A 114,064-nucleotide genomic window follows, 5' to 3' on the forward strand; every position below is an offset into this window, starting at 1 on the left:
TAAATCAGCCAGCTAATGCTGGTTTTTTTGTGCCTGCAAATAAGTGAGCGGTAGTTCAGTCGGTTGCTGTTATAAAAATCTAGCCGGCCTGTCACGCCGGGGGGCGCGGGTTCGAGTCCCGTCCGCTCCGCCATTTTCATGTAAATCAGCCAGCTAATGCTGGTTTTTTTGTGCCTGCAAATAAGTGAGCGGTAGTTCAGTCGGTTGCTGTTATAAAAGCAAGCTTCGGGGTCATATACCAAGACCCCTAACGTTTTCGCCGTGGGCGAGATACTTTCTTTTGTTTCGCCAAAAGAAAGTATCCAAAGAAAATGCGACCCCACTTCCGCTCGAAAGCCCGACTGCTCATGCGTTGTCCAAGGCGAAAACGTAACTCGCGCGGCACTACCGTCGCCGCACTCAAACACCCGTTTTCTTAAAACCTTGGCCAACGATGATCAGTCGGCTCGCTCTAAGGGGACTAAAATCCAGAGTAAGCTTTGGGGCAGATATTAAGACTCTATTGATCAGTTAATAGCGAAGTAAACGTTGGCTTAAGACGTCTTTTTCAGGGATGAAAAAGAGGAGCGTACACGGATTTATTTACAGCGTGCTCCAGTCGAAGCTTTACGGAGCGTTTAACCTTTTCGCCGTGGGCGAGATACTTTCTTTTGCGTCGCCAAAAGAAAGTATCCAAAGAAAATGCGACCCCACTTCCGCTCGAAAGCCCGGCTACTCATGCGTTGTCCAAGGCAAAAACGTAACTCGCGCTATGCTTCGTCGCCGCACTCAAACACCCGTTTTCTTAAAACCTTGGCCAACGATGATCAGTCGGCTCGCTCTAAGGGGACTAAAATCCAGAGCAAGCTCCAAGCTTCGGGGGCAGATACCAAGACTCTGTTGATGAGTTAATAGCGAAGTAAGCTTTGGCAGGATACGTCTTTTTCAGGGATGAAAAAGAGGAGCGTGCACAGCTGTGTTGAAATTGAGCCTTGTCGCAATGACAGTGCGGTGTTCGGTTTTGCAGGGGGGTTATGTAGAATGTTGCCAGATAACCGGCTCTTGCGCGTTATGGGCGGCTTGGAGAAGCTCTAACAGTGGAAAGGCGCGAGTTGATGCGCTAGGTAAGGGTTCTTCTTGAAGTTCAGCGGGTAATTCAGCTAATTCATGCTGCATGTCATCTTGCTGTTGTTGGACTTCATCAGCAAGGCGGCTACGTTGTTGCAACAGCGCGATGGCTGTTGCCACGTCTTCAGCAGGGATAATACCGGTAGATTTCTTAATAGTCTGCGCTGAGTCGGCCATATAGGTTTGCGTGTTACAGTTCATCATTTGCAACATCTGTTCACCGGACTGTTGTAAATAAGATAGCGCACTCCAACTGGGGGTTGTGAAAGTAATCATGTTTAAATCCTCTATTTTAATCTGTGGAGTGGTCGTGCTATCGGCCAGTGCTGACTGTATTGTGATTAACGCAAGATGGAGCGCATAGGGTAAGATTTGCATTTAAGTATGGTTCAGATAAGCATAGATAGCGAATTAACGCGGTGTAACGTATTGTTATCAGCGAATACCTATCCGTCGTAAGTGACGCACGAGCTGAACTGAACGGCTGATTTGCTATTTAGCTATCACAAACGACTAGGTTTGTTTTTTCTCCTGCTGGGACAATTTGTGACTGGCTTTTTGTTGATACATGGCTACGTCTGCTTGGTTTAGCAATGACTCAAGATCCTGTGCGTCGCTGGGGAAAAAGGCGGTGCCGAGGCTTAGCTCAAATGCAACTGACTGACCATTGGCGAAAAAAGTCGCGCGTTTAAAGCTGGTCATAATTTTTTGCAGGATAGACTGAATATCGTGCTGCTTGCTAATGCGTGGCATAATCACTAAAAATTCATCGCCTGATAAGCGGCAAGCAACATCAGAACTGCGTAAATTAATTTGGAGTAGCCTGGCAACTTCTTGTAAAAACTGATCGCCAATCGCATGCCCAAAGCGATCATTGATCAGTTTGAATTTATCTAAGTCTAAGCTAATGATACAAAATTCAGCTCGGGAGTTAATGAGCGTCTCTAACCATTTCATCGCGAAACGCCTGTTGGGTAATAAGGTTAAAGGATCTTGCAGTGAGTTAATTCGTGCTAAATGGTAACTATAAAATAAGCTAATAAAAACCAGCAGTAATAACAAACTAAAACCGTACCCAATCACACGAATATATGACGACGCTAATGCAGGGCCGTTGTAAGATGTTCCGGGTAATTCGGCAATCGCTATCAACCAGCTGCCGTTGATCAACCGGATCGTTTCGCTGCTAAAAGCCTCTGCAAACACGCTTTCATCACCGAAAAACACCTCGCCATTCGCACCTAAACCATCTTTACCACGGATTGCCAGTCGAGATTGTGCAGCAAGTTCATTCACACCGGCTAACTTGAACAGTTTGTCTAGTTCGATGACCGCGCTACAGGTCCCCCAATACCGCTGATTGAACGGTGGATCGGTGAAGATAGGCATCCGCGCAATAATGGCTTGGTTGCCTTGGATTAATGTTAGCGGCCCGGCAATAAAAACCTCTTGTCGCTGCTTAGCTAATTCGACAGTGTGTAATTGTTCAGGTGACTGGCGGTAATCAAAGCCTATAACACTTTCATTACCTGTTAAGGGATAGACAAAACGGATCACGTTATCGGGAGCTAAAGCGATATTGCGTAAACTACTGGACTTTAAATATAAGGCTTCAGCCATACGCGTCAATTGTTCGTTATCAGATTGCGGATTAACCGAAATCAGCGTGGCTAAACTATCGGCTAAAAAAATATTGGAATTTAATTCAGACTCAATATTGGCTCGAACCGAGGATAACTGCTGACTCAGGCGTTCATGCTGATGAATTTGCATCAGTTCTGCGTAATTACGATGATAATACTCGACTAGCATTACCACACTGGCCATAAACGCGGCTAATGCGAAAAATAATAGCGATTTTTTATGACCATTCGCCTTGCCAAACACTTGTTTCATATAGGCAATTTTAAGATATCAAACAGCGACATACAAATCCTAGCTAGCGGCGTGATCAATAGCTGGCCTTACGCGCAAAACGCCCGAGTTGTTGCTCTGTCGTGGCAGTACCCTCTAACAAATTTTTAGCGGCATCGTCAATTGAAGCCATTTGTTGATAAGCTTGATTGGTGATCTGCTGGATCGCACTTAAATGTTCATGGGTTTGTTGATATTTTTCTTCAAGGTTAGATACGCTGCTGGTGATGGTTTTCATACCACCCTGAGCCGTTAGCAACTCTTGCTGTAATAAAGCAAATTCTTGATTCGTTTCATTAATTTGATTTTGAGCATCTTTTGCTTGTTGATTTAAGCTAGTGGATTCTTCTTTTGTTTCTTTTACCAAGCGCTCCATATCATTCAAAAAACCTGAAATTTGCTTCGTTGCTTCATTCACTTTGGCTGCCAGTGTTCGCACTTCGTCGGCAACAACGGCAAAACCACGACCGGCATCGCCCGCTCGAGCTGCTTCGATGGCGGCGTTTAAAGCCAGTAAATTGGTTTGATCCGAGAACCCTTCAACCATAACTAAAATCTGTCGGACATTTTCTGAGTTTTTTTGTAAACCGTTAATAGTGGCAGCAAAAGAGTCAAGCAATCGAGCAATCGCCGCAAGTTGTTGATTAAGTTGCTGCATCTGTGTGCTGGCAACTTGAGCTTTACTTACTGCAAGTTGTGTTATCTCGCCCATTTGATCGCTGCTTTGGACGATGTTCGTTAAATAGTTGATAACTTGTTCACTTTCTCGGCGAATTAAAGTATTACGTTGCTCAGTTTCTTGTAAGTTTTTGCGAGTACTTTTTACTGCGATAGATACCTGCTCATTGATCTGATGCGTATTGCGCGCTTGTTGATGCACATTGCCAAGTACGTCACTAAGTTGGCTAACGAATTGGTTAAATTCGTCAGATAATGTTCGGAACTCATCAAAGGTGAAGGCGGGTAAACGTTGGCTAAGATCAGCCCCAGAGCGATTACTGTCGTGTAAATTTTTGACTAAAGCCTGCACCGGGCGAACAATTAAATGCCACATATAGAAGATAGTAAAACTATAAGCAGCGCTGCCAACAACGAGCAACAACCACCAAAGTTGTTTGTTATCAGTGGTAGGGTAAGCAAGATACATCGCCAGCGCAAAGAACAGGGTAATAAACAGTACATTACCCACTATCTTTCGGGTTAAGGTAAAAAAGAATCGCTGCTCGATCAGATGGTAAAGTGTCATAACCCGCTCCAGTAAAGATGCTGGTTTAGCCCAGCATGGGTATTTTTAACAGTGCAGAACGTGCAAGGCAAAGGCGGTAGGTTTGCACTGTTATCAATATAAAACAATAAACTAGTTTATGGTATGTGCCAATCTTTAAGCATACCACTGACCTTATCTCTTACCCCTGCTAGTCAGATAACCGGAAGTATCAGTCTTTTGCCCTACTGTACCTTTGTGAATGCTGCAGCATACCAATCATGCATAGCATTTAAGCGGTAATATCATGCTAAGGAATTAAGGCTTTAGCAAAAAACGCGCTTAAGACCATTGCGCCGTAAAACGTTGTGCAATTTGCATAGCTAATGATTTAGGGTATGAAATATTATTTAATAATAAGGAAGTTTACTCTTTTCATGTTGTGTCGCGGGGTATTTATTTACAGGTTTTTTGCGCTAGATCTTAACCATGAGCAAAAAAATCGTGGTTAAGATCGGCGTTAAAGAGGAGATAGATTTAGTTAAATTTAATTTTTCGAGTGAGCCACCATCCGAACACCATGCTGAGCACAAAACCGATGGTACCGGTGCTACCTGAGGTTAGAGCGGCAATAGCAGGGCCAGGGCAATAACCTAATAAGCCCCAACCGACACCGAAAATTAAAGCCCCTAACAATAATTGGCGATCTACTTTGGTGCTCTTTGGAAGATAAAAAGCCTTTTCTAGAAAAGGGGCTGCTCGTTTTTGGCTAAAGTAAAAACCAGTAGAATAAACCACTAAAGCCGCGCCCATGACTAACGCTAAGCTTGGGTCCCAGTTATCAAGTACATTCAGAAAACCAATTACTTTTGCGGGATCGATCATCATTGAAATAGTGATACCCGCAGATAACAATAAGCCGGATAAAAATGCCACTAATGCTTTCATATTTTCTCCTGCTTAAAATAAGCTTGCAACCAGCACGCCTGCTGCCATAAAGACTAAGGTAGCACTAATCGAGCGTGGAGATAGTCTACCGATACCACAAACACCATGACCTGAGGTACAGCCGCTGCCCCAGCCTGTGCCTAAACCCACCAATAAACCGGCAATTAAGGTTTTAGTGTTTAAGTCAGGCGTAGTAAAGGTGAGATCTTGCATAAAAAAGCTTACCAGTAGTGGTGCAACTAAAAGGCCAGCCACAAACGCAAATCGCCAGCCTCGTCCATCACGTTCAAAAATAAGCTGGCTGGCTATGCCAGAGATTCCTGCAATACGTCCTAACATGGTCATCATTAGCAATGCACCAAAGCCAATTAAACTGCCGCCAATTAGCGCAGATATCGGGGTGAAATTCTCCATTACGACTCCTTATTGCGTGACGGGTAAGCCTGCTTCTTGCCAGGCTGCCATGCCACCCGCGACCGAATAGACATCAGTAAAGCCCATGTTCTGTAACGATTCCGCGGCTAAAGCCGAGCGAGCACCTGAACGGCAAATCAAATACAACGGCTCCTGTGCTAATTGCGCTAAGGCTAACTCTGCGGCACAACCTGACGCCGCGACGGCGGGGTGGTTAGCCAATTGCATTTCTAATACACCGCGTGGGTAGTTAACGACACTGCTGATGTGTGCTTGAGCAAATTCGGCAGGCTCACGTACATCAATAATACGCGTTGATGGCTGTTTTTCTAGCTGCGCCGCGAGTTGCTGAATATCGACTTCTTTGATACGTTCTTTTGCTTCGGCCACTAATTGTTGTGCTGTTTTCATTATAAATCCTCCAAAAAACAGTTTATAAAACAGATTGATAAATCACGACACCCGCCATGATCGCCAAGAATACGGCAAAGCCCTTTTGTAAGATCGCTTTCGGTAATCTGCGATTGAGCCAACCGCCAACATAACTTCCCAAAATACCGGCCACAACCATGATAGTGATGGCGTGCCAATCAAATACCAAGCCTTGTGCATGAAACACACTGTAGTATTTTGCAAAACCGACAAACGATTTTAACGCAATGATCATTAAGCTGGTTGCTACGCCGATATGAAGGGGTAACCCGGCCAATAATACTAATGCGGGAACGATTAAGAAGCCCCCTCCAACCCCCACAAAACCAGTAATAGCACCGACAACTAAGCCATCGGCAATGACTTTAATATGATGAAACGTTTTGGGTTGATCAATCATCGTGACTTTGCTGCGCCACATCATTATTGCCGCAACCACCATTAAGGACGCGAAGACTAATAACTGCCAGCGGCTATCTACTAAGGTGCCTAGCCAAGCGCCACCATAAGTTCCTAACATTCCGGGTACACCAAACCATAAAACATGGCGCCAACTGATTAAACGGCGAAACATATTGTGGATTGAACCAAACAAGCTGATCAGCGCTACTATTAATAACGAAGACGCGATGGCCAATGATGCGGGCATGCCAACCAAATACAACAACACCGGTACGGTCAGGATCGAACCACCTGACCCGAATAACCCCAAGCTAAGCCCGATGATTAAAGCACCTATTAATACCAACATGGCCACTCCTATATTCTTTTATGGAATATGCATATAACGGAATTGCATTCTATGGGCTTTTTCGTTAAGCTGCAATCAAAATTTAGCATTAACTAAAGTAAGGGCTGAAAAAATGAGTAACCTAGATAATCTGCATATTGAAATGTTCTTTGATAATGATAGCGCAACTTGCAGTTATGTGGTTGTTGATAAAGCAACGGCTAAAGCGGCAGTGATTGATCCAGTACTTGATTACGATGCCGCCGCAGGGCAGGTTAGCACAGAGGCCGCAGATAAGATTTTAGCGTACTTAGCTGAGCAAGGCTGGCAATTACAGTGGATTTTAGAAACCCACGCTCATGCTGATCATCTTTCTGCCGCGCATTACCTAAAGCAAAAGACAGCAGCACCAATTGCGATTGGTGAGGGGATCCGGAAGGTTCAGCAAACGTTTAAAATGGTTTTCAATATCGCTGATGCAGAATTAATTGGCACGGGTGATTATTTTGATAAATTATTTGCGGATGGTGAAACGTTTAACATCGGCTCGGTTACCGCGACGGTGATTAATACACCTGGTCATACTAACGACAGTGTCAGTTATTTAATTGCTGGCAATGTGTTTGTAGGTGATTCACTGTTTATGCCTGATGGCGGTACGGCACGTTGCGATTTTCCGGGTGGTGATGCCCATATCTTGTTCCGTTCTATCCAGCGTTTATATCAGTTGCCAGCAGAAACGGTTGTTTATGTTTGTCATGATTATCAACCGAATGGTCGTGAATTACGTTTTAAAACGACGGTGGCCGAACAAAAACAGCAAAATATTCATGTGAAAGCTGACACCGTTGAAGCAGATTTTGTGCAAAAACGTGAAACACGTGATAAAACCTTAGCTGTACCGCGACTGATTTATCCTTCGGTACAAGTGAATATTCGCGCTGGGCAACTGCCTCAAGCAGAAAGTAATGGTATGAGTTACGTTAAAATACCTTTAAAACAAGTATAACAACCACGTGATGATGCGAGCTTAGAGTATTTTACACCCTAAGCTCGCCAAGCGATAATAAAACAGCAGCCCGCAATCAGTCGAAACTGCTGTTGTAGGTGCTATTTGAGCAAAGCCGTAAATTGACTGACTAATTGGTCTAAATCTAATAGCTGCTTTTCACCTGTGCGGCGATTTTTGTATTCAGCCTGACGGTTATCGAGGTTACGCTCGCCAATCACAATGCTGTGAGGCACACCAATCAATTCCATATCTGCGAACATCACACCCGGGCGCTCTTTACGATCATCAAAGAGTACGTCAATACCCGCAGCTTTAAGTTGTTGATACAACAGCTCAGTGGCTTCAGCTACACGCACTGACTTGTGCATATTCATTGGAATCAACACCACTTGGAAGGGCGCTATTGCGTCAGGCCAAATAATACCGTATTCGTCGTGGTTCTGTTCAATCGCGGCGGCAACAATGCGTGACACACCCACACCATAACAGCCCATGGTCATAATTTGGTGTTTACCTTCTTCATTCAATACACCGGCTTTAAGCGCTTGAGAGTATTTATCACCCAATTGGAAGATATGACCGACTTCAATACCACGCTTAATCACTAAGTGACCAAAACCACAAGGGCTGGGGTCGCCTTCAACGATATTACGAAGGTCGGCAACCTGGTAATCAGTGATATCGCGATCCCAATTGACGCCGGTTAAATGGTAACCGTCTTTATTGGCACCAACAATAAAATCAGCAAGGTGTGCGGCGCTGCGGTCAACAATCACCGGGATGGTTAAACCCACAGGACCGACTGAGCCAGGTGCTGCGTTTACCAGTTGACGAATTTGCTGTTCGTTAGCAAATTGCAGTGGTACGGCAACTTGCGGTAATTTCTCCGCTTTAACTTCGTTAAGCTCATGGTCGCCGCGAACCACTAATGCAACTAGGGATGCTGGTGCATCATCTTTGGCAACGCCAACAACGAATAAGGTTTTCGCAATTTGCTGTTCGCTGATGTTTAATAATTCTGCTACAGCAGCAACAGTACCGACATTTGGCGTGGCAACTTCTTGCATGCTTTGCGTTGCTGCTGGGCGTTCGCCCGCCGGCGCTATTGCTTCGGCCATTTCGATATTCGCGGCATAATCGCTGGTATCAGAGAAGGCAATGGCATCTTCGCCGGAAGAGGCTAGCACATGAAACTCGTGCGAAACACTACCGCCAATCGCGCCGGTGTCGGCAAGCACAGGCCGATAATCTAAGCCAAGACGATTAAAGATATTGCAGTAAGCGCGATACATGGCATCGTAGGTTTGTTGTAATGAGTCTTGGCTTAAATGAAATGAATACGCATCTTTCATTAAAAACTCACGCGCGCGCATCACACCAAAACGAGGCCGACGCTCATCGCGGAATTTGTTTTGAATTTGATATAAGCTCAGTGGCAGCTGTTTATAGCTGGTGATTTCGCGACGTACCAGATCAGTAATCACTTCTTCATGTGTAGGGCCTAATACGAAATCGCGCAGATGACGGTCTTGAAAACGCAATAACTCGGCGTCCATTTTCTCCCAGCGCCCCGATTCCTGCCACAGTTCAGCCGGTTGTACCATGGGCATCAGTACTTCAATGGCACCGGCGTTGTTCATTTCTTCACGAACAATTTGCTCTACCTTACGCAACACTCTGACACCAGTAGGTAAATAAGTGTATAAACCAGAAGATAAACGGCGGATCATACCAGCGCGAAGCATTAATTTGTGACTAATAACTTCGGCATCTGCTGGCGTTTCTTTCATCGTAGATAATAAATACTGACTGGTGCGCATGAGGCTCTCTGTAAAAAAGACTTAAAACATTACCATCATTCTAACAACGGATCTACTCGGGCAGAAGTTTAATCTGATGTTTAATGAGCTTATTTGTGACTTCTTGCTCTAAAAGCATGCCGCCAAGGCTGTATAAACCATCAGGTAACTCGATTAGACCTCTTAAATCCATTATCGCCGTTGTATTTTCAGCGGCTAACCAGCGTTGTTGTTTTGGAGAATATAACCAAACAGCAGCACTGGGGGTGGCAACGAGATTTTGATAATCACGACCATTCAGTTGATATGGCACATTACTACCGCCGATAAACACGGCCATTTCTTCGCCGTTGACGTTAACGGTGGCTGCGGCTAAACGGTAGCGAGCATGGCCAGTGGGGTGGGGAATGCTTTGCCAGGCGATGCTATTGGCATTGTTACCCAGCTTTCCAGCCCAACATTCAGCCACCGGTTGTTGCTGTGGGCTGCTGTGATGATAATCCAAGGTTACGCCATCACAGACAATTAATTGATCTGCGGCAACAGCCGCTGCTAAACCAAAGGCGGGTTTACCCGGAAATGGTGTTGCTTGCGACCAGCGCTGGGTGAAATTATCAAATAACTGCACCACATTAACGGCACCGTATTCACTAAAACCACTGATGAGATAAATGTAACGATTTTGATAAGCCACGGCGGCCGCATGATCGACCGGTACTGGCATATCATTTAAACGCGTATAGCGACGGGTGATGGGATCGAGCCGGTAGCTATCAGCTGCTGTCGTGGTTTTACCATCGCTTTGTACAAAAGCGCCGCCCAGAATGAAAAAATTATTGTTTAAGGCCACGGCACTGGCCCCACTGCGGCCTTGAAGCCGTTGTTGATTGGGTAAGATAGGTAGGGTTGTCCAGTTATATTCGCCAAGCGTATGTAACCACACTTTATCATGGATCTGTGCGCTGGTTTTTGCTGGGCCTATGCCGCTTGCAGAAAGCAGATAGGTTTTCCCTCGAACTGTGGTGGCTGCTACGGCATTATTACTGACAGGCTCAGGCAGCTCGGGCAGGGCGAAGCAAATAAAACTGGTGGCCAATAAGCTAAGGTAGCTGCATGATTTCAGTAACATGGTTGTGTTCTCCGTCGACGGTCCATTTAATATTAAATTCGTATAGGGTCATGCCATAATGTTGAATGTCAGCCCGTTGTTTTTTATAGGGTGGCCGTGGATCCTGTTTTAAAACCTTTTCAATAAAAGTGCGTAAATGCGGATAGTGCTTTTGTTGCTGGCAAAATTGTTCAGCATTTTCAGACATTGATACGGTCATCATGGTCTCTGGTGCGGCATCGGCAAAGCCACCATTTGCATCAGGTAGCGCATCAGAATAGGGCAGATAAGGTTTAATGTCCAAAATCGGCGTGCCATCTAATAAATCTAAGCCGCTGATCAAAATCTGTAATTTACCGTTTTTTCGAGTAACCCCATCTAGTTTTACGACCGATAAGCCAATTGGATTAGGTCGAAAGGTGGCGCGTGTGGCAAATACGCCTTTTCGGGTGTTGCCACCTAACCGAGGGGGACGGACTAACGGCGACCAACCCTTGTCTGCCGTTTCATGAAAAACAAAAACTAACCATAGGTGACTAAAGGCTTCGATACCTCGCACGATCCCTTCATCGGCATAGTCAGCTTCTAATTCAATACTGCCACAGGCTTCTGCGATTAAACCTGGTTGTCTTGGTATGGCAAACTTTTGTTTATAGGGTGATTTAATATAGCCGATGCTATTAAATTGATACTGAGCCATCTTCAGAAATATCTTGGTTAATAAGCAGAAAAACAATCAGCTATTATGCAAGCCCCCCGTTAAAACAACAAGTAAACTTGCCCTTTACTATCGGATGTCTAAATGGCTTTGACGCTAGACGTTTAAGTTGTCACAATACGTAGGTCTTTTTATTATTGAATTAGTGTCATTATGGAACAGCGTATTTTATTAACTGAGTGTCCCGATTCAAAAGGGCTGATCGCGCAGATCACCAATATTTGTTACAAGCACCAACTGAATATTATTCGTAATACTGAATTTGTTGATCCGGTAACCGGTCAATTTTTTATGCGTACCGAATTAGACGGCATTTTTAACGAGCACACCTTATTACAAGATTTGGATCGGGCTTTACCGCTAGGCAGTAGCCGCAGTTTGTTGTGCCGGCAGGCGAAAAAAGTCGTCGTGTTGGTCACAAAAGAAGCGCATTGTCTGGGTGATATTTTGATGAAAGTATATGATGGCTCGCTATCATTAAATATCGCGGCGGTTGTTGGTAATCATCCTGAATTAGCCGCATTGGCGCAGCGTTTTGATTTACCGTATCATTTTATTAGCCATCAAGGGCTGAGCCGAGCTGAGCATGAAGCCGCGTTGTTACAGGTGATCACACCTTATCAGCCTGACTATCTTATTCTCGCCAAGTTTATGCGGATTTTAACACCCCGCTTTGTCGCGCAGTATCCGAATCGTATCGTGAATATCCATCATAGTTTTTTACCGGCTTTTATTGGCGCTAAGCCCTATCAACAAGCCTTTGAGCGTGGAGTGAAAATCATCGGAGCAACCGCGCATTTTGTGAATGAGCAACTCGACGAAGGGCCAATTATTCAGCAAAAAGTAGCTGCGGTAGATCACAGCTACAGCGCTTTTGATATGGAAAAAGCCGGCCGTGATGTGGAAAAGGCGGCATTAAGTGAGGCGCTACAATTTATTACAGAGGATAGGGTGTTTGTGCACGGTAATAAAACCGTGATTTTATAGGGCGCATGTCTGCGCCCCCACGGTGTTTAGTCTGCTAAACTGGGATCGTCATGTAAATCGAGCGCATAGATCTCATCAATTTGATCAATACTTGAGTGACTGACTCGTAAGTCTTTCACTCGACCGTTACGCAAACTATATACCCAACCATGCACGGTTAAAGCCTGATCGCGCTCCCATGCCTCTTGCACAAAGGTGGTGTGACACAGGTTACGCACCTGCTCCATCACATTAAGCTCAATCAGTCGATTGACACGTTGGTCTTCGTCCTCGATTAAATCTAGTTCGTTACGATGCATGGCATAGACATCTTTAACATTACGCAGCCAGTTATCGACGAAGCCAACACGCTGTTTCATCATGGCTGCCCGCACGCCGCCACACCCGTAATGGCCCACTACTAAAATATGTTTTACTTTTAATACTTCGATAGCGTATTGCAACACAGAAAGGCAATTCATATCCGAATGCACCACTAAGTTGGCAACATTGCGGTGTACAAACAATTCACCTGGCATCAAACCGACAATTTCATTCGCCGGTACACGACTATCCGAGCAACCAATCCACAAATATTCAGGGGCTTGTTGCTCTGATAATTGTTTAAAAAAGCCAGGTTGCTCGCGTTCAATCCGATCCGCCCATTGTCGATTGTTGATAAATAACTCTTTGAAATTTGACATTAAACAATCCAACTGAAGGCGTGATGCGCCACAATAACGATTTTTTTGCTGCTGACAAGCCCGACCAGCCGGCAATACGAGTGAGAACATGGTGATCCTACCTAACTGTTAGGGGCGTTGTCACGGAAATTAAAAAGGTTATTTATACGTTAAAGTAACAAAATGATAAGACTAACAGTTAAAACTTTTTTACTATTACATTATCTAGCTAGTTTTAATTATTTAAGATGACTTTTATTAACGCTAGCTGAATAATTATTTGGATTAATTTATTCAATACGCAAGAAATACTTTAATTATTTTACTTTATTCGATATTCTAGAGCTGTAATATTACTTGGGAGTATTAAAATGTCGTTATTACTTGATAAGCGTGAATTAAAGAAAGCCGCAAAAGAATTAACGCTGGCTAAATTAAATGATGTGCTAGACACATTAAATTCAGTATTGGTTGAACGCCAATCTGAAATTGACGCCATCAGTGAAATTGAACGTTTTGCCCGCGAAAAAGGATTTACGTTGGAACAGCTTGGCTATAAGCAAGTACAAGATGTGATGCCAGAAGAGAGCGTCAGTGTAGCCAAAGAATCAAAACGTCCGGTTAAACCAAAGTTTAAAACGTTAAACAAAGCCAGCCAGTATTTCTATGTTGAAGATGGCCAATTACAATTACTGCGTACTCACACCATGAAAAAAGGGTTACAAGCACGGGGTATTGAAGTTGTGCCGGTGAATAAAGTCGATAAAAAGTTCGCTAAAGATATTGAACGTTTATTAGATGAAGCGACAGAGCAAGCTACCGCCAACTTTAATAGCAAAGTGGTCGTTTGGAATGCTTGGGCTGCTGAAAACGGTGCTGAGATATTAGAGCCACGTTAATACGGCAACGATAAGACATAAAATAACCGGCATTGCCGGTTTTTTTATGTCTGTTTATTTAATCTGTGCATCTAACGATTGGCCATTAATACCGATACTATCGTCAGACATTAAATACAGATACAACCACATTAAATCTTCTGGTGTTTTTAACGTTGCCGCATCTTCACCCGGGTATGCACGCGCTCGCATACTGGTTCGGGTAGCACCAGGGTTAATACAATTACAACGTACGGTAGTGTCTTCATACTCGCTGGCAATAATTTGCATTAAACCTTCGGTAGCAAACTTTGATACCGCGTATGGCCCCCAAAACGCTCGACCTTGCCGACCCACGCCAGAAGAGGTAAACACGATAGACCCTTGCTGACTTAACTTTAAAACAGGCAGTAACGCCTGTGTCATCAACATGGCGCCTGTAACATTGACTTGCATAATGTCTTGCCAGCTGGCTAAGTTAATATGCTCAAAAGGCGACAACACGCCTAAAATTCCTGCATTGTGTAATACGCCATCGAGTTTACCGAACTCTGCTTTAATGGTAGCGGCCATGTCGTGATAATTTTTTGCGGTCGCGCCTTTTAAATCTAACGGGATGATGGCTGGTTCAGGATATCCCGCATTCACAATTTCATCGTATACGGCGGTTAGTTTATGGGTGGTTTTACCTAATAAAATAACTGTCGCCCCAAAACGGGCGTAGGTTAAAGCGGCAGTTTTGCCAATGCCATCACCGGCGCCAGTAACTAAAATAACTTTATTAAGCAGTGCGCCAGCGGGCGCAGAGTAGTGTTTTGGTGCTTGCATTAACGGAGCCCCTGACTGAAAAAAACGGCAACAGGATACTTGGAAAAACCCGCTTTTGCACTCTTCTTGATGAAACTTCAGTTTATCTGTCTTTTTGCTCTAGCGATTTGCTAAAGTTTGAGTTAACTTTAACTGGTCGTAGCTGTTCGTTAGGGCAGTCACTCTAATTCAGAATAAGTGAAGCAAACTTATGCTTTGCAATAAAAAATACCAGTGATGGACAGGGGAGATAAAATGAAGAGATTGGCAATAAGCATTGCAGTAATCACCGCTTTAGGTTTAGTTGGCTGTGGTGATTCAATAGAAGATATCAAACAAGATGTAGCGGTTGAAGGTACGGTAACACCGAGTGCACGGGTTATATTTGACCCCACAGCAGGCAACGTTTCTGTACCAAACGATTTACTTTTTCAGGGTACTACTGATGGTACGCTTACGCTTGATAGCGGTGCTACCCCTGATTACACCAATCCACAAGTTGCATTGGGTGCTTTAGATGGTTGGTCTACGCAAAATCCGTTTACCATTGCCTTAAGCTTTCCCGCTGGTGTGACGTTAAATATGGACTCGGCGGCAGCACCTGGCTCTGTGCGTGTTTTTAAAGCCGTAATGGGTGATCCTGCGTCTCCTGAGACCGATTGTCGCGCTGTACCCCGTGGTGCCGCCTGTAAAATTGTTGCTGAATTACAATACGGTGTGGATTTCGTTTCTGCCGGTAGTGGCAACAGTGTTGCTGTAGTGCCATTAAAACCACTTGAATCTGCCACGACTTATCTTTTAGCGTTAACTAACGGTTTAAAAGACAGCACCGGTGCAGCCGTAAAACCTTCAACCACTTATGAATTAGTGAAACAAGACCTGAGCACTTTACCACTGGCCACGGATTCTCAGCGTGCCTTACAAGGTGTTATCAACAGCTTTGAAAACGTGATGGTGCGTGATCAAGGGCTACCCAAAACCAGCATTATTTATTCTGCGGCCATTACCACGCAATCAACAGGGGTTGTGTTAGCTAATTTAAAGCAATTAATGGCATCGCCAACACCAACAGGTTATGCACCTACCGGCTTGGCTATGCAAAACACCGGTTTGACGGTTTCGCAACTTAACCCTGCTTTTGCCAGTCAGCCGGCTTTTACTATTACCCGTTTGTACCAAGGTAGTTTAACGCTGCCGTACTTTTTAGGTAAACCTTCTGAAGCGAATATGACCGCGCCGTTAAATACGCGTTGGACTGCACGTTGTGACAGTGGTGCTATTATTGCAGCCTTACCTGCTAGTATGAAACCCGAAACGCCTGTTTCTGAAAATGACGGTTTTTGTCAGGCGGTAACTTCAGGTGCGCTACGCGATCTGGGTGTGGATAGTGCTCGTCATTTAACTAAGTTTAACGTGATCCCTGCTATCCGCAGTTATGAAACCGTTGGTGTGCAGATGACCGTGCCTGATGGAAATGTTATTTCAATGCCTGAAGCCGGTTGGCCATTGGTGATATTGCAACATGGTATTACTTCTAAAAAAGAAGATATGCTAGCTGTTACAGGTGCCTTAGCTTCGCAAGGTTTCGCCACTATTGCCATTGATCACCCGTTGCACGGCAGCCGTGGTTTTACTCAAGCAACTGAAACCGGCAACTTAACGTTTAATGCCTCTACTAACTCTGCAACCGATTATATGAATCTGAGCAATCTGTTGGTGACTCGGGATAATTTACGTCAAAGTATTGCGGATATGTTGGCGCTGCGTTTTGCGATAAATAACCTTACCGGTGTGACCATTGATAAAAGCCGCGTACAGTTTTTAGGGCATTCGTTAGGGGGCATTACAGGTACCAGCATGGTGGCGTTAGCGAATAGCACCACCGGAAATGCTGCTTTAGATGCCGCGTTTAAAGTTGAAAGCTCGGTATTAGCAATGCCAGGTGGTGGTATTGCTAACTTCTTATTAGACTCGCCACAATTTGGCCCACTGATTAAAGCCAGTGTGATGTTAGGCGCGGGTGGCCAATTAACCAGTGAGTTTGTCACTTATGTGGCTACCAATACTGATTGCGGTGCACCAACTGCGGCAACCGCTGCAACTTGGCCGACTTGTGCGGCGCCGGTGGTTAATCAGTACCTTGCTAGCTTAAGCCAAACAGGCAATACAGCACAGCAAGCGCGCATTACTGCCACCTTAAGTCAGTTTGCCTTTGCTGCGCAAACCGTGACCGACAGTGGTGATCCAAACAACTACGCAAAAGCCTTAGTCAGCAGCGGTACACCTACTTTTATGATTGAAGTAGTGGGTAATGGTGCGGATAGATTGCCAGATCAAGTGATCCCGAATGGCTTCTTTAATCCATTAACGGCGTTAGCCAATGGCCGTATGGCATTAGCCGGTACAGAACCACTGGCACGCTTATTAAGTGCCGGCTCAGTACCCGCTCAAGCGCCAGGTGTTGCGTTAACAGGCAATGCGATTACCCGTTTTAACGCGGGTGCGCACAGTTCAATTTTAAGCCCTGCAAGTAGCGCAGCTGCTACCGGTGAAATGCAATATCAAGCCGTGACGTTCTTTTTAAGTCGTGGTACACAAATTGGTATTCAAGATACTTCGGTGATTGCAAACTAAGCTTTGCTTAGCGTTTAACCACAGCCCGGTTGCACTTGCACCGGGCTGTTGCTTTTAGGGTATGATGCACCTTTATTATTCATTGTAAGGAGACAGGCTTTGGCATTTTTATATGAATACGGCATTTTTTTGGCGAAGGTTGCTACCTTGGTGGTGGCATTAGCGATTGTGGTGGCCATTATGGCAGGCGCTGCGATGAAAACGCGTCAACGTAAAGGTCAATTGTCTATTACGGATCTCAGTGAAGAGTATCAGCACAATCAGCAACTGTTACAACAGCAACTGATGGATAAAAAAGCCTTCAAGAAATGGCAAAAAGCCCAATCAGCTGTAAAGAAACAACAGCAGCCAACACTCTTTGTCATTGATTTTAATGGCAGTATGGATGCGAAAGAAACCGACGCGTTACGCGAAGAAATTAGCGCCATTTTGGCAGTAGCCACGTCAAAAGACGAAGTTTTGTTAAAGCTCGAAAGTGGCGGTGGTGTGGTGCATGGTTATGGTTTAGCCGCCTCGCAATTAGCTAGGCTAAAACAACAAAAGATCCCACTCACTATAGCCGTGGATAAGGTAGCCGCCAGCGGTGGCTATATGATGGCCTGCGTTGCCGATAAACTATTGGCGGCACCTTTTGCGATTATTGGCTCTATTGGTGTTATTGCACAAATACCTAATTTCAATAAATTATTAAAGAAAAACGATGTTGATTTTGAACAGTTCACCGCGGGTGAATTCAAACGCACTGTAACCTTGTTTGGTGAAAACACCGCAAAAGGCCGTGAAAAATTTCAGCAAGAATTAGAAGAAACCCATGTGCTGTTTAAAGACTTTGTCAGCCAACAGCGGCCAGTGTTGGATATCGACAGAGTGGCTACGGGTGAACATTGGTTTGGCTATCAAGCCCTTGCTTTAGCATTGGTAGATCAATTGCAAACCAGTGATGATTACTTGTGTAGTATGTTTGCCGAGCGAAAAGTACTACAGGTGAAGTTTCAATTGAAAAAAGGCTTGGCAGATAAACTGGGTGCAGGTGGCGCTAGCTTTGCTAGTGGTATCTGGCAAAATCTGCAACAACGCCGTTGGTGGTAACACATGGACGCAGCATTTTGGCAGGCGTGTTGGCAACAAAATAAACTCGGCTTTCAATTAGCTCAACCGCATCCGCTGTTGCAGCGTTGGTTGCCGCAGATCTTGGCCGAGCAGCCAAGGCTGACTGAAATCGTGGTACCGTTGTGTGGTAAAAGCCCTGATTTGCTATTTTGTCAGGCTTTGCGGCCGGTTCTGGGTATTGAGTTATCGGACATCGCTTGTCATGCTTTTTTTGCTGAAAATCAGCTGGCGCATACTGTTACAACAGCACATCCATTAGCCGAGCAGGGCTTTATTCGTTTTCAAGCTGAGGCGTTACAACTGTTACAAGGTGATTTCTTTCAATTGCCTGATAGTCGCGTCAACGCCAATAACCTTATCTACGATCGCGCGGCATTGATTGCGCTGCCCTTGGAAATGCGACAACGTTATGTTGAAAAATTAGATAACTGGTTAGAGCAGGGCACAGCATTGCTGCTGATCAGCCTAGAATACCCCGAGGATGAGAAAACGGGGCCACCTTTTAGTGTCACTAGCGCTGAGATAGAGCAGCATTTTGCAAAGCGACACATCCAATTGCTAGAACAAGTGGATATTACCGGGCAAGGCTTTGCACGGCGTCGTTTTGAAACATCACGTTTATGTGAAAAAGTGTATTTAGTTCAGGCATAAAGTAGGCTAAAAACGCTACCCGCAACATCGGTGGGTAGCGCTGATACAAATCGTTAATCTCTTAAATGATGGAAATCGATGGTTTCTTCTTTCTCACCGGCGTTTGGATTATTATAAATAGCCGCATTAAACTCTCCTTCGCTTTTAGCGACAATACAGGACACCATCGCATCACCAGTCACGTTTACTGCGGTGCGAGTCATATCCAGTAAGCGATCCACACCAATAATAAGCGCAATACCTTCAACCGGTAAGCCTACTTGCTGTAGCACCATCGCCAGCATGATTAATCCCACCCCCGGAACACCAGCCGTGCCGATTGAAGCCAAGGTTGCAGTTAAAATGACCATCAAGAAATCGCCAAGACTTAAATCGACGCCAAACACCTGAGCGATAAAGACAGTGGCAACACCCTGCATAATGGCAGTACCGTCCATATTAATTGTAGCGCCCAGTGGAACTGTGAATGAACTGATGCTGTTATTGACACCGAGCTTTTTATTGACCGTTTCCATGGTCACTGGCAGCGTGGCATTACTGCTTGAAGTACTAAAGCCAAATAACGCGGCATCGCGCATTTTCTTTAAAAAGATAATCGGGTTTAAACCCGTTAGTGACTTTAACAGCAAGGCATAAACCACAAACCCATGAAACAGTAATACAAAAAGCACTACGCCAAAGTATTTGACTAAGCTGCCGATAGTTTCTAAACCCAGCGTGGTAAAAAGTTTCGCCATCAGGAAAAACACACCATAGGGGGCTAAGTTCATTAGTAAAGTGACCAACTTCATAATCACTTCATTAAAATCATTAAACTGCGCGGCAATCCGCTCCCCCGGCTTGCCTGACAAGGCCACGGCTAGGCCAAATAACACGGCAAAAACGATAATTTGCAGCATATTGCCTGAAGCCATTGACTCTATTGGGTTACTTGGGAAGATATTGATAAAGACCTGCGCTAACGTTGGGGCAGAGCTAACATCAAAGGTTTGATCGCTTTGCATTTCCACACCCAAACCTGGGCCAGTTAACAAGGCTGCGCCGATCGCTAAGCTAATGGCGATAGCGGTGGTGATCATATATAAGCCGATGGCTTTACCACCTAAACGCCCAAGTTTAGAGGTGTCAGATAACGAGCAGGTCCCACAAACTAAAGACACAAATACCAACGGCACCACCAGCATTTTTAAGCTGGCAATAAATATTTCGCCGCCAACATGAAAAATACCGTCAACAAAAAAAGCTTTTAAGGGTATATCTAGACCAAGCAAAGCCAAATTGCGCTCTTCGGCACCACCCAGTAAAAATTGAAAGAAGAAACCGACTGCAAGACCCGCTAACATACCAATCACAATACGTAAGGTAAGACTGAGTTTTTTATTATTTGACGTCATATATAGTGGTTTTTGTGTTGTAATAAAACACTAAGACTACCAGTTTGTGCCAGCTTTGGTCACTAGAGATAGAAATTTTTTTTAAATTAACCCTGCCAGCTGGATAATTAATGGTTTAAGATGCAAAATTAACAAAACTATAAAAGAAGTGCTAGGGAGAGTTTCATGTTAAACATCCGGCTGTTATGGATACTTTTTGTATGTTTGAGCTTGTCAGCTTGTGGTGGTGGTGGCACGCTCGAAAGTGGTGGTGGTAGTTCAGGTTCTGGTGGAACCGGTACTACTGACACTTATACTTTGGCATTAACGTTGACTGATGCTTCAGGGCAAGAAGTCCGTCAAGTTTCCACTGCTGCGCCTGGTAAGCTTAGGGCAACGCTGAAAAAAAATAATCAGCCCCTAGCCAATCAATTAGTTCGATTTACATTAGACGGTAACGTTGGTCAGTTATCCCCAACTGAGGGAACGGCCAGAACCAACGAAAACGGTATAGCCGAAATTCAATTGCAAGCCGGTGAAACGGCAGGCTCTTCTCAAGTAACCGCTTCTTATCAGGCTTCTGACTCTCAAACGGTTTCTTCTGCCCCTTATGTTTTCGATGCTGTAGTAACAGGTGGCTTGTCAGCCGAGCTTTCTGTGACGTTGTTAAAGCATGATGGCACTATCGCACGTTCGGTATCGCATTTTTCACCGGGCATTGCTGAAGCGCGTTTGCTGATCGATGGTCAGCCAGGTGCATTCCAACTTATTCAGTTTGAACTCGGTTCATTGGGTGTACTGAACCCTAGTAATGGTTCAGCTATGACGGATGTTAATGGTATTGCGCGCATAGACGTAATTGCCGGTACAGAAGCTGGCGCAAGTACATTAACGGCAACATTTGCTCCAACAACAACGCAAACCGTGAGTGCTAGCCCGTTTGTGTTTACTACAGCCGGTGATACACCTGTGCAAGGTGATGAAACCGCTTTTAGTATTAATCTTGCAATGACGAATCAAGCAGGTAATACAATTAACCAGATCTCTAACGCACAGCCCGGTATTGTTGTTGCCACCGTAAGGGATAGCTTAGGCCAACCGGTCGTTAATAAAGTCGTTTCTTTTGTCTCTTCTTTAGGCCGCATTCAACCCGGCTTTGGTACAGCATTAACCAATGAACTTGGTCAGGCCACGGTGACTCTTACTGCAGGCACGATTAGTGGCGCTGGTTCAATCGAAGCAAGGTACCAGGCAAAAACTCAAGATCTTGGTTTTACAAGCGCGGGTGATGAAGTTATTAGCCCTTATATATTGTCTTTGAATCTCAAAGACGCAGCAAATAATGATATTCGCACAGTTTCTAGAACCCAACCAGGTAAGATCCAGGCAACACTTACTCGTAATGGTGAACCTGTTGTTGATGAATTAGTTCGGTTTTCATTAGATTCATTTATTGGTCAGCTATCACCTGCCAGTGGTACAGCAAGAACGAATGCAAATGGTGTTGCCGAACTTAGTCTCCTAGCTGGTCAGGTGGCCGGTAGCGGTCAGATTAGAGCTGTAGTGACAATTGATGGTGTCAATGTTCAGGCTTTGTTTTTTGTGTTTGATTCTCTGGGTGATGATACGGTAGTGAGTGCACTGACATTAAGCTTGCTGGATGCAGCAGGTGTAGCAGTTCGGGATCTAGCGTATGCCACTCCGCGTAAGTTAGAAGCGTTAGTGACCGAAAATGGTACGCCAGTGGCGTTTCGGTTAGTCACCTTTAGCGTAGATGGTGCGGGTGAGATTAATCCTGAGACAGGTCGCGCAATGACAGACGCGAATGGTATTGCTCGGGTAGATTTATTAGCCGGTTTTGTTGCCAGTGCGGGGGAAGCGCAAGCGCGTTACACGAACAGCGAAGGCGCCGAGATTGTCTCTGATACCTTTACCTTTACCTCAGCAGGTGACACGCCGCTACCGGGTGACTCACCTGACTTTACTGTTGAATTACGGCTTGTCTCCAGTGTGTCAGGCACTGACACCAGTGAAATCAGTGCGGCTAACGGTGGTCAAGTTATCGCAACCGTTCGCGATAAAGATGCTAACCCGGTTGTTAATAAAGTTGTAAGCTTTAGTTCTTCTTTAGGCAGTTTACGTCCGTCTACGGGTACCGCGTTAACTAATGCGCTCGGTGAGGCCAGAATTAGTTTGGTTGCGGGTACAGCAGAAGGTGCCGGTACAGTAACGGCACAATATGAAGCGGTAACATCGTCGATTGGTTTCTATACTCGTGGTGATGAGGTTGATCCTAATCAAGTAAATGCCACCGTAAACTTCAGGCTATTAACAAGCTGCCCAAGTGATTTCAGAACAAACCGTGACCCTAACAATTGTATTGAGACCACCAGCATTTCTGCAGAGCAGCCAGGTATCTTGTACATTGAAGTGCTGCGTGAAGGTGCGAGTACGCCATTAGCGCAAACTTTAGTGTCAGCGACTACTACTCTTGGTTCTATCAGTCCGAGAACGGGCACAGCAATTACGGATGCAAACGGTATTGCCCTGTTAGATTTAGTGGCGGGTAGAGATGTGGGCGCGGGTGAAGTTTCTGTGACCGCACTTGCGACAACACGTACTAAAGCCTTTGAAATTGGTGCGGTTGATGTCGATATTGTGGTGTCATCAAGCTTAGCGGTAGGTGATACCTTAGCGGCGGGTTCAACAACCTTAATTTCTGTTGATATTTCAAGAAACGGCCAACCCTATATTCCGCCATTGGGAGTTGAATTTACCTCTGGTTGTGTGCAAGCCGGTTTAGCAGTGATGGATCAAGCAGTGACTAGCATTGGTGGTGTTGCCCGTTCAACCTACCGAGCTTCTGGTTGTGTTGGTGGTGATTTAATTACTGCCACGGTTATCACTGGCGGTAATACCGTGAGTGGTACTGTGGTTGTTGATGTGTCTGAAGCCGCCATAGGTTCGCTAGAGTTCTTAGATGTTTCTGCACCTATTATTGCTCTTAAAGGCACTGGCGGTGCAAATCGTACAGAAACCTCTATCGTGCGTTTCCGTTTGATTGATGAAAACGGTAGCCCAGTGGCTGGTCGTCAAGTTGACTTCACTCTTGCCACGGCTTTAGGTGGGTTAGAATTAGCTCAAACTAATGGTTTCACTAATGGCGAAGGTATTGTGCAGACTGTGGTACGTTCGGGTATTGTACCTACACCAACCCGAGTTATAGCAAGAAGTGAGCAAACGGTTACGAGTGGAACTGTGGTTGTCACTGCGCCTTCTGATGTGTTGACGGTCAGCACAGGGTTGGCAGATCAAAATAGCTTCTCAATCGCACGATCTGCATTCAACGTGCACGCGTTAGATTTTGATGGTAATGAAGTAGATTTAACCGTCTCATTAGCGGATCACTTTAATAATCCAGTGCCTGATGGTACGGCAGTTAACTTTATCGCTGAGGGCGGTTCAGTGGAGTCAAGCTGTACAACAACTGATGGCCGTTGTTCTGTGAAGTGGCGCAGTCAAAATCCAAGACCATTTACCACAGGTTTTGCCAACACTATTGCCGCCAAGTGTGACGGTGGTAAGCCATGTCCGTTGGGTATTGTCAGAAATGACACTGTGACTTTTGATCAACCATTAGGTGGCAGAGCGACGATATTGGCTTATTCAATTGGTGAAGAATCATTTGCTGACTTAAATGGTAACGGTCGCTTTGATACGGGTGAATATGTTGCAGCCTATGATTTAACCGAAGCCTATATTGATAACAACGAAGATGGTCAATTCCGTGGCGGAAGCTGTGACGATACGGCAAACCCTTGTTCACCAGCAACGCCTGAAGGGGATCAATTTGAAGAGTTTATTGACTACAATAATGACACCTTATTCAACGCGGCGAATGGTCGATACAATGGTCTATTGTGTCGTCAGGAAGATGCGGATGCAGGCTTATGTACTCGTCAGTTAGTCAATGTGTTCCAAAACCAAGAAATTGTGATGTCTGGAGCAGAAGCGTTCTTCCGTTTAACGACGTATGCAGCTGATTGTTCTGCAATTACTGGTGTTACTGCCACTCCTGTTCGGGTGAATAGTAATCCGTTAAGTCCAGAAGTTTTAGAGGTTCAATCTGATCCAGCAAGTCGGAAATTATGTGAAGTTTCAGCAATCGATCTATCTTCAGGAGCTGCGCCTTCAGTTTCTCTAAGATTGTTTATTTCTGATATTTACAATAATCCAATGCCTTTAGGTACAACAGTGGCGGTAAGTGCAGATAATGGTGTGTTCGTTGGTGCTGATTCATATACCTTCCCGAACACTACCAGCAGAGTGCCTGTTAGCATTTCTTTTGGTTTAACTAGAGAACCTGCTACAGGTAATGAAAAGCTCGATGGTTTCATAACCATTAATGTCACATCACCTTCTGGTTTAGTCAGTTCGCTTTCAGTGCCTGTTCGTGATGACAGATAAAAGAGCGTGAAACGAAAAAGGAGCCTTAACGGCTCCTTTTTTATTTGTTATTTTAAATGGTTAAAAATTTAACTAAGCTAATCACTAATCACTAATCACTAATCACTAATCACTAATCACTAATCACTAATCACTAAACGCTTATCGCTGAAAACTATACACCGAACCCAACTTAAGTAATTGCGTCAGTTCATCTAAGGCAGTGCGCGATTCGATGATGAGTTGTGGATCGGCTAGTTCAGCTTCTGATAACCGATCACGGTAATGTTTATCAACCCAGTTATTAAGGTTAGCAAATAAGGTATCGTTCATCATCACCGCAGGGTTAACGGCTTGACGTTCTTGCTCGTTCAAAACCACTCTTAAACGCAAGCAAGCAGGGCCACCACCATTTTGCATGCTTTGCTTCACATCAAAATAATGTACGTTTTTAATCGGGGTATTTTGCTGGCACAAGTCAGTAAGGTAACGATATACACCAGCATGCTCTTGGCATTCTGTTGGCGCGATAATCACCATTTCTCCTGACGGCAGATTAATCAATTGGGTGTTGAATAAATAAGTACGGATGGCATCTGCCACCGAGACGTGTTGATTTTTGACTTCGATAAAATGGAGCTGGGCTTCACCAGGAAACTTTTGTTTGATCTCTTGTAAGCTGGCGGCTGTATTCAAAAAAGCTTGCTCATGGAAAAAAAGCACGTTTCGGTTACCCACGGCGATAACATCATTATGAAATACGCCCTGATCAATCACCTCAGGGTTTTGTTGCATAAAGACGGTGTTAGCCTCGGTTAGCCCGTGTAAACGTGCTACAGCTTGACTGGCTTCGATTGTTTGCCTAGCTGGATAGCGCTGTGGTGCCGGTTTACTCTGATTAAAGGCATAACGGCCATATACAAAGAGTTCAAGACCGCTTTGCCCATAGTCACTGCACAGACGCGTATGGTTAGCGGCACCTTCATCGCCAAAGTGCTCATTGTCAGGTAAATGCAGATGATGCGCGAAGTGCCTACTGTCACTGAACATCGCTTGCAGGATCCGACCTGTAGTCGTTGGCTCCAGTGAGCGGTGAAATTTGTTAGTTAAGTTTGCTGGAGTAAAATGAATTTTTTTATCTGGCGTATCGCCGCTGGGTGAAACGGTTGCTGCGTTGGCGGTCCACATACTGGATGCAGAGCACACTGCGCGGTAAATTTCGGGGGCTTTTGCTGCGGCGTCTTGCATAACTTGTGCATCACTGCCACTAAAACCTAAGCGGCGTAGCATACCCAAATCGGGACGTTCTTGCGGTGCAAGCACCCCTTGAACCATGCCAAGGTCATGTAATGCCTTCATTTTTTGTAAGCCCTGTTTAGCAGCTTGTTTCGGGCTAGAATGATTTTTGGCATTGTTTAAAGACGCCACATTGCCGACTGATAAACCGGCATAATTGTGGGTAGGGCCCACGAGCCCATCGAAATTTGCTTCATAAGCTTGCATAGTTTTTCTTATCCTTTGTTAGTTGCGGTGCTGTTTTTGTTATTTTTACGACCGCGAGATGTTATGCTTCATTTTTTGCTGAGTGACAGGCCTTATCGCAGAATAATTGTGGCCTATTTGCATAATAATCAGTTTAGACACTTGTCACAACAGCGGTTTGCGGATATACGTTTAAAAAAGGGCACCACAAGATGGTGCTGTAATAGGGGATCTCTGGGTTTAAAATGGCGAAATCACTGGTAATAGTCGAATCACCGGCAAAAGCAAAAACCATTAATAAGTATCTGGGCAATGACTTTATCGTCAAGTCTAGCGTGGGTCATATTCGGGATCTACCTACGAGCAGTAGCAAAGATAAAGCTAAGGCTACCGATAAAACGCTTAGTAAAGACGAAAAGGCCTACCAAGCCTTGGTTGATCGAATGGGTATTGATCCCGAGCATGGCTGGAAAGCACGGTACGAAATTCTGCCTGGCAAAGAAAAGGTTGTGAAAGAGCTTAAAACGCTGGCTGATAAAGCCGATATCGTTTACCTCGCAACGGACTTAGACCGTGAGGGAGAGGCCATTGCATGGCATCTTCGTGAAATTATCGGTGGCGAAGAAAGTAAGTTTAAACGCGTGGTGTTTAATGAAATAACAAAAAATGCTATTACTCAAGCTTTTGAGCAGCCTGGTCGGCTTAATGTTGACCAAGTTGATGCCCAACAAGCTCGACGTTTTCTTGATCGCGTTGTTGGCTTTATGGTTTCACCGCTGTTATGGAAAAAGGTCGCCCGTGGTTTATCTGCTGGCCGTGTGCAGTCAGTGGCTGTGCGCTTGGTGGTTGAACGCGAGCGTGAAATCAAAGCCTTTGTTCCTGAAGAGTATTGGAGCATTGACGCTGACACCATGACGGCTTCTAAACATGCCTTACAATTAGCGGTCAGCAAATATCAGGGCAAAACGTTCTCGGCGGTAAACAAAGCGCAAGCTGATCAAGCCCTGTCGCTATTAAATAAAGCCCAGTATCAGGTTTTAGATCGAGAAGATAAGCCCAGTAGTAGCAAACCTCAAGCACCGTTCATTACCTCTACATTGCAGCAGGCGGCCAGTACGCGGCTGGGTTATGGTGTGAAAAAAACCATGATGTTAGCGCAGCGGCTATACGAAGGCGGGCATATTACCTATATGCGTACCGATTCGACCAATTTAAGCACAGAAGCTGTGGCAAATTGTCGTGATTATATCGAGCAAAAATTTGGTAAAGCTTACCTACCTGCCGGACCTATCAGTTATGGCAGTAAAGCGAATGCTCAAGAAGCGCACGAAGCTGTTCGTCCTTCTGAAGTTACGGTGCTGGCGTCTGATCTTACTGATATGGAAGCCGATGCCAGAAAATTATATGAGCTGATCTGGCGGCAATTTGTTGCCTGCCAAATGCCTGCAGCACAATACGATGTAACCAACATTACCGTTGCAGCGGGAGAATTTGAATTAAAAGCCAAAGGTCGCGTGCTACGTTTTGATGGTTGGACTAAAGTTCAGCCAGCGATGAAACGCAAAGGCGATGAAGATAATGAGTTACCGGATGTGCGCACCGGTGAACAACTTACTTTAAAAGAACTGCACGGTGCGCAGCACTTTACCAAGCCGCCAGCGCGTTTTAGCGAAGCCAGTTTAGTTAAAGAGTTAGAAAAACGCGGTATTGGCCGGCCATCGACGTATGCTGCGATTATTTCGACCATTCAAGATCGTGGCTATGTTCGGGTGGAGAATAAACGCTTTTATGCTGAAAAAATGGGGGAAATCGTTACCGATCGTTTAGTTGAAAACTTTGATGATCTGATGAATTACGATTTTACTGCCAACATGGAAGTGAAACTCGATGATATTGCCAAAGGGCAGTTAAGTTGGCGTAAAACGCTTGACCAGTTTTATCAGGGCTTTACCAGTAAACTGAAAACCGCTGAGCTTGACCCGGAAGAGGGCGGGATGCGGGTTAATCAGTTCGTGTTAACCGATATTGAATGCCCTACCTGTGGTCGTAAGATGGGTATTCGTACTGCATCTACAGGAGTGTTCTTAGGTTGTTCAGGCTATAATTTGCCACCAAAAGAGCGCTGCACCACCACGATGAATTTAGTCTCGGGTGAGGAAGCGGTTAATGTTACTGACGATGAACTTGAAACAGAAGTGCTTCGCCAGAAGAAACGTTGTAGCAAATGCGGCACAGCTATGGACAGCTACTTGATTGATGAGCAACGTAAATTGCATGTCTGTGGTAATAACCCTGAGTGTGATGGTTATCAGGTTGAGGCCGGGCAGTTTAAACTGAAAGGCTACGAAGGGCCTGAAATTGAATGTGATAAATGTGGCGCGCAAATGCAGCTGAAGTCGGGTCGTTTTGGTAAATATTTCGGTTGTACCAATGCAGACTGTAAAAACACCCGTAAATTGTTACGCAGCGGTGAAGCGGCGCCACCAAAAGAAGATCCTGTTCATTTAACTGAATTAAAGTGCGAAAAATCGGATACGTACTTTGTGTTGCGCGATGGTGCGGCCGGTTTATTTTTAGCCGCGGCAACCTTTCCTAAATCTCGCGAAACCCGAGCGCCGCTAGTGAGTGAGCTTAAAACATTCCGTGAGCGTATTTCACCGAAGTTTTATTATTTGGCTGATGCGCCTGCTAAAGATAAAGCTGGTAACCCTGCTATTGTTCGCTGGAGTCGAAAGACTAAACAACAATATGTAATGACAGAACATGAAGGCAAAGCCACAGGTTGGGCGGCATGGTATGAAAACGGTCGCTGGGTGGTCACAGAGAAATAAGCTTTAGATGCTTAGCGTGATAACATAGGCACTAAAACGTTCAATGGATAAGCACAAATGGTAAGGCCTTGGCCTTACCATTTCTTTTTGGGAGCAAAGAGCTCATCGAGATCTTTGTTATCTTTATCATTACGATCTGCGACGTCTTTGGCATTACCGGTTTTTAATGCTGCGGTTATTTCAGCTAACTGCTGCTGAACTTCGGCTTGACGCTGGCTAATATAGTCATTTTGTTGATTGGATGCTGAGAGTAGTTTTAATGCTTTTTCATAGTATTGCCGAGAAGAGCCAATCATATTATTGGTGAGAGCACTCTTACCGCGCTTAATTTGTGTTTCGACAGTGATACGTAATTGAAACAGATCAAGACGTGCATCCTCGTCTACCACCATTTGAGTTTCCACTTTACCTCGAGCGTGCTCTGCTCTGAGCATGGTTCTTAGCTTTTTAATAGCTTTGAACATCGCGATACATTGCTGATCATCATCAGGTAGGCTGATATTGTCTGCAACAGCGCCCGTATTATTTTTCAATTCTTCGATACGGTTTTCAGTATCTTCTAAGCGCTGGCGTAATTCCCGCTGCTCGGGTTCGAGCTGTTTCATGGCTTTTAACAAATAGCTGACCCTGCGCATCAGCATTAAGGAAATACCGTTAGACATCGGCACATTCGTAGAATTAAACAAAATTTCTTCTGTTTCTTCTAGTGCGTGACGCAATTTAGTGAATTCAGCACGTTTTAATTTTTGAATTTTTTCTTTATGCTGCTGCACCACATTCACTGTAATGGCGATAATCACCAGTGCTAAGATTAGCGTGATGATTAGGGAAAATACCATCGATACCTCTGCCTTATAGTTTTCGGTGTATTAAGCCGCTGTTTTGCTTGCGTAGCCATAAGTCTACGCGTCATTATTCCGTTCGGCTTGACAAAATCTAGCTTAGACTAGCAAAAATCGCACCATAAGCCAGCTATTTTTAGCCAGCAAACGCAGCTATTTGCTAAAACAAAATGTTATAGATAGTGCTATTATACAAAATTATTGGAATATTTGGGCTATCCAGATTGTTGACCGTTACCGGGTAAGGAAGTCAATTAATGAAATTGCAGCAACTGCGTTATATTGTCGAAGTGATGAATCATAACCTTAATGTTTCTTCTACGGCAGAAAGTTTATTTACCTCACAGCCCGGTATCAGTAAACAAGTACGGATGCTAGAAGATGAGTTAGGCATTCAAGTATTTGGACGTAGTGGTAAACACTTGACGCACGTTACACCTGCGGGTCGCGAAGTGATCGAAATAGCCCAGCAAATATTGGCTAAAGTCGACAATATTAAAGCCATCGCTAAAGAGCACACCTTACCCGATCAAGGTAAACTCAATATTGCGACGACACATACGCAGGCCCGCTATGCGTTACCTCCGGTGATTGGTAATTTTATGCAGAAGTTTCCCAAGGTCTCGCTACATATGCACCAAGGTACACCTCAGCAAATTTCTGAAGCCGCTTCACGCGGTGATGCCGACTTTGCCATTGCCACTGAAGCGCTGCACTTATACCACGATCTGGTGATGCTGCCTTGTTATCATTGGAATCGCAGTATTATTGTTGGAAAAGATCATCCCCTTGCGCAACTGGACCACAAAGTACAAATTGAAGATGTAGCCCGTTTTCCTATCGTCACTTATGTTTTTGGTTTTACCGGGCGCTCAGAGCTCGATCGCGCTTTTGCCGCGAAAAATTTAGAGCCGCATATTGTCTTTACCGCTACCGATGCCGATGTCATTAAAACATACGTGCGTTTGGGTCTGGGCGTTGGCGTGATCGCTTCAATGGCGATTGATCCGAACTTAGACAAAGATTTAGTCGTGATCGAAGCAGGGCATTTATTTGAAGCGTCTACTACCAAAATTGGTTTTCGAAAAGGCGCATTTTTACGCACCTATATGTATGAATTTATTGAGCGTTTTGCGCCACACTTAACCCGTGATGTAGTGGAAAAAGCCAGTGCTTTGCGTACTCAAGAAGATATTGACCGGATGTTTAGTAAGTTTGTGCTACCGATCCGCTAGTTGAAATTCTTGCTGCAAGATGGCCTGAGTAAAGTGACTCTTCAGATAAAAACCCCGCGGTAAAGTTTGGATCGGTTCGCCATGCGCACCGATCGCTTTTGTTAGCGCTTTGCTATCGGCTGCCTTAGGCCTTAATTGCAAAGCCTTACCGTGAGCCCCTCGAATATTAGCGATACCGCCTAGGCTAATTAATTCCATTAACTCTTCCCAATCCTGTTGCAAAATAGCAGCCTGTTCAGCATTGGGTTGCCATAAAAAACCTTGGCCTATAATTCGCTGATGCAGGGGAAGTTGTCGCTCAGCCAGGATGGGCAACCATAATACTCGCTGTAATTTCTGACAAACCCAAGAGTCCGCCCAATGTTGGCCAATGTTACCCGTTAATGGCGCCACACAAACATAGGTACTCTCCAGTGGTTTGCCGCTGTGATCAATGGGCAGTGTTTTTAATTCAATGCCTAACTCTGGAAAATCAGGCAAAGCCTGTGAACCTGCGCTCGCGCCTAAGGCTAATTCCATGAGTTGACCGACCCAGCCTTTATCTTTACGGAGATCTTTGGGGACAGGTTGCGATAATTCTGCTGCTAATTGCCCCAGCGTTAAACCGGCAATACGTTGGCAGTTAGTCAGTAGTTCGGCAGTAGATTGTGGTTTTGCAGACATGTTGCGCTATTTTGAACATTACTGCTTTTACCCTAGCATTATTTGAGGCTTTTGGCTGTTTAAAAAGGCAGCAAACCGACTTATGCACAAAAGCATTTGGTATTTCAAAAGCGCCAAATATAATTAATTGCATGAAATATATAGAGAAAATGGCAAGGTTTTGTTTGAAGTTATTTTCGTGTTTCGAGTTATTAAGTGGCTAACTGGGGCTTAGTCACAGCTTTATGCACAGCATCTGTGAAAAAGCTCACATTCGCGCACTGCTTGTTGCGTTATCTGTGGATAACTTATGGGGTGTGATTGAAAAATACCGTTTGCCGCCAAGACGACTTTGTGAAAGAATCCTCTACATAGCAGATTTAACATCGCTTGAGGTTTGTGTGATCGATGCCGAGGGTTTCCGACCCAATGTCGGCATAGTGATTTGTAACACCCATGGACAGGTGTTTTGGGCGAAAAGATATGGTCAACATTCCTGGCAATATCCACAGGGTGGCATTGATGACGGTGAAACACCGGAAGAAGCCATGTTTCGCGAATTGCATGAAGAAGTTGGGCTTCGGCCTGAAGATGTGGAAATTATTGCGACAACCAAACACTGGTTACGCTATAAGTTGCCGAAACGGCTGATCCGCAAAGACAGCAATCCTGTGTGTATTGGACAGAAACAAAAGTGGTTTTTACTGCGTTTGATCTGTCGGGAAGAGGATGTCAATCTGGCGAAAACCAGTCATCCGGAGTTTGATAGTTGGCGATGGGTCAGTTATTGGTATCCGGTACGGCAGGTGGTTTCCTTTAAACGGGAAGTGTATCGCAAGGTTATGAAAGAATTCGCTCCGGTCGCTTTGCCGTTTGTTCGCCGGGACAGTATAAAACGAAAAACTTGAAATAAAACCTGCACGTGAAATGAGGTTACTATGCTAGGCCAGCTGCGGCGAATTGTTCAGGATGTGGCACAAGAGCCGATACTAAACAAAGCTATGGCTGGCTTGGTTAGCAGCGTTAAGCATGCCTTGGAAACCGAGTGTTGCTCGGTTTATTTGGCAGATTATAAGCAACAACATTTTATGTTGATGGCCACTGACGGCTTAAATCAAGATGCTGTGGGTAAAGTGGCTATTGGTTTTTCCGAAGGTCTGATTGGCTGGGTGGGGCAGCGTGAAGAGCCCATTAATCTAGCACAAGCTCATTTACACCCTCGCTTTAAAGTCACTCCTGAAGTCAGTGAAGACAGTTTTTCGGCTTTTTTAGGTTGTCCCATTATCCATCATCGTAAAGTGCTGGGTGTATTAACCATTCAGCAAGCGGCTGAACGGGTATTTAGCGAAGATGAAGAATCCTTTCTGGTAACACTGGGCGTGCAGCTTGCCTCGGTGTTAGCTAATGCTGAAATGCGTGATGCGGCGACACGAATTACCCCTTTTAGCCAGCAAGGCTCACAGTTTCATGGTTTACCTGGTTCTCCCGGGATGGCCATTGGCGAAGCCTATGTTGCGCAGCCGGCCAGTGACTTTGCTGCTATTTCGTTAAAGCGCGCCGAAGATCCAGAAAAAGAATTAGCCTTGTTTTATCGGGCCGTTAAAATCACCAAAGCCGAATTTAATCGTTTAGCAGAGCGCATGTCGAGCCATTTACCGGCCGATGCATTAGCTATTTTTGATGTATATCATCAGCTTCTTGACGCTGCCAGCCTGGGGCGCGAAATCGAAATTCAAATTACCGATGGTTGGTGTGCCAAAAGTGCTTTAAAACGCGTGGTAGAGCGTTTTGCCCGGCAGTTTGATGACATGGATGACCCTTACCTGAGAGAGCGCGGTTTAGATATTCGTGATCTGGGGCAACGGGTGCTCAATAATTTATTGGATACCGAACAACGCCGCGCTAAATTACCCGATAAAGTGGTATTGGTGGCTGATGAAGTTACGGCGACTATGCTGGCCGAAATTCCACGTGAGCAATTAGTTGCTGTGGTTTCACTGCGAGGCTCCGTAAACTCGCATGCTGCTATTATGGCTCGCGCTTTAGGGATCCCAGCCGTGATGGGGGTGAGTGAGTTACCGTTGTTGCACTGGCATGCGCAGCGCGTGATTGTAGATGGCTACCAAGGTCATATTTTGTTATCACCCTCTGAAGCACTCTGCCATGAATATCAGCGGCTTATCACTGAAGACGTTGCGCTAAATGCACGTTATATGGAAGAAATTAGTTTACCATCGGCTTCAAAATGTGGTGAGCAATTTAAGTTTATGGTGAACTCGGGGTTAGCCGTTGAGTTAGAAAATGTCCACGCCCAATACACGGATGGCGTAGGGCTTTATCGCACAGAATTTCCGTTTATCATTCGTGACCAATTTCCGACAGAACAAGACCAAGTCGATTTATATGCGCAAGTGCTAGGCAGTTATCCCGGTAAAACCGTCGTTATGCGCACGCTCGATGTCGGTGGGGATAAAGCACTGCCTTATTTTAGTATTATTGAAGAGAACCCCTTTTTGGGGTGGCGCGGTATCCGATTAACCCTAGACCATCCAGAGATTTTCTTGGTGCAAATTCGCGCCATGATCCGCGCTAATATCGACCATGATAATTTGCATATTTTACTACCGATGATTTGCGATTTGCACGAGGTGGATGAAGCCATTCGTTTGGTGAAGCAAGCTTGTTTTGAGTTAAGTGATGAGTTAGAAATCACTTTACCGCTGCCAAAAATTGGCGTGATGATTGAAGTGCCCTCAACCTTGTATTTGTTGCCAGAGCTTGCGGCAAAAGTTGATTTTTGCTCGGTGGGTACTAACGATTTAACCCAATATTTGTTAGCTGTTGATCGCAACAATGCACGAGTAGCGAATTTGTATGATGCCTTGCATCCGTCGGTACTACGTGCGTTATACCGTTTAGGGCAAGATGCTCAGGCGCTCCACTTTCCTATTAGTATTTGTGGTGAGTTGGGTGGCGAGCCCGCCGGGGTGTTGTTACTGGCTGCGATGGGCTTTCGGCGCTTTAGTATGAACAGCAGTAATTTAGCGCGCATAAAATGGTTGTTACGGCGGGTTGAGTTGGCCGAATTACAGCAACTACTCACAGAGGTGCTGCAGTGCCATTCACCCAAACAAATACGAGCAGAAGTGCAACGCTTTTTAGAGCAAAAACAGTTGTTAACTAAGCTTAGAGCCTAAATATCCCAGCCTGATAATCTAATTTCATTGTAAAGTCACTGCCACTGCAGTCGTCAGTAATTAAGGAAGTTTATGACAAGTTCGGCAATACCCTTTCCTAATCTCGATCCGGTTTTACTCGATCTAGGGCTGGTAAAAATTCATTGGTACGGCATGATGTATTTGTTAGCCTTTGGTTTAGCCTATTGGCTGGCGAATCGTGCTGCAGCTAAACCGGGTTCAGGTTGGAACAGCGAACAGGTTAGTGATCTGTTGTTTTACGGTTTTGTGGGGGTGCTGTTAGGCGGTCGTGTTGGCTATATTTTATTTTATAATTTTGCCACTGTGCTCAACGATCCCTTGTATTTATTTCGGATCTGGGAAGGCGGCATGTCATTCCATGGCGGTTTAATCGGTGTACTCACTGCGATGGCCTTGTTTGCACGTAAGTATCAAAAAGCTTACCTAGCGCTGGGCGATTTTGTGGCGCCATTGGTACCACTGGGCTTAGCGGCTGGGCGAATTGGTAACTTTATCAATGGCGAATTGTGGGGCCGTACTACTGATGTGCCTTGGGCGATGGTTTTTCCGGGCGCGGGTGCGTTGGGCCGACACCCATCGCAGCTTTACCAAGTGGCGTTAGAGGGCCTATTACTATTTATTGTTATTCTAATTGTGCGACGCTTGCGTCCACCGGTTGGTGTGGTCGGTGGGGTCTTTTTGTTAGGTTATGGTTTGGCACGTTTTACCGTTGAATTCTTCCGTGAGCCTGATGCACATCTGGGCTTATTATCACTTGGCATGACCATGGGGCAATGGCTTTGCTTACCCATGATGTTAGCCGGCATCGGGATTATGGTGTTTTCGTTCAAGCAAGGCAGAGCGTCAGGAGTGAGTAGCCAATGAAGCAGTATTTAAAACTTTGTCAGCGCATTATTGATGAAGGGGTTTGGGTTGATAACCAACGCACGGGTACTCGCTGCTTAACGGTGATCAATGCTGATCTTGAATACAATGTCGCTGCGAATGAGTTTCCGTTATTAACCACGCGTAAAAGTTACTATAAAGCCGCCATCGCCGAATTATTAGGTTATCTTCGTGGTTATGACAATGCTGCGCAGTTTCGCGAACTGGGCTGTAACACCTGGAATGCGAATGCCAACGAAAATGCAGCGTGGTTAAATAATCCCGCCCGCAAAGGGGTTGATGATTTAGGCCGTGTTTATGGCGTGCAAGGGCGTGGCTGGCAGAAGCCTGATGGCTCGCGCTTAGATCAGTTACAAAAACTCGTTCACAACTTATCGCAAGGGATTGATGATCGTGGCGAAATTTTGACTTTTTATAACCCAGGTGAGTTTGAATTAGGCTGCTTACGGCCATGTATGCACACGCATACCTTCAGTTTACTTGGTGATACTTTATCACTGACTTCTTACCAGCGCAGCTGTGATGTGCCTCTGGGTCTGAACTTTAATCAAGTACAATGCTTTGTGTTATTGGCTTTAATCGCGCAAATTACCGGGCATAAGCCTGGCAAGGTTTATCATAAAATCGTTAATGCGCATATTTACGAAAATCAGTTACCATTATTAAAACAGCAGCTACTCCGTGAGCCGTTCCCGCTGCCGAAATTACACCTTAACCCCAATATCAAAACACTCGCCGATATTGAGCAATGGGTCACTCCTGATGACTTTACCTTAGAAGGTTATCAATCGCATCCAGCCATTAAATACCCGTTCAGTGTTTAATTGCTAAACCTTGCTGCGGCTTTGGCGATAGTAGGCAAACAGCATAACGCTGTGCATTGACAGCGTTATGCATAATGCCGAGCAGTTGAGTATTTAGCATAACGCGATTTGCTTAACTAACTTAACTTGGCGTAATGCTGAGTTATTTTTTAGTCAAAGTCTGTAGGGTGCGGCAATAACATCTCGTCGTCTTAAATCACACCTAGCGATAGTCGCAATTTCACACTTATTGTCAACAAGCTCTGGTATTTCGTTTAAAACACCTTAGCGTCAAGATCCCAGCTAAAATTCTGGCGTGGTTTTTGCTTTAAAACAGTATTCGACCAGGATGAGGTGATCATGAAATATCTTCTTGCCAGCGCAATATTGTTGCTGCTTTGTGGCTGCGCGCAAAAAGCAGAGCCTGAACCCACTGTCAAAATGCCATTACGGCAAGTTTCTGCCGTTGGTTTGAGTGCACGGCCACTAGATTTTTACACGCATCGTTTAGCACAAACACTGTTTGCGTCGATCAGTAGTGAGCACTTTCGTAGCCCGTTGGCGGTCAGCAGTTTTCTACCGACACGACAACTGAGCCTGGCGCAATTAAGTGAGCAAGAAATTGATTTAGCGAATCAACTTGCTGAAAGTATGCTTAGCGAAGCGGTGCAACGAGGTTTTGTCGCTGTAGATCTGCGCTTACGCCAAGAATTGTTATTGCAAACCGATCATGAGCAAGCGCTATCTCGGCAGATATCGGCGTTACGCCAACAGCATGGTGCCAGAGCATTATTAACCGGCACCTATACCGTGCAAGAAGATGGTTTAGTGGTTAATGTACGTTTGATTGAGCTGGATAATCAACAAGTGATCGCCGCTGCCACCGATTTTGTGCCACACAATGTGATGTGGAGCCCAGATAAAATACAAAAACGCGGTAATTATTTATTCCGTAGTGATCGGATCGGAGAGAAACCATGAGAGCTTTTGTTATCAGTTTAGTTGTCCTTAGCTTAACCGCTTGCGTGCAACAGCCTAGCCAGCAGCCGAAAATTGTGCCAGAGAATGCGGTGACGATGCGGGGAGAACTGGCTCGAGAGCAGCGCATTGCCAACCAACAAGCCTTTGAACCGCAATCGGTCACACAACACTATCGGCAAACCCCCGTGGTAACGCTGGATAATTATGCGCGTAATTTAGTACAAGAGTTGATGACTAATCACCATAATGCCGATGAGAATGCGATGGTGGCGGTAACCGATTTGGCGTTTATTGATACCGATTTACAGCAAGGTTCTGTGTTTACCAATCATCTTAGCGAAGCGATTATTTACGATTTGCATTTGTTTGGTGTGCCGGTATTAGATTATAAAGTCACAGATTATATTCGAGTTACCCCGCAAGGAGACTTCGTACTCAGCCGTGATTTTAACGAGCTTTCTGCAGAGTTACCGATTAAATATGTTGTTACCGGCACTGCCACGCTGCATCAAGCTGGCATTATGCTCAATGCGCGTTTAATTCAAATTGATAGCAAAAGAGTGATCTCTGCGGCGCGAACCTTTGTGCCTGCAGCAGTCTATAATGCCATTTTGCAGCAGCATGGCGATGCCACATTAAAATTAAAGCAGGGTTAACCCCTTTGGCGCTAAAGAAAGACTTGCATGGGTCGATAAAGAACTGACATGCTATGTCAGTTTTTAGGAGAACGCCATGATAAAGAAGAACCTGCTGCTGCTCAGTTGGGCAGCGCTGTTGCTGGGCTGCCAAACGCATCATCAAAGTCAGCAAGCTTACATACCTTGCGATACCAGTGGTCATTGTAATTCTGAGGTGCGTGCGCCATCTCATGGTGCAGCGCAAAGCAATACGATTCGACCTGAGCCGTCAGCTAAAGCAATGAATACTGATCGGCAGCAAGGCTGGTCAGTACCTTATCAATATGTCACCAGTTTACAATCGAATAAGCAGCTCAACGACTATGTAGCGCAAATGGCAATGCAGCTGGTTGAGAACTTTCATTATTTCCCAACAGAATCTCGCATCGCGGTCGCCTCTTTTGTCGATTTAGATGGTGAGTTAAATCGGACTAATATCGTTGGCAATCAGTTAGCAGAAGGCTTTATTCACCAACTGCAGCAATTTGGTTTACAAGTAGTCGATTTTAAAACCACGCGCGATATCCAAATTACCCGCAATGGCGATTTTGTATTTAGCCGTGATCACGCAAAACTCGATATGATGCAGCAAATTGATTTTGTCTTATCGGGTACGATGATCTTCACACCACGCGGTATCATGGTGAACGCCCGCATCATCAATTTTCACAGCAAGGTCGTAGCCGCCAGTTCGCAATTGCTCGTTCCACACTTTGTCATCAGCTCGCTTTATCCGGGCATTACCCGTTAAACACTGCCAGCCTCGAGGGCTGGCGATGTTATCACTCTGTTTTCTCTATCGACAAACTGGCATCTGCGTCTTGCTGCGGTGTGGCTAAGGCGGCTTGGTCCGCAGTCAGCGGCATGGCACGTGATTGCTGGTTAATCTGATATAAACGCTCAGTATTGGTTAGATCTTGCGAGTTTGTAATGCTAGCAATGGTTTCGCGATCGGCTAAGAAACTGCGGATATCCGCTAAGATCTCCTGCATTTCTTCAGGGTTATCCTGCATTTCTAAAATATGCCGAGGATTTTCAACATTTTTAGCGCCGCTATCGGCAAAGGTGCTGGTCATAATACGTGAGCTAATGAACCAAGGCGTAAGTGATGAGCGCATCATATAGCTTTCAGAAGAGGTGGAGTCACAGATCCCTTTACCAGTGGTTAACTTACTCTCGGTATAGGTGCCTTCTGATACTATTACAATTACGGACATGGCCCCATAATTGTAACCGTCAAATTCCCCTGTTTATCATAAAAATGCCATTTACATAGTTCTTGAGACTGAGATAAAGGATCCGGTCGTGGAAAATTAGGGTTTCCACCAGTAGGGACATCAGCAATGCCAATGCTAGATCCACCGCCAGCTCCAGTTGGTGCATAAGCTTCGCTTGAATGGAGATTATCTTGAAGTGCAATTATCGCACAAGCACTCAATGACAGACTAAACGTGCTATCCTCAAGCAGGTCTTGAAGTGATAAATTTGACGTTACTCTTGTAAATTCTTTTTCCACTTCTACTGAAATCAAATCTAAAGAGTCATTCCATGATAGCTTAAATGCTGCTCTGGCTGGGTAATAAGTTTGATCACTAGGCCGTAAATGATGGCCTGGTTCGAAAACATATTTGCTAACCAGCTTGGATTTTTTCTCGTAATCCCAACCTACAGACAGTCCTCCACCGCCGGCTCTATTGGCTTGAAATCCAAATTGATTAAATCGGATATCTTCAAAGTCTTTTTTATAATATGTAGTACTTCTTTGTCTTAATTGGTTGTTAACAGCATGACTCAATTGGGTTTTGAATATTGGGTTCAAAGTCATTCGGATAACTGTGGCAGCGGTGTCCGATTCACAATTTTCAGCGCTAGTGGTTGTGGTGTTAAAAGTACTTGCTGAAAATGCACTTAGAGGCGTAAAAGCCAACTGCAAGTTTTCTTCCTCTGACATTGCTATCGCTTGTAGAGTTTGTTCTTGAATTTCCAATACATCAAAAAAATCTTGTGATATCTCATGTTCTAAATTTGTTAAGGTTGTTGGGTTTGAATTGAGAATCAAATCCCAGTTTGAACTACCTTGGTTGCTGTGAGACATTTGAAATGGATAGGTCGTATTTGTAGCTAAATCAAAGATAATAAATTTTTGGGGCGAGCTATAACAAGCATGTTCATCAATGCTTATCACATCATTATTGCCAGTTGGCACACAATTAACCAATGGAGCACCGCGTGTTCGAGCAATATTTTCAGCTTGCTGTAATGAGCAATTGTCGCAGGCATAACCTTTTATAAATGTTGTTGCAGATGCTGTGCTAAGTTGGGCAAATACAAGTATGCAAAATGTCGAAATAAAGCTTATTTTTTTCATTATAAATCCTTTTAAGTATAAAAATTAAACCTACATAAAAATGTGAGATGTGTAAAGTATTGCCATTAATTATTAATTATTAATTATTTGGTTTTTTTGGTTTATGTCTAGGATTATTTTGTGAAAATAAGTAGCGTTTTGAGTGGTTGAAATGGACGTTCAGAAGGGGTGAAACCATTTTTGATGCAGATATCGTGGCTAAAGTAGCTTAATGTTTAAAAGCTTACTGTATGTTCTTATGATGTTATGAAAACTAAAACTAAAACTAAAACTAAAACTAAAACTAAAACTAAAGCTAAAACTAAAGCTAAAACTAAAGCTAAAACCATCATATAGCAAAAAAAGCTTATCTTTTGGCTTCGCTGAACGTGTTTCGGTGTAGCTCAAAGGCTTTGTTTTATTGCGATTTTATCCCCTTTGATAACACAGCTTGATAACACAGAACGGAGGTGTTATCACCTGTGTTATCAAAAAACCCGAATGTTCGCGTATTAACATGAACAAACGTGAACAATAAAATGGTTTGCAGGCCTTGATATTTGCGGGTTTCGTGAACATTTGCGAGCCTTGATAAACACTCTTTTGGCTGCCCCAGCAGGAATCGAACAGCCGCATTTATAGCGGCTTTCATGCTTGCTTTTTAGAAGTGTAGTATCATCTGTAGTATCATTGTTGTGTGTTGGATCTATCGCACTGATCGTTATTAGCGGCCTTTTTAGCGCGGATCCAGCTTTCAATTTCTTCACGATCCCACGCTACAGCACGAGCCCCTAAGTTAATTGGGGCAGGCGCTTCATTGCGGTTTACCATGCTATACCATGTTGTTTTGCCAACAGGTACCATTTTTAACACTTCGGGTAATCTGATTAACTGCATGCTTGCCTCACTTGCGCGTGTACTGTGGACGTTGACCGGTGTTTGAGCGTGGCCCCGGTGCGGCCGGCGGTGGCTGATACGCTTGGTGCTGATGCTGGTATTCATTGTTCGGCGGCTCTTGGTAACCCTGCTGCGGCTGTTGGTAGCCTTGGTTCTGTGCAGGGGCTTGCTGTGGTGCACCGTCTAGCATCTGCAGTTCGTCACACACTATTTCTGTGGTGTAACGATCAATGCCGTCTTTATCTTGCCACTTGCGCGTTTTAAGCTTGCCTTCGATGTAAACCTTGCTGCCTTTGCGCAGGTAGTCGCCCGCTATTTCAGCCAGGCGCTGGTAAATTACAACTTTATGCCATTCTGTTGCTTCTTTGCGTTCGTTGGTGGCTTTGTCTGTCCAGCTTTCGCTTGTGGCAATGCTTAGGTTGCAAACAGCGTTGCCATTTTGTGAGTAACGCACTTCTGGATCCTGACCTAAGTTACCGATCAGAATGGCCTTATTAATTCCTTTGCTCATTTATTTAACCTTTTAAACTTATCACTTAACTGATTTAAGCCGCGCCCAGTCGAGTTCTTTTATTTGCTCGATGGTGCTGGCCACGGTATTTAATGTGTTTAATGCTCTGGTAAAGTTGCTGAGCTGCACACCGTTTATTGCTGCTGCGGTTGTGTCGGCCAGCCCCGTTACCAAATAATCTTTTAATGCTGCTTTTACATCTTCGCTGCTGATGCGGGTAAGGCTTATCAGCAGCTGATAACGATCTAAACTTTCGCTGCCTTGGGTGATGTATTTCATAGATTTTGATCCGGTTGGCGTAGATAGCCGAGGTCGTAAACTTGCTCAAGAATATTTTTGATTACGCACCTGTTGTAGCCTAAAACAAACTTGCTCATAACTTCATCAACAAGCATCTTTTTATCCGCTTCGGCTTTACGCTTATTTTGCTTTTCCCGTATTTCTCTTCTGATGATTTGCACCTTTTCTGCTAAATCAAGTTCTTGGCCGTCAACTAATATGCCAGCAGCTTTGTAGCGCTCGTCTACTATTTTGAATGCTGATGATCTCAGCCAAACCCATGAAGAAATGGTATCCGCACCCATAATATTCCAAATGCCAGAATCATCTTTAAACTCGACCACAACATCATCCGGTAAATTAGGCTTCATGCCGTTCGTGGAGTATTCAACGCCCCACCTGTAATGCGTTTCTTCTTGCTTGCTCATATCACTCACCACCCTTAGCAGCTTGTCTTAAAACATCATTTAAAGCAGAGTAAAGGCTGTGCAGATCTGCATTTTGATCGCAAGTGAAATCAGGCTCATTTATTTCAGCCAAATTAAAGTAGTGATCAACAAGCGGCTTTGCTGCACTGCTCAACTGCTCAACCTGCGCCTTTAGCTGCTGCACTTCTTCAAACGCCGCCTTTGCAGCCTGTTCGCTGGTTTGAAATGATATCCGCCATGCTTCATAGTTCATGCCACGCGCTCCTTTGCTAACTGCTGCAGCGCGCCCATTGACGCCTGCAGAGCTTGGTAAACACCGCTTACGTATTTTGCTTGGTGTTCGGCATCAGCCAGCGCGTGGTGATGGGTGCCGACACGTTCAATGGTTTGTTTTGGGTTGATGTTTAAAAGCTTTATGCCAAGATCAACAATGGTACGAACGCAGCGTTCGTTGCTGTAGCGCCAAGGGGTTTTAATGCCACAGGCTTTGTATGCGTTGTCGAGTATGGCGCAATCAAAACTTGGGCCATTGCCCCAAATTTCTACTTGCTGATCTTCTGGTGTGTTTTCGACTAAGAAGCCGGCGAAGTCATAAAGCACTTGCTTAAGATCATCGGCATCGGGGCAGGTGAGCACGGCACGGGCTTCTTCGCTTTGCTCGCTCCACCATTTTAGTGTGCTGGCATCAATGTCTAGGCCGTATGCTAAGCAGCTGCTACGGGTAATTGTGTAGTAAAACGAACTGCCAATTGCGCCGGTTTCAATGTCAAAAAATACTGCGCCCAGGCTGATTACTGCGGCGGTTTTTCTGGTGCTTAGTGTTTCAATGTCGATCATTACGTTGTTCATGCTGCTTGCTCCCGTAAAATTTGGCATCGCTTCATGGTGATATCTGCCAGTGTTCGTGCGGCTTCTTTTAGTTCAGCAGGGGCTTTGCCCAGGCCAAATTTATTCATTACTGCTAACTGCGCACGGGTAACTAACATTAAGTTGTCGATATGCCAGTTCAGCGGGTTGTTATCTTTAAAGGTGACGCACTCATTTTTTTGTACTGGCGGGTTGTGTTTTTCCCACTCTAAAACGTGCTGCATGCGCCATGTTCTTGGCTCAGCAACCTTAACCATGACAAATCCGCCTTTGCTGCAAATGCGCTCGGAACCAATTGGCTTGTGGCAGGCTGGTAGCTGGCCTTTTTTAAACTGGCTTTTTTGTGCATTGCCGCCTGGCTTCCAACCTTTTACACCTTTGTTATGTGTTATATGGCCTTTTTCAAACTGCCCATTGCGGCCAGATTTAAGTTCGTGGTTGCGAGTAAAGCACCTGATCTGCTTAGTGCTTTTATTGGCATTAAATTGCTTGTTAAATTCAGCAGTAAGGCGCTCAATGGTCCACTTTTTATAGCCTGCTGCGATAAATGCCGCTTGCTCTTTTGTTACTACGCGCAGGCGGCCACGTAACAATGAGCCTGTTTTTCTGCCACAACGTATTTTGTGATTACTAAGCACGGTTTTTATATTTGATACGGTTTTGCAGGTACCAAATTGCGCGTTAAAAGCCTTAGTAAGATCTGGTTTGCCCATTTTGGGGTAGTTAACTCGCAAAAAATCAAGCATGGCTGTGGTGTAAATAAATCGGCTCATGTTTTTTGCACCTCTAACAGTTCATGCGGTTTGTGCATGTTGCCGCTGTCGTATTGGCGCTGCGCGTCCAGTACCAAGCGCGCATTGCTGATCACTTCTTTTGCAACTGAGGTAATGGCATGGCTGCGATCAATTTCTTTGGCCAGTTCTTCACCTTTTAACGTTTCATTGCCTAACCGCTCAAGCTGCGCGAACAGGTGATTGTTAAGATCCGATAATTTGTTTTTCATGCTGCCATGCCCTCGCGTTCTAACTGTTTAATGCGGCGGGTTACTGCATCTGTAACGCTGCTGCCTAAGTTTTTGAGCTTTAACGCCACTTGGCATTGCTCATAGCTCAGCGTTTTAACGCGCTCGATTTTATCTTTTGCTGTTTGCACATAGGTGGCCTTGCCGCTGTAAAACCCAGCAAAAAACGGGTTGGCTTCACCCTCTGGTTCGGCTTCGGTATCGGGTTGCATTAAAGCGTTTAATGCTGCTAGCGCGGCTGGCCAGTTTGAGTGCTCGCCGTGCGGTTTACCTTGGTGCCAAACAATGAGCACGGGCTCATAAAAGTAACCCTTTTTAAAATCGCCAGACGTTTTAATGCCAATGCCATCAATTTTGCCAGGGTGGAAATTGCCTTTGCCCCAAATTGAATGGCCGCTGCGCCACATGTGTGTTTCTTCGCACTCTTCACCAATTACCCTTATGTTCTGAGGTATTTGCAGCTGCTCAAAGAACACGCTGGCATCATCAGATTTAACTTGGCCAGTTTTACTGGTGATAATGACGGGTGCGGGTTCGGCTTTTTGTTCTGGTAACGGTTCGGCTTCTTGCTCTGGTACCGGTTCGGCTTCTGCTGCCATAGCTTCATCAAAATGCACAAACAAGTCGTTTTGTTCTTCGGTTAACTCGACGACATTGGTGTCGTCGACTTGGGCCACTGCAGTAACCTCTTCACCGCCTTTGGTTACCATGCCGGGTTCATCCAGCGCCAAAATGGCGGTGCGGATCTGGCTGGTGGTGTAGCTGTCGTGCTTGCCAAACATGCCGTCGAGTTGCAGCATTAACGCTAAGTGATCACCATCAAAAGCCAGTTTGCCGCTGGCGATTTGTTCAGCCAGTTGCTCGCTGGTGAACTCAACTGTTATCAGCTCAATCGCTTTGCGTTCAGCAATAATGGGTTCTGCTGGTGCGTCGCAAGTTGTCGCGGTTGGTTCAGGTTCAACCATTTCGTGCTGCTGCTCGGATTGGTTAATAAGTTCACGACCAGCGGCCAGCATTTCATCACGATCGATATGGCTGTACTGCACTTTAGTACGGCCAAACGGGTGCCAGATAATAAACATGCTGCCTTTGTTATTGCCTGCGGCTGGCTTGTTAGTTGATGGATCAACAAAGGCTAAACGGCCGCCAATCATCAAGCGCACTTCTTGGCAGGTTTGAATGGCGTCTTTATACCAACCCACGCTTTGATCCATCATTACCAGCATTACCGTGCCAACACCTTGCGCGGCCATTTCAGCCGAGCGTTTAACGAATGGGCCAATGTTGCTGTAGGGTGGGTTCATCCACACGTAATCGCCAACATCGATACACATAGTGAACCAGTTCTGCTTTAAGCAGTTCAGTTCTTCGGTGATGTAGTAATGGCAAAGCGCGTTTTCGACTGATGCGCAAACGTCTGATTTAAAGTTAAATTCAGCGTTCATTACAGCAAACACCTCTTTGGGGGTGCGGTAGGCGTCGCGGTTCATGCTGCAATTTCCTTTTTATCTAACCAGCCCTTGGGCAAGCCGCCACCGGCAATGATGTATTGATCCATGCGGCGGGCGATATCCATTACTACACCGTTGTTGCTGGTCCAATGGCCGCCAGGTAAGATCCAGCCCATGGGGTTATTAAACGGCTGCTCTGATTCTTTGAACTTGCGCGATTTTTTAATAACCGCATAGCCATAAACGTAATCTTCGCCATTTCGCGGTGCTGTCGCCCGATTGGTCATGCTGGGCTTTGGCGGCTTTGCATCACGAGCGATAGGGGCAGCCATGCGGCAGCCTTGGTTGTTTGAACGGTATTCTTTAAACATGGCGCATACCCTGATTTAAACGAATTACCGCCAGATCCATTTGCAGTTCGTCTAAGCAGCGGCGCAGCTCTGTGCTGTTTGGCGATAACAACATGCTGCAATAGTTAAGAGCGCGTTGTTTGGCGTCGATGTTATCAACAACATGCTGATCGGCATTGGCCTGTTCGCGTTCAAACTCTGCGGCCATGGCATCCATGTCGAATGTTTTGCTGGTAAATTCGTTAGCCTGGGCAAAGTGGGCAGGCTCGGGTTCTTGTTGAAGATCAAACCCATCAATGGCCAATTCTAATAAATCACCAGTGATGCTTTTTGATGGTACATCTATAAGGTGCAGTTTGTTCTGCGTGGTTTTGTACATGCCATTGCTTTGCCGCCAAATTAGCTTTTGCTCTAACATGCTTGCCAACAGCTGCTGCATGAACGTGTCGGTAACACCGATAAAACGCTTCATGGCTTTAATGCTTTTGCCTTCGGTTTGGCAAAACGCCATCAGCTTTTTGGTGTGGGTGCATAGTTCGCCTGGTGAGGCCATTTTTAATGCTGCAGTCATGGTTAGTGCTCCGCTGCTGGTTTGTTGATAGATTCGATCATATTGATGGCTGCCACGGTTAAGCTGAATTTGCCCTCGTAGCATTTCAGCAGGTTTAGCTGCTTTAGCTTGCTGGCCAGTGCGGCGCCTTTGCGGTTGTTATCGGTGCAAAACTGATCAAAGAACTTGGCTGGCTCTGAGTGGTAGGCCCGTAAACTGCCATGCTGATCAATGGCTTTAAATGACAGCGTTAAAATTGCCCGGCGCTCTTCAAAGCTTAACGACTGATAACGGCTAACCAGCTGCCAGCCTTGCGCATGGTTTTTAATGTCCATAGGTATGGCTGATGCGGCTTTTAACTGCTGTGCTTGGGTGTAGGTAGCTGTGATCATGGCAGGGTTACTCCCATTGCTTGGCGTTCTAGCTTTAACAGGCGGTTTTGATTGATGCGGCGCAGAGTGCGCAGCTTAGTTGGCGATTGCTCTGCCAGGCTAAACGCAAACTGCAGGGTGCTGGCGGCATCGCTTAAATAGTCGCGTGCCATTTCAGTGGCGCAGGTAGCCGCAACGGCGTGTTTGCTGGCCAGCGCTTTGCTGATGAAGTTGGCACTGGCGGCCATTTCACGGGCATGTTGTTGCATGCTAACGATCAACATAGTTTTCATTAGCGCCCCCAAACCACTGCGGCCACAAATAACGCAATAACAACTGCGCTAATAGCCCAAATGGTACGTTGCAGCTTTGATGGCTTGCTTTGATGGTTAAGGATGTAATCGCCAAGTGTTTTCATGGTGGTTTACCTACGTTTTGCTGATAGGTAAAGAGTAGGTAAACCTACTTATTAAGTCAATACTGTTTGGAAGGAAAACCTACATTTATTTTTTAGGCAATAAAAAACCCGCCGAAGCGGGTTGTATTACGGCTAAAATTCATATTGAGGGCTTGGTGTAGCACTTGGATAAATCAGAAATTGAATGAGCTAAAGCAGATAAAGAAACTGCATTCTTAGGTTTATCAAAAAGTGAGTCAGAGGTTTTTCTTAGCTCAATCCATGCAGTATCGGGTATAGGATACGATTTTGAATTCAGGAGATTCAGATTATCAACAATTTTCCTAGCGTGGCTCATCCTAGATACCATTAGCTGTCTTCTGATTTCCGTATAACTTTGTAAATCTATATCGGAGGTATGAATTTTTTCTAAATAAGTAATTGCTTCCTCAAACATCTTTGCAAGCGAATTTTCCAAATCCGAAATATAGGAATTTGCGAGATCTAATCTCGTTTTTTTTCTAAAAAAATACCATCTTGTTATAAATCCGGCAATAAAACCAAATATAACACCGCCGCTAGCAGACAGAATTGGGTTTAAAGATGCTAAATAATCAAACACCAGATTGAACTCTGGCAGAAATCTCTGATTCGACATAGCTTTGTATTTCTTTCTTAAGTTCTGGCTGTTCTGTGCATTTTAAGTTTGCAACAATTTTTATAATTGTTTGATGGTTCAAACCTTTTCTTACCAATCCACCAAATGCCTCTTCTAGAAAAGACGATCCGTAACCAAATACTCCATCGAGATCAATAACGAGAGATTCGCCTTGTTCTTTAATTCTTGGTACTAGAATGTCGTCTCGAAATTCTTCACCACTAAATTTACCAAGGCTTCTATATCTCGGCCCGGGGAATTTAGCAAAGTCTGCTACTTTTAAAACTTTCATGATTTCCTCTTGAGCCAAGTTTTATAATGGCACTGACCAACCAACAATAGTGCCGTTAATACTTAAACTATTATTATAACCTAAACCAAGATTGGATTTAGATTTATTGTCCTTAGCTTTGACGTATTTCCAAAATCCTGTATTTGAATAAATATGAAGTTTTGCATTAGGGCTTTTATCAATAAAAGACTTTATATCTTCGCCACCCTTTCCTCTATATGCTAACTCTGTCCTACTTTCTCTAATGAAAGTAGACAATGCTATTTGCAAAACATCACCAGTTAACATACTGTTAGGCCTGTTAATACTGAAAGCTTGTGCAAATTTTTGGAAAGCAAGTTTCAGGATATTTTCATTTTGAGTATATGGTAGCGTCTTTGGAATTCCGTGGCCTAAATCACAAATATAGACTATTAACTCATTATTCAATACCGCCGTGAACAACCACCATCTTTTATCTGAAAAATTGTTAGGAATTAGATCTGAATAGGCATGCTCTGTAGCATTTGCCATTGCTTCTATACCAGCTCGGAATAAGTCAGCTCCTACTATTCCATGTTCGGTTAACTTTTCAATTGCCTTCCCCAAAACTTCGCTGTCTACAACTGTTGATGTTTCAACGTGCCAACATTCTACATGTGCTAAATTTCGACTTTTTACTGATTTTACATTTAACAACTTATAGAAGCCAATTTGACAAAGCACATTATGAACTACTGATATAGAAGCATGATATTCGACATGAGGTATCGAAGGAGGCTTAGTGACGCTAAATTTTACGTTTGGGAATTTTTTTACAAGCACATCGGTTGTTGCTAAAATGTATATTCCGCCTGAAGCAGTAATCATTCTGGTATCTCTGAAGCATATTTTTACAGTTGCTTTAGTGGAGAACGCAGTTAAGCAGGCTCTTTCAATGTTGAGAATAAACTCAACCATACTTTTGTGACTTCTGGGTTTTGATAAATCAATTTTAGAAGGTGCGACAACAAGTATTTCTTGAGGTGGCCGCCTCCTCGAATGTTTAGGATTCTTTCTTGAACCTTGATATATTGGGCCGCCATTCTTCTCGTAACGTCTTCTGGCAGTTGAAATTCTTCGTGTAGCTCTATCAAGAGCAATTTTTTGTATTATCCCTTTACTTTTACACAATCTACTACCTCATCTTAAAACAGAGTACCAAAACACTCGCCCAAGCACTTTAACTTCACTGGCCTGTTCGGTTCCGCAATCTTCATCGGGGTATTCGTCGCGGTTAAAGCTACGTAAACGAATGCCGCCACCTGGTAAACGGTAAAGCACCTTAACGCGCAGCATGCCGCCGTGATCAATAGCGTACATATCGCCGTCTTTTATTTTGGTGTTTGCGGTGTCAATGCCCACAGTGGCTTGATCTGGTAATACCGGTTCCATGCTGTTACCCGATACCACAACACATGCCGCCATATCGGGTTGTATGTTGAAGCGTCTTAATGTTGATTTGGCGAAGCGCAGTTTAAAGCCGCTGCTCTCGCGCTGCACCATAGAGCCATTTCCTGCTGACAATTCCACTTCCTTGTAAAACGGTATTTCAACTTCATCTGACGATAATGGGGTTTTGCTGTCCCAGGTATCAAAGCTGCCAAGTGTGTAGTTAGCCGCATCATCTTGCGTGCTTTCGTATTTGGTTTCTGTGTCGCCAGAGATTAACCATTCTGGCGTTACTTTCAATAATTCAGCTAACGCTAAAAGGTTAGCGCCTTTTGGTGATGTTCCGTTCTTGCCAATGGTTTCCCAGTTGCTCACTGAAACGCGATTAATACCGCAGTGCTCAGCAACTTTATCCTGAGTAAGTTTTAGCTCTTTACGTCGCTGACGGATGCGACTTGCAAATGAATCGTTCATGTAGGAAAGCCTACAGCGGGCAAGGCGTTTTGTCATTGAAGTTTTTATTGACAAACCTACGTAGTTTAACCTACGCTGGTAGGTGTTATTAATTGCTAACTCCATGCTTGAGGCCTCCATGAAGAAAGTTGATGTCATCAAACACTTTGGCGGTGTAGTTGAAACAGCCAAGGCGCTTGGGATTAAAAGCCAGTCTGTATCAGGTTGGCCGGATGAGGTTCCAGAGCTGCGCGCTTTTCAGATTGAGAAAATCACCAGCGGAAAGTTAAAAGCTGATTTTATTCCGCAAAGCTCAGCCACCGATTTAAGTACAGTTTCAGGATAAAACAACCTATGAACAATAACACGTTAAAGCCTTCGGGCATTCCACACTGCCCACAAGATGCCGCTTACTTACTTGGCAAGCGACATAACGCTAGCGACTTAGCCCGAAAAATGGGCATGAGCGTTAACGTGCTGGGCAACAAGCTAAACCCCGACCAAGAGTTTCACAAACTTACACTGGGTGAAGCAGTGGCCATTACCGAACTGGCCAATGACGATGCCATTTTAGAAAGCTGGGCAAATTGCCGTGGCTATGTACTGGTTAAAGTACCAGGGCAAGTTAGCTGCGACGAAGAACTTAGCGATCAGTTAATGAAACTGAGTGAAGAAATGGGTAATGCCTTGGGTGAAATTCGCCATGCCAGAGAGGATGGCATTATTGACCCAGAGGAATACGAGTTTATCAAAGCCAAGATCATGGCAACGGTTGCCGAAGCCTTAGCCCTGAAAGAAGTGGTAAAAGGCCAAGTGCGAGATTTGCCGCGCCACCCAACCACCACAATTCGCAAGGGGGCTTAAATGGGCAGTTTTGAGATCTCATTTATCGTTTATTTGTGGGTGCTGTTGTTAACACTTTTATGGGCACGCAATGGCGCCCCAGAAAGCAACCGCTTAGCTCTGTTAATCGTCGCTGCAATTGTTGCGGTGATTTTTTACGTGCCTTTAATCGCCATTTGGGCATTACAGCTTTTTAATTTGTTGAATTGATGCAAGGCCACCCCAGCCGGCGGTGGGGGTAATAACACCGGCAGTTAATACACTGGATACCAACCTCCGCCGGTGTGCATTAACAGACAGCTAGGAAAGACTAGCGCAGTTTAAACCCTGACCCAAGGACGGGCGTTTTAATCAGTTTATTGGGTTGGTGTTTGTACTCTGTAAAAGCTGTTCGCAATCACGTTAAGAGGCGCGCGAATAGCCAAACACCAACACCAATGAGCTGAATGCATAGAACAAGCCTAAGACCGTTTTCGGGGGCCACTGTTAGACCGGAGTTCAGCACCGGCCAGCTCATTACTCTGAATGAAACTTAGCACGGAGTAGGCCATTGGCAGTGCGTAGTTACCCTTGGCGAAGGTTTAATTCATAAGTTAGCCGTGGATAAACAGGAAAGCAGCGCAGGAAAGTTACGAACCCGGTTAAGGCCTGCGCCCTTGGGTTCAGCGTCAACTGCAGGACGATAAAACCGCAGTGGTGATCACGGAATTATGAGGCGGCCCCGTGATTATCGATCCCGCCTAGTGCCCAAATGCTGTTTACAGCACTACAAGCACCACGCCAGCTGGAAGGTTGGCACCAATAAAAAAGCCCACTGTTCAGAGTGGGCCAGTCATCAACTTAAGGACCTAAGCCAATGACAGCAACAAATGTAATAGATTTTAACGCCAAACGCAATGAGGCACCGCCCGTGATAGCAGATATTGAAAACGGCTACTGCAAACTGGCTAACGAACTGTTGGAAGCGATTTGCCAACAGGACATTAGCGGCAGTCAGTTTCAGCTGTTACTGGCCATTGTGCGTTGTACGTATGGCTATAACAAAAAGGTGGATAGGGTAACCAACACCTATTTGGCAGAGCTCACCAGTTTGGGTTTAAGCGCGGTTAAATCTGGCCTGCAAAAGCTAGAAGCACGGCAAATCATCAGTGTGCAAAAAGTCGGCATTATGAAGCTGGTTGCCATTAATAAAACCATTAGCGAATGGCAAGATTCTGGCACTAAAAAAACCGCTTACACTCGCCAAAAGGCCGCAATTGCACCCACTGAAATAAGCCGCAATTGCGACCACAAGAAGCCGCAATTGCAACACCAAGAAGCCGCAATTGTGGCCACTAAAAGCCGCAATTGCGGCCACACCAAAGACAACTTAAATACAACTTACCAAAGACAACTAACAAAAGACACTGGCGCAGTGGCGCCTAAACATTTGGATTACAGCAGCTGGCCTGCTAAGCCGAATGATCAAACGTTGAAAGATTGGTTGGCTTATCGTAAATCGCTAAAAGCCCCCGTTAACCAGACGATTATTAACCGCCTTGCCAAACAGCTTAGCTTGGCAGTAAGCGCAGGCATGAGCGTGGACGATTGTTTGTCCGAAAGCATGACACGAGGCTGGAAGGGCTTCGAATACGCTTGGCTGCAAAACTCTAGAACAACGCAAAGCACCACACGCCAACGCAAGCCACACAGTTTTGAACATCAGCACTACGAGCCGGGGGTTTTATGAGTTTTGTTAAGTCGATACCAGCAACACCAGAGTTAAACGCCTGCTCAATGCATGGTGAATACCAAACCCGCTATGTGCAACTGGGTGATCGTTTCATGGCTAATTCAGTTTGCCCTAAGTGTGCGGCCATATCCGCTGCCGCTAACGAAGCAGCAGATCAGGCCGAGCAAAAGCGCCAAGCGGCTGAGTTCCTCCGCCGCCAAAGGCTTGATGCTGGCGTGTCGCTGCGCAATTGTGCGGTTAAGTTTGCTGATTATTTCCCTGCCGACAAAGAGCAAGCCGCAAACCTTAAGGCAGTGCAAGACTTTACCAAAAACATTGCAGAGGGTGGACGTGGCAATGTGGTGATGTGTGGCGGCGTTGGCACGGGTAAAACCATGCTGGCCTGTGCTTCGGTAAACACGCTACTGGCCAAAGGTAAGCGCTGCAAAATAATTAAATTAATTGACCTGATCCGTGAGCTTAAAGACACCTGGCGCAAAGGGGCTGAAATCAACGAGATCAAACTTATTAAGTTTTATTCGAACATCGATTTGCTGGTGCTTGACGAAGTGGGGCTGCAGTTCGATAGCGACACGGAAAAGCTGTTTATTTTTGATGTGATCGACGGCCGTTATCAAAACATGCTGCCAACGATGCTGATCAGCAACTTAGACATTACCGGTGTTAAGCAAGCCATTGGCGAACGGGTGGTTGACCGCCTGCGCGAAGATGGTGGCACGGTGTTGGCGTTTCGTGGCGCAAGCCAACGCAAGTCGTTTGATAGCGCTGGCGTGGTGGTGTCGTAATGGCGAATAAAGATTTTTACATAGCAAAAATGAATGCTGCACTAAACGAATTGGCTTGGGCTAAAAAAGGACTGCATTCAGATCCGGCAGATGGCGACAAAGCCTCGTTTACGGTGGCAGATCAACTGCTAGATGAATTGTTAGACGTTGAATGTGCAATGCGTAGAAGTATTAGCTTTGCTGAATTGAATGATTTGAATAGGGATATAGGTATTTAATGCGTTCGCTGGCCGTTGCTATTAACGATACTGCTATTAAAACCCACGCTGCTGATGTAACCGTTGGCGAGTTAGCGGATCTGCGCAGTAGTTTGCAGTTACGTTTTCATAAAAGCCGCACCAAAGGCACCTGGTGCTTGGTTCGTTACGAGCAGGGCATTAAGAAACGTTACCGCATTGGCTACTGGCCAGCGCTTAAAACCAAAGATGCGCAAGCCATGGTGCCAGATTTATTGCAGCGTATTGGCAAAGGGGAGCAGCTACAAAGCACGGAATTTAGCACCGTGGGCCAGTTACTTAACTGGTATTTGCAGCGCATAGAGCAGGAAACAGTAAAAAGCCAAAGCCGCCGTAAAGGGGTGGTAAGTGCCATAAAACAGCACCTATTGCCGCGAATGGAAAAAATCTTACTGTGCGATGTAAAAAAAATCACTATCGACGAGCGGCTAATGCTACCGCTGCAAAACGCCAGCCTTAAACCCTCAACCATTCGCCAATACTTTGCTGTGCTTAAACGGGTATTCGCCAGTGCGAATGAACTGGGGCTGCTTACAGTGAACCCAATGGCAGGCATGAAGTTTAGCGACCACGTGCAAAAGCGCATCTTACCTAAGTTTGGCAAGTTGCAGGTGCAAGACATTGGCCGTGTGGGTTTTATGATTATGGACCTGCCCGATCACATTAAACACTTGCTGCTGTTTATGCTGCTATTCGCCACTCGCATTGGTGAAACCCGCCAATTACGCTGGAACCACATTTGCTTTGATAGCGAACAAATTGTTATCCCGGATAGCATAACCAAAACGGGTGTGGTGCATGTGTTGCCATTAACCCGCTTGGCCAGCAGCTTATTACGTGATTTTAAGCAGCAAGCCAACGGCCCTTATTTATTTGGTGGTAACGAACCTATCAGTGCCAGTGAAGCCGACAAGCAAATTCGATCAGTATCAAGACGCCAATTCAGTGCCCACGACTTACGCAAAGCCGCCCGTTCAGCATGGGCAGAGTTGGGTATTGATTACTGGGTGGCAGAGCGTTTGCTGAACCATAAGCCAAAGGGTTTAGATTTGGTTTATATCGGTGGTGCTGATTCGTTAAAGGTAAAACGTGAAGCATTAGAGCGTTATCACGAGTGGTTATTTGTGCAATTGGAAGCAGGCCAAAAGCAGGCCATGAAAGCGGCATAAAAAAGGCTGGCCGCTTTGTGTGGTGCGGCATATAGGCAAGTTTGGCGTTTTACAATATGGAACACGCCAAAGGTGAAAATAGGGCAAAACTGAGCATGGCGACACAGAAAAAAGTGGCAAATTTACGAACAAGACGTAAGGAACAGGCAGCATTAATCCATGGCATTTGTTGTTGCTTAGTGGGTATAGCCTCCATTTTGATGATTGTTTTTATAGCGAGCTAAACCATGAACAACGAGCAAAACAAAAAGCTAATAGCATCAAGCGAATCGCTTAAAGGTGCGTTTGATTGGGAGCTTACCCAAGCGCTGATCCATTTGAATAACGCCAAGAGCTTAACTGATAGCCGCCGGGCGCATTTGTTGTTATCAGCAGCGCAGATCGTTAAAGGGGTTAAGGAGGCGTGATCATGGCGGCAATACCCAAGCTTGTTTTTGAAAAGGCACTTCTCGAATTAACGCCAAACAATATGCGTTACGTTTTATGGTGCGGCGGTTTTGGATACCTTCCTTGGTGGGCTGCTGATCACTTAAATATTAACCATGCTGATGGTAACCGTATTAATGGTGCGGAACTTCGAGCAGCCACAATGTTGGAGTTTTGATCATGGGTGTGCATGTGAATATCAGTTTGGATAAATTCCCAATGCAGGGTGCTTACCTGGGCAAATCAGTGTCGGTGTGTTTTGGTTACGACTGTGCGCATACCATTGCGGGTGTATGTGTACGCGATGATGCCGAAGCGCCACATTTAACCATCTTTAAATTAGCAGACGGGCGGCATGTGCTCGCCACTGAATGTCAGTACAGGGTTATTAGCTAATGGTTACGATTGGCATTGATCCAGATTTAACCGCCAGCGGCTTTGCTGTGGTGAACGGGCGCACTATTGAAAAGCTAGAGCGTGTGCCGTTCTCTGGTGTGTTGGCTTGGCTTGATGCCAATGGTGGCCCAGCTGCACTGAACATTAAGATTGAAGATCCAAACTTGATTGCGCCCACGTTCCCACGTTCGCTACCTAAGGCGATGAATAAGCAGGCCGTGAATAACCGCATCAGCCAGAACGTTGGCCAAGTGAAAGCGGTGGCCACTCTGCTAATTGAAACTATGACTGCAGCCGGTTACCAGGTGAAACCGTGCCGGCCATTAGCGGGTGGGCATAAGTCGCGCTGTAAAAAAGATGCGGCTTACTTTAATCAGTTAACGGGTTGGACTGGCCGAAGTAATGAAGATTGCCGCGATGCGGCGTTAATTGCGTTATATGGGGGCTAAATGGAATTGGTTTGGCTGTTTATAGCAACGTTTTCAAACATTTTCTTGCTGGGGCTGCAAAGCCAATTTGTAAGAGATCAACGCATAGCCATGTGCTTTGCTGTTAGTTGGGGCATTAGTGCGGCGCAGTTTACGTTTACTCGAGTAATAGCGGGAACGGATAACCCGGCAACGGCTTTTATGGTTAGCGGTTGGGCAGGGGCCATTGGTATTTGCAGCAGCATTTACTTTTATAAGTGGTTTCATCCGCGATACCAAAGCTGGCAGGCTGGCAAGGGTTGGTGCAAATGATAAGACGCGATCCGGATTGGATGCACGGCGGCCACATACTAAAGGCCAACCGCAAGCGGATCGGCTTAACGCAAGAACAAGTGGTTGCGATGATGGACATTAACTTGCGTACTTATCAAAACTGGGAAAACCAAAAGTCAGAACCTGCTTTCGGAATGGTGATGGCATTGTGTGAATGTGTTTTTAAAATTGAATTGCTAGATGCCATTACGGTGGCCCAGGAGATACAAATTGACTGTTAAAGAACTGCATAAACTCATGATCGACTGGGGCAAGTTTTGGGCATCTAAAGAAGGGCTGCAAGGTTATGCCAGGGCATCAGTAACAGAACGCTGCTGCCAAGTGTTACGAACGGGCATTTGGGCCAGCTCGGATAAGCACTTGTTCAGCCATCACGCTGATCAAATGTATGTGCCCGATTGGATTGCTAAGCTGGATAGCTGCATGGCCGAGTTACCACCTGCGCAACGGCGAGTGATTAACCGCCGCTATATAAAAGCAGTGCGATTAAACAACACTGAGCGAATTGCATTGTGGCATGCTCAGACGGCTATATTGTCGGTTTATTAACTTGATAAACCAATAAAAAGCCAATTAATTGCATTATTTATTAAAATAAATTGAAAATACGCAAATTTCTTCGTGTTTTATTGGTTTGAAACAGGCTATTTTTAACTAAGCTTGCAAGAGCTCTCAGTACACAGCGCTTAAAAAACCTCGGACCTCACCGGGGTTTTTCTTTTTCTGGAAACCCAAAATGAAATCCATCACGGCACGTTTATCGGCGCTGGGGTTTGCTGCTGTCTTAGCGGGCGCTGGCGGTTACATTGCATTGCACGAGGGCGAGGTGCTGGGTTCATACATTGACCCTGCCGGTATTCTTACTGCGTGCTATGGCAGTACGGGTTCGCATGTTCAGCATGGGCAAACATTCACCCAAGACGAATGCTTATATATGTTAGCTGATGATCTGCACGAGCATAACCAGCAGCTAATGGCTGCAGTGAAGGTGCCGCTGTCTGAGGGCGAGCATGTGGCGTATCTATCATTTCACTATAACGTTGGCACCGGTTCGTTTCGTTCGTCCACGTTATTAAAGCTGCTCAATGATGGCAATAGAGTATCAGCATGCCACCAGTTGCACAGGTGGGTATATGCAAACGGTAAGAAGTTGCGCGGCCTAGTGAATAGAAGGGCTGATGAATTTCAAATGTGTATTCGTGATCTGCAGGTTTAAATTAAATGTTCAGAAGCATTAAAAACTATTTGATTTTAGTTTTGCTTTTAGTCTCGATGGGTTTGGGTTTCGCTAACAAATCAAATAAGACTAATGCCGAATCTAAAATCAAATCGCTTTCAACTGAACTGGCCGCTCAAACTGATTTGAATTCGAGATTGCTTTCAAACTTAAAGCAGTTGCAATCGGAATCGGATCGACTTTTAAAAGAGCGGCAAACCATTTCTGAATTGAATGTGAAATACAAATCGAATCTGGATCGGATCCAAAATCAATTGGCATCTGAATTGGATTCAATTCAAACGCTGAGGCAAACCGAAAATGAAACTGTTCGGAACTGGATTGATACTGATGTGCCTGCTGATGTTATCGGCATGCTCAAGTACGCCAGAAGCGAAAGTGATCACAGTAACGGTAACCAAGCCGGTGCTGCCGCCTCTCGACTACCTGCAGCGATGCCAGGTAAGTGAGCGTTATGCTATCAACACTAACCTGGACCTGCTCAACTACATTAAGCGGCTCGAAGCAATCATTGATAGTTGCGATGCTAACAACATCAGACTGATTGACTGGGCTGAGCGCATGAGCACTTTCAAGAATGATGACATCTAACATGAGCCCGACAATGGACAGAACAGTAACAGGCATTAGCTACGGAGTAAGTGGCACAACAGCACTCGGTGGCATGCTATCACTTAATGACATAGCACTGCTCATTGGTATTGTATTCACGCTGCTTACATTCTTTATCTCGTGGTTCTTTCATCGCCGCCGGCATCGGTTGGAGTTGGAGCAGCACGAGTGGCGACGCCAGCAGCACCTGTTGAAGATGGAGCTACTTAAACAAAGCGAGCTCGCCACCTCTGGCAAACTTGTCAACCAGTTGGCAGGGGACCCTGACGATTCAGACCCGCACCGAGGGGGCGAAGAAGCGCGGTAAAACAATTTTTTTCGGCGTTTTAATGTGATCCACCACAGCATTAAGGATCCTCAATATCCATACGGGTTAGCGGGTTGCGCGACCTGCGCATTTGCTAGCATCAAACCAACTAACAAGATGATCGCCATGGCATGGGTACATTACACAGTATTGATGATGCCTACGCCTGGTCAATTAGTAGAATAGCCGAGGCGTTTGGCTTAGACCGACGCACCGTTTCTGCGCGAATAAAAGATTCACGCGCCGAGCCAGCGGGCCTGCGCAAAGGCCACCCCACGTATTTATTGCGTGACATTGGCCCAGCACTGTTTGGCGAAACGCGAACAGCGGTACCGGGTGACGAACTCGACCCCGCGAACATGCTGCCCAAAGATCGCAAAGACTGGTACCAGTCAGAACGCGAACGGCTCAAGCTCGAAACCGAATTAAAAGAATTAGTACCCGCTGCAGAAGTTGCTCGTGGCTATGCCGACCTGGTGAAAGCTGTGGTGAACCCGCTCGACAGCCTTATTGATGAACTCGAATCGAAAGTGGGTTTATCCGGTGACGCGCTTGAACGAGTGCAGCGCATCATTGATGGCCTACGCGAAGAAATGTATTTAAACGCCATTCGTGGCGGGGCTGATATCGAGCCGGACGACAGCGACGATGATGAATAGCGGCGATGCTCAGCGCATAAAACGCGACATAGCGAGTTTATTAAAACCGCCAATTCGCATGTCAGTTACCGAAGCAGTGCAAGAGCATGTGCGTGTTAAGTTGCCCTCTGGCAACTGGGGCCCGTGGGATATCGAAACTACGCCGTATATGCGCGAACCGCTGGATATGCTCAGCAGTCGCAAGCATCGCGGCCTAATATTCGTTGGCCCAGCACGAACCGGCAAAAGCCAAGCGCTGATCGACGGCTTTATTGGCTACGATGTGAAATGCGACCCCAGCGACATGCTGGTTGTGCAAATCACCAAAGAAAAAGCAGCAGAGTTTAGCAAGAAGCGGATCGGGCCCATGCTCGAAAACTCCCCAGGCTTACAACCGCTGCTTAGCCCTCGCGGCCATGATAACAACCTACACGACAAAGTATTTCGGGCGGGCAACTATCTCAAGATAGCTTGGCCAGCCAAATCAATATTTGCCAGCAGTGAATGGCGGCGCGTTGCCATCACCGATTACGACCGCACCGCCACCATGCTCGATGTAGAGGGCGAGGGCAGCGGCTTCGACTTAGCACTTAAGCGCACCCAGTCATACCGCAGCCGCGGCATGGCACTGGCTGAAAGCAGCCCCGGTTACGAAGTGCTGGATCCTGACTGGCTACCCAGCCCAGGTGAACCGCATGCGTTCCCGCCTACGATGGGCATCGGCGCATTGTATAACTTAGGTGATCGGCGTGTGCTGTATTGGCCATGCCCCAGTTGCGGTGAATTTTTCCCGGCTAACTGGTCACAACTGCGCTGGGATACCAGCGAACCCGACATTCGCAAAGCTAGCCGAACGGTAACATGCGTGTGCCCACATTGCGGCGATAGCGAAATAACACAGCTATCGAAACACAGCATGATGATGCAAAGCCGCTGGGTACCCGAACGCTGCAGCATATCGGCCGCTGGCATTATCACCGGCACGCCCATCGACACCGATTTTGTCAGCTACTGGATGCAAGGCCCCGCGGCCAGTTTTCAAAGCTGGGAGCAGTTAGTTTACAACTACCTGTCAGCGGTGCGAGATTTTGAAACCACAGGCAGCCAAGAAAAGCTAAAAGCCACAGTCAACACTGACCAAGGCCGAGCGTACAGCTACCAAAAATCAGATCGCAAACGCAACGCCGACAGACTAGCCGAACGCGCCGAAGTCAGCACCAAGCGCCATGTGCCAAATGGAGTGTTGTTTTTGGTGGCTTGTGTCGATGTGCAAGCCGGTAAAGACCGCCGTTTTGTCGTACAAGTGCATGGAAACAGCGAACACGAACGCTGGCTAATTGACCGTTACAACGTGCGGCTATCTGCCAGGGTAAAAGATGAAAACGCCACCGAACCCAACGAGCGTTATCATCAAATCGACCCAGCAGGTTACCCCGAGGACTGGCAGCAGCTCAGTAAACTAATACTGGATCGCGGTTATCCGCTAGATGATAACAGCGGCCGTGAAATGCACGTACATCTAATGGTGTGCGATCACGGTGGTGAAGATGGCGTATCAGATAACGCCTATGGCTATTACCGCAAACTGCGCACCGAAGGCCGCCACCACAAACTGATGCTGGTGAAAGGCGGCAGCAAAGCGCAGCCTGAAATGGTTAAGATCAGTTACCCCGACAACACCAAACGGGCCGATCGCAAAGCCAACGCTAAGGGCGATGTGCCGCTGCACATACTGGCCACAAACAAATTAAAAGACAATGTAAGCAACAAGCTAGAGCGCGAAAGCGCTGGGGCGGGTTATATCCATTTCCCTGACTGGCTGGGCAATTGGTTTTATGAAGAACTGACAGCCGAAGGCCGCGACAATCAGGGCAACTGGGAGCGCGCCAACAAAAAGCGGCCAAACGAAGCATGGGATCTGCTCTGCTATAACGAGGCCGCGCAGTATCAGCTACAAACACACAAACCCAAATTCTGGTTATCCCCGCCGCGCTGGGCGCAGCAGTGGGAAACAAACACAAACGTCTATCATCCCGACGCGCAAAACCGTGCCCCAGCAGCCAAACTGGCCGCTGCAGCACCGCGACAGCGCAGGGTAAGGTTTAGGTCATAAATGTACAGCGATCAGCAGCTGCAAGAATTAAAAAAAGCCTACGCCAGCGGATTAACCAAGATCCGTTTGTCTAGTGGTGACGAGCTCAGCTACCGCTCACTGGAAGAAATGGAGCGCGTGATCCGCAACATAGAGCAGCAATTAAACCCAGCCCCAAAGCCACGGCGCATGGGCTATGTGATGCGCGTTAACAAGGGGCTGTAATGAGCTATCGTAAATCTGTAATTGTCGGGTTAAATGGCCAGCCACTTATGATGGGCAATAGCGCCTATCAAGGGGCCAGTTATGGCCGCCGCATGGGTGGCGTTTACGCACCAGGCACCGGCATTAACACCTTGCTCAATTACGCCCTAAGCACATTACGTAATCGCAGCCGCGCAGGCCATCGCAACATGCCATTACTGCGCAGCGGCATTGAAAAGAAAGTAACCAACGAAATCGGCATAGGCATTACGCCCCGCGCTAAATGTGCCGATCAGGAATTACGCAAAGCCATAAACAAGCTATGGGATGAAAGCTGCTTTCAGTTTGACCCAGAGGGCAATCTTGATGTGTACGGTATGCAGGCACAAATCAGCCGTGCCCGCCGCTTATCCGGCGAATGCTTTATTCGTGCCCGTTACCGCAGTGCTAACAGTAACCTGTTAGTTCCGATCCAGTTTCAAGTGCTCGAAGCCGATTTTGTGCCACTGGAATACAACGACACACTGGGCAATGGCAACCGCATCATAGCGGGTATCGAGTTTAACCGCAGCGGCCAGCGTGTGGCCTACCACATGTACCGCGAACACCCAGGCGAAATGTACAACTATCAGGCATCACTGGCTAATCTTGTGCGCGTTCCGGCCAGCGAAGTGGCCCACCACTTTAACCCGTTACACCCTGGGCAAATTCGTGGTGAACCCGACAGTGCCGCCAGTTTAGTAAAAGCACAAACGTTTGACAGTTACGACGATGCCGAACTGGTACGCAAACAAACCCGAGCACCCTATACCGGTGCCATCTATCGCGAAAACATATCCGAAGAAGATTATTTGTTTGACCCGATCACCGGCGAGCCATTAGACGACAACAGCGTAATGAAAGCAGGCCAAGTAGAAGCAGGCACCATGCTAGAGCTTTTACCCGGTGAACGAATCGACTTATTCAAAGGCGACGACACCGGCCAAGGCTATGGCGACTTTATGCGCTGGCAATCACTAATGCAGGCCGCTGGCATGGATATGCCTTATGAACTCTTAACCGGCGACTGGGAAAAGGTTAACGATCGCCTAGTGCGCGCCGTGTTAAACGAATTTCGCCGCCGCATTCAAATGGACCAGTGGCATTTAATGATCCCGCAAGTTATGCGATGGATGCGTTGGCACTGGCTTAACCGCGCCGTGTTAGCTGGCCGCATTAATATGCCAGGCTACGCCACCAAAATGAACGAATACCACCAACACACCTGGTGCCCGCATGGCTGGCCATACATTAACCCGAATATCGACGTTGAAGCGAAGATCAACGCCATCGATGCCGACTTAGTGGCACATGAGGACGTGGTAGCAGAAAGCGGCGACGACCTCACCGACATTCAAGAACGCAACAAAGTGGCCCGCAATAATCGCGGCGACCGCAGCCAGCAGCAACGGCAAAAGGATAACAACGATGAGTAAATTGCAATTACTAGCGGCCAGCATGATTAATCAGCCGCTGCTGATGGAGATCAGCCACGCCAAAAGCTTTATTGCCGATCTGCGTCAACGAATTATCAGTGGCGACAACGAACCCCAACTGCACGAAAAAGCCAAACAGGTTGCCGACAGCAGCCGTTATCACCCAGTAACGGGCGCTTATCGCTTTTACGAAATTAGCAATGGCGTGGCCGAGCTTAGTGTTCGTGGCGCACTAGCCCACAAACAAGGCTGGTACAGCTGGATGATGGGTTACAACGTGATCAGCTATGCCATCGAGCAAGCCATTAGCGATCCAGACGTAAAAGGCATTTATTTAGATATGCACACCCCGGGCGGCAGCGTTATGGGTGCCTTTGATTGTGCCGACCTTATTCACCGTGCCAGCAAAATTAAACCCGTGTGGGCCATTGCCAACGACATGAACTGCAGCGCTGGCCAGTTACTGGCCTCTGCCGCCAGCCGTCGCTTAGTAACCCAAACCGGCATTGTTGGCAGCATTGGCGTAGTAGTCGCGCACACCAGTTACGAACAATATTTAAAAGACGCCGGCTTAGAAATCACCCTATTACACGCAGGTGATCGCAAAGTCGATGGCAACCCCTACCAAAACTTACCCAAAGACGTTGCCGACCGTTGGCAAGCAGACTTAAACGACACCCGCAATAAATTTGCCAACAAAGTGGCAGGCTACACAGGCATGCCACTGCAAAGCATTCTCGACACCGAAGCAGCCACCTACGAGGGGCAAAAAGCGGTAGATATTGGATTAGCCGACGAGTTAGTTCACAGCGCCGATGGCGTTGCCATGCTCGCCGAACATTGCAAAACATTCACTCGCACCCTAACTACAGGAACAACCACCATGTCAGTAGCTCAACCAGCAGCAGCAGCTGCAACCCAAAGCGCTGCCCCGGCAGCCACTGCACCAAACCCTGCGGCCACTTCCGAAGCGGCCACGCAAGAATCAGCCGTTACCACGCCAGAAGTTGCCGCAATTGCCGCAACTGCCAGTGCCGATATGGTAATTGAGCTGTGCGAACAGGCCAACATGAGCGATCAAATTGGCCGCTTAGTAAAAGCCAAGCTAACCGAAGAAGGTGTAAAAGCCCGCTTAACGGCGCTAAGCGGCGTGCGAGATACCTTAGCCGCCGCCAATCTAAGCCACATGTTTGCAGACGTAGCCGCCAAGCTCGACGATCCAGCGGCCATGCTGCAAGTCGCGTTAACTGCTGCCACCGCACACGGTGAAGATCGCGAAGTCAACAGCAGCAAGCAAGTGGTTACCGAAGCCGCAGTAAAACAACCGAATGCCAAAACCGCCTACGCTGATCCAGCACGGCTATAAGCAACTCACTTTTTTAAACCTGCCCATTGGGGCGTTACTAACATGCCCGCAGGGGCGAAGAGGACAACATTATGTCACAAGTTACAACAGAACTGCCCCGCGCCGGGCAGTACATCAAATCAGAAGTCGGTTCAATCAGCCGCGATACCATCTTATTCACTGGCGGTAAGTTTTTACCAGGTGAAGCATTTGGCATTGTAGCGTCTAAAGCCGTTAAGCTCGACTTTGCCGCAAACAGCGGCGCAGAACTGGCTAAAGGCATTACCTACGCTTACGTTGATGCCACAGCAGCAGACGTAAAAGGCGTTTACAGCTCACGTTTAACCGAAGTCAACATGAACGGTTTAATCTGGCCTGCTACCGCAACTGCGGGCCAAGTGCTCGGTGCAGTGGCTGAGCTAGCCAAAAATCATATTGTCGTTCGCGGCTAACGTTTAACCCTACCAACTGAACAACCCGCTCTAGCGGGTTTTTTTATTGCAAAAATCCGCTAATTAAGGAAACACAGTATGAACTTACAACAGTTTATGGCCGACCCACACTTTCAGGTATCAAGCCTGACAGCCGGCATTAACGAAGCGCAATCTGCGCCAACACTGCTGGCCAGCTTAGGCCTGTTTGCCGAATCAGGCATTAACACCACCACGTTTCAACTGGAATACGACGGCGAAGTATTAACGCTGGTTATGCCAGGCGAACGTGGCGAATCAGTGCAAGGCCAGCGCAAAGCCAACCGCAATAAAATCACGTTAAGCACCGTTCACTTACCCGTACCGATTAACATTAAAGCCGACGAGATCACCAATACTCGCGCCTTTGGTACGCAAAGCGAAGTAGAAGCGGTGCAAACCGTGGTTAACAAGCACTTATTGCATGCCCGTAACCGCTTAGTCGCTACCCGCGAATTAATGCGCGCAGGTGCTGTAACAGGCAAGGTGTTAGACGGTAACGGCGATCTGCTGGTCGACCTAGATGCCGCCTTTGGCATCACCAACACAGCGGTTGAGTACAACCCCGCCAGCAAAAACGCCAAAGCGTTATTAACAGCAGGTAAAACCGCTGCTCGCAAAAAACTTGGCCAAGGCATGGTGCAGCGTTGGTTATTAATGTGTGGCCCTGAGTTCTTCGACGCATTCAGCCAAGCAGACGACGTAACCAAAGCGCTGGCCAACAAAAACGGCAACAGCAACGACTTAGTAGACGACATGACAGATGGCTTAAACTTCCATAATGTCACCGTGTTTGCGTATGACGCTGCTGTAAACAACGAAGATGGCGAAGAAGTGCCCTTTATCGAACCCGATATGGCGTACTTAATCCCCATGTCACCGGGTTTATTCATGGGCCACAACGCCCCAGCCGATTACGTAGAAACTGTGGGCACACTGGGCTTACCATTCTACGCCAAAACCGAGCTGGCCGACTTGGGCAAAGGCATTCGTGGTGAAGCACAAAGTAACCCGTTTTACTTCTGCACACGCCCAGCTGCCATTCGCCGTTTCAAGTTACCGGCGTAAGGTTAGCCCATGTCGCGCTTTAGCGCAGCCGCCGCCCTGGTAAAAGGGGCGGTGCTTAACCAGTTTGGCGAGCAAATGGAACTGTTCGCCGCTGATCGCGTGACCAAGCTTCGAAACTTTGTTGGCGTATTTCAAGAGCGAACTAAAGAACCAAACGATTTAGAGGGGGTAAGCGTCGATCTAAAGCTTTTAAAAATGGATCGCGATTTGCAACCGATCATTCGTTCAGGTTTGTTTGTTAAATATGCTGGCAAGTTTTACCGCCTAGACCAGCCAGCTGATTTAAGCAAATTCAGCCGCGCTGGTATTAACAATGACCATTTTATTAACTGGTACGTGATATGAACAGCATCGACGATGCCGCGCTATTTCTGCAAGACCTGTCAGCCGACAGCGAACGCGCCTTAGCCGACACCCTCAATGCTGCCGCCGCCCGGTTGCGGCAAGATGCCATTAACGCCATCAGTGGCCGCTACAACTTAGATCGCAGCTACGTAGCGCAAAACATGACAGTGCGCACCCGCGCCAACCCGAAAAACCTAGAATCGATCATCAGTGCCCGTATGCGCGGCACCATGCTGTCGCGGTTCGGTGCCACCCAGCAATACAAAGCAGGCAAAACCGTACCGCAGCGCACCGCAGGCGTTAGCGTAAACGTAGTGCGAACCAACCCCACTAAAACCATCGAACAAGCGTTTTTAATCCGCTTAAAACGTGGCGACAATGACGGCGGCAACTTAGGCGTGGCCATTCGTAACAGCAAAAACCGCAACGACTACCGCATTTTATACGGCATGTCAGTGCACCAGGCGTTTAACTGGTACCGCGACGAACTCGAACCCAGCAACGACGATCTGTTTGACGACTTTATCAGCAGGCTAACCCTATGAGCGACAAAGCCCAGCAAATTCAGCAAGCCGTAAACGCCAAACTGGTGGCCGCGTTCCCAACCGCCACCGTTAAAAGCGGCTGGGCCAGCAGCTACCTGCGCAGTGTTGAGCAATGGCCGCTGATCACCGTAGCGCCCATCGTTACCAACGGCAGCTACTCAGGCAAAGCCGTTAAAGACGATATGCAATTGCACATTCAAATTGTTGAAAACGACGGTGGCGAGCCCGAAACCCTGCCCACCCGTTTACTAAACCATCTAACCAGCTGCCGCAGTGCGCTTTTTAGCCAGCAACTGGATGATCGCCATAACAATTGGCACGGCCTGTTAAACGGCCAACCCACCGAAGGCGCCGAAACGCGCTTTATTGAGCCGTCGGCGGGGCAACCCTATGCGGCACTATCCATTATTTTAACCATCAGCTATAGCCAAACTATGGAGTAACAACCATGTCACAACCAATACAGGTGTCGTTTATCGGCTCCGGCGTTATTTATTACAAAGGCCGCGATATCGGCAACTGCTCCGCAGCTGATATCACATACGATGTAGACAAACAAACTCTTCCAAATTACCGCGGCGGTGGCGGTAATGCCGACGTATACGAGCGCATCAGCGCAGTAAACTTGGCACTGGGCATTACCAGCTTAAACGCAGCAAACTTAGCGTTATTAAATAACGCCTCAGTAACCACGCTAACTGGCCAAGACGTAACAGACGAAGCCATTACGGTAAGCGAGCTTGATCGCCTACTGCGGGTAGATCACATGATCGACACTGCCCAAGCGGTAACCGTAAAAGACGCGCTAGACGCCGCCGTGCCAGCATTGCACAGCGTTAACGGCACGCCAAACTACACGGTAACGTCAGCCGGTATCATCGTACCAACAGGCAGCGAAATCGAAGCGCTAGACGAAATAAAAGTAACGTACAAAGTGCCAGCGGGTTACCTGCTGCAAGCGTTGCTCACATTTGGCGAAGAAGGCGATGTTGTTATTGATGGCCTAAACGACATCAACGGCAAACGCCACGTTATCGATTGTTGGCGCTGGAAACCAAGCCCAACCGGTATTAGCGCAATCACCACCGAGTTCGCCACCGCCACGGTAACCGGCGAACTGTTATCAGACGAAAACAAACCGGCTGGTACCAGTAAGTTTTTCCGCATCACCGCCGCCAGCTAACCCTGGGCCGTTCCCGGCACGTAAAACTGCCGGGCTTTTTCACGTTTACCGCGCATTAATAATTGGCTATATTTAAGGTACATTATTGATGTTAAGGGAAACGACATGCTAACAATAAATGCCTTACTGCTACTCACGGCCAGCTCAACATTTTATAAATGCGATCTTAATGGCCTAGTTGTGTATAGCCAGCAACCTTGCCCAGCAAATGCAGTAGAGCAATTAGTGCAAGCACCCGCGCAACAACCTAAAGCGGCTGATACCAACGTTGAAACGTTATGCCTAAATTATTTAAGGCAAAACGAAAACTGGAAAGATCGCGACTCTTTAAAGGTAGAGGGTGCCCGAACCACATGGGTAAATGATTACAGCGGCGCCAGGCGTGTGTTGATTTTAGAGATCAACGCTAAAAACTCTTACGGTGCCTATTCAGGTGCTAAACCGTTCAGTTGCTACTTAAACCACAACGGATCCGGTTTAAGTGAAATTCAGCACAAAATAAACGCACCAAAAAAACGCTAGTCAGCAAACGTACTAACCAAATTCACAAACCCGCTTCGGCGGGTTTTTTTATGCCTGCAATTTAAGGGTTTATATGTCAGTTAAACAAAAGTTTATTGATCTGGTACTGCGCGGTAAGGACTTATTCAGCCCTACCGCCAGCGCCGCCAGTGATGAACTAAAAAAACTGCAGGCAGAAAGCAAAACCACTTCTGAGGAAATGCGCAAGCTAGAGCAAGCGCAAGCTCAGGTGGCCAAAGCCCAAGGCTTAGAGTTATTTGCCAAGCAGGCCGAACTGGCGTTAGCGGGTGCCCGTGAAGAAGTCACGCGCCTAGCCCGTGAAATGGACGCCAGCGACCGCCCAACCAAAGAGCAAAGCGAAGCCCTTAAACTGGCCACGCGCTCAGCCAGCCAACTGCAAACCGAATACAACAAGCTGCAATCACAACTTAGCCGTAGCAAAACAGAACTGCAGCAATCGGGCGTTAACACCGCCAACCTCGCCAGCGAACAAGATCGGCTGCAGCGCGAAGTAAAAGAATCGGCTAACGCGTTAAACGAAAAACGCACCAAGCTGCGCGAACTGCGCAGCGACATGGACACCACCGAAAAAAGCACCGGCAAATTCGGTGAGGGCCTGCGCGGATTAACCACCCGTTTAGCCGCATTCGCTGCCGCCTATGTGGGTATTAACCAGCTACGCAGCGCCTTAACCGCCATCTTTACCACTGGCGATAAGTTTGAAAAGCTGGACATTCAGCTAACCGGCATCATGGGATCCATACAAGCAGGCGAACAAGCCAGCGCATGGATCAAAGACTTCGCCAAAAACACCCCGCTGCAACTCGACCAAGTAACCGAAACCTTTGTTCGCCTGAAAAACTTTGGGCTTGATCCGATGGATGGCGCAATGCAGGCCATCATCGATCAGTCTGAAAAGCTTGGTGGCGGCTATGAACGGGTGCAGGGCATATCGTTAGCACTTGGCCAAGCCTGGGCAAAACAAAAGCTGCAAGGCGAAGAAATACTGCAACTTATCGAACGCGGCGTGCCCGTGTGGCAACTGCTCGAAAACGTTACAGGTAAAAATACCGCCGAACTGCAACGGCTTAGTAGTGCAGGCGAACTGGGCCGCGACACCATCAAGCAGTTAATTGATGAAATCGGCCGTAGCGCCGAGGGCTCAGCCGCCAAAGGCATGAGCACCCTTAGCGGCTTAGTATCAAACGCCAGAGACAACTTCGACCAGTTCTTTAATTTGGTGGCCACCTCTGGCGCACTCGACTGGCTGAAAAACCAACTCGACAGCCTGAACAAAACCATGGCCGAAATGGCCGCCAGTGGCGAGTTACAAGAGCTGGCCAAAAACATCAGCGACGGCATTGTTGCTACTGCCGAAGCCGTTAAAAGCTTAGTTACCACCATTTACGAATGGCGCGGTGCCATTACCGCAGTGGGTGCCGTGTGGGCCACGCTAAAAGTGGGCAGCTTTTTAGCCGACTTATCCAAAGGCACGTTAGACGCGATCCGCAACCTGACTGTCTTGGTTACCACCAAAAAAGGCGTAGAGATCGCTAATGGTAAACTGGCCAGCAGCTTTGGCCCCTTAATTGGCGCGATACGTGGCGGCATTGGTGCTGTAAGCGATTGGATGAAAGGCCTAAGCGGTGTGGGTGGCTTGCTGGCAAAAGGCGGTATTTTTGCCGGTATTGCCTATGGCGTGTACGAAATTGGCCGCTTAGCCAAGGCCTGGCTAGATTTACGCGAAGCCGAACGCGCGTTAAACGAAAGCCGGGGCGAGGCCAGCATTACCAATTCCATGGTAAATGAAGAGCTGGCCGCCATTAATGATCAGCTCAACAGCAACTACACCAGTTTAAAAGAAGTGATTGCCGCCGAAGAAGCGGGGCAAATAGTACGTGAGCAATCCACCGGCATTTGGCGGCGCAATACCGAAGAGATCGGCCGCAACACAGATTATTTGTTAGGGCATGGCTATGCGCTTACCGATAGCATTACCGCCATCGAAGAAGCCTATAAAAGCCTTGGCTTACAATCCACCAAAAGTTTAGAAGAGGCCGCCGAAGCATCACGCAAAGCCTATGAGGTGATCGCATCAGGCCAAGAGCCTATCGAGCAGCAACGCGCAGCCTTTTTAAAATATGCCGACGCCGCCAACAAAGCCGCCCAAGCCACTGGCGAATCGATATCCGACAGCATTAAAGCTACGGCTGCCAATTTAGGCTTAACCGACAGCCTGGATAAACTCACCGGCGCCAACAGCAAAAGCCAAGTGGCCGCCACAGAGCAAAGCAAAGCCATGTCGGGTGCATCGGCAGAGCTGGCAAAAACCAAATCTGCTATCGATGATTACCGTAAAACGCTCGACAGCACCACCGCCAGCAGTGAAGAAAAAGCCTTAGCCGCTCAGCAACTGGCTGATGCCGAAGCCAGCTTAACCGAGCAAACCCGCCGCTTAAACGAAATCAAAGAAGTTGAAGCTGCCACCTATACCAAGCTGCAAGCCAAACTGGCCGAATACACCCAGCAAATGCAAGCGCTGGACGAGCTATACAAAGCCGATGGCATCAGCGCCCAAGAATACATTGCCCAGCGTGAACGCTATGCCGAAGTGGTGGGCATTATTCAGCGCATGCTGGCAGGTTTGGGCGATGGTGAGCAAAAAGTTAAAGAAGATACAGACAGCGCCAATTTATCTTTAGCTGAGCAACAGCAGCGATTAGACGATTTAGCAGAAAGCTCTGGCACCGCTACCCGTTACATCAGCCTACTGGCGAATGCCCAGCAAGCCCTTAAAACCGAGTTTAACCTAACCGACCAAACCACCGAAGATTTAAACAAACGGCTAAACGAGCTAAACGGCTTTATTGTACAAAACAACCGTGTAACCAACATTTGGTGGCGCGAACTGGCGCAGGCCAGCAACGAAGCGTTTGAACGTGAAAAGCTGATCATTCGCGAAACCATGGCCATGCGCGGCTACATACAGCAGCTGGGCAGTGCCTCGCTTAGCATGGCAGAGCTGGCCCAAGTTACCAAAGCGGTGGATCGTGGCTTTACATCGCTTGGTGATAACGACATGGCGGTACTGCGCCAAGCCATCACCGACGCCGAAAACCGCTTGTTGTCGTTCCGTGATGAACTAGAGGGCACCGTAAGCAGTTTACAAGACGAGCTCGACCGCCTAAACGACAACCAAGCCGCCATCGAAAAACGCGCATACGAGCAGCAAACCGCTGAACTGCGCGCCAAACTGGCCGCTGCCCAAGCCTCTGGCGATGCTGCCTCCATTGCCGCCGCCAAAGAAGCGCTAAAACTGGCCGATCAAATCTACAAAACTAAACAAGCGCAGTATGCCGAAGAGCTCAAAGCCAACAGCAAAACCACCAACACCAGCAGCCCAAGCAGCGCAGCCAATAACGTAACCCCGCTAGTGCGGCAAACCACGCCCACCAGCAACACCGTTTTGCCAACCACCACGGCCAGCAGCACCCGTACGGTGCGCCTGGTGTTAGAGCTACAAGGCCAAAGCTACAACGCAGACATGAGCATTAGCGCAGCAGATCAATTATTAGCGCAAATAGAACGCGCCCGGAGTACCTCGTTATGATGATCGACGGCATCGTGCTCGATGACGACTTTGTGCGCACCGATGGCTACTGGCCAGCGCACCGCAGCAACAGCCAATTTGCCAGCAATGGCGCGTTATTGGTGGAACTGGCCACCATGCAAGCGGGCGAACCGATTACGCTAAACAGCGGCGATCACTGGATCCGCAAAAGCAAAGTGGATGAACTCTTAGCGCACATTCGCCAAGGGCTAGACAGCTTTACCATAACGCTGCCCGACGGCAGCAGCCACAGCGCCATGTGGGATTACAGCAACCAACCGCTGGCCGCCGAGCCACTAAACCGCGAAACGTACCCCAACGCCAACAGCTGGTTGGTAAATGTGCAACTGAAATTCATTAAATTATAAAGGGCGCCCGATGCTACGCACCGACTTAAAGATTTTTAAAAGCCAGCGCATGACGCAAAACGCCAACGCCGGCGGCCAGCGCACCGCCAACGAAGTGCTAAACGGCCAACTGAACGAAGTGTTTGGTAACATCAGTGCCATAGACCAAGCCCAAAGCGCGGTAGACATTGTTAAGGTTTACCCGGCAGTAAGCACTGCCAACACCCAGTTGCTGCAAGACGGACACATACTGATCAACGAACCGCCTACGGATCCATTGGTTGATGTAATTATGGTGGAAGCGCCCGCGATCAATGATGCCATTGTGCGCACCGGTATTATTGAAAGCATTGAATCGGGCGTAACAGCAGGCCAATTACTGCGCAGCGGCTTAACCGGCATGCTAGCAGGGCAAAACACGATCAGCAGTGCTGATTTATTAGATATCGTTAGCGCCGGCGAACCCCGCAACGTGCTGTTAACCTTGGGCCAAGTTATTACTATTTCAGTGGAATACACTGGTACAGAAAGCGCAGATTACCCGCGCTTTACCCATTACGCCAAAGTGGTAGGCGGCACGGCAACCAGAGCCAGCTGGGGAAGTACAAGCCAAGGCGACATAGTTATTGATCCGCCGTTACCATTTGACACACCAGGCCCAAACGTAACAATTAACAACCAATCAAAATTAACAAAACTCAGAAAAACCAACGTCACAGCAGGGGTGAAATACCACGGCGTTACCCGCTTAACCGCGAACGCAAACCAAACCAGCTTGCTTACGGTGGCAAAAACGCAAGGCCAATTACTACCAAAGTTAACAGCGGTAGTTGAACAAACCAATAACCGCCCTTTTATGACCGCAGCGGGATTAGAACTTAAAGTGGCAGAGTTTAGCGCCGTGGGCAGGGTGTATAACTTAGAAATTACCGATTTAATTGTTTTGTTTAGCGCATCACGTATCGCGTCCATTAACTACACCAATACCAGTGGCAGCCAAAGTTCATTTAGTGTTGAGGCATCACAGTATCAAGCTGGCGTAATGTCATTTACTTTACCGTCTGAACCCTTAGCCAACACCACACTATTTGTGTATTACTACAGTTCAGATCGTTATGAACTTTATCAAAGCAGCGCCGCTTGGCCAGCAAACCGCGCACTTATAGTGAGCACTATGGTGGGCACAGTCACCTTTACTAGCAACAGCTTGTTGCGTTCTTTTTATACCGTTGATGGTATGGCTGAAAATCAGCTATTTGTTACCGGCAACTCAGGCCGCGAATTAGTGGCAGAAGTAGACATATTTACTGGCGTTATCACGTATTTTAATGGCTATTCTAACGCGACTTATTCAGCCGTATTAAGTAATACCCAAGCCACTGCAGAAAGCGTAAGCACCGCTGAATTTGCTTTAGAGTACGACAGCATACAGGCTGATTCGCTTTACATCACCGCCGAGCTAACAGCTGGTGGGCTAATCAGTGCCAGCGCCGATGCGCAAGGGGTGATCAGCGGCGTGGGGGTATCGGGTACCATTATTAACGGCGTGGTAAACTTGGCCTTTAATAACCCGGTTACCGCAGGCAGCATTACCTACAGCGTGAACGAGATCACGCAATTAACACCGCCAGCCAGTTTGTACGGCATTAACCAATTACGCATTAGCAATGGCGGCAGCGTGCCTATGTTTAATGTGTTTGGCGTGGTGTCTATTGCCAACAACGACTACCAAACCGCCGATTTACCCAACGGCACGGTACTGCAAAAACGGCCCAATGCGTTTATTGATATCGTAGACAGCACCGGCGCAAGTTTATGGCATCCGCTTGATGCGCACTACAGCTACGACAAAACCAGCGGTGAATTAACGATAATTGATAGCACCGCTTTCAGCGCCCCGTTTGAAATTACCGACACAATTACCGAACTGGCGTTAGTGTCACAGGTAAATAGCAACAGCCTAGTGCTAACCGCGCCCCTGCAAAACAGCTACCCAACCGGCAGCATAGTGAGCAGTGTGCAAGTATTAGGCAATATGCAAGCCGCCGCCAGCGTACTGTATGACATGACCACATGGAACAACGTGTGGAGCGATATCATCAATGGCAGCCCAGCCAATGGCAACTACAACGAGCTGAACTACCCCATTGAAGTAGAAAACCAAAGCGCCATAAACGAGCGCTGGGTAATAGTGTTTACCAGTGCCACCGCGTTTCGGTGTATTGGCGAGGGCGTAGGGCAAATTGCTACCGGCGACACGCTAAACGACTTTGCCCCCATTAACCCCAACACCCAACAGCCGTATTTTATTATTCGCAACCAAGGCTGGGGCGGGGGCTGGAACGCAGGCGAGTGCGTGCGCTTTAACACCGAAGCCGCCGCCAAACCGCTAGTGCTGCTGCGCTCAGTGGGCGCTGGCCACAGCCAAATAGAACAAGACAGTATTCGTTTACACTTCCGCGGCAACGCAGATTAATGGAGTAACAACATGGCTTCTTATCCAGTAACAGTTTACCGCTGGGATGATCCGGGCGCGCCGCAAATCGGCAATGGCCGAGCGAGTGACATAATCGACATTTGGCAAAAATGCTTAGTTGAGGGTTACGGCACCAAAAGCCCATTGGGCTGGACCCGACCATTTTATGACAGCGCAACCCAAAGAGCCTGCTTTAGAAATAATACAGCAGCGGGCGGTAGTGGTGGTTATGCAATTTTATATAGCAACACAGGCAACAATGCAGATTATAACCTAATGCGCTTAAGTCATGCTAAAAGCATGAGCGATATCGATACGGCCATTGGTCAAGGCTTTACTAAAGCGTTTCAGGTAATAAACGGCATCGAAAATTTGCGAAGAACAAAATGGGTATTAATTGGCACTGCCTGTGCTTTTTATTTCTTGATATCTTATGATAACTTCCAAATGGATGGTGCAACAAACTCACCCTTGCCATCGATGTTTGTGGGTGATTTTTTCTCAAGAGTACCTAACGATGCGGGTAGATTTATTGCAGAGTGCAACCCGCAAAGTGCATCAAGTTCATCTAGCTCTGGGCAGTCATTAAATGCAATAAATGCCTTATGGAATAGGATAGGCGTCAACAACAAGTCGCTTAGAGTTCAATCTGCTGATAATACGGAAAATACTAAAGATTACACTATAGCTTTACATTCTTACGCTTACGGTGAAACTTTTACAGTTACACAAGAAAGTGGCTTACCACAAATTTTAACCCCAATAAGTATATGCGAAAACGGTTTAACTGGCACAGGTATATCACCTAGTCAAACGCAATTGAATGACACCGCCTCACCATACTACAGAGGGCAATTCCCGGGTTTTTTTATTGCATTAAATCCGTACCGAAACGACAGAGAATTTCCCACAATAATAAATTTAGGCAATGAAGATTACTGGCTTTTAAGAACGTGGTGGGGTGCGCCCTGTGTTTTAATTAACATGGAGGTGTGGAATGATCCTTTCCTTTAAAATAGATAAATCAACATACTTTGCAGGAATGATCGAACTCGACTTCGACCCACTATCTGAGCGCTATGCAGTCATTGATCGCAAAAGCCTTAGCTTGCTGTGGAACGGCTTAACCCCAGCCACCAACCCAGCCAAGATCATCGTGCCGTTTGAATACACCAACAGCAACAATTTAGCGGTGATCATCTTTGACGAAACCGCAAACGGCTACAACATGGTGGGCAACGACAAAGTACAAGCCCAGCTGGTTGACGCCAGAACGGTAACACTAAACCCATGAGCCAAGTGCAGCTGCGTTTTGAATACCTAAACAGCGGCACCGTTAGCCCATTAGTGCTGCGCTTTGAGGGCGAACCACCGCCACCGCCGCCACCGAGCTTTGCGCCAAACCTCACACTGGCCATTGCTGCGCGATATTACCGCCCCGCAATGCAACAACAGGTGCAGCGCGCAAACTGGGGCGTGGCTAACGACATCACCGCCGCCGTAGCCATACGCTACAGCGCAGCCGAACCACTTATTGCCAGCCATCAGCACCGCTGGCAAAAAACGCCGGTAATGATTACCCGCGCAAGTAGCAGCTGGCAAATAGTGCCGCAACGCACGCAGCAACTTAGCCTAGCGTGGCAGCAACTGCCACTGCAGCAACAAAGCACCGCCAACGGTTGGCGCATAGCAACGCTAAAACAGCAACAACACACCGCCAACTGGGGTGTGGCCGCACTGCAACAACAGCAGCTACAAACAGCGTATGTTTACCCAGGCATCACCGCCCAGCGCTTTGATCTGCTCTGGCGCACCGATGGCGAAGTAACCCGCTATTACCGGTTACCGTATGGGCCACGGCCGCCCAGCTACATTTGCACGCAAAACTACGTACCGCCAAGCGGAAAAATTACGCTGCGCTTTGTGGATCCTGCACAGCCAGCCAGCGGTAGCCTAACGCTACGCTTTAGTAATGCCAACAACCCAATCGTGTGTGTGCTAGACACCGGCGGCGGCCTAATACCCAACGCCCCCGACTTACCCACCGTCGACACCACAAAACCCATACGGCCACCGCGGCGCAGGAGTTACATTATGCGGCCAGAGCTTCGCTGCTATCGCCTAAGCGATAACTTAGAAATAAACATTATCAGCGCCACCTGGTCGCTCAGCCGCAGCAACTGGGCAGCCACCATTAACCTGGCTTGCGGCAGCCGCATCGACCGCGATCGCCTGTTAAGCGGCGGGCCACAAAAATTTAAACTGCTGATCAACGGTTACGAATTTTACGGCATCGCCGAAGAGGGCAGCATGAGCCATTCATTTGGCCAAAGCAGCTGGGGCATTAGCGCCCGCAGCAGCATAGCCGAACTTGCCAGCCCCAACGTGGCCGCCAGCAGCTACAGCAACGCCACCGCCAAAACGGTTGCGGCACTGATCAGCGACGAACTGGCCGGCACCGATTGGCTAGTAGATTTTGACATGACCGACTACACCGTGCCCGCCAACGTGTTTAGCTATCAAAACAAAACACCAATGGAAGCCATAGCGCAAATAGTAGCAGGCATGGGCGGCATGATTTACCCCGACGGTGCCACCAACACCTTGCACATAAAACCGCAGTGGCCAGTAGTGCCGTGGGCCATGACACTAGAAGTGCCCGACATTGCGATCCACGACGGTGTAATCTTAAACTACAGCTGCAGCCCGGCATCATCACCGTTTTACAACGCCGTGTTTGTGCGGGGCGAGCAGCAAGGCGTAGAGTGCAAAGTTCGCCGCACCGGCAGCGCTGGCGATATCATCGCGCCCGATGTAGTCGACGCCATCATTACCGATCAGCAAGCCGCCCGCCAACGTGGTACCGCCATACTGGCCGATTGTGGCGCCAAAGAGCAATACAGCATTACGCTGCCCATCATGGCCGAGCTACCGCCCTGCTTGCCGGGCATGTTACTGGGTGTAACCTGGCAAACCGACATCTACAAAGGGTTGGTCGACAGCATCAGCATTAATGCCAGCCGCAACAACGACGGCGGCATGACAGTACGCCAAACCATAAACCTGTTACGCAGCTACGAGCAACTGCCATGATTAACCACATGAGTAATCGCCATGAGTAACCAGTATCAGCGGCTGCGCGGCCTAACCCAAGCCCAGCCGCGCACCATCGGCACCGTAACCAGCCACAACGCCGACGGCACAAGCAGTGTGCAACTGCTATCAGGTGCCTTTGTTACCGTGCTGGGGCAATCGGTAGCCGTAAGCAGCCGCGCCTATATAGAGGGCGGCCGCGTTATCGGCCAAGCCGCCAGTTTGCCGTTTTTTAATATCGACATTTAACGCCACGCTCACCAGCAACGCGCCCAAACCACAAGCCCCTTCATAGGGGCTTTTTTATTGCCAAAAAAAGGATCGCACTATGTTTAACTTAGCTGGCCACGCGGCCACTTTAAATGCTGCAACTCAAATGTCATTGCACAGCACAAACCCAGGCACAGGTGCAAGCCCTGCTGCTGGCGAATTGTCTGATGCACCTTATGCCCGTAAAGCCTGTACCTTTGCCGCCCCAGTTTTGAATGGTGAAATAGCCGAATCAGAATTAAGCGCCGATGTTACGTTTGATCTAAACCTAACTATTGATCAAGACGTGTTCTTCGTTGGCTTGTGGGCTGGCTCAACTTACCTTGGCTATATCGTGCCGAACAATACTGGCACATTCAGTGGCAGCAACATCACTACGCGCCGCTTTGTAGTACAAGCCGAAACAACAATGCTAACCCGCACCAACGTTTAACAAAGCAGCACCAAACAGCGCCCGGCAATAGCCGGTTTTTTTGTGCCTAATTTTCATCGAGGCCGCTATGCAAACATTACCAGTAATTTTCGGGCGCAGTTACAAGCCAATCAGCTTAGCCATACAAATTCGCACGTTCTGCCGTTGGTCGCACGTAGGGGCCATCATGCCAGACGGCCGCATCATCGAAGCCGTAGGCGGGCAGGGCGTAGTAATAACCGAACGCCGCGACTTTGAAAAACGCTACCGCGAAACTATGGTGAGGCACGTTATGTGCCAAAACACCGAACTCGCTTACGCCTTGCTGAATTTGCAAATAGGCAAACGCTACGACAACGACGCATTTTGGGGCGTGGCCCTTGGCACGGGCTGGGATGATCTGTGCGCGTACCAATGCGCCGAACTTATCGGCTCAGTGCTAGGCCACTTTGATACTGCACTGCTCGCAACGCTAGTGCCCAAAGACATACTAAAGGTGAAACATGCAGTTAAATGAATTCTTACCCACCGTACCCGAGTTAACGCTATTAGCAAAGCGCGATGCGGCAAGGCTGCACACAGTAACAGTAGGCAACATGATAGAAGCAACCACCTTTAACGGCTGGTTATCGGCTTTTAAATTGCTGCCAATAGTAAAGCGAATTGCAGAAAACGAACCAGATCACCCAGCTCATAGTGATTGCCTAGCCGTATGGGTAGGGCTGCTGGGTAATCACCCGTTTAACTTTAAACTCGATAGTCAGACAGGCCAAGGGCAGATCCGCTCACTTGATCGCATGATAGAAACTGACTTAAAAGAACATGCCGCAGCACTCACAATGCTAAAACAAACGGCACTGTATTACGCCAACACCGTTACCTATCCGCTGGCTGGCACTACCTTATACGATGTGTTAACGGCAGAAAATGCCTGCCCAACAGCAACGGTTAGCAAAGTGGGTGGCTATTTAGCGTTTACTCTTAATAATTTTGTTGAAGATCACAGCGCAAGACTTTGGGGCGTAAACCCGCGAACCAATCGCTTAACCGTTTTGGGGAATATCAGGCTATCTGATGCAGGCGCTTATGAATTCAAACTGCCAACGCATTACCTAGATTTTACTGATTACGCGATTGATGATGCTTATGGAGTAATCTAATGGCTATAAGCAAGGTTGGTTTAGGTTGGGCGGTTGGTGAACGTAACTTTGACACTTTGCCAGCGTTCATCGCTGCGATGGGTTCGACAGGCAGCTTTGAGACTGCAAACTGCAAAGGCAATTTAGGCAGCTCAACGGCACTTATACAAACTGGAGCTTTTGGCAACGGACTGCTGATAACAAGTGACATTAAATATACTGGTAATAACCATCTTGCTTTAGCATTTTTTGATGGCCCGCTGTACTTTACTAACACAAATCCAAATATAACCATCGAGCATATCGCGCATTATTGCAGTGTAAATAGCTACTGCTTGCGCTTCATTCGCGCTGGCCATACTGTAAGAGATTGTTACTACAAAAAATTAGTAACAACTGGTGGCAACATGGTTGATGTGTCAAACGGCATAGCAACAAGGTTAGTTATTGATGCAAACAACTTAGCTACAGGCACATTAAGGAATACCGGCTCTGCATCTATATCAAAAGTAACTGGATTTAATTCTTCAAACCGAGGCATCACAGTTCCGCCTCAAGGAAGCTCAGGCACAGTAAGCGATACTTTTTCTTTAGGCTCGAATTTTACAGGTTATTTTTGGACTGGTGCAGCCGCATCAAATACAAATCTAATAAATTCTGCATCTGAAAGCGCAGGTGATTATTCAGGTAATTACACTGGTTACGGTACAAGCGAATTTGTGGATTTTGCTGGCGGTGATTACCGCATAAAATCAACGTCTGATTTGTTTGGCTTAGGTGTTGGGGCGTTTTTTGAAGAGGCTGCAAGCGGCGAGCAAGTAATAACATCAGGCGGCACGTTAACAGGTAATGCGTCTGCTTCTGCCGTATCTGCATTAATCAATGATCAACAACTCAACACTAGTGCAACCGCTGCCGCTGTAGCGGCTGCGCTGGGTGTAAGCAGCATTGAACAAACTCAACGCATCAGCACCGCAGCAACAGCCAATGCAACTGCCGCCGCTTTAGCGGCCAGTGCCTTTGTTAACGCGCAAACCATTACTGGCGCTGGTGTTACTGCTGCCACTGCCAGTAGCGTATGCGTAAGCACTGCAACGCATGTTCAGCAAATTACAGTCAGTGGAATTTCAACCGCGCAAGCAAGTACAGTTGCAAGCTCAACACTGGTTAACACCGCAGGCACCGAGCAAGTAGTAAGCACGGGTGCCAGGTTAAACGCGGCGGCAAACACCGTTGCAGCCACTAGCCTGGTAAATGATCAGCTTATTACCGCCAGCGCGACTAGCACTGCCTTAGCAGCGGGAGTTGCCACCAGCACCATTATTAACCAAGGCGGCACTGAACAGGTAATATCATCAGGCGGGGTAGTGCAAGCCGCGGCAGCGGCAACTGTTAGCAGCACGCAAAGCCAAGAACAGCAGGTTGTAAGCAGCTGCACAGCCACGGCCAGCAGTAGCGCTTTTGCGGCTAGCCAATTAACTAACGATCAAATCGTGGTTACTGGCGCACGGGCCAGCGCCGTTGCCGATGCTATCGCTACCAGCAGCATACTTAACTTGGCCAGCGGCGAGCAAATCATAAGCTCGGGCGGCACACTCACTGCCCGCGCCACCGCGTTATGCGGCACAGCCATCATCAACCAGCAACAGATCAGCGGCAGTGGCTCATTGCTGGGTTATGCGTATGCGTTCGCCAGCAGCCGCATCATTAACGGCAATATTATTAAGTTAAATCCCTGCGCCATCACGGCAGTGCATTTGCAGCCTATGATCAGCGCGACACATTTAAAACCCAACATCACAGCCACTAAGTGCAACTAAAAGGTGCAGCATGGAACTATCAGCATACCGCGGCAAAGACAACATTGAAAAAGTGGCATTCAATCAAGACGAACAGCCGCTTAATTTTGATACCGCAGGCGTAACAGCGATCAAGCTGTTAGTAAAAGACGAGCAGATCGCCGCAGAAATAACAGGCGATGATCGCAACGTGGTGGCCATTAAAACCGGTGCGCTAACATTACGCCCCGGCACTTACGATGGTTTTATTGTCGCAATAAGCCCCGAAGATCCGAACGGCGTGGTAATAGCAGGCCCAGGGCAAACGGTAGAACTCACCGTTCGGGTGGTGTTATAAAAATATGGGGCAAATTTGGGGCAATAATAAGGCCGCTACTGTCCGTTTTAGGCCAAGCACCCAACTCAAAGCCCCAGCCAGCAAAGGCCCTGCGCGGCCAGCAAAACACAGGTAGAGGGTTCGAATCCCTCTTTCAATCTGCTTTTTAAATTTTTTTACGATCTTTTTTATGAATAATTCTGATTAATTTTGATGAAAAAATCTTTTTTGGAAATTCAAAATAATAAACCAACATGGAAATTAGTTTGCCTTGTCATTAATGGATTTTTTATCTGTTAAAACAATGAATTAATCTAATGCGGTATTCTTATAATCATATAATTTTCAAAAGCTTTCAATTAATATGTATTTTATTGTTATTACAATAGCATTCAAAGAAAAAAATCTGAATTTCCAATATGGATTTTATTGTTATATCAATAAGATATGCTTAATCAGAAAACTTGATTAAAGGGTTTTTTAGAGAATTTATCTGCGTTTTATTTTGAGTGTTTATATGTTTTCATTATGTGGCAGGGCATAAGCTCTGTATAAATCGCCTGGCAGATCTGGACCATCTGCCAAGCGGCAACCACTAGCGAAATAATGGGGGCTTCATGAGCATAGCAAATATAGGATTAGATGAACAAGATCTCGTCATTGCAAAATTAAAACAGTTAGAAGCGTTAGCATTTACAATGGCTGTTCATAAAACGTTTACAGAGATCTGCCCAAAATACTCTTCAGAGGTATTTAGTTTGTTCTGGGATCTGCTAGTAGAGATTATACAGGCGCTGGGCATTAATAAAGATTAGCTAAATAACTTTAGCGAGGTTTCGGCCTCGCTTGCGTTTGGCTCATCATGTATCTTTATTTAGTAAGCTGTAATGCTCGAGAATTTTTTCTGCTTTAATCTCGTTAGAAATGTAGTCGTTGTTAGGGAATGGCAGCTCAGTACTTAAATCGTACTCACAAAAATACATTAATTGATAAATAACATCGTATGCCAAGTTTAAGTGTTTAAATGGCTTGTGTTTTTCGTAGGCTATAGCCCATTCTCTGTTTTTAATGTGGCTAAGGAACTCATCTGGGCTATTAATTATATAGCCTGAATTTACCCTAAAACGAAGTTCGTAAGATAGTTTGAAAGAGTCAATAAATATCCCCTCAATTTGCCTATCATTTAGCTCTCTAGCTAGTCGCTCAGAAATTTTTGTTAATCTGTTTACTTGGAACTTTAACCAATTAATATTAGTGTTTATATCAAAATTGCTATTGGTGTTGTTTTCAAAAAGCGTTTTGTAAAGTTTGTACTTATCAAAAAATGTAATATCTAATTCAGCTTCGATTTCCTTAAGGAGTTTAATAAACTCTTCACGATGCTTTAAAGCATTAGAAAATGTATTTTGCCTTTTGGATTCCTGAATAGCGGCTAATGTCTGCTCTGAGCGATGAATAGCAGCAACCAAAGCAGTTGCGGGTATGGCTATACTGGCAAGTGATAATGGCAACTTAAAATATTCTAAAAAAGTATTTAGACCATACTTTGATAAATCAAAATTTAGATCATTAGAATAATATATCCATACACCAAGGCCAAATCCAGATAGTATTGGTAATGCTAGCGCAAGCCAAAATTGCCAAAGCTGCATAAGGGTTTTATTTTCACGCATCCAAAACTCCCTTTATTAAAAATCCTTAAAGTGCGCTTTCAAAAACCTTAAATGCCGCACTGATCCCTTGCTCAACAATGGCCGGCCCAAACTTTATTAGTGCTTTTTTGAATTTTTTAACACCCGTCGGTTTGCAGAGCTCAATATAAAATTGACCACCAACAGGTGATAGTAATAGCTGCCTGATGTTTAGTGTTATGCCTTCATCACTTAATATATAACCCCAGTTATCACCATGCATTGAGTAATAATCAATAATCAAACCACTGCGCCAAAGCTCATCCATGTGGTACTTGAATTTGTTTATATCCACATCAGATATATCTTTTAACTTTGCTTCGCAAACTTGCTCCATAAGTTTGTCACTTGCAATTCCGTCATATTTTGTTTCATCAATAGTACCAAGAATCTTTTTTAAGTAATCAGCATCGATCATATTCAATCCCTAAACTGCTTTTAAACCCCGTTTACCCACCATCAGCATCTTACCTGTTGCGGCCTGCTCGATTTGCTCACTCCACCACTGCATTAACACCCTGCGCCTATCCAAATACGTGGCGCGGTTGTAAGCTGCCCGCACTTGGTTTTTTTCTTGGTGTGCTAATGCAGCCTCAATCACATCATGATCAAAGCCCTGTTCGTTTAGCGTGGTACTGGCCAATGCCCGTAAGCCGTGCGATACCAATATGCCTTTATAACCCATGCGCTGCAATGCGCGGTTAGCGGTTTCTGAATGCGTGGCTTTACCGGGGTTTCTATCGCTGGGAAATATATATTCAGAACGGCCGCTAATGGGCTGCATAAAATCGAGCAGCGCCAAAGTTTGATCGGTAAGCGGCACTTTGTGTTCGCGCTTTTGCTTCATGCGTTCAGCAGGTATGCACCACAGCATTTCGCTGCGATCTATTTCATCCCAGCGCGCGCCCGCTGCTTCGCTTGGTCTTACCATTGTGTGCAACTGCCACTCTATTAAACAGCGCGTTTGCATGCGTATTTGCGCAAAGCTAAGTGCTTTCATTAGCTCGGGCAATTGCTCGGGCTTTATGGTGGGCATGTTAGTGGCTTTGGCGGCAACGAACGCCGCTTTAATACCGGCCAACGGGTTATGCTGCAAAATGCCGGTGTTAACGCACCAGGTCATTAGCTCATTTAAGCGCTGGCAAATACGAGAAAGGGTTTCGGCTTTGTCTGCCGCTTCTAACGGTTTTAGTACATCGATAACAAAAGGGGCGGTTAACTCAGTTACGGGCCAGTTGCCCAGCTCGGGGAAAACATGCGAAACAAACGAATTACGAATGTTCTGCGCGTGGCGCTGACTTACCTTAGTAAACTTTACGTTGAACCATTTTTCGGCAATGTCTTTTAGCGTGTTGCTCATTTCACGCTGGCGCTTTTCGTTTTGCAGATCCAGCCAATTTTGCGGATCAATGTGCTTCGCTAACAGCTCCCGAAATTCAGTGCGCATCTTGCGCGCTTGATACAAAGATGTTTCAGGGTAGGTACCCAACTTGATCGTGTTCGGTTTTTTAAGGTGTGGGCGTTTGTAACGAAACAGCCAAGACTTACCGCCAGCAGGGGTAATGCGCAGCTCTAAACCATCGCCATCATACAGCGAAAAAACCTTGTCTTTTGGCTTCGCTGAGCGTGTTTCTGTATCGCTCAAAGGCCTTGTTTTTATTGCCATTTCACCCCCGAATGATACTACAGATTTTTTGCTAATTTGGCTGTAGTATCATCTGTAGTATCAAAACTGTTTGTTCTTACCGATTTATAATGAACTAAAACGAACGCTAAGATCAAGTAAAAGCCTTATTTTATTGGGGTTTAGCGAGCTTTGACGAGGTTTGTCGATCTTCCGTGAACGCTTAAATGGCTGCCCCAGCAGGAATCGAACCTGCAACTGCCCCTTAGGAGGGGGCCGTTATATCCATTTAACTATGAGGCAACAGGGCGCAGAGTCTAGCAGAATAAGACCTTGAAGTGAATATTACCTTGCGACCGCTTACGCTGTTGTTTCATAACTCAGAAAGCGGCCTTGATAAAGGCTATCGGCTTTGAAAGCTAACAATATCACCCGGTTGAATATGATTTAACAATTGTTGGCTCGGCGAGGCGGCCCATGCGCCTTCTGGGGTAATATCGGTAATCGTGAGTTGCACGGGGCTATCAAGTAAACGCCGCAGTTCGGCTTGCTGCGGATCGCGCTGAACTTGAATTAAATTAACCTGATCACCCACTTTTAAACCATGGCTGCTGCCTAAGCCGATCTGAATATGCTGTTGTTTTACTTGGCGGATTTGTGCAAGCAACGGCTGGCATTGGGTTTGTTCTTGAATATCTTGCGCCACGGTACGAAGCACTTGATCAATTTTTTGGCCATAGGGCATGCGCCAAAATGCCACACTGTGGCTACTGGGTGTGGTGTTATCTTGATCTGGCCAAAAACTACTGGTGCGGTATTCTTGTTGGTAACGCACTCGTCGCTCATAGGTATCAAACAACGCCACTTCCAAAGTAAAGAAGCGTTCGCGTTGGCTACTTTGCCAAAATTTACTGGTTTTAGCGCCAAGTGATAAATCTTGAATGGTAGCGAATAAAATAAATTGTTGGCCTTCGGCAAAAAACTGATCGGCAACATTGGCGGTTAATTGAGATTGCGCTATGGGTTCGTCACTTACTTGTAATGCTAAGCCTGGGCCAAAGTCACGCAAGTGGCGCGACAGCTGTCGTGTACTGTGTTCACCTAGTTCAAACAATTGGCCGTAAATGGCGTCTTGCCGCGCATCTAAATGCACTTGGGTAACCAATAATGGGTTTCGAAAATTAGCCGAACAGCTTTTGGCCATCGGCAAGATATGGGCTTTTAGCGTAATAAACACCTGTTGTTGGCTGTGCGTTTCTGACAGTAGCTGTACTTGTCGCAGCTCCGCGCTAGTGCTAAGTGTAACCGAGTGATGTTGCAAGATCCCTTGCACTACCTGTTGTTGGCTTTCTAATTTGGCACCGGCAAATAAAGTTGCCCGCTCTAGGGCATCTTCAATGGCTGCTCTACGCGCGCTGTCTAGATCGCCACGTTCAATACTGGCTTGCCCGGTGGCTTCATACCAGTTGGCGAAAAGCGAACTGCTTTGGCTTAAAGCGGCAAGCCCGAACAAGAGGGTGGATAGAATGCGTATTCTCATAGTCTGCCATCGTCTGAATGTATTGATTTGATGTAAACGCCTATCGGGTAGTTTGCTTAGTACCGGCGTTACAACGTATCTATTGCTACTGTACAAGCAAATAATGTGCCGAACTGGATATTTGTAATGACTGGCGTGAATTTTGCTTAAGTTTTGATATCAGAAAAGCGTTGGCTTAGGCAGCGCCCGCTGCCGTGACAGGATGGATTATTATGATTAAGAGCTTAAGCGTAGTTGTGATCCTTACAACATTAACATCAGCTTGTGGCCAATTGGCTGATAGACATATTGAATATCAACAAGAAACGCCACTGGCTTTCCCGGTGATCACGGCGCTGGGTGCTGCGCCAATATCAGCACAACCGGGTGCGAGTGACAGCCAGCGTATGTTAATGGCGATGCGTGCTTCCAAATTAGAAGCTTATCGAGAATTAGCTGAGCGGGTTTATGGTCAAAGAATTGACAGCAAAAACACCTTAAGTGCCATGGTCGCGCAAAACGATGTGCTAGAAGCGTCAGTGCAAGGTGTGATCCGCGGTGCGCGGGTAGTGAAAACCTATGCGGTTGAAGATACCTATATTACCGAGCTATCGCTGGATTTTGCCGAAGTATATGCAACCTTGCAGCATACCGAGCCGAAGCAAAGTATTCGCAGTGTGCGTTATTTGTGGTGATGGCTAGGCCTATTAAGCGCGGATAATTGCTTAATACGTAAGGTTGGATCAGGCTTTTACGCCACTGCCTTTACTATCCACAGCTGGTTTACCTTTGTTGGTGTAGGTTAAGCCGGTCTTACCATTCGCCGATAAAATCTCATGCTTTAATCGACCTAGCGTTAACTGGCTGTGTTCTAAAACCTGCTGGTTAACGGCAGTTTGTTGTTTGCACTGCGCCAATAAATCATCCAAAACAGCAATACGCTCATCAAACCAAGATTGTTTGCGTTGCTCAGCCAGGTCTTCAGATTGGCTAAGTGCCTTATCGGTTTGTTCAATTTGTAGCAATAAGGTATTTTTTTGTTCGATGATGTTGTTTAAACGCGGTACATCACGTTCAGTAACCGCTTTAAGTTCATGTTCTAGCAACAACAAAAGCGCAGATAAATGCGCTTGTTGTTGGTTCAGGCAGGTGAGGGTGGCGCTTTGTGCTGTATTCATTAGCGGTCGAATAAATCGCCCTCAAATTGCATGATACGCTTAGCTAACTGCTCAACGTTAATTTTGTATTTGCCTTCAGCAATAGCCTGTTTAATCTTATCGACTTTCTCTTGATCGATACCGCTACTGTTACTGGCCTTTTCTTGCAATTTAGAAAATTGCTGAGCTTGCGGTGTAATAGAAACCGAATCTTGCTTTTGCATTGCCTGACTACCGGCATTTTGCTGCACAGTAGTTTGTTGGCGCTGCACCAGTTGATCGTTTTTATCTGTTTTAACCTGCGGAGTATTTTGCAAGTTATTAATATTAATCGCCATAATAGAACCTCTTCACCTAAACTTTAGTCCTTATGCTTAGGTTAACGGCCGCTACAAAGAAAACTTTAGGTTTATTTTCTAAAATTTCACTTGAACTTGATTAACCCCAACAACCTCTGCTTGAATACTGCGCCCAGATTGCTGGTTTCTCACGGTAACTATAGCACCTAGGGTACCGTCTTGCTGAACCACGCCAGTGGCAGTAACAGATAAACCGCTGTTATTAATTTCTATTGTAACAATATCACCCCGGCATACAAGACAAAGATCTTGAAGGTTGATAATTTGACCAACACTCAGACTGCGTTTATTTTTACTACCAATAATCTCAGCCGGTTGCTGCACAATATTACCCCGAACTAAGCGTCGCTCCCGGCGCTCAATTTCGAGCATATCGGCCGTGATAACCGTTCCTGGAGAAATATTTTGCCGCATCACCACTAAATCAAGATACTCGGTGATCTTAGCTGATATAAACAACTGCCAAGCGACAGGGCTGTCACAGCTTAATTGCACGGTGGTTTGGCGTGGATTGTAGTTTGCCGGTAAACTAAATTGCAGGGCATTAGCACATTCTTTATCACCAATCCGAGTATCCAAAGGGGTCACGCTTATCTCAGTATCTGTTGACAGTTCGCTGGCTAAGGTGTCTTTTAACCAATTTTCTGTCAGGGTCGTTAATTGTTCAGGGTTATAGCTTGCTGAGGTATTTTGCTCGGCAAAAGCCGAAGCATTAAGCGTTAAACTTAAGCACAGTAAGGTAATTAAAGCAGTAATATGACGAAAATTTTCATACTTTTTCATAGGGTTTGTCTATGCTTAACTAACAAAGGGCTATAACATACCTGAATCATGTATTGACGCCGATTTTCTGACAGTTGAACTAGTCATGCAAATATCACGCCTAAAGGCTGAAGTAAGGAAACCCAGATGTCCAGTATTCTAGATTCCGTCAACCAGCGCACCCAACTTGTGGGTCAGAATCGATTAGAGTTGCTGCTGTTTAAGCTTGCTGGACGCCAGCGTTATGGTATTAACGTGTTTAAAGTGCGTGAGGTATTGCAATGTCCGCGTTTAACCAGCATGCCCAAACGCAACAAGTTTGTGCGTGGTATTGCGCACATTCGTGGCCAAACCATATCGGTCATTGATTTAAGTTTGGCTATCGGCGGGCGAGAAATTCAAGATCTTTCCACTGCGTTCATTATTATTTCTGAGTATAACCGCTCGGTGCAGGGCTTTTTAGTCAGTTCAGTTGAGCGCATAGTTAATACCAACTGGGAAACCATCATGCCTCCGCCAAAAGGCACTGGTGGTAAGCAAAGCTATTTAACGGCTGTTACCGAACTGGATAAAGAATTAATTGAGATCTTGGATGTTGAAAAAATTCTCGAAGAGATTTCACCCTCACCGACAATGATCCACGATGAAACGGTGTCGAAAAGCATTGCAACTGATTTAGGCGATCGAGTTATTTTAATTGCTGATGATTCTACTGTGGCCCGTAATCAGGTGAAACGGGCGCTAGAGCCTTTGGGTGTAAAAATGCACTTGGTCAAAAATGGCCGCGAAGCGCTGACCTATCTACAACAATTAAGTGAACAATGCCAACATTCGATCACAGAAAAAGTGGGTTTACTGATCTCTGATATCGAAATGCCGGATATGGATGGCTATACCCTAACAGCGGCGGTGAAAGCTGATGTGAAACTGCGACAGTTACATGTGATTTTACATACCTCGTTAAGTGGCGTGTTTAATCAGCAAATGGTACAAAAAGTGGGGGCTGAGGATTTTATTGCAAAGTTTAATCCCGACGAGTTAGCACAAGCAGTGCAAAAATGGCTCCACGTTGAATAATTGGTAAGGGTTATGCGTGCAGAATAAGCAGTTACAAGAATCGGAATATCGGCAATTTCGGGATTTTCTCGAGCAACAGTGCGGTATCGTGCTGGGTGACAATAAGCAATATTTGGTTAAAAGCCGTTTAACCCCCTTAATGCAACGTTTTAGCCATGGCAGTTTATCTGAACTGGTTGCCAAAACCATGAGTCCGTTTGAACGGCAGTTACGCTCAGCCGTGATTGACGCTATGACCACCAATGAAACCTTATGGTTTCGTGACAACTACCCATACGAGCTACTAAAGAATCAATTATTGCCGGAGCTGGAAAAAACTTGCCGCAGCGTCAAAATTTGGTCAGCGGCTAGCTCATCGGGTCAAGAGCCATATTCTATTTCAATGACCGCGCTAGAGTTTCAGCAAAGTCGGCCAAATGCCTTTCCTGGTGGGGTGAATATTTTAGGTACTGATATATCCAATACAATGCTGGAGCATTGCGCCAGAGCCGAGTACGACGGCTTAGCTTTAGCGCGTGGTTTATCACCTGAGCGACGCACGCGGTTTTTTGAAGATACCTCTAATGGCATGATGCGCGTTAAAGATAACGTGCGTAAAAAAGTGACTTTTCGGCATCTTAACCTGCTAGACAGTTATACTCTGCTAGGGAAATTCGACATCATATTCTGTCGCAACGTATTGATTTACTTTTCTCCTGAAGTGAAAGCGAAAATAATCAAACAGTTTGCTCAGTCATTAAATAGTAAAGGTTACTTAATCCTCGGGGCCTCAGAGTCATTGTCAACCATGAATGAAGACTTTGACATGCTGCGTTGTAATCCGGGTATTATTTACCGCAAGAAATCTTAACTCTGCATCTTGGCCTGCTTTTTGCTTCCTCAAACTAAGGTTACAACATGAGGTGGCAAAAAAATGGCAATCAGTTTAGACAAAGCCTTTGGCATGCACGAACAAGCGTTGCTGGTTCGAGATCGTCGTGCGCAAGTGCTGTCAGAAAACGTCGCTAACGCTGACACTCCTGGCTATAAAGCTAAAGACATCGATTTTCAGCAAGCGCTGGTGAACGCCCAATCTCGGCAAAGCCGTTCCATGCAGCGGACGCATGATGGGCATTTCGCCATTTCTACTGCAACCCGGCACGAAGTGAAGTTTCGTAATCCAGAACAAACTGATACCGGTGATGGTAACAGCGTGGACATGAACCGCGAACGTAATGCCATGATGCAAAATGCCATCGAATACCAAACCAGCCTACAATTTTTGAATAGTCGGATCAGTGGCTTGAAAAAAGCCCTTACAGGCACAGGACAGTAATTATGAGCTTATTTAAAGTGTTTGATATTGCTGGCTCTGGCATGACCGCCCAGTCAGTAAGAATGAATACCACAGCCAGTAACATTGCCAATGCGAACAGCGTAAGCAGTAGTATCGATCAGGTTTACCGTGGTCGTCACCCGGTGTTTGCCACCGAGTTTGCGCAAGCGCAGCGGCAACAAGATGCCGGCTCTGGCGTTAAAGTGCTGGGAATTGTCGAGTCTGACGCACCCCCGAATGTGGAATATGCGCCCAATCATCCGTTGGCGGATGAAAATGGCTATGTTTACAAGCCTAATGTCAACATTATGGAAGAAATGGCGAATATGATTTCAGCGTCTCGAGCCTATGAAACCAATGTACAAACCGCAGATGCCGCAAAACAAATGTTAATGCGCACCTTACGGTTAGGTCAGGGTTAAGGAGTAACGCATGACAACCATTAATACAAATTCTGCGCTAGAAGGGATGTACTGGGATACTGAGAAAAAAGTTGCCGATAAAAACAATGGCGCTTTAACGCAGTCAGATTTTTTTGCTTTGTTAACTCAGCAGTTAGCTTATCAAGACCCGACCAAGCCGGTAGAAAATGATCAAATGATCGCACAGATGACTAACTTTACCATGGCCGATGGTATCACCAAGCTTAATGATAATTTCAGTAGCTTGGCGCAAAGCATGTCGTCCAATCAAGCCTTGCAAGCCTCATCACTAGTAGGGCGTAGCGTGCTGACACAATCTGAACAATTGGTTTTCACCGGTGAGTCGCTCTCGCGTGGCCAAATAAACCTTGAACAACCAGCTGATAACATGAAAGTGATTATCACTAAACCCAACGGTGAGTTAGTTTCTACATTTAATGTTGATCAACCGCAATTGGGTAAAAATGAGTTTGCTTGGGATGGTACGAACCAAGCGGGTGAAACCGTTGCCGCTGGGCTTTATAACATCAGTGTTGAAGTTAGCGCCAGAGGCAAAACGGAAAATGCCCCAGTACAAGTGTATACCCCTGTATCCAGTGTCAGTATGGGCAACAACGGTAACGGCATTACACTGAATTTATTAGGCATCGGGGCAGTGAAATTGGCCGATGTGTTAGAAGTTTCTTATGGTTAATACGACCGCTTAAGGTGAGGTAACATATGAGTTTTAATATTGCATTAAGCGGTATCGCCGCTGCACAAAAAGATTTAGATACCACAGCAAATAACATCGCTAACGTTAATACTACAGGTTTTAAAGAGTCTCGAGCTGAATTTGCCGATGTTTATGCATCTTCGGTATTTCAAGCCGGTAGAACTAAAGTGGGTGATGGGGTCAGAACATCATCAGTTGCACAGCAGTTTCAACAAGGGTCGTTATTGTTCACTAATAACTCATTAGATTTAGCGGTGACGGGAGACGGTTTTTTTGTGACTTCCTCTGAAGTGGGCTCTCGAGATTATGCTTACACCCGGTCCGGTGCGTTTAAGCTAGATGCAAATAACTTTTTAGTGAACAACAATGGTGCCTTTTTGCAAGGTTACCCTGTGGATTCCGATTCAGGTACAACTAGCTCTGTCAGTTTAAGTACAACTGGGCCAATTCAGATCCCCACTACTGCAGGTGCGCCCAGTGCCACACGTGATGTGTTTGTTAGTATGAACTTAGACGCACGTTCATTGCCACCAACCATTACAACGTTTGAGCCAACTGACCGAGCCAGTTATAACAGCACCACCTCAACAACGATTTATGATAGCTTAGGTCAGGCACATATACTCAGTGTGTATTTTGTAAGAACAGACCCTTTGGCGAGTAATACTTGGGATGTGTATACCACATTCAATGGAACTCTTGTTCCCTCGGCTACCTCACAATTAGTTTTTAAGTCAGATGGAACACCAGGTGAAAATCCAGGTGACTTTGAAGATATTACCATTTCGCCTCTTGATTTAAATGGCTTGTTAAATAATGGTGCTAATTTTGGAACCGTGGGTGATTTTGGTATCCGTTTTCGCGATGAAGCAGGTACCCGAACGCCAACTCAATATGCATCAGCTTTTGAAGTGGGCTCACTAAGTCAGAATGGTACTACAGTCGGTCGTTTAACTGGGCTGGATATTGATGTTGGCGGCAGGATTATGGCGTCTTACTCTAACGGCGATCAACAATTTTTATCGCAAGTATCGATGGTGCGTTTTGCCAATCCGCAAGGCTTAAGCCAAGCGGGAGCAACGTCTTGGAAAGCCAGTTTAGCGTCTGGCGAGCCGTTAGCTGGTGAACCTAACACCGGTACCTTTGGTAGTATTCAAAGCTCCGCGTTAGAGCAGTCAAACGTAAACCTTACAACGGAGCTAGTTGATCTAATCAGCGCGCAGCGTAACTTCCAGGCCAATTCTCGGGCGTTGGAAGTTAACAGTACGCTTCAACAAACCATCTTACAGATCCGGTAAACGCTTTGTCATTCAAATCAAGCCACCTACGGGTGGCTTTTTTTTAATCAAAAAATCCTGTTTTATCAAGCTGGCACTCTTATTGCTTAAATATATTAAGTTGATGAAAAGTTTCGTTAAGTAAAAACAGCAAGTCCCTGCGAGGTTTACTATGGATCGTCTGTTATATATCGCCATGAGCGGTGCCAAAGAGAACATGAATGGCATCAGCGTACGAGCAAATAACTTGGCAAATGCCGGCACAGTGGGTTTTAAAGCCGATTTTGAACAGGCCCGTGCCATGCAAGCCTTCGGTGAGGGGTTGCCTACTCGAGTGTTTTCGTTAACAGAGAGTCCAGGTCAAAACTTTGACAGTGGCGCGATGATTATTACTGAACGCGAATTAGACGTTGCTATTCAAGGTAACGGTTGGTTTGCTGTGCAAGATAAAGAGGGTAATGAAGCCTACACCCGAGCGGGCAATTTACAGATTAGTGCCAGTGGCATGCTAATGACCGCCAGCGGTTTACCGGTGATGGGGGATGCGGGGCCGCTGCAACTCCCTGTGCCGTTAGCGAAGATGGAAATCGGCGCTGACGGCACCGTGATTGCGAGAGCGCAGGGTGCCCCGGCGAATGCGCTAGAAGAAGTAGGGCGTATTAAGCTAGTACAACCGGAATATGCCGATATTGTGAAAGGTAACGATGGCTTGTTTCGACGTAAAGATGGTCAGGATGCCGAGGCTAGTGCGAATGTCAATTTGCTTAGCGGTGCCTATGAGGGCAGTAATGTCAATGCGGTTGGCGAAATGACCACGATGATCAGCTTACAGCGCCAGTTTGAATTACAAGTGAAAATGATGAAGCAAGCTGAGCAAATGGATCAACAGCAAAATCAATTGCTGCGAATTGTAGGTTAAGGCTTTTTTCTTTTTACCGTTTTACTTCAGCCAGCAGCAGCTTGCTTGGCACTTAGTTAATAGGGCGTAAGCCCAGGAGGTACAAATGCATCCAGCATTGTGGATCAGCAAAACAGGGTTAGACGCGAAACAGCGTGATATCTCGGTTATTTCTAATAACTTGGCGAACGCCAGTACTGTAGGCTTTAAAAAGAGCCGTGCCGTATTTGAAGATTTGCTGTATCAAAACATTAATCAGCCAGGCGGGCGTTCTTCACAAAATTCTGAATTACCTAACGGTTTAATGATAGGTGCCGGTACCAAGGTAGTTGCGACGCAAAAAAGCTTTACTCAAGGCAATATGATCACTACAGAGAACAGTTTGGATCTGATGATCCAAGGCCATGGTTTTTTTGAAGTGTTAATGCCTGATGGCACTATTTCTTATAGTCGTAATGGCCAATTCACGGTTGATGGTGACGGTAATGTTGTGACCTCTGGTGCCGGGTATCAGGTGCAGCCCAATATTGTGGTGCCGCCAGATGCCACTAATATCATGGTGTCTCAAGATGGCGAGATCTCCGCTCGTTTAGCCGGGCAGGTTGAGAATGCGGTATTAGGTCAGTTAACTGTCACTAACTTTATTAATCCGGCCGGTTTAGAGCCGATTGGCCAAAACTTATTCAGCCAAACGCCAGCCAGCGGCGATCCGGTGCAAGGCATTCCAGGATTAGAAGGACTGGGGATTATTGTGCAGGGAGCGCTAGAAACCTCTAATGTCAATGTCACAGAAGAGTTGGTTAGCTTAATTGAAAGTCAACGCGTGTATGAAATGAACTCTAAAGTCATTTCTACCGTGGATCAGATGCTTGGTTTTGTTATTCAACAGTTATAAGGCAGGTACAGCTCATGCGTAATGTCCTATTGATACTGATGGTCAGCAGTTTAACCGCCTGTTCTTCTATGCAAGAAGCGCAGCCAAACGATCCGTATTTTGCTCCCTTGCCGCCAGAGTCGGCGCCGCGGCCAGTGGTAAAAAACGGTTCGTTGTTTATGCAAAGCCATTCTAATAGCTTGTATTCCGATAACAAAGCACGGCATGAAGGTGACATTATTACGGTTGTGCTTCGTGAGAAAACCCAAGCGTCGAAAAAAGCCAAAACAGAAACGGCTAAAGACAGCAACATTGCTTTTGACCCGATTAATTTTGCCGGAAGCAATGTGTCGGTTGGCGGTAATGTGTTGCAGTTTGGCGCGGGCAGTAGCCAAGACTTTAAAGGCGACGCCAAAGCCGATCAGAGCAATAGCTTAGTCGGCGATATCTCGGTCAATGTGTTGCAGGTCATGTCGAACGGTAACTTAGTGATCCGCGGTGAAAAATGGCTGACATTAAATACCGGTAAAGAATATATCCGTTTAACTGGTGTTATTCGGCCACAAGATGTCGATGTGAATAACACGGTAGAGTCGACCAAGATTGCCAATGCACGTATCGAATACAGCGGCACGGGTGCACATCATGGCGGGCAATCACCAGGCTGGTTAACCCAGTTTTTTAATGGTCCATTCTGGCCATTCTAGGAGCAGTATATGCGGTTTCTGATCATGCTCGGCTTATTATCTACGCTAGTTTGTAGCAATCTTGTTCAGGCTGCGCGTATTAAAGATGTCACCGATATTGAAGGGGTGCGTAGTAACCAATTGGTTGGTTATGGGTTGGTGGTCGGCTTACCCGGTACTGGCGAGCAAAGCCCTTTTACCGAACAAAGCTTCCGCACCATGCTGGCTAATTTTGGGATTAACCTACCAGCGGGTTCGCGCACACAAATAAAAAATGTGGCAGCAGTGGCCATTCATGCCGAGTTACCGGCGTTTGCCAAGCCCGGGCAAACTATTGATATTACGGTATCATCCGTAGGTAGCGCGAAAAGTTTGCGTGGCGGTACTTTATTACAAACCTTTTTAACCGGCTTAGATGGCAATGTTTACGCAGTAGCGCAGGGCAGTTTAATTGTCAGTGGCTTAGGTGCTGAAGGTTTAGATGGTTCGCGTATTTTAGTGAACACACCCACCGTGGGCCGCATTCCAAACGGTGCTGTAGTAGAGCGTGAAGTAGAGTCTCCTTTTGCTAAAGGCGATTTTATTACGTTTAACTTAAAGCGCCCAGACTTTACTACTGCAAAAAGATTGGCTGAAGTGATTAATGGTTTTATGGGCCCAGAAACTGCCTTTTCATTAGATGCCTCTTCGGTACAGGTTAGAGCGCCGCGAGATATTAGCCAGCGCGTAAGTTACTTGTCGGTATTAGAAAACTTGACCTTTCAACCTGCAGATCAATCTGCCAAAATTATTATCAATTCTCGCACTGGCACCATCGTCATTGGTAAAGATGTGCGTTTGTTTCCTGCTGCTGTCACTCATGGTGGCTTAACGGTTACCATCGCTGAAAACCCACAGGTGGTTCAACCTAATGCGTTAGCCGGTGGTGAAACGGCCGTGGTACAAAACAGCATTATTGATGTGAACCCAGAAAACTCCAGAATGTTTAAATTTGACCCTGGTGTCACACTTGATGATTTGGTGCGCACAGTGAATGCAGTTGGCGCGGCGCCAGGTGATTTAATGGCCATTTTAGAAGCATTAAAAGAGGCTGGCGCCATTCATGGTGAGTTGGTGGTGATCTAAATGGATACGGGTAAACTGCAACATTCTTATCATGATTTAAGCAGCCTGCAGCAAATTCGCAGTGCGGCTAAAGATGATAGCAAAGGTGCGCTGCGCCAAGCGGCTGAGCAGTTTGAAGGGATCTTTTTTAATATGCTGCTAAAAAGTATGCGCCAAGCGAATAAGGCGTTTGAAGCAGAAGGCTTAATGAATAGCCAAACTACAGAGTTTTATCGTGATATGCATGATAACCAGATGGCATCTGATTTAGCGCAAAAAGGTGCCTTGGGTTTAGCCGATTTGTTAGTACAGCAGTTAGACCCACAAGCCGTCAGCCAGCATAAACACTCAGCTTCCGCGTTGCGTTTACCTGGTGATACGCGTGCTGATGAGTTAAATATGCCACAAGTGCAACTGTTTAAAGATGCACCGGAACTGGGGTTATTAAAAGCCCAATCTATGCAGCAGTTAGCGCAAGTGGAAATGGCTCAGCCGGGGCGGCGCGAATTATCACAACTGAGCCCATTATTAGACAAACTGCAACAACAGCGTGCACAAAAGCAAGAACAAGCTCAAGCCGCGGCAATTGCTGGTAGTAGCAATACCAGCAATGTTGAGCCACAAGCCGTAATAGGCGCGTCAGCGTTTCGAAATGATTCACCGGTGGAGTTTATTCGTAGCTTACTGCCCGCAGCACGCAAAGCTGCCGGTGCTTTAGGGTTAGATCCGTTAGCGCTAATTGCCCAAGCCGCACTTGAAACAGGTTGGGGTAAACGCGTTATTAAAACCGCCAGTGGTGACAATAGTTATAATTTATTTGGTATTAAAGCCAGTCGTAATTGGCAAGGTGAGACCGCCGTTGTTGATACGCTGGAATACCGACAAGGTGTGGCACGAAAAGAGCAAGCCAAGTTCCGGGCGTATGATTCTGCCGAACATAGCTTACAAGATTATGCGGGTTTTATTGCTAATAGCCTGCGCTATCAGCAAGCGGTGGCTGCAGCGCCTGAACCCGCAGCCTACTTTAGTGAATTACAAGCAGCAGGGTATGCCACCGATCCTAATTATGCCCAAAAAATTATGGCGGTATTTAAAAGTACAGCCTTTGAGCAAGTCAGAGCAGAATTAAATAACGCTCAAGATTTTCAAACAACAGCCGAAGAATAGCCTATACCCGTGATCGGGTGCGTGGAGCGATGAATGAGCTTACTTAACATTGGTAGAACAGCGGTATTATCCAGCAACACCTTGCTAAATACCACCGGTAACAATATTGCCAATATCAATACGCCTGGCTATGTGCGGCAACGCACGGAATTTGTGTCGCAGCAATTTGGCTTAGGTGTTGGCCAAGGCACGACTGAAAGGTTAGTAAGTGAGTTTAGTCAGAAACAACTACGACGGGACACGACCAGTGCCGCTTATAGCTCACAGTATTTATCGGAAGCGAGTCGAGTTGATGCGTTGTTTTCCAATGCCGCCAACAGTATATCAACGGGCATGAATAATTTGTTTCAACAAATTCAAACAGCTAACAATGACCCCACCCAGTTATCAAATCGACAGTTAGTGTTGGGTACCAGTCAATCGCTTATTGATCAGTTTAGCAATATGTCCACGCTTCTTTCAGATCAAGAACAATTCTTAAATCAGCAACTAGATGTGTATGTAAAAGACGTAAATGACTTTGTGAGTCAGATTGCGGCTTATAATGTTGAAATTGTCAATTATGGTTCTAGTGCCGGTAGACCGGTTCCTCTAGATTTACTCGATAAGCGTGACGCGGCTATATTAAAGTTAGCCGAATTTGTCGATATCCAAACAGTGGATGCTAAATCAGGTGAAAAACTGGTGTTTATGGGTACGGGGCAGTCGCTCGTGGTTGAACGTGGTCAGTTTAATTTACTTTCCATGCGAGGTGACCCCGATCCTAATGATCGTGAAATCTTGCTCACCTTACGTGAAAATGCTGATGCAAAAGTGGCACTGAGTGCCCAAGGTATTGGCGGTAAAATGGGCGCATTGACGGATTATCGGTTGCAGGTTTTAAACCCAACGCAACAGCAACTTGGGCAATTAGGGTTAACACTGGCCGACAGTATGAACCAGCAGAATAAATTGGGTTTAACTCTTAACGGCACAATTGGCCAGAATTTATTTACTTTACCAAGCTCAAAAGGTTTAGCGTTTAAAAGCAATAGCGCTAACAGTAGTGTTATTGTAGAAATTGAACCCGGCAAAGCCAACCAACTGCCCCCGAATAATTTCCTTGTGAAGATAGTTGACGCTACTACCGCCACTGTAACGGCGTTAGATGAGATGGGACAGCCTTATCTAGACAGCAATGGCCAACCTGATCTAACGAAAGTGAAAACTTTAACCAGTGCTACGGGTTTTCCCTCAGTAACCCCCTTTACCGCAGATGATGCTAATGGTGATTTATTTGGTTTAAAGTTAACTATTAGTGGTGTTGCAGGTGATGAATTTATCTTAAAACCATTAAGTTCTGCGGCGCGTGAACTCCAAATGGCAACATCAAGGGCTGAAGATGTAGCACTTTCTGGACCAATACGTGGCGAGTACCTTATCAGTAACTTAGGAAATGGTCGAGTTGAAGGCGTGACGGTTTTCAATACCAATCCAGCAGACTCTGCTTTTTTGAGCAATGGCCTTCGGGATGGGCCTTATACTGTAACGTATCAAGGGTTTAATAGTGTTGCTGGTGAGCATATATTTGAGATTGCAGATAATACAAGTGTTATTGGTGAAAGCCGGTTTACTACAAATAATTTCAACAATATGTTTGAGAACAGTACTTCAGTACCAAATCTAAAAGAGCAACTAGGGTTTGACTTTAGTCTTACGGGCATTCCCAAACCCGGTGATATCTTTACTTTAGATTTTAATACCAACGGGTACAATGATAACCGTAATGGTTTAGCCATGTCAGCTTTACAAAATGAATCTTTGGTGCGGCGCAGCCCTGATCAACAGAGTAGTGCGGTGAATTTGTACAGTTTTAACCAAAGTTATGGGATCATGGTGGGCAACATTGGTGAACGTACACGCCAAGCACGCACTGCCGATGAAGCCAATACTGCTATTTTAGAGCAAACAACCCTTTGGTATGAGTCATTATCCGGTGTAAATTTAGATGAAGAAGCAGCCGATTTAATTCGTTTTCAGCAAAGTTATGCGGCAGCAGCTAAAATTATAGCCACTTCGCAAGAAATTTTTGACACTCTGTTACAGTCAGTGAGGTAAGTCATGCGTTTAACTTTTAATATGCAGTTTACACAAAGCCTGAATGGCATTCTAAACGCACAGCAACGTATGTCAAAAGCAGAAACGCAGTTGAGCAAACAAACACGTATTCTGTCTCCCGCCGACGACCCAGCAGGCGCGGCTAAGGTGTTAAGCCTGGATCAAAGTAAAGCGCAGATTGAACAATTTCAAACCAACAGTATTTTGTTGAAAAACAACTTAGCACTGCAAGAAACGGTGCTTACCAGCATGAGAGAATCTTACGATCGTGTTTCTACGCTGGCGCAAGCCAGTGGTAATGGAACCTACACAATTGAACAACGTAAAGCCATCGCGTTTGAATTAAAAAATATTCAAACCGAGTTATTTGATTTAATGAACACGCGTAGTTCAGAGGGCAGTTTTATTTTTGCTGGCTATCAAGATAAGACGGCTGCTTATGAATTCACGTCTGATGGTAAATATCAATTCAAGGGAGATGATGGTACGCGTAATTTGCAAGTTTCACAGTCAATCACCTTGCCAAGTAATGATAGTGGTAAAGCTATATTTGATAGCGTATTTGAACGTTTTAAACCACAAGTCACTAGTGCCCCAACTGGAGCATCTATAGATGTTGTAGATCAAACTGCGTTTGATAGTTTTTATTTAAGTAATTTTGATAATCTTACCGCAGCAAACAATCAGTATCAGCTGGATATTGATGCCACGGGTAACTATCAATTTTTACGTAATGGCAGCCCATTAAGCCCGGCTGTTACTGGTGCATATACCCCAGGTTCAGCTATTGTATTTAATGGTGCGAAATTTACATTTGATACGGCAACAACCCTACCAGCCCAAGTAGATTTTGAACTTTCTAGTCCTCAACAAACTAATATTCTAAATACACTACAAAAGTATATAGAGATTTTAAGTAATCCAATAGCAACGGATGCGGAACTCAATACTGGACTCGCTGACATTCTGCAGCAAACCACGGTTACCGCGAATAACGTTGATAGTGTTTTAGCTAATCTAGGTGGCCGATTAAATGTGGTCGACAGTGTGTTTAATACCAACGAGGATTTATTAATTAATAACCAGCAGTATAAGGCAGATATCTCTGAAGTGGATCTTGCCGCAGCGCTTACTGAAATTAAACGCCAAGAAGTGGCGTTACAAGCGGCATCACAGACTTTTTCTAAAGTTAATGCCACAACGTTATTTGATTATATTCGCTAAAAACCAGAGCAGGCAGCAATGCCTGCTCTAAAGTCATTGATTAATATTGATTTAAAATCCTCAAAAAAATTCTAAAGTTTCCTCGCACTGCGCCGATACATATTTAACACGGCAAGAAACAGGCAATACGCAGTTCAAATTGCCTTAAACAGTTAAAAAGCGAGGAATACATCATGGCTTTATTCGTAAACACCAATACTTCATCACTGAACGCACAGCGTCAGATGCAATCTTCAGGCAACGCTTTAGATACTGCATTTAAACGTTTATCTTCAGGTTTCCGGATTAACAGCGCAGCGGATGATGCGGCTGGCTTACAGATTTCTAACCGTTTAACTAGTCAGATTAATGGCTTGGATCAAGCATCACGAAATGCTAATGATGGTATCTCATTAGCCCAGGTTGCTGAAGGCGCAATGGATGAAATTACAAATTCACTGCAACGCATTAGAACTTTAGCGATTCAATCGCAAAACGGTATCAATGCAACAGCTGACCGCGGTGCTTTACAAAAAGAAATTTCAGCACTGAAAGTTGAAATTAGTCGGATTGCTGCCACAACTCGGTTCGGTGATCAATTACTACTCGATGGTACAGGAAATAAAGCATTCAACTTTTTAGTTGGCGCTAAAGGAACCACAAACGAATATATTTCTGTAAGTTTGTCTAGAACGAGTGGTTGGGGTTCAGTTGGTTTAGGTGTGAATACCGCCACGGTTGCTACATCAGCTAATGCGGGATCGGCAATTGCTGCAGTAGATTTAGCAATAGCGGCTGTGGATGGAAAACGCGCTGACTTAGGTGCTGTGCAAAACCGGTTTCAAGCAACAATTCGTAACTTAACGAATGTTTCTGAAAACGTGTCAGGTGCTCGTGCTCGGATCCGTGATACGGATTTCGCGAAAGAAACGGCAGAATTAACTCGGGCACAGATTTTACAGCAAACTAGCCAAACGGTTTTAGCTCAGGCCAATCAGCGGCCACAGGGTGCACTTAGTTTACTACAAGGTTAATAGCGTAACGCGCTGAAGCATCGAGATTATTGCAGTAATCTTGCTTCTTGCCGGAAAGCTTCAGTGGAGTGACTCGCTTATTATAAAGCCGCCATATGGCGGCTTTATCCTTTCTAAACACCGCAGTATTATTCTTATAAATAATTTAAAAAAAACCTAAAGTAAATTTAAAGCCCGCCGATACAAAGTTAAGCCAAGTTGCAGCTTGGCTCAGCTAAACGGATTATCCGTACTTTAAACTACAGTCAAAGGCGATATATGCCGATGACTAAGGAGTGACTCATGGCTTTATTTGTCAATACTAACACCTCATCGCTGAATGCTCAGCGTCAGTTGATGAACTCAGGCGGCGCCTTGGATACCGCGTTTAAGCGTTTATCTTCTGGTTTCCGGATTAACAGTGCTTCTGATGATGCGGCTGGTTTGCAGATTTCTAACCGATTGACCAGCCAGATTAATGGTTTGGATCAAGGTGCTCGAAATGCCAACGATGGTATCTCTTTAGCACAAGTTGCTGAAGGTGCGATGGAAGAGATTACTACTTCATTGCAACGGATGCGTACACTGGCTGTTCAATCTCAAAATGGTATTAATGCCACTGCCGATAGAGCTGCACTGCAAAAAGAAGTGTCAGCACTAAAAGTAGAAATCAGCCGTATTGCCAGTACTACACGTTTTGGTGACCGTATTTTGTTAAGCGGCGGCGGTTCGTTTAACTTTTTAGTTGGTGCTAAAGGCACTACTAATGAATACATTTCGGTAAGTTTAAACCGGACAGGTGGTTGGGGTGCGGCAGGGTTATCGATTGCTGCGACCACGGTTGCAAACTCTGCTAACGCGGGTAGTGCAATCATTGCCATTGATAAAGCGATAGCTGCAGTAGATGGCAAACGAGCAGACTTAGGTGCGGTTCAAAACCGTTTCCAAGCAACAATTCGTAACTTAACTAACGTTTCTGAAAACGTGTCAGGTGCGCGTGCACGGATCCGTGATACCGATTTCGCCAAAGAAACAGCGGAATTGACTCGGGCTCAGATTCTGCAGCAAACAAGCCAAACCGTGCTTGCTCAGGCGAATCAGCGTCCACAAGCCGCGTTGTCGTTATTAGGATAATAACGTCTTAAGTGCTCAGATGAAGGCAAGCGCCTTCATCTAGCCTTATCAGTTGAGGTGATATTATGAATACAGTCACAAATGCTGCAGTATCCATTACTAACAAAACCGATTTTAGTAGTAAAGCTGCTAATGCCGAGCAGCTTAGGCCTTTGGCTAAGCAAGAAACTGCTGTAGAAGCTAAAGTTAATGCAGTTCTCCCAAGTGCTGCAGAGGTTGAAAATGCACTTAGTATTGTGAACAAAGCAGCAATATTTGAACAGCGTTCATTGAGTTTTATGGTGGATGAAGCTTCAGGTAGATCTATAATCAAGGTTATGGACAGAAGTAATGACCAGCTAATCAGACAAATTCCTTCTGAGGAGTTGATAAAGGTTGCTCAGGACATAAAAAAACTTCAGGAAGAAATGGGACAGTCATTGGGTGTATTGGTTGATAAGCAGGTATAGTATCATCAGAGTGAAAACGTTAAAGCATAGGGGGCGTTTATGTCATCAATAAACTTTTTGGGTGCAGCTTCAGGTTTACCGCTTGACGAATTAGTGTCAAGTTTCGTAAACGCCGAGCGCCAAACCAAGTTTTCACGAATTGAAAAAACAACTTCTACGCTTAACGCTTCACTTTCTGGTGTTGGTCAGCTCAAATCCGCTTTATCGGGTTTCTTGGATGCGGCAAAAAAACTTACAAGTGACAGTTTAAAAGCCAGAACAGTTAGTATTACTCAGCCAGAAGCGGACAAAACGTTTATTGAGGCAACGGCAAAAAACACCGCTGCTGCTTCAAGCTTCGAAATTAAAGTGAATCAGTTAGCCAAAGGGAGTCGTTTGGAAACGACTGACGGTTCTTTTGCCGATGCCAGTGCGGTTATATCTAATACGGCGGGTAATCTTACTTTAACGGCAGACGGCAAATCTTTTACTGTAGAAGTGACAGCTGGAATGACTTTAAACGAACTTCGTTTAAAAATTAATGATTCAGCGGAGAATTTTGGTGTTAACGCTAATATTTTGAATGTTGGCGGTACTACCGGCGCAAAACTCGTATTAAATTCTAATATTACAGGAACAAATAATGACCTGGTTATTAGTAATGACAACGCTGAGCTTGATGCCTTATCTACTATACCCAGTGGTGCTGTGGCGGGGCTGAATTTAACCTCTGCCGCTAGAGATGCACAAATCGAGGTAGATGGTACCGTTTTTAATAGTAGCAGCAATGTATTTACAGATGTTGTGCAGGATATTTCCTTAACAGTCAAAAATGTTACGCCAACCGGCAATAATGCAAAGCTTGATATTGCTACCGATAAGACGGCAGCTGAAACAAATATTAATAGCTTTATTAGCAGTTTCAATGCACTTGTTGCCCAAGTCAGTGATTTGACACGTAATCGTATTTTAGGTGCCGATGGCTCTATTACGCTTGAAAGCGGTGCCCTTGCGGGAGACTCCTTACCCAGAAACGTATTAAACCAGCTGCGTGGTATTTTAGGTTCGACTGTTCCTGATAGTTCTCAGGGTTTAAATAGCTTATATGCCTTGGGTATTACTCTTAATAAAGATGGTAATTTAGAAATTTCGACCAGTACTGAATTTAATACCGAGACGGGGAAAAATCGGTTTGATAATGCGCTAGACCAAAAATATGATGAAATAGCAAAGCTATTTGGCGGTGAAGCAGGTTTAGTGAGTCAACTTGACTCCTTGTTAAGTGAATACACCAAAACGGGTGGTATTTTATCTAATCGTCAGGATACTTTGCAGTCACAATTAAAAGAAAATACTAAAGCTTCTGAAGCCGCCAGCCGATACATAGCTAGTTATGAAGATTCACTTAGGAAACGTTACGCTGCACTAGACTCTCTTTTAGGTCAAATGCAACGCCAGCAGGCGAGTGTGACTGCTGCATTGTCTAGCCTTCCTAAGTTTTCATCGAATAGTTCGAGCTAAGGAGTCACTATGAGTTATGGTATTAAAGCTTACAGGTCAGTTGGTGTAAAAGATGATTTAGCTGTGGCTGATCCGCATCGTGTAATTCAATTATTGATGCAAGGTGCTTTAGAAAATATGGCAAAAGCCAAAGGGGCTATTGAGCGAAAGGATTTTGCAGGTAAAGCACAAACGCTTGCCAAGGCAATTGCGATTATTAGTTCTCTTCAAGGTTCACTTGATATGGATGCGGGTGGAGAGTTATCAGATAATTTGTTTTCATTGTATGATTTCATGCTAAATCATTTAACGATTGCTAGTAGAGACCTTGATATTGAGAAAATTGACGATGTCATTTCTTTAATGGTGACGATTAAATCAGCTTGGGATCAAATTTCAGTGGCTGACCGCGAAAAGGGCTATAGTTTGCAAGCACAGCGAGACCAACAAATGGTTGTAGGGATCTGATGTTAAGTCAGCTGCCGCCAGTCAATATTGATCTCATTGTCTCAGAGATAGAAGCATTATTGTCAGCTGAACATTTTGACCCGCAAGAAATCAGTTGTTTGCTCTCAAATTTAGACAGCACTATTGCAGACTTAGCTGTTGCAGCTAAGTCTGACCCTTTGGCGGTAGAGCAGTTACAGACGTTAAATCATTGGTTTGATAAAACAAGACAACATATTCTGTCAGAACACACCAAAGTTGTTACAAATTTGAAAGAACTTCACACAGGTCGAAAAGCCAGCCATAATTACCGCCAGAATACCTAACTGAGTTTTTTGCATGTTAAATTTGATGAGCGATTTTCTTGATGAAGATGCCGATCTTCAATTTATTAATGATCAACAAGCAGCAATTAAACTTAATCGTGAACTGCAAAAAAACTTACTGTTTTTTAAACACTTCAATAATGACATTCATAGTAAAATTAATGCATATTCTGCTCAACGATATTGTGTTTTTTCAACTAAAAATCAGCAGCTTAATATTGTTGAAATTGCCAGCGGTCGTGTTTTATATAGTCAAAATCCAGAAGCAGAGATTAACGATGAGGTGGCCAGTTTTTGTCAAACGGCTCCAATTGTTAGTTTAACCTCTTCGTTGCAGCCCCAGTCTCATTCAGCTGTGTCTGAAAATGCAGTTATCTTAAGTTTTGGTATTGGTTTGGGTTTGCATCTTTTACCATTAATTAAGCAAGTAAGACCCAGTGTTTTAGTCATTTATGAAGCCGACATGGACTTGTTTATCACTTCATTGCACACCACTGATTGGGCAATGATTTTTGAGACTGCCGCAGCTTTAAATACGCAGATTTCACTTCAACTAGGTAACAGCGGTGCGACGATAACCGCTGATTTACAAGAGTTGCAGCAGTTACTTCCTAATCTCGATAAATGCTACTTATATCGACATTTAGCACATCCCGTTTCAGATGAAATATTTAATTATTTGATTGCTTTTAGTGGTCAACCAGAGAAATTGTTACGTCAAAGACCACAATTCCTTGGTTATGTTGATGATCACGTTTATATCTCGGAGCGTTTCTCGGGAATTCTGGCTAATCAACAATATAAAGATGCTCCTAAAACTGCTCTATTCGAAAAGAATTTAGTCGCCTTAAAGCAATATTATCCGATTTTATATCATGTGTTTGTTGATTATATACCCAAAGATTGGCGGGTAGTTGACATAAAGGGGCAGTTTAATCTCTGGTGTGATACTCGAAAAGGGTTATTTTATGACGATGTGACTGAGCAATCAGCACATATGGTTGAACGTTTTTTGCATAGTCCATTAGACAACCAAGTCATTCTTAATCAAGGCGGCTTGGAAAAAATGAGTAACTACGTTCATTTCAAAGCGGTTAAAAAGTTACAGCCCGTATTTAAAAATTTAAAACCTCGTGTATTTGATGAGAATACGGATGTTGATAATTTAATCGTTTTGGGTGTTGGGTTAGGGCTGCATATTGATATATTGCTATCTAAACGTGAAGTCAAAAATCTGTTTGTATTTGAACCGAATCTTGATTTTTTCTATGCAAGTTTATTCGTGACAGATTGGGCTACACTTTTTACAAAAATTGCAGAGTCTAAACAGCGGATTTATTTTAATATTGGTGGCTCTGGTGAAGAATATTTCCAAGATATCATGGGCCAATACTATCAAACCGGCGCTTACGGTATTGCCAAGAGTCAAATTTTTCCAGCGTTTCTCACTCCAGGTATGCGAAATGCTTTGGAGAAACTTTACTCCCAATTGAAGATTATAGTGGCGATGGGGGAGACCTTTGATCATGTGCGCTTTAGTTTGGCTCATACTTTTCATAGTATGAAAAGTGGTCATTATTTTTTAAAGCAGCAACGACAAAAATTAGGTATGGAAAACTTACAAGATATCCCCATATTTATTGTAGGAAACGGGCCAAGCCTTGACGAAAGTTATACTTACATAAAGGAACATCGTGAAAACATTATTGTTGTAAGCTGTGGTACTGCTTTACGTTCATTATATCGATTAGGAATTACCCCTGATTATCATGCTGAAATTGAACAGAATAGAGCCACTTTTAATTGGATCAGCCAAGTAGAGGATCCTCAGTGGCTTAAGAAAATTGCGCTGTTGTCAGTTAATGGGATTCATCCAGAGACAGCGGGTTTATTTAAGGCTGTGTATTTGGCGTATAAAGACGGTGAGTCTTCAACCAATTTTTTCAGATCATATTTAGAGCCGCAAGGTATACATATTAGCGCTTTAAGTCATGCTTACCCTACAGTGTCGAACTTTTCCGTAGATTTTTTTACCAGCTTGGGTTTTAAACATCTCTATCTTTTTGGCATCGATTTAGGGTATTTGAGCGTTGAGCAACATCACTCTAAACACTCAGCTTATTATCATAATGATGGTGCTGGCGTGATGGATGCAGATAAAATTTTTAATGCAGGTATACAAATTAAAGGTAATTTTAGAGATTGTGTGCAAACAAAAGCTGAATTTGATTTTTCTCGCAGCATTTTAGAAATGACGATTGCTAACTTAAATAAAAATACGGCTATTTATAATTGCAGTGATGGTGCTTATATCCAAGGAGCAATGCCATTAAGACCCCAAAATATATTAGTGTCGATAGAACAGTCAGCAGCTTTAAAGAACTTCGAAGAACTATTTACATCGTGTTTTTACTCGGCTGAATTACAATCTCACACTGCAGTATTTGCTGATTTGATGCAGCATAGCGGTTTGTCAGGCGTGGTTGATGAAATGCTTATGTTTTTGGTTGATGTAGACAATTACCAGGACGCGAAAAAGCTGATTGATACTCAATGGCAAACTTTTATTGAAGCTTATTATTCTGATAACAAACTGGGTTTTTATTTACTTTGTGGTAGTGTTATCTATATGTTGAGTGTTATGACTCGCATCTTGCCAGTTAGCAATGAACCGCTTGAACAGCTCGAAGAACTTAAAGTGTTTAATAACGTGTTAGAAATCTGGCGAGAGTACTTACGGCAAGCCAATCTTGACTTTACTAACGCGCCATTCAAACACTGTGCAGTGGATGTAAGTTTCTTGTTTAATAAAGAGTCATCTATTTCTGAAAATACAAAGGGTTGAGTTTTATCGAAATGCATAATTTTTAGGTTAATAACCCTACAAACTCAAGCGAAATAAACAATGTTGCAGATAAGTGCGCCAAAACTGGCAAAGAGCTAAGTTAGTTTGTGTTTCAGCTTGGCATCGATAAAACCTGCTACTGACCATTTCAAAATAACGTAGCGAACCATCAAAGAGTGTATAACTGTGATCCAATTTACTCGCTATTGTTGAATTGAGAATTTGGCGTTGCAGTGAGGCAATATATATAGGCGCCGCATTTATATTTTCATCTAAACAACTCAGAAGCTGTTTCACACAATATTGTCCCTTTTCCTTAAATTGTTGAGTCAGTTCTTCAAATTTAATCGTAAGATTAGCCTCTACGAATAATGTCAAAAAATCTTGTTTGAAAGCATTTGTGGTTGACAATGTGCAAGTAATGTTAGGTATGCGAAGTGGGATGCTTGAAGTGATTGCTGCTCCGTCATTACAATTAAACACCTGCTGAGCAGGTGATAATGCAATACGTTCTCCCATTAATTTTCTCGCCATATCAAAGCTGGAAATAGTTAAACATTCTCCTCCAAAATTTGCGTTAATAACGTAAGCAGAACCATGTGTTTGTTCATAATCATATAGTTGAGAACCGTCTTGCTGAAAATAAACAGAATCTCGTGCATGATGAGAATTTTGATTTTTAAAACCGAAATCGACGCCTATTAAATAGAGTTTTTGAACGCCTATACTTAAAAACAAATCAACAGCAAAGTTGGTTACGGTATAGTAAGAATAGTTTAATTGCAGCAAGCTAAAATTAGTGAAATTCGATGTAAACTCCTGATGTACATCTGTGTTTTCAACCGATACTAAGAGATTTTTTTGAAAAACCGCCAGTATTGCTGGGTGTATATCAGCTGGACCGATTAAGGTCAGATGTTTAAGATACGAAGCGGGTAGTTTATTTAGATAAAATAGCGTGTCAGCACCACGCTCTAATTCCATGTGATAATCGGGTGTAAGGCCATTACGATGTAGGGTTATTAATGCCGTACCACAGCTAATCAAAATAAGATTTTTTCGATGCTTTACCACATAATCAATATGTAGGTCTAAACTGGGACCATTACCGACGATGAATATAGGGGCTTGTTCTGAAACTTGTTTATTTGTTAGGTAAGTGGCGTTGGATATATTTTGGTAATAATGGTTTAAACTGGCAAACTGTTTTTCAAAATAATGGCTTTTACCATTACAAGACTGCACTATTTCTAATAACAGGTGATAAGCAGAGAATAGCGTTTTTTCATAATATGGTTGATCGATAAAGATATCTGTTAGCTGGAGTTGTCCACTTTGATACTGAGCTGTAATGCGTTGCTCAACCTCTGCAGTCTGCTGGCAAAAATACAAGTCTCCTTTAAATTGGTACCAGGCTACAGTAAAAAGTGACGCGTAAAGAAAGTCTGTATCTGGCTCTAGAACCAAAAGATACTCTGAATTTTCTAGTGCTTTGCCACAGGCTTCATAGTCAGCACTACCCAGTAAAATCCGCTCAGTAACAAAATGAGCATTCTGCTCAGACGCAGTTTGTATGGTCAATTGTAATTGTTTAACGTTTTTAAATAACGTTGCAAACGCAGTGTTAAGTAATTTTTCCGGTAAGCTAAAGTCAAACACAACCGGATCTTGTGTTAATGAGGACTGTTTTATTGTGCCTCGATGCGCTTTGTTTGCACTGACTGAGAAGACTTTTTCACATTTATCTTGCATTGCATAATGCTGCTGCCATATTACAAGTTGCCAGTTTTGCCATTGATATGAGTGCAATTTTTGATAAAGCGAAGATTGATTTTTGGCAAGCCATGCAAGGTTTTTTCTAAAACATTCTTGTTCATTATGGCTTAATGATAGTGAAATGGTCCTAGGGTTAACCTGAGAGATGGCACTGGCTAAAAACTGTGGTGTTAGCGCACAATTCTTAGAATTGTCACTGTGTTCTTGCTGATATAACTCTGAAGCTAAATGTGGGTAATGCAAATGTTCAAAATAATACACAGGTCCTGCATCAGGGTAAGCTTGTTTCAGCTCATCTAAATCAGCTTTAACGCTTTTTGCTGATGTTCCCAGTTGCACAAAAAGTTGAATACCCTGTGCTTGGCAAAATGTTAATAATTCAAACCAGGGAGCACTCTGTAACGATAACACTAAAATATCAGGTTCTGGTTCGTAGAAAATGACAAATCTTGGCAGCGTTTTTTGCAACAATGGCAGCAGGTGATAGCCTAATCCAATACCAATAATCACTAACACTAAGTTGGAATGAGGCAGTAATTTGCTGTCTAAAAATCGTGCTACGGCACTGGCTGCTTCAGCTTCAGGGTTTTGCCCGTAAAGCATTGCGCCAGCTGTTTTTAAGCACAAGTTCAGAGTCTTGTTCCCGTTTACAACTATTTCATATCGTTGGGGTTTTTGCTTTATTATCTCAGCTAACGATGGAATTTGCCGAGTGATTGCCCGTATGTTTTTTGTGCTTCGCTGAACTATCGCTACAGCTGCGGCGGCTTCGGCTTCTGCTTGGCATTCAGTGTCTAAGTCGACATGATAGTTAATTGATTCAAACATACTGCTCTGCTTATTGTTGTATCATGACGCTAGGTATTTGAGACTCTTCAGCACGACTTAAGCTACCTGGTGTTATGGCCAGTTCAAAATTGAGTAAATGACCGCCAGCTTTAAATGTATCGTCCAACTCACTTAACGAAAAAAATATCCTTGTTAGATGTTGTTGTTTGTAGCGGCGGTTTAATAATAAAGGCACTGCAGCACATAATGCGGGGTTCCAACTTAGTGTAATGGCTCGATGTTGGTCACCAATACTTATTTGACCCGTTGTTGCACCGAAGCTTGCGCTTGAAGAGACCAAGGTAGAAACATTATGAGTATGGTCGCATTCATCTGCCAATGAGAAATGCTCTGGCAAAGCCCCACCTTGCCAAACCTCAAGTGTTGCCGGCTGCTCTAGCTCTGTCATATTGATGGTCATAATCCCCAGACGAATAATAGCGTCATTACGAACAGGGGGATCCAGTTGATAGCTAACACGAAGTTCTTCGGTGGTTTTACTAATTTTGATAATCTTGGTTAAATTAAAATGAGCCAAGTCTAATTTTGCTGTGATGACATGAAAATTTAACTCATCAGTTAACTCAGGATTGACCCATTCTAAATCAGTTATTCTGCGCCGAAGTCCGGGCATTTCAATAATTAAACCACCTGAGTAAAAATCTGCCGCTAGTGCAATCGTATCAAAATAGCCTTGATGTTTGGTTACCAGTAATGGTTTGAATTGCCAGCTTTTGAATGCCAAGCTGTCAATACTCATACCGCGACGAAGGTTAAGTGTTAATTTAATTTGAGACGTCGCTAAGTGCCAATAAATTGCTTCATCATCAATCTTGAGCTCAAGCTTATTTTCAGTATCTGATGCTAAAGTTTGAACTGTTGATGGAGAGGTTACACGGTCAATCGTGGACAGTTTTTGTAAGCAAGATAGCCAACGCTCTTGGGTAATATGTGTGCGAAAATCACTTGCCCACAATTCGCATAGGGTTTGCCATTGATGTGAGCTAGTGTTATGGCTTAGCTGTTGGTATTGAGCGTGGCATTGTGTATTTAACCATATATTGTCTCTGCCAGCAGCAGCCCAGCGATTAACATTATATTTTGCCTGTTTTTTAACTGGTATAGGCTGATTTAATGAAGAGAGCCTCATGGCAT

The 114,064-nt window shown here is 45.7% G+C and carries 125 protein-coding genes and 1 tRNA gene (1 of these 126 running past the window's edge); 78 read left to right on the plus strand and 48 right to left on the minus strand.

Annotated features, from left to right (window positions below; all coding sequences use genetic code 11):
- From ORJ01_RS10340 to ORJ01_RS10375, 8 genes are all read right to left on the minus strand, one after another.
- Positions 1-431, minus strand: a 431-nt coding sequence (locus ORJ01_RS10340) for a hypothetical protein (protein WP_306177966.1), incomplete at its 3' end; no start/stop codon positions are given.
- 580 nt (positions 432-1,011) lie between these two features.
- Entirely contained in the window at positions 1,012-1,383 is a 372-nt protein-coding gene (locus ORJ01_RS10345; protein WP_306177967.1) for a DUF1840 family protein, read from the minus strand.
- A gap of 237 nt (positions 1,384-1,620) precedes the next feature.
- Positions 1,621-3,003 carry a diguanylate cyclase domain-containing protein gene (locus tag ORJ01_RS10350; protein WP_306177968.1) on the minus strand — a complete coding sequence of 461 codons (1,383 nt, stop codon included), beginning with the start codon at positions 3,001-3,003 and terminating at the stop codon, positions 1,621-1,623.
- A gap of 55 nt (positions 3,004-3,058) precedes the next feature.
- Positions 3,059-4,267: a methyl-accepting chemotaxis protein gene (locus tag ORJ01_RS10355; protein WP_306177969.1), complete on the minus strand. Its 1,209-nt coding sequence runs from the start codon at positions 4,265-4,267 to the stop codon at positions 3,059-3,061.
- A 495-nt stretch (positions 4,268-4,762) separates the two neighbouring features.
- Positions 4,763-5,173 carry a DUF6691 family protein gene (locus ORJ01_RS10360; RefSeq protein WP_226752047.1) on the minus strand — a complete coding sequence of 137 codons (411 nt, stop codon included), beginning with the start codon at positions 5,171-5,173 and terminating at the stop codon, positions 4,763-4,765.
- Positions 5,174-5,185: 12 nt separating this feature from the next.
- Entirely contained in the window at positions 5,186-5,587 is a 402-nt protein-coding gene (locus ORJ01_RS10365; protein WP_226752048.1) for a YeeE/YedE family protein, read from the minus strand.
- 9 nt (positions 5,588-5,596) lie between these two features.
- Entirely contained in the window at positions 5,597-5,998 is a 402-nt protein-coding gene (locus ORJ01_RS10370; RefSeq protein WP_226752049.1) for a rhodanese-like domain-containing protein, read from the minus strand.
- A gap of 22 nt (positions 5,999-6,020) precedes the next feature.
- A complete protein-coding gene (locus tag ORJ01_RS10375) occupies positions 6,021-6,770 on the minus strand; it encodes a sulfite exporter TauE/SafE family protein (protein ID WP_226752050.1) in 750 nt (249 codons plus the stop codon).
- Positions 6,771-6,882: 112 nt separating this feature from the next.
- Between ORJ01_RS10375 and ORJ01_RS10380 the strand changes: the two genes are divergently transcribed.
- Positions 6,883-7,758, plus strand: coding sequence for an MBL fold metallo-hydrolase (locus ORJ01_RS10380; protein WP_306177970.1), 876 nt, complete (start codon positions 6,883-6,885; stop codon positions 7,756-7,758).
- Between the two features lie 101 nt (positions 7,759-7,859).
- On the opposite strand, the gene ORJ01_RS10385 is transcribed toward ORJ01_RS10380, so the two are convergent.
- Genes ORJ01_RS10385 through tsaA form a run of 3 tightly spaced genes read right to left on the minus strand, consistent with a single transcriptional unit; the run spans position 7,860 to position 11,368 of the window.
- On the minus strand, positions 7,860-9,581 hold the full coding sequence (locus ORJ01_RS10385; protein ID WP_306177971.1) for a proline--tRNA ligase: 1,722 nt from the start codon (positions 9,579-9,581) through the stop codon (positions 7,860-7,862).
- Between the two features lie 52 nt (positions 9,582-9,633).
- Positions 9,634-10,689 carry a galactose oxidase gene (locus ORJ01_RS10390; protein WP_306177972.1) on the minus strand — a complete coding sequence of 352 codons (1,056 nt, stop codon included), beginning with the start codon at positions 10,687-10,689 and terminating at the stop codon, positions 9,634-9,636.
- A complete protein-coding gene (gene tsaA, locus ORJ01_RS10395; RefSeq protein ID WP_306177973.1) occupies positions 10,661-11,368 on the minus strand; it encodes a tRNA (N6-threonylcarbamoyladenosine(37)-N6)-methyltransferase TrmO in 708 nt (235 codons plus the stop codon). Before tsaA ends, ORJ01_RS10390 begins: the two co-directional genes overlap by 29 nt.
- A gap of 171 nt (positions 11,369-11,539) precedes the next feature.
- Here tsaA and purU point away from each other — a divergent pair, with 171 nt between their 5' ends.
- On the plus strand, positions 11,540-12,373 hold the full coding sequence (gene purU / locus ORJ01_RS10400) for a formyltetrahydrofolate deformylase (RefSeq protein WP_306177974.1): 834 nt from the start codon (positions 11,540-11,542) through the stop codon (positions 12,371-12,373).
- 26 nt (positions 12,374-12,399) lie between these two features.
- Here the strand turns inward: purU and can are convergent, their stop codons facing one another.
- Positions 12,400-13,056, minus strand: a complete 657-nt coding sequence (gene can / locus ORJ01_RS10405; RefSeq protein ID WP_226752056.1) for a carbonate dehydratase — start codon at positions 13,054-13,056, stop codon at positions 12,400-12,402.
- A gap of 350 nt (positions 13,057-13,406) precedes the next feature.
- Between can and ORJ01_RS10410 the strand changes: the two genes are divergently transcribed.
- On the plus strand, positions 13,407-13,934 hold the full coding sequence (locus ORJ01_RS10410; protein ID WP_226752057.1) for an H-NS histone family protein: 528 nt from the start codon (positions 13,407-13,409) through the stop codon (positions 13,932-13,934).
- A 54-nt stretch (positions 13,935-13,988) separates the two neighbouring features.
- Here ORJ01_RS10410 and ORJ01_RS10415 read toward each other — a convergent pair whose 3' ends face one another.
- On the minus strand, positions 13,989-14,741 hold the full coding sequence (locus ORJ01_RS10415) for a YciK family oxidoreductase (protein ID WP_226752058.1): 753 nt from the start codon (positions 14,739-14,741) through the stop codon (positions 13,989-13,991).
- A 234-nt stretch (positions 14,742-14,975) separates the two neighbouring features.
- On the opposite strand from ORJ01_RS10415, the gene ORJ01_RS10420 reads away from it, so the two are divergent.
- The 3 genes from ORJ01_RS10420 (at position 14,976) to ORJ01_RS10430 (ending at position 19,115) form a co-directional block, all read left to right on the plus strand.
- Positions 14,976-17,354 carry a VolA/Pla-1 family phospholipase gene (locus ORJ01_RS10420; RefSeq protein WP_306177975.1) on the plus strand — a complete coding sequence of 793 codons (2,379 nt, stop codon included), beginning with the start codon at positions 14,976-14,978 and terminating at the stop codon, positions 17,352-17,354.
- Positions 17,355-17,453: 99 nt separating this feature from the next.
- Entirely contained in the window at positions 17,454-18,443 is a 990-nt protein-coding gene (sohB, locus tag ORJ01_RS10425; protein ID WP_306177977.1) for a protease SohB, read from the plus strand.
- Positions 18,444-18,446: 3 nt separating this feature from the next.
- Complete coding sequence (locus ORJ01_RS10430; protein WP_306177978.1) at positions 18,447-19,115, plus strand: thiopurine S-methyltransferase; 669 nt, start codon at positions 18,447-18,449, stop codon at positions 19,113-19,115.
- A gap of 53 nt (positions 19,116-19,168) precedes the next feature.
- On the opposite strand, the gene ORJ01_RS10435 is transcribed toward ORJ01_RS10430, so the two are convergent.
- Positions 19,169-20,509, minus strand: coding sequence for a dicarboxylate/amino acid:cation symporter (locus ORJ01_RS10435; RefSeq protein ID WP_306177979.1), 1,341 nt, complete (start codon positions 20,507-20,509; stop codon positions 19,169-19,171).
- Positions 20,510-20,674: 165 nt separating this feature from the next.
- On the opposite strand from ORJ01_RS10435, the gene ORJ01_RS10440 reads away from it, so the two are divergent.
- Positions 20,675-24,955, plus strand: coding sequence for an Ig domain-containing protein (locus ORJ01_RS10440; RefSeq protein WP_306177980.1), 4,281 nt, complete (start codon positions 20,675-20,677; stop codon positions 24,953-24,955).
- A gap of 141 nt (positions 24,956-25,096) precedes the next feature.
- Here the strand turns inward: ORJ01_RS10440 and astB are convergent, their stop codons facing one another.
- Positions 25,097-26,437, minus strand: coding sequence for an N-succinylarginine dihydrolase (gene astB / locus ORJ01_RS10445; RefSeq protein WP_306177981.1), 1,341 nt, complete (start codon positions 26,435-26,437; stop codon positions 25,097-25,099).
- Between the two features lie 224 nt (positions 26,438-26,661).
- On the opposite strand from astB, the gene topA reads away from it, so the two are divergent.
- Positions 26,662-29,247: a type I DNA topoisomerase gene (gene topA / locus ORJ01_RS10450; protein ID WP_306177982.1), complete on the plus strand. Its 2,586-nt coding sequence runs from the start codon at positions 26,662-26,664 to the stop codon at positions 29,245-29,247.
- Positions 29,248-29,321: 74 nt separating this feature from the next.
- Here the strand turns inward: topA and ORJ01_RS10455 are convergent, their stop codons facing one another.
- Positions 29,322-30,086: a hypothetical protein gene (locus tag ORJ01_RS10455; RefSeq protein ID WP_306177983.1), complete on the minus strand. Its 765-nt coding sequence runs from the start codon at positions 30,084-30,086 to the stop codon at positions 29,322-29,324.
- 260 nt (positions 30,087-30,346) lie between these two features.
- Here ORJ01_RS10455 and cysB point away from each other — a divergent pair, with 260 nt between their 5' ends.
- The gene (cysB, locus tag ORJ01_RS10460; RefSeq protein ID WP_226752066.1) at positions 30,347-31,324 is read left to right on the plus strand and encodes an HTH-type transcriptional regulator CysB; all 978 of its coding nucleotides are present in this window, start codon (positions 30,347-30,349) and stop codon (positions 31,322-31,324) included.
- Here the strand turns inward: cysB and mutH are convergent.
- A complete protein-coding gene (gene mutH, locus ORJ01_RS10465; protein WP_226752067.1) occupies positions 31,310-31,987 on the minus strand; it encodes a DNA mismatch repair endonuclease MutH in 678 nt (225 codons plus the stop codon). The genes cysB and mutH overlap by 15 nt on opposite strands.
- Positions 31,988-32,367: 380 nt before the next feature.
- Between mutH and rppH the strand changes: the two genes are divergently transcribed.
- The 7 genes from rppH (at position 32,368) to ORJ01_RS10500 (ending at position 39,281) form a co-directional block, all read left to right on the plus strand.
- Positions 32,368-32,874 (plus strand): RNA pyrophosphohydrolase, encoded by a 507-nt coding sequence (gene rppH, locus ORJ01_RS10470; protein WP_226752078.1) that lies wholly within the window; start codon positions 32,368-32,370, stop codon positions 32,872-32,874.
- 30 nt (positions 32,875-32,904) lie between these two features.
- Positions 32,905-35,163 (plus strand): phosphoenolpyruvate--protein phosphotransferase, encoded by a 2,259-nt coding sequence (gene ptsP, locus ORJ01_RS10475; protein ID WP_226752068.1) that lies wholly within the window; start codon positions 32,905-32,907, stop codon positions 35,161-35,163.
- A gap of 72 nt (positions 35,164-35,235) precedes the next feature.
- Positions 35,236-36,048 carry a prolipoprotein diacylglyceryl transferase gene (gene lgt, locus ORJ01_RS10480; protein WP_306177984.1) on the plus strand — a complete coding sequence of 271 codons (813 nt, stop codon included), beginning with the start codon at positions 35,236-35,238 and terminating at the stop codon, positions 36,046-36,048.
- Positions 36,045-36,893: a thymidylate synthase gene (locus tag ORJ01_RS10485; protein WP_226752070.1), complete on the plus strand. Its 849-nt coding sequence runs from the start codon at positions 36,045-36,047 to the stop codon at positions 36,891-36,893. Before lgt ends, ORJ01_RS10485 begins: the two co-directional genes overlap by 4 nt.
- 339 nt (positions 36,894-37,232) lie before the next feature.
- The gene (locus ORJ01_RS10490; RefSeq protein WP_306177985.1) at positions 37,233-37,853 is read left to right on the plus strand and encodes a FlgO family outer membrane protein; all 621 of its coding nucleotides are present in this window, start codon (positions 37,233-37,235) and stop codon (positions 37,851-37,853) included.
- Positions 37,850-38,509, plus strand: a complete 660-nt coding sequence (locus ORJ01_RS10495) for a FlgO family outer membrane protein (RefSeq protein ID WP_306177986.1) — start codon at positions 37,850-37,852, stop codon at positions 38,507-38,509. The genes ORJ01_RS10490 and ORJ01_RS10495 overlap by 4 nt, the downstream gene beginning before the upstream one ends.
- Positions 38,510-38,585: 76 nt before the next feature.
- Positions 38,586-39,281 (plus strand): FlgO family outer membrane protein, encoded by a 696-nt coding sequence (locus ORJ01_RS10500; RefSeq protein WP_306177988.1) that lies wholly within the window; start codon positions 38,586-38,588, stop codon positions 39,279-39,281.
- Positions 39,282-39,312: 31 nt separating this feature from the next.
- Here ORJ01_RS10500 and ORJ01_RS10505 read toward each other — a convergent pair whose 3' ends face one another.
- The 20 genes from ORJ01_RS10505 to ORJ01_RS10600 all read right to left on the minus strand — a co-directional run bounded on the left by ORJ01_RS10505 (position 39,313) and on the right by ORJ01_RS10600 (position 50,833).
- Positions 39,313-39,747 (minus strand): hypothetical protein, encoded by a 435-nt coding sequence (locus tag ORJ01_RS10505; protein WP_306177989.1) that lies wholly within the window; start codon positions 39,745-39,747, stop codon positions 39,313-39,315.
- Positions 39,738-40,898, minus strand: coding sequence for a hypothetical protein (locus ORJ01_RS10510; protein WP_306177991.1), 1,161 nt, complete (start codon positions 40,896-40,898; stop codon positions 39,738-39,740). Before ORJ01_RS10510 ends, ORJ01_RS10505 begins: the two co-directional genes overlap by 10 nt.
- Before the next feature lie 666 nt (positions 40,899-41,564).
- A complete protein-coding gene (locus tag ORJ01_RS10515; protein WP_306177992.1) occupies positions 41,565-41,774 on the minus strand; it encodes an AlpA family transcriptional regulator in 210 nt (69 codons plus the stop codon).
- 7 nt (positions 41,775-41,781) lie between these two features.
- Complete coding sequence (gene ssb / locus ORJ01_RS10520) at positions 41,782-42,285, minus strand: single-stranded DNA-binding protein (RefSeq protein ID WP_306177993.1); 504 nt, start codon at positions 42,283-42,285, stop codon at positions 41,782-41,784.
- Positions 42,286-42,306: 21 nt separating this feature from the next.
- Positions 42,307-42,564, minus strand: coding sequence for a PapB/FocB family fimbrial expression transcriptional regulator (locus ORJ01_RS10525; protein WP_306177994.1), 258 nt, complete (start codon positions 42,562-42,564; stop codon positions 42,307-42,309).
- Complete coding sequence (locus ORJ01_RS10530) at positions 42,561-42,992, minus strand: hypothetical protein (RefSeq protein WP_306177995.1); 432 nt, start codon at positions 42,990-42,992, stop codon at positions 42,561-42,563. Before ORJ01_RS10530 ends, ORJ01_RS10525 begins: the two co-directional genes overlap by 4 nt.
- A gap of 1 nt (position 42,993) precedes the next feature.
- Entirely contained in the window at positions 42,994-43,245 is a 252-nt protein-coding gene (locus tag ORJ01_RS10535; RefSeq protein ID WP_306177996.1) for a hypothetical protein, read from the minus strand.
- The gene (locus ORJ01_RS10540) at positions 43,242-43,841 is read right to left on the minus strand and encodes a 3'-5' exonuclease (RefSeq protein WP_306177997.1); all 600 of its coding nucleotides are present in this window, start codon (positions 43,839-43,841) and stop codon (positions 43,242-43,244) included. Before ORJ01_RS10540 ends, ORJ01_RS10535 begins: the two co-directional genes overlap by 4 nt.
- Positions 43,838-44,632, minus strand: coding sequence for an HNH endonuclease signature motif containing protein (locus ORJ01_RS10545; RefSeq protein ID WP_306177998.1), 795 nt, complete (start codon positions 44,630-44,632; stop codon positions 43,838-43,840). The genes ORJ01_RS10540 and ORJ01_RS10545 overlap by 4 nt, the downstream gene beginning before the upstream one ends.
- Complete coding sequence (locus ORJ01_RS10550) at positions 44,629-44,862, minus strand: hypothetical protein (protein ID WP_306177999.1); 234 nt, start codon at positions 44,860-44,862, stop codon at positions 44,629-44,631. The genes ORJ01_RS10545 and ORJ01_RS10550 overlap by 4 nt, the downstream gene beginning before the upstream one ends.
- Entirely contained in the window at positions 44,859-46,370 is a 1,512-nt protein-coding gene (locus ORJ01_RS10555) for a phage N-6-adenine-methyltransferase (protein WP_306178000.1), read from the minus strand. The genes ORJ01_RS10550 and ORJ01_RS10555 overlap by 4 nt, the downstream gene beginning before the upstream one ends.
- Positions 46,367-46,702, minus strand: a complete 336-nt coding sequence (locus tag ORJ01_RS10560; protein ID WP_306178001.1) for a hypothetical protein — start codon at positions 46,700-46,702, stop codon at positions 46,367-46,369. Before ORJ01_RS10560 ends, ORJ01_RS10555 begins: the two co-directional genes overlap by 4 nt.
- Positions 46,695-47,252: a hypothetical protein gene (locus ORJ01_RS10565; protein WP_306178002.1), complete on the minus strand. Its 558-nt coding sequence runs from the start codon at positions 47,250-47,252 to the stop codon at positions 46,695-46,697. The genes ORJ01_RS10560 and ORJ01_RS10565 overlap by 8 nt, the downstream gene beginning before the upstream one ends.
- 2 nt (positions 47,253-47,254) lie before the next feature.
- Positions 47,255-47,623 (minus strand): hypothetical protein, encoded by a 369-nt coding sequence (locus tag ORJ01_RS10570; protein WP_306178003.1) that lies wholly within the window; start codon positions 47,621-47,623, stop codon positions 47,255-47,257.
- On the minus strand, positions 47,620-47,895 hold the full coding sequence (locus ORJ01_RS10575; RefSeq protein WP_306178004.1) for a hypothetical protein: 276 nt from the start codon (positions 47,893-47,895) through the stop codon (positions 47,620-47,622). Before ORJ01_RS10575 ends, ORJ01_RS10570 begins: the two co-directional genes overlap by 4 nt.
- Positions 47,895-48,020, minus strand: coding sequence for a hypothetical protein (locus ORJ01_RS10580; RefSeq protein ID WP_306178005.1), 126 nt, complete (start codon positions 48,018-48,020; stop codon positions 47,895-47,897). Before ORJ01_RS10580 ends, ORJ01_RS10575 begins: the two co-directional genes overlap by 1 nt.
- A 139-nt stretch (positions 48,021-48,159) precedes the next feature.
- On the minus strand, positions 48,160-48,621 hold the full coding sequence (locus ORJ01_RS10585; RefSeq protein WP_306178007.1) for a hypothetical protein: 462 nt from the start codon (positions 48,619-48,621) through the stop codon (positions 48,160-48,162).
- Positions 48,614-48,949, minus strand: coding sequence for an STAS-like domain-containing protein (locus tag ORJ01_RS10590; protein ID WP_306178008.1), 336 nt, complete (start codon positions 48,947-48,949; stop codon positions 48,614-48,616). The genes ORJ01_RS10585 and ORJ01_RS10590 overlap by 8 nt, the downstream gene beginning before the upstream one ends.
- Before the next feature lie 21 nt (positions 48,950-48,970).
- Entirely contained in the window at positions 48,971-50,101 is a 1,131-nt protein-coding gene (locus tag ORJ01_RS10595; RefSeq protein ID WP_306178009.1) for a hypothetical protein, read from the minus strand.
- Positions 50,102-50,110: 9 nt separating this feature from the next.
- Positions 50,111-50,833 carry a S24 family peptidase gene (locus ORJ01_RS10600; RefSeq protein WP_306178010.1) on the minus strand — a complete coding sequence of 241 codons (723 nt, stop codon included), beginning with the start codon at positions 50,831-50,833 and terminating at the stop codon, positions 50,111-50,113.
- A 118-nt stretch (positions 50,834-50,951) separates the two neighbouring features.
- Here ORJ01_RS10600 and ORJ01_RS10605 point away from each other — a divergent pair, with 118 nt between their 5' ends.
- From ORJ01_RS10605 to ORJ01_RS10650, 10 genes are all read left to right on the plus strand, one after another.
- Positions 50,952-51,158 (plus strand): Cro/CI family transcriptional regulator, encoded by a 207-nt coding sequence (locus ORJ01_RS10605; protein ID WP_306178011.1) that lies wholly within the window; start codon positions 50,952-50,954, stop codon positions 51,156-51,158.
- Between the two features lie 8 nt (positions 51,159-51,166).
- On the plus strand, positions 51,167-51,676 hold the full coding sequence (locus tag ORJ01_RS10610; protein ID WP_306178012.1) for a phage regulatory CII family protein: 510 nt from the start codon (positions 51,167-51,169) through the stop codon (positions 51,674-51,676).
- Positions 51,677-51,865 (plus strand): hypothetical protein, encoded by a 189-nt coding sequence (locus ORJ01_RS10615; RefSeq protein ID WP_306178013.1) that lies wholly within the window; start codon positions 51,677-51,679, stop codon positions 51,863-51,865.
- A gap of 646 nt (positions 51,866-52,511) precedes the next feature.
- Positions 52,512-53,384 carry a replication protein gene (locus ORJ01_RS10620; protein WP_306178014.1) on the plus strand — a complete coding sequence of 291 codons (873 nt, stop codon included), beginning with the start codon at positions 52,512-52,514 and terminating at the stop codon, positions 53,382-53,384.
- Positions 53,381-54,172, plus strand: a complete 792-nt coding sequence (locus tag ORJ01_RS10625) for an ATP-binding protein (protein WP_306178015.1) — start codon at positions 53,381-53,383, stop codon at positions 54,170-54,172. The genes ORJ01_RS10620 and ORJ01_RS10625 overlap by 4 nt, the downstream gene beginning before the upstream one ends.
- Positions 54,172-54,390, plus strand: coding sequence for a hypothetical protein (locus ORJ01_RS10630; RefSeq protein ID WP_306178016.1), 219 nt, complete (start codon positions 54,172-54,174; stop codon positions 54,388-54,390). The genes ORJ01_RS10625 and ORJ01_RS10630 overlap by 1 nt, the downstream gene beginning before the upstream one ends.
- Positions 54,390-55,577 carry a site-specific integrase gene (locus ORJ01_RS10635; RefSeq protein ID WP_306178017.1) on the plus strand — a complete coding sequence of 396 codons (1,188 nt, stop codon included), beginning with the start codon at positions 54,390-54,392 and terminating at the stop codon, positions 55,575-55,577. Before ORJ01_RS10630 ends, ORJ01_RS10635 begins: the two co-directional genes overlap by 1 nt.
- A 409-nt stretch (positions 55,578-55,986) precedes the next feature.
- Positions 55,987-56,181, plus strand: a complete 195-nt coding sequence (locus ORJ01_RS10640) for a hypothetical protein (RefSeq protein WP_306178018.1) — start codon at positions 55,987-55,989, stop codon at positions 56,179-56,181.
- Positions 56,182-56,183: 2 nt separating this feature from the next.
- Positions 56,184-56,399 carry a hypothetical protein gene (locus ORJ01_RS10645; RefSeq protein WP_306178019.1) on the plus strand — a complete coding sequence of 72 codons (216 nt, stop codon included), beginning with the start codon at positions 56,184-56,186 and terminating at the stop codon, positions 56,397-56,399.
- Positions 56,399-56,848 carry a hypothetical protein gene (locus ORJ01_RS10650; RefSeq protein ID WP_306178020.1) on the plus strand — a complete coding sequence of 150 codons (450 nt, stop codon included), beginning with the start codon at positions 56,399-56,401 and terminating at the stop codon, positions 56,846-56,848. Before ORJ01_RS10645 ends, ORJ01_RS10650 begins: the two co-directional genes overlap by 1 nt.
- Before the next feature lie 33 nt (positions 56,849-56,881).
- Here ORJ01_RS10650 and ORJ01_RS10655 read toward each other — a convergent pair whose 3' ends face one another.
- Positions 56,882-57,094, minus strand: a complete 213-nt coding sequence (locus ORJ01_RS10655; RefSeq protein ID WP_306178021.1) for a hypothetical protein — start codon at positions 57,092-57,094, stop codon at positions 56,882-56,884.
- A 41-nt stretch (positions 57,095-57,135) separates the two neighbouring features.
- Between ORJ01_RS10655 and ORJ01_RS10660 the strand changes: the two genes are divergently transcribed.
- The 31 genes from ORJ01_RS10660 to ORJ01_RS10805 all read left to right on the plus strand — a co-directional run bounded on the left by ORJ01_RS10660 (position 57,136) and on the right by ORJ01_RS10805 (position 83,480).
- On the plus strand, positions 57,136-57,381 hold the full coding sequence (locus tag ORJ01_RS10660; RefSeq protein WP_306178022.1) for a helix-turn-helix transcriptional regulator: 246 nt from the start codon (positions 57,136-57,138) through the stop codon (positions 57,379-57,381).
- Positions 57,371-57,709: a hypothetical protein gene (locus tag ORJ01_RS10665; RefSeq protein WP_306178023.1), complete on the plus strand. Its 339-nt coding sequence runs from the start codon at positions 57,371-57,373 to the stop codon at positions 57,707-57,709. Before ORJ01_RS10660 ends, ORJ01_RS10665 begins: the two co-directional genes overlap by 11 nt.
- Positions 57,710-57,896: 187 nt before the next feature.
- Positions 57,897-58,376: a lysozyme gene (locus ORJ01_RS10670; protein WP_306178024.1), complete on the plus strand. Its 480-nt coding sequence runs from the start codon at positions 57,897-57,899 to the stop codon at positions 58,374-58,376.
- A gap of 29 nt (positions 58,377-58,405) precedes the next feature.
- Positions 58,406-58,846: a hypothetical protein gene (locus ORJ01_RS10675; protein WP_306178025.1), complete on the plus strand. Its 441-nt coding sequence runs from the start codon at positions 58,406-58,408 to the stop codon at positions 58,844-58,846.
- Complete coding sequence (locus ORJ01_RS16190) at positions 58,740-58,988, plus strand: hypothetical protein (protein ID WP_371930751.1); 249 nt, start codon at positions 58,740-58,742, stop codon at positions 58,986-58,988. The genes ORJ01_RS10675 and ORJ01_RS16190 overlap by 107 nt, the downstream gene beginning before the upstream one ends.
- A 13-nt stretch (positions 58,989-59,001) precedes the next feature.
- Positions 59,002-59,316: an HP1 family phage holin gene (locus ORJ01_RS10680; RefSeq protein WP_306178026.1), complete on the plus strand. Its 315-nt coding sequence runs from the start codon at positions 59,002-59,004 to the stop codon at positions 59,314-59,316.
- Between the two features lie 131 nt (positions 59,317-59,447).
- Positions 59,448-59,975, plus strand: a complete 528-nt coding sequence (locus ORJ01_RS10685; protein ID WP_306178027.1) for a DUF1441 family protein — start codon at positions 59,448-59,450, stop codon at positions 59,973-59,975.
- Positions 59,965-62,067, plus strand: a complete 2,103-nt coding sequence (locus ORJ01_RS10690; protein WP_306178028.1) for a phage terminase large subunit family protein — start codon at positions 59,965-59,967, stop codon at positions 62,065-62,067. The genes ORJ01_RS10685 and ORJ01_RS10690 overlap by 11 nt, the downstream gene beginning before the upstream one ends.
- The gene (locus ORJ01_RS10695) at positions 62,068-62,271 is read left to right on the plus strand and encodes a phage head-tail joining protein (RefSeq protein ID WP_306178029.1); all 204 of its coding nucleotides are present in this window, start codon (positions 62,068-62,070) and stop codon (positions 62,269-62,271) included. It abuts the gene before it with no gap.
- Entirely contained in the window at positions 62,271-63,725 is a 1,455-nt protein-coding gene (locus ORJ01_RS10700; protein ID WP_306178030.1) for a phage portal protein, read from the plus strand. The genes ORJ01_RS10695 and ORJ01_RS10700 overlap by 1 nt, the downstream gene beginning before the upstream one ends.
- Positions 63,718-65,091 (plus strand): S49 family peptidase, encoded by a 1,374-nt coding sequence (locus ORJ01_RS10705; protein ID WP_306178031.1) that lies wholly within the window; start codon positions 63,718-63,720, stop codon positions 65,089-65,091. The genes ORJ01_RS10700 and ORJ01_RS10705 overlap by 8 nt, the downstream gene beginning before the upstream one ends.
- A gap of 71 nt (positions 65,092-65,162) precedes the next feature.
- Positions 65,163-65,522, plus strand: coding sequence for a head decoration protein (locus tag ORJ01_RS10710; protein WP_306178032.1), 360 nt, complete (start codon positions 65,163-65,165; stop codon positions 65,520-65,522).
- A gap of 78 nt (positions 65,523-65,600) precedes the next feature.
- Positions 65,601-66,608, plus strand: coding sequence for a major capsid protein (locus tag ORJ01_RS10715; RefSeq protein WP_306178033.1), 1,008 nt, complete (start codon positions 65,601-65,603; stop codon positions 66,606-66,608).
- Positions 66,609-66,617: 9 nt separating this feature from the next.
- Positions 66,618-66,953, plus strand: coding sequence for a hypothetical protein (locus ORJ01_RS10720; protein WP_306178034.1), 336 nt, complete (start codon positions 66,618-66,620; stop codon positions 66,951-66,953).
- Positions 66,950-67,498, plus strand: a complete 549-nt coding sequence (locus tag ORJ01_RS10725; RefSeq protein WP_306178035.1) for a hypothetical protein — start codon at positions 66,950-66,952, stop codon at positions 67,496-67,498. The genes ORJ01_RS10720 and ORJ01_RS10725 overlap by 4 nt, the downstream gene beginning before the upstream one ends.
- Complete coding sequence (locus ORJ01_RS10730) at positions 67,495-67,941, plus strand: hypothetical protein (RefSeq protein WP_306178036.1); 447 nt, start codon at positions 67,495-67,497, stop codon at positions 67,939-67,941. The genes ORJ01_RS10725 and ORJ01_RS10730 overlap by 4 nt, the downstream gene beginning before the upstream one ends.
- A 5-nt stretch (positions 67,942-67,946) precedes the next feature.
- Complete coding sequence (locus tag ORJ01_RS10735) at positions 67,947-68,681, plus strand: hypothetical protein (protein WP_306178037.1); 735 nt, start codon at positions 67,947-67,949, stop codon at positions 68,679-68,681.
- Between the two features lie 105 nt (positions 68,682-68,786).
- Entirely contained in the window at positions 68,787-69,203 is a 417-nt protein-coding gene (locus ORJ01_RS10740; RefSeq protein WP_306178038.1) for a DUF4124 domain-containing protein, read from the plus strand.
- A gap of 73 nt (positions 69,204-69,276) precedes the next feature.
- Positions 69,277-72,813 carry a tape measure protein gene (locus tag ORJ01_RS10745; RefSeq protein ID WP_306178039.1) on the plus strand — a complete coding sequence of 1,179 codons (3,537 nt, stop codon included), beginning with the start codon at positions 69,277-69,279 and terminating at the stop codon, positions 72,811-72,813.
- Positions 72,810-73,181 (plus strand): hypothetical protein, encoded by a 372-nt coding sequence (locus ORJ01_RS10750; protein ID WP_306178040.1) that lies wholly within the window; start codon positions 72,810-72,812, stop codon positions 73,179-73,181. Before ORJ01_RS10745 ends, ORJ01_RS10750 begins: the two co-directional genes overlap by 4 nt.
- 10 nt (positions 73,182-73,191) lie before the next feature.
- Complete coding sequence (locus ORJ01_RS10755) at positions 73,192-75,636, plus strand: hypothetical protein (protein WP_306178041.1); 2,445 nt, start codon at positions 73,192-73,194, stop codon at positions 75,634-75,636.
- A 12-nt stretch (positions 75,637-75,648) separates the two neighbouring features.
- Positions 75,649-76,650, plus strand: a complete 1,002-nt coding sequence (locus tag ORJ01_RS10760; protein ID WP_306178042.1) for a hypothetical protein — start codon at positions 75,649-75,651, stop codon at positions 76,648-76,650.
- Positions 76,634-76,930, plus strand: coding sequence for a hypothetical protein (locus tag ORJ01_RS10765; protein WP_306178043.1), 297 nt, complete (start codon positions 76,634-76,636; stop codon positions 76,928-76,930). The genes ORJ01_RS10760 and ORJ01_RS10765 overlap by 17 nt, the downstream gene beginning before the upstream one ends.
- Complete coding sequence (locus ORJ01_RS10770; protein ID WP_306178044.1) at positions 76,927-78,729, plus strand: hypothetical protein; 1,803 nt, start codon at positions 76,927-76,929, stop codon at positions 78,727-78,729. Before ORJ01_RS10765 ends, ORJ01_RS10770 begins: the two co-directional genes overlap by 4 nt.
- Before the next feature lie 21 nt (positions 78,730-78,750).
- The gene (locus ORJ01_RS10775; RefSeq protein ID WP_306178045.1) at positions 78,751-78,978 is read left to right on the plus strand and encodes a hypothetical protein; all 228 of its coding nucleotides are present in this window, start codon (positions 78,751-78,753) and stop codon (positions 78,976-78,978) included.
- A gap of 79 nt (positions 78,979-79,057) precedes the next feature.
- On the plus strand, positions 79,058-79,432 hold the full coding sequence (locus ORJ01_RS10780) for a hypothetical protein (RefSeq protein WP_306178046.1): 375 nt from the start codon (positions 79,058-79,060) through the stop codon (positions 79,430-79,432).
- A gap of 67 nt (positions 79,433-79,499) precedes the next feature.
- Positions 79,500-79,928: a hypothetical protein gene (locus ORJ01_RS10785; RefSeq protein WP_306178047.1), complete on the plus strand. Its 429-nt coding sequence runs from the start codon at positions 79,500-79,502 to the stop codon at positions 79,926-79,928.
- On the plus strand, positions 79,915-80,571 hold the full coding sequence (locus tag ORJ01_RS10790; RefSeq protein WP_306178048.1) for a hypothetical protein: 657 nt from the start codon (positions 79,915-79,917) through the stop codon (positions 80,569-80,571). The genes ORJ01_RS10785 and ORJ01_RS10790 overlap by 14 nt, the downstream gene beginning before the upstream one ends.
- Before the next feature lie 698 nt (positions 80,572-81,269).
- Complete coding sequence (locus ORJ01_RS10795) at positions 81,270-82,370, plus strand: hypothetical protein (RefSeq protein WP_306178049.1); 1,101 nt, start codon at positions 81,270-81,272, stop codon at positions 82,368-82,370.
- 10 nt (positions 82,371-82,380) lie between these two features.
- Positions 82,381-82,686, plus strand: coding sequence for a hypothetical protein (locus ORJ01_RS10800; RefSeq protein ID WP_306178050.1), 306 nt, complete (start codon positions 82,381-82,383; stop codon positions 82,684-82,686).
- A 596-nt stretch (positions 82,687-83,282) separates the two neighbouring features.
- Positions 83,283-83,480: a hypothetical protein gene (locus ORJ01_RS10805; protein WP_306178051.1), complete on the plus strand. Its 198-nt coding sequence runs from the start codon at positions 83,283-83,285 to the stop codon at positions 83,478-83,480.
- A gap of 45 nt (positions 83,481-83,525) precedes the next feature.
- Here ORJ01_RS10805 and ORJ01_RS10810 read toward each other — a convergent pair whose 3' ends face one another.
- The 5 genes from ORJ01_RS10810 to ORJ01_RS10830 all read right to left on the minus strand — a co-directional run bounded on the left by ORJ01_RS10810 (position 83,526) and on the right by ORJ01_RS10830 (position 87,520).
- Positions 83,526-84,338: a hypothetical protein gene (locus ORJ01_RS10810; protein ID WP_306178052.1), complete on the minus strand. Its 813-nt coding sequence runs from the start codon at positions 84,336-84,338 to the stop codon at positions 83,526-83,528.
- A gap of 25 nt (positions 84,339-84,363) precedes the next feature.
- Positions 84,364-84,774 carry a hypothetical protein gene (locus tag ORJ01_RS10815; protein WP_306178053.1) on the minus strand — a complete coding sequence of 137 codons (411 nt, stop codon included), beginning with the start codon at positions 84,772-84,774 and terminating at the stop codon, positions 84,364-84,366.
- A gap of 9 nt (positions 84,775-84,783) precedes the next feature.
- Positions 84,784-86,022 carry an integrase domain-containing protein gene (locus tag ORJ01_RS10820; RefSeq protein ID WP_306178054.1) on the minus strand — a complete coding sequence of 413 codons (1,239 nt, stop codon included), beginning with the start codon at positions 86,020-86,022 and terminating at the stop codon, positions 84,784-84,786.
- Between the two features lie 186 nt (positions 86,023-86,208).
- Positions 86,209-86,283: transfer RNA gene (locus ORJ01_RS10825), tRNA-Arg, on the minus strand.
- 100 nt (positions 86,284-86,383) lie between these two features.
- Positions 86,384-87,520, minus strand: coding sequence for a flagellar assembly protein T N-terminal domain-containing protein (locus ORJ01_RS10830; protein WP_306178055.1), 1,137 nt, complete (start codon positions 87,518-87,520; stop codon positions 86,384-86,386).
- Positions 87,521-87,732: 212 nt separating this feature from the next.
- Between ORJ01_RS10830 and ORJ01_RS10835 the strand changes: the two genes are divergently transcribed.
- Positions 87,733-88,194, plus strand: coding sequence for an LPP20 family lipoprotein (locus ORJ01_RS10835; RefSeq protein WP_306178056.1), 462 nt, complete (start codon positions 87,733-87,735; stop codon positions 88,192-88,194).
- 48 nt (positions 88,195-88,242) lie between these two features.
- Here the strand turns inward: ORJ01_RS10835 and flgN are convergent, their stop codons facing one another.
- The 3 genes from flgN to flgA form a co-directional block, all read right to left on the minus strand.
- Positions 88,243-88,677, minus strand: coding sequence for a flagellar export chaperone FlgN (gene flgN / locus ORJ01_RS10840; RefSeq protein WP_306019865.1), 435 nt, complete (start codon positions 88,675-88,677; stop codon positions 88,243-88,245).
- A complete protein-coding gene (flgM, locus tag ORJ01_RS10845) occupies positions 88,677-88,994 on the minus strand; it encodes a flagellar biosynthesis anti-sigma factor FlgM (protein WP_306019864.1) in 318 nt (105 codons plus the stop codon). Before flgM ends, flgN begins: the two co-directional genes overlap by 1 nt.
- Positions 88,995-89,072: 78 nt before the next feature.
- Positions 89,073-89,798 (minus strand): flagellar basal body P-ring formation chaperone FlgA, encoded by a 726-nt coding sequence (gene flgA / locus ORJ01_RS10850; RefSeq protein WP_306019862.1) that lies wholly within the window; start codon positions 89,796-89,798, stop codon positions 89,073-89,075.
- Positions 89,799-89,924: 126 nt separating this feature from the next.
- Between flgA and ORJ01_RS10855 the strand changes: the two genes are divergently transcribed.
- From ORJ01_RS10855 to ORJ01_RS10950, 20 genes are all read left to right on the plus strand, one after another.
- Positions 89,925-90,854 carry a chemotaxis protein gene (locus tag ORJ01_RS10855; RefSeq protein ID WP_226751793.1) on the plus strand — a complete coding sequence of 310 codons (930 nt, stop codon included), beginning with the start codon at positions 89,925-89,927 and terminating at the stop codon, positions 90,852-90,854.
- Between the two features lie 16 nt (positions 90,855-90,870).
- Positions 90,871-91,704 carry a protein-glutamate O-methyltransferase CheR gene (locus ORJ01_RS10860; protein WP_306019859.1) on the plus strand — a complete coding sequence of 278 codons (834 nt, stop codon included), beginning with the start codon at positions 90,871-90,873 and terminating at the stop codon, positions 91,702-91,704.
- 63 nt (positions 91,705-91,767) lie between these two features.
- A complete protein-coding gene (gene flgB / locus ORJ01_RS10865; protein ID WP_306178057.1) occupies positions 91,768-92,169 on the plus strand; it encodes a flagellar basal body rod protein FlgB in 402 nt (133 codons plus the stop codon).
- A 2-nt stretch (positions 92,170-92,171) separates the two neighbouring features.
- The gene (flgC, locus tag ORJ01_RS10870; RefSeq protein WP_226751796.1) at positions 92,172-92,591 is read left to right on the plus strand and encodes a flagellar basal body rod protein FlgC; all 420 of its coding nucleotides are present in this window, start codon (positions 92,172-92,174) and stop codon (positions 92,589-92,591) included.
- Between the two features lie 10 nt (positions 92,592-92,601).
- Positions 92,602-93,285 carry a flagellar hook assembly protein FlgD gene (locus tag ORJ01_RS10875; RefSeq protein ID WP_306019856.1) on the plus strand — a complete coding sequence of 228 codons (684 nt, stop codon included), beginning with the start codon at positions 92,602-92,604 and terminating at the stop codon, positions 93,283-93,285.
- Positions 93,286-93,311: 26 nt separating this feature from the next.
- Positions 93,312-94,604 (plus strand): flagellar hook protein FlgE, encoded by a 1,293-nt coding sequence (flgE, locus tag ORJ01_RS10880; RefSeq protein ID WP_306178058.1) that lies wholly within the window; start codon positions 93,312-93,314, stop codon positions 94,602-94,604.
- A gap of 151 nt (positions 94,605-94,755) precedes the next feature.
- A complete protein-coding gene (locus ORJ01_RS10885) occupies positions 94,756-95,502 on the plus strand; it encodes a flagellar basal body rod protein FlgF (protein WP_306178059.1) in 747 nt (248 codons plus the stop codon).
- 85 nt (positions 95,503-95,587) lie between these two features.
- Positions 95,588-96,376 (plus strand): flagellar basal-body rod protein FlgG, encoded by a 789-nt coding sequence (flgG, locus tag ORJ01_RS10890; RefSeq protein ID WP_226751800.1) that lies wholly within the window; start codon positions 95,588-95,590, stop codon positions 96,374-96,376.
- A 14-nt stretch (positions 96,377-96,390) separates the two neighbouring features.
- Positions 96,391-97,062, plus strand: coding sequence for a flagellar basal body L-ring protein FlgH (flgH, locus tag ORJ01_RS10895; RefSeq protein ID WP_226751801.1), 672 nt, complete (start codon positions 96,391-96,393; stop codon positions 97,060-97,062).
- Between the two features lie 9 nt (positions 97,063-97,071).
- Positions 97,072-98,166 (plus strand): flagellar basal body P-ring protein FlgI, encoded by a 1,095-nt coding sequence (locus ORJ01_RS10900; RefSeq protein ID WP_371930729.1) that lies wholly within the window; start codon positions 97,072-97,074, stop codon positions 98,164-98,166.
- Positions 98,167-99,312 carry a flagellar assembly peptidoglycan hydrolase FlgJ gene (gene flgJ / locus ORJ01_RS10905; protein ID WP_306178060.1) on the plus strand — a complete coding sequence of 382 codons (1,146 nt, stop codon included), beginning with the start codon at positions 98,167-98,169 and terminating at the stop codon, positions 99,310-99,312.
- A 33-nt stretch (positions 99,313-99,345) separates the two neighbouring features.
- A complete protein-coding gene (gene flgK / locus ORJ01_RS10910; protein ID WP_306178061.1) occupies positions 99,346-101,409 on the plus strand; it encodes a flagellar hook-associated protein FlgK in 2,064 nt (687 codons plus the stop codon).
- A 3-nt stretch (positions 101,410-101,412) separates the two neighbouring features.
- Positions 101,413-102,633, plus strand: coding sequence for a flagellar hook-associated protein FlgL (gene flgL / locus ORJ01_RS10915; protein WP_255654629.1), 1,221 nt, complete (start codon positions 101,413-101,415; stop codon positions 102,631-102,633).
- A gap of 173 nt (positions 102,634-102,806) precedes the next feature.
- Entirely contained in the window at positions 102,807-103,646 is an 840-nt protein-coding gene (locus ORJ01_RS10920) for a flagellin (RefSeq protein WP_226751804.1), read from the plus strand.
- Between the two features lie 282 nt (positions 103,647-103,928).
- Positions 103,929-104,759: a flagellin gene (locus tag ORJ01_RS10925; protein ID WP_306019850.1), complete on the plus strand. Its 831-nt coding sequence runs from the start codon at positions 103,929-103,931 to the stop codon at positions 104,757-104,759.
- A 65-nt stretch (positions 104,760-104,824) separates the two neighbouring features.
- The gene (locus ORJ01_RS10930; protein WP_306019849.1) at positions 104,825-105,208 is read left to right on the plus strand and encodes a flagellar protein FlaG; all 384 of its coding nucleotides are present in this window, start codon (positions 104,825-104,827) and stop codon (positions 105,206-105,208) included.
- Positions 105,209-105,247: 39 nt separating this feature from the next.
- Positions 105,248-106,708 carry a flagellar filament capping protein FliD gene (fliD, locus tag ORJ01_RS10935; protein ID WP_306019848.1) on the plus strand — a complete coding sequence of 487 codons (1,461 nt, stop codon included), beginning with the start codon at positions 105,248-105,250 and terminating at the stop codon, positions 106,706-106,708.
- Positions 106,709-106,717: 9 nt separating this feature from the next.
- Positions 106,718-107,155 carry a flagellar export chaperone FliS gene (gene fliS, locus ORJ01_RS10940; protein WP_306019847.1) on the plus strand — a complete coding sequence of 146 codons (438 nt, stop codon included), beginning with the start codon at positions 106,718-106,720 and terminating at the stop codon, positions 107,153-107,155.
- Positions 107,155-107,460, plus strand: coding sequence for a hypothetical protein (locus tag ORJ01_RS10945; RefSeq protein ID WP_226751809.1), 306 nt, complete (start codon positions 107,155-107,157; stop codon positions 107,458-107,460). The genes fliS and ORJ01_RS10945 overlap by 1 nt, the downstream gene beginning before the upstream one ends.
- 13 nt (positions 107,461-107,473) lie before the next feature.
- A complete protein-coding gene (locus tag ORJ01_RS10950) occupies positions 107,474-110,305 on the plus strand; it encodes a 6-hydroxymethylpterin diphosphokinase MptE-like protein (RefSeq protein WP_306178062.1) in 2,832 nt (943 codons plus the stop codon).
- 36 nt (positions 110,306-110,341) lie between these two features.
- On the opposite strand, the gene ORJ01_RS10955 is transcribed toward ORJ01_RS10950, so the two are convergent.
- The gene (locus ORJ01_RS10955) at positions 110,342-112,909 is read right to left on the minus strand and encodes a 6-hydroxymethylpterin diphosphokinase MptE-like protein (RefSeq protein WP_306178063.1); all 2,568 of its coding nucleotides are present in this window, start codon (positions 112,907-112,909) and stop codon (positions 110,342-110,344) included.
- A gap of 10 nt (positions 112,910-112,919) precedes the next feature.
- A protein-coding gene (locus ORJ01_RS10960) for a hypothetical protein (RefSeq protein WP_306178064.1) crosses the window boundary here: on the minus strand, positions 112,920-114,064 show its 3' portion. Its footprint extends 823 nt past the window's final position; only the last 1,145 of its 1,968 coding nucleotides appear in the window; its start codon lies off the right edge, out of view; the stop codon is at positions 112,920-112,922.

The organism is Alishewanella sp. SMS8, assembly GCF_030737935.1.
In the GTDB taxonomy this organism is placed as follows: domain Bacteria; phylum Pseudomonadota; class Gammaproteobacteria; order Enterobacterales; family Alteromonadaceae; genus Alishewanella; species Alishewanella maricola.

Bases quoted from the DNA above. Each gene is read 5' to 3' on its own strand.
- ORJ01_RS10345 (WP_306177967.1), bottom strand. From the start codon at position 1,383: ATGATTACTTTCACAACCCCCAGTTGGAGTGCGCTATCTTATTTACAA.
- ORJ01_RS10350 (WP_306177968.1), bottom strand. From the start codon at position 3,003: ATGAAACAAGTGTTTGGCAAGGCGAATGGTCATAAAAAATCGCTATTA.
- ORJ01_RS10355 (WP_306177969.1), bottom strand. From the start codon at position 4,267: ATGACACTTTACCATCTGATCGAGCAGCGATTCTTTTTTACCTTAACC.
- ORJ01_RS10360 (WP_226752047.1), bottom strand. From the start codon at position 5,173: ATGAAAGCATTAGTGGCATTTTTATCCGGCTTATTGTTATCTGCGGGT.
- ORJ01_RS10365 (WP_226752048.1), bottom strand. From the start codon at position 5,587: ATGGAGAATTTCACCCCGATATCTGCGCTAATTGGCGGCAGTTTAATT.
- ORJ01_RS10370 (WP_226752049.1), bottom strand. From the start codon at position 5,998: ATGAAAACAGCACAACAATTAGTGGCCGAAGCAAAAGAACGTATCAAA.
- ORJ01_RS10375 (WP_226752050.1), bottom strand. From the start codon at position 6,770: ATGTTGGTATTAATAGGTGCTTTAATCATCGGGCTTAGCTTGGGGTTA.
- ORJ01_RS10380 (WP_306177970.1), top strand. From the start codon at position 6,883: ATGAGTAACCTAGATAATCTGCATATTGAAATGTTCTTTGATAATGAT.
- ORJ01_RS10385 (WP_306177971.1), bottom strand. From the start codon at position 9,581: ATGCGCACCAGTCAGTATTTATTATCTACGATGAAAGAAACGCCAGCA.
- ORJ01_RS10390 (WP_306177972.1), bottom strand. From the start codon at position 10,689: ATGTTACTGAAATCATGCAGCTACCTTAGCTTATTGGCCACCAGTTTT.
- tsaA (WP_306177973.1), bottom strand. From the start codon at position 11,368: ATGGCTCAGTATCAATTTAATAGCATCGGCTATATTAAATCACCCTAT.
- purU (WP_306177974.1), top strand. From the start codon at position 11,540: ATGGAACAGCGTATTTTATTAACTGAGTGTCCCGATTCAAAAGGGCTG.
- can (WP_226752056.1), bottom strand. From the start codon at position 13,056: ATGTCAAATTTCAAAGAGTTATTTATCAACAATCGACAATGGGCGGAT.
- ORJ01_RS10410 (WP_226752057.1), top strand. From the start codon at position 13,407: ATGTCGTTATTACTTGATAAGCGTGAATTAAAGAAAGCCGCAAAAGAA.
- ORJ01_RS10415 (WP_226752058.1), bottom strand. From the start codon at position 14,741: ATGCAAGCACCAAAACACTACTCTGCGCCCGCTGGCGCACTGCTTAAT.
- ORJ01_RS10420 (WP_306177975.1), top strand. From the start codon at position 14,976: ATGAAGAGATTGGCAATAAGCATTGCAGTAATCACCGCTTTAGGTTTA.
- ORJ01_RS10430 (WP_306177978.1), top strand. From the start codon at position 18,447: ATGGACGCAGCATTTTGGCAGGCGTGTTGGCAACAAAATAAACTCGGC.
- ORJ01_RS10435 (WP_306177979.1), bottom strand. From the start codon at position 20,509: ATGACGTCAAATAATAAAAAACTCAGTCTTACCTTACGTATTGTGATT.
- ORJ01_RS10440 (WP_306177980.1), top strand. From the start codon at position 20,675: ATGTTAAACATCCGGCTGTTATGGATACTTTTTGTATGTTTGAGCTTG.
- astB (WP_306177981.1), bottom strand. From the start codon at position 26,437: ATGCAAGCTTATGAAGCAAATTTCGATGGGCTCGTGGGCCCTACCCAC.
- topA (WP_306177982.1), top strand. From the start codon at position 26,662: ATGGCGAAATCACTGGTAATAGTCGAATCACCGGCAAAAGCAAAAACC.
- ORJ01_RS10455 (WP_306177983.1), bottom strand. From the start codon at position 30,086: ATGGTATTTTCCCTAATCATCACGCTAATCTTAGCACTGGTGATTATC.
- cysB (WP_226752066.1), top strand. From the start codon at position 30,347: ATGAAATTGCAGCAACTGCGTTATATTGTCGAAGTGATGAATCATAAC.
- mutH (WP_226752067.1), bottom strand. From the start codon at position 31,987: ATGTCTGCAAAACCACAATCTACTGCCGAACTACTGACTAACTGCCAA.
- ptsP (WP_226752068.1), top strand. From the start codon at position 32,905: ATGCTAGGCCAGCTGCGGCGAATTGTTCAGGATGTGGCACAAGAGCCG.
- lgt (WP_306177984.1), top strand. From the start codon at position 35,236: ATGACAAGTTCGGCAATACCCTTTCCTAATCTCGATCCGGTTTTACTC.
- ORJ01_RS10485 (WP_226752070.1), top strand. From the start codon at position 36,045: ATGAAGCAGTATTTAAAACTTTGTCAGCGCATTATTGATGAAGGGGTT.
- ORJ01_RS10490 (WP_306177985.1), top strand. From the start codon at position 37,233: ATGAAATATCTTCTTGCCAGCGCAATATTGTTGCTGCTTTGTGGCTGC.
- ORJ01_RS10495 (WP_306177986.1), top strand. From the start codon at position 37,850: ATGAGAGCTTTTGTTATCAGTTTAGTTGTCCTTAGCTTAACCGCTTGC.
- ORJ01_RS10500 (WP_306177988.1), top strand. From the start codon at position 38,586: ATGATAAAGAAGAACCTGCTGCTGCTCAGTTGGGCAGCGCTGTTGCTG.
- ORJ01_RS10505 (WP_306177989.1), bottom strand. From the start codon at position 39,747: ATGTCCGTAATTGTAATAGTATCAGAAGGCACCTATACCGAGAGTAAG.
- ORJ01_RS10510 (WP_306177991.1), bottom strand. From the start codon at position 40,898: ATGAAAAAAATAAGCTTTATTTCGACATTTTGCATACTTGTATTTGCC.
- ORJ01_RS10515 (WP_306177992.1), bottom strand. From the start codon at position 41,774: ATGCAGTTAATCAGATTACCCGAAGTGTTAAAAATGGTACCTGTTGGC.
- ssb (WP_306177993.1), bottom strand. From the start codon at position 42,285: ATGAGCAAAGGAATTAATAAGGCCATTCTGATCGGTAACTTAGGTCAG.
- ORJ01_RS10525 (WP_306177994.1), bottom strand. From the start codon at position 42,564: ATGAAATACATCACCCAAGGCAGCGAAAGTTTAGATCGTTATCAGCTG.
- ORJ01_RS10530 (WP_306177995.1), bottom strand. From the start codon at position 42,992: ATGAGCAAGCAAGAAGAAACGCATTACAGGTGGGGCGTTGAATACTCC.
- ORJ01_RS10535 (WP_306177996.1), bottom strand. From the start codon at position 43,245: ATGAACTATGAAGCATGGCGGATATCATTTCAAACCAGCGAACAGGCT.
- ORJ01_RS10540 (WP_306177997.1), bottom strand. From the start codon at position 43,841: ATGAACAACGTAATGATCGACATTGAAACACTAAGCACCAGAAAAACC.
- ORJ01_RS10545 (WP_306177998.1), bottom strand. From the start codon at position 44,632: ATGAGCCGATTTATTTACACCACAGCCATGCTTGATTTTTTGCGAGTT.
- ORJ01_RS10550 (WP_306177999.1), bottom strand. From the start codon at position 44,862: ATGAAAAACAAATTATCGGATCTTAACAATCACCTGTTCGCGCAGCTT.
- ORJ01_RS10555 (WP_306178000.1), bottom strand. From the start codon at position 46,370: ATGAACCGCGACGCCTACCGCACCCCCAAAGAGGTGTTTGCTGTAATG.
- ORJ01_RS10560 (WP_306178001.1), bottom strand. From the start codon at position 46,702: ATGTTTAAAGAATACCGTTCAAACAACCAAGGCTGCCGCATGGCTGCC.
- ORJ01_RS10565 (WP_306178002.1), bottom strand. From the start codon at position 47,252: ATGACTGCAGCATTAAAAATGGCCTCACCAGGCGAACTATGCACCCAC.
- ORJ01_RS10570 (WP_306178003.1), bottom strand. From the start codon at position 47,623: ATGATCACAGCTACCTACACCCAAGCACAGCAGTTAAAAGCCGCATCA.
- ORJ01_RS10575 (WP_306178004.1), bottom strand. From the start codon at position 47,895: ATGAAAACTATGTTGATCGTTAGCATGCAACAACATGCCCGTGAAATG.
- ORJ01_RS10580 (WP_306178005.1), bottom strand. From the start codon at position 48,020: ATGAAAACACTTGGCGATTACATCCTTAACCATCAAAGCAAGCCATCA.
- ORJ01_RS10590 (WP_306178008.1), bottom strand. From the start codon at position 48,949: ATGAAAGTTTTAAAAGTAGCAGACTTTGCTAAATTCCCCGGGCCGAGA.
- ORJ01_RS10600 (WP_306178010.1), bottom strand. From the start codon at position 50,833: ATGAACGATTCATTTGCAAGTCGCATCCGTCAGCGACGTAAAGAGCTA.
- ORJ01_RS10605 (WP_306178011.1), top strand. From the start codon at position 50,952: ATGAAGAAAGTTGATGTCATCAAACACTTTGGCGGTGTAGTTGAAACA.
- ORJ01_RS10610 (WP_306178012.1), top strand. From the start codon at position 51,167: ATGAACAATAACACGTTAAAGCCTTCGGGCATTCCACACTGCCCACAA.
- ORJ01_RS10615 (WP_306178013.1), top strand. From the start codon at position 51,677: ATGGGCAGTTTTGAGATCTCATTTATCGTTTATTTGTGGGTGCTGTTG.
- ORJ01_RS10620 (WP_306178014.1), top strand. From the start codon at position 52,512: ATGACAGCAACAAATGTAATAGATTTTAACGCCAAACGCAATGAGGCA.
- ORJ01_RS10625 (WP_306178015.1), top strand. From the start codon at position 53,381: ATGAGTTTTGTTAAGTCGATACCAGCAACACCAGAGTTAAACGCCTGC.
- ORJ01_RS10630 (WP_306178016.1), top strand. From the start codon at position 54,172: ATGGCGAATAAAGATTTTTACATAGCAAAAATGAATGCTGCACTAAAC.
- ORJ01_RS10635 (WP_306178017.1), top strand. From the start codon at position 54,390: ATGCGTTCGCTGGCCGTTGCTATTAACGATACTGCTATTAAAACCCAC.
- ORJ01_RS10640 (WP_306178018.1), top strand. From the start codon at position 55,987: ATGGCGGCAATACCCAAGCTTGTTTTTGAAAAGGCACTTCTCGAATTA.
- ORJ01_RS10645 (WP_306178019.1), top strand. From the start codon at position 56,184: ATGGGTGTGCATGTGAATATCAGTTTGGATAAATTCCCAATGCAGGGT.
- ORJ01_RS10650 (WP_306178020.1), top strand. From the start codon at position 56,399: ATGGTTACGATTGGCATTGATCCAGATTTAACCGCCAGCGGCTTTGCT.
- ORJ01_RS10655 (WP_306178021.1), bottom strand. From the start codon at position 57,094: ATGAAACCACTTATAAAAGTAAATGCTGCTGCAAATACCAATGGCCCC.
- ORJ01_RS10660 (WP_306178022.1), top strand. From the start codon at position 57,136: ATGATAAGACGCGATCCGGATTGGATGCACGGCGGCCACATACTAAAG.
- ORJ01_RS10670 (WP_306178024.1), top strand. From the start codon at position 57,897: ATGAAATCCATCACGGCACGTTTATCGGCGCTGGGGTTTGCTGCTGTC.
- ORJ01_RS16190 (WP_371930751.1), top strand. From the start codon at position 58,740: ATGTTATCGGCATGCTCAAGTACGCCAGAAGCGAAAGTGATCACAGTA.
- ORJ01_RS10680 (WP_306178026.1), top strand. From the start codon at position 59,002: ATGGACAGAACAGTAACAGGCATTAGCTACGGAGTAAGTGGCACAACA.
- ORJ01_RS10685 (WP_306178027.1), top strand. From the start codon at position 59,448: ATGGGTACATTACACAGTATTGATGATGCCTACGCCTGGTCAATTAGT.
- ORJ01_RS10690 (WP_306178028.1), top strand. From the start codon at position 59,965: ATGATGAATAGCGGCGATGCTCAGCGCATAAAACGCGACATAGCGAGT.
- ORJ01_RS10695 (WP_306178029.1), top strand. From the start codon at position 62,068: ATGTACAGCGATCAGCAGCTGCAAGAATTAAAAAAAGCCTACGCCAGC.
- ORJ01_RS10700 (WP_306178030.1), top strand. From the start codon at position 62,271: ATGAGCTATCGTAAATCTGTAATTGTCGGGTTAAATGGCCAGCCACTT.
- ORJ01_RS10705 (WP_306178031.1), top strand. From the start codon at position 63,718: ATGAGTAAATTGCAATTACTAGCGGCCAGCATGATTAATCAGCCGCTG.
- ORJ01_RS10710 (WP_306178032.1), top strand. From the start codon at position 65,163: ATGTCACAAGTTACAACAGAACTGCCCCGCGCCGGGCAGTACATCAAA.
- ORJ01_RS10715 (WP_306178033.1), top strand. From the start codon at position 65,601: ATGAACTTACAACAGTTTATGGCCGACCCACACTTTCAGGTATCAAGC.
- ORJ01_RS10720 (WP_306178034.1), top strand. From the start codon at position 66,618: ATGTCGCGCTTTAGCGCAGCCGCCGCCCTGGTAAAAGGGGCGGTGCTT.
- ORJ01_RS10725 (WP_306178035.1), top strand. From the start codon at position 66,950: ATGAACAGCATCGACGATGCCGCGCTATTTCTGCAAGACCTGTCAGCC.
- ORJ01_RS10730 (WP_306178036.1), top strand. From the start codon at position 67,495: ATGAGCGACAAAGCCCAGCAAATTCAGCAAGCCGTAAACGCCAAACTG.
- ORJ01_RS10735 (WP_306178037.1), top strand. From the start codon at position 67,947: ATGTCACAACCAATACAGGTGTCGTTTATCGGCTCCGGCGTTATTTAT.
- ORJ01_RS10740 (WP_306178038.1), top strand. From the start codon at position 68,787: ATGCTAACAATAAATGCCTTACTGCTACTCACGGCCAGCTCAACATTT.
- ORJ01_RS10745 (WP_306178039.1), top strand. From the start codon at position 69,277: ATGTCAGTTAAACAAAAGTTTATTGATCTGGTACTGCGCGGTAAGGAC.
- ORJ01_RS10750 (WP_306178040.1), top strand. From the start codon at position 72,810: ATGATGATCGACGGCATCGTGCTCGATGACGACTTTGTGCGCACCGAT.
- ORJ01_RS10755 (WP_306178041.1), top strand. From the start codon at position 73,192: ATGCTACGCACCGACTTAAAGATTTTTAAAAGCCAGCGCATGACGCAA.
- ORJ01_RS10760 (WP_306178042.1), top strand. From the start codon at position 75,649: ATGGCTTCTTATCCAGTAACAGTTTACCGCTGGGATGATCCGGGCGCG.
- ORJ01_RS10765 (WP_306178043.1), top strand. From the start codon at position 76,634: ATGATCCTTTCCTTTAAAATAGATAAATCAACATACTTTGCAGGAATG.
- ORJ01_RS10770 (WP_306178044.1), top strand. From the start codon at position 76,927: ATGAGCCAAGTGCAGCTGCGTTTTGAATACCTAAACAGCGGCACCGTT.
- ORJ01_RS10775 (WP_306178045.1), top strand. From the start codon at position 78,751: ATGAGTAACCAGTATCAGCGGCTGCGCGGCCTAACCCAAGCCCAGCCG.
- ORJ01_RS10780 (WP_306178046.1), top strand. From the start codon at position 79,058: ATGTTTAACTTAGCTGGCCACGCGGCCACTTTAAATGCTGCAACTCAA.
- ORJ01_RS10785 (WP_306178047.1), top strand. From the start codon at position 79,500: ATGCAAACATTACCAGTAATTTTCGGGCGCAGTTACAAGCCAATCAGC.
- ORJ01_RS10790 (WP_306178048.1), top strand. From the start codon at position 79,915: ATGCAGTTAAATGAATTCTTACCCACCGTACCCGAGTTAACGCTATTA.
- ORJ01_RS10800 (WP_306178050.1), top strand. From the start codon at position 82,381: ATGGAACTATCAGCATACCGCGGCAAAGACAACATTGAAAAAGTGGCA.
- ORJ01_RS10805 (WP_306178051.1), top strand. From the start codon at position 83,283: ATGAGCATAGCAAATATAGGATTAGATGAACAAGATCTCGTCATTGCA.
- ORJ01_RS10810 (WP_306178052.1), bottom strand. From the start codon at position 84,338: ATGCGTGAAAATAAAACCCTTATGCAGCTTTGGCAATTTTGGCTTGCG.
- ORJ01_RS10815 (WP_306178053.1), bottom strand. From the start codon at position 84,774: ATGATCGATGCTGATTACTTAAAAAAGATTCTTGGTACTATTGATGAA.
- ORJ01_RS10820 (WP_306178054.1), bottom strand. From the start codon at position 86,022: ATGGCAATAAAAACAAGGCCTTTGAGCGATACAGAAACACGCTCAGCG.
- ORJ01_RS10830 (WP_306178055.1), bottom strand. From the start codon at position 87,520: ATGAGAATACGCATTCTATCCACCCTCTTGTTCGGGCTTGCCGCTTTA.
- ORJ01_RS10835 (WP_306178056.1), top strand. From the start codon at position 87,733: ATGATTAAGAGCTTAAGCGTAGTTGTGATCCTTACAACATTAACATCA.
- flgN (WP_306019865.1), bottom strand. From the start codon at position 88,677: ATGAATACAGCACAAAGCGCCACCCTCACCTGCCTGAACCAACAACAA.
- flgM (WP_306019864.1), bottom strand. From the start codon at position 88,994: ATGGCGATTAATATTAATAACTTGCAAAATACTCCGCAGGTTAAAACA.
- flgA (WP_306019862.1), bottom strand. From the start codon at position 89,798: ATGAAAAAGTATGAAAATTTTCGTCATATTACTGCTTTAATTACCTTA.
- ORJ01_RS10855 (WP_226751793.1), top strand. From the start codon at position 89,925: ATGTCCAGTATTCTAGATTCCGTCAACCAGCGCACCCAACTTGTGGGT.
- flgB (WP_306178057.1), top strand. From the start codon at position 91,768: ATGGCAATCAGTTTAGACAAAGCCTTTGGCATGCACGAACAAGCGTTG.
- flgC (WP_226751796.1), top strand. From the start codon at position 92,172: ATGAGCTTATTTAAAGTGTTTGATATTGCTGGCTCTGGCATGACCGCC.
- ORJ01_RS10875 (WP_306019856.1), top strand. From the start codon at position 92,602: ATGACAACCATTAATACAAATTCTGCGCTAGAAGGGATGTACTGGGAT.
- flgE (WP_306178058.1), top strand. From the start codon at position 93,312: ATGAGTTTTAATATTGCATTAAGCGGTATCGCCGCTGCACAAAAAGAT.
- ORJ01_RS10885 (WP_306178059.1), top strand. From the start codon at position 94,756: ATGGATCGTCTGTTATATATCGCCATGAGCGGTGCCAAAGAGAACATG.
- flgG (WP_226751800.1), top strand. From the start codon at position 95,588: ATGCATCCAGCATTGTGGATCAGCAAAACAGGGTTAGACGCGAAACAG.
- flgH (WP_226751801.1), top strand. From the start codon at position 96,391: ATGCGTAATGTCCTATTGATACTGATGGTCAGCAGTTTAACCGCCTGT.
- ORJ01_RS10900 (WP_371930729.1), top strand. From the start codon at position 97,072: ATGCGGTTTCTGATCATGCTCGGCTTATTATCTACGCTAGTTTGTAGC.
- flgJ (WP_306178060.1), top strand. From the start codon at position 98,167: ATGGATACGGGTAAACTGCAACATTCTTATCATGATTTAAGCAGCCTG.
- flgK (WP_306178061.1), top strand. From the start codon at position 99,346: ATGAGCTTACTTAACATTGGTAGAACAGCGGTATTATCCAGCAACACC.
- flgL (WP_255654629.1), top strand. From the start codon at position 101,413: ATGCGTTTAACTTTTAATATGCAGTTTACACAAAGCCTGAATGGCATT.
- ORJ01_RS10920 (WP_226751804.1), top strand. From the start codon at position 102,807: ATGGCTTTATTCGTAAACACCAATACTTCATCACTGAACGCACAGCGT.
- ORJ01_RS10925 (WP_306019850.1), top strand. From the start codon at position 103,929: ATGGCTTTATTTGTCAATACTAACACCTCATCGCTGAATGCTCAGCGT.
- ORJ01_RS10930 (WP_306019849.1), top strand. From the start codon at position 104,825: ATGAATACAGTCACAAATGCTGCAGTATCCATTACTAACAAAACCGAT.
- fliD (WP_306019848.1), top strand. From the start codon at position 105,248: ATGTCATCAATAAACTTTTTGGGTGCAGCTTCAGGTTTACCGCTTGAC.
- fliS (WP_306019847.1), top strand. From the start codon at position 106,718: ATGAGTTATGGTATTAAAGCTTACAGGTCAGTTGGTGTAAAAGATGAT.
- ORJ01_RS10945 (WP_226751809.1), top strand. From the start codon at position 107,155: ATGTTAAGTCAGCTGCCGCCAGTCAATATTGATCTCATTGTCTCAGAG.
- ORJ01_RS10950 (WP_306178062.1), top strand. From the start codon at position 107,474: ATGTTAAATTTGATGAGCGATTTTCTTGATGAAGATGCCGATCTTCAA.
- ORJ01_RS10955 (WP_306178063.1), bottom strand. From the start codon at position 112,909: ATGTTTGAATCAATTAACTATCATGTCGACTTAGACACTGAATGCCAA.